The following is a 115,343-nucleotide window of genomic DNA, read 5'->3' on the forward strand; positions in this document are numbered from 1 at the left end:
CTTAATGGGTTCATGGAAGTTCACGGCAAGCTGGTATTCAGCGGCTTTATCCAGTACAAACCTGTAGTAATCCACCCCGAATTGCCCGTGATGCCATTCCTTCATATTCAACTTTGAGCCTACCTGACCGATTTTTATATCGTGCATGCCGTATTTCCGGTATAACCCCATCCCGGCATCGATCTGTTCCAGGTAGTTGATGATATTGGACCCGGTTTCGTGATACCCGATAATATGTACTCCTTTCGATGTCGCATAATCGGTCACTTCTTTAAGGCTGAACCTATCGGCATCTTCGGTAAAACTGAACATGTGCATGGCATTCTCGTACCACTGCGGGGTCCATCCTTTGTTCCATCCTTCGATAAGGAGATGATCTATCCCTAGTTTTTCACAGTAATCGATATACATTTCGGCATTTTCGGTAGTGGCCCCCTGAATGGGGCTTTCCCAGAACGAATATTTCCCGATGTGCATCCCCCACCAGATACCTAGATATTTGTGCGGTTCTATCCAACTAATATCTTCCAGTTGGTTAGGGTCGTTCAGGTTCAGTATCATGTAAGACGTAATAAGGTCGCCCGGGGTTTCTGCGATCTGAAGGGTACGCCACGGGGTGGTGAACGATCCGCCGGTCTTTACCCGGTCGCCATCGGCCCAGGGTACAAGATCACATTTGAGATCGGTGTCATTTTCACGTACCAGTGTCATACTCGCGTAATCGATGAGTTTTGCTTCGTGGAAGCTTAAAAACAATCCGTCCTTGCTTTTAATGGTGAGCGGGGTATGAACCGTATCTAAAGTGCTCGCAGCCGATTTGGTAAATAAGTATTCATAACGATTATCTTGGTAAGCCGGGATCCACCAAGCATCCCCGTCACTGTTGAGGTTAAAACGGGTGAGTTCGTCCATGACCACCAGGCTGTCCCCGCTGCCGTTGCCGGGATATTGATATCGGAAAGCAATGCCGTCGTCAAACGCCCTGAACTGTATTTTAAGTTGTCGTTTTTGTTCCGATTCTTCCTGAAGGACGACTTCCAATTGTTGGTAACGGTCCTGTACAAACTGTTTTTCTCCCCAGACCTGCTCCCAGGTTTCGTCATGGTCGGTAATGTTCGTATCCAGTATGGTAAGGTTGCTATACAGGGAGTCCCCGTTTTTAAAGACAAAGCCCATATCGGATGTGTTGATAACCCCGGTTTTTCCGTGTTTTACCGAGTATGATGGTTTTCCCTCTTTTAACTCAAAAGTGATAATGTTTTTTCCGTTCGGGGAATTAACGGCAACCTTTGTGTCTTTGTTTTCAGGTGCCCCACAACCAAATACAAGAGCTGTGAGTACTATCGATGTCAGCTTTCTGATCATTTTTTATTTTTTGATTTCTTATTTTTTACTCACTAAGTGAGATTTAAATGCTCCGACCTTTACGTCGAAAAGTAATATATGGTTTCCGCCTCATGTCTCGCGGGCTTGCCCTGAGGTAGTTGACTTAAAGGCCTTCTCAATGCTTTTTTAGGGTACTTACCGCCAGTGTTCCGGACTTTAAATCGTTGCTTTTAGCTGTCAGTTGTATTTCTCCTTCTGTTTCGGACGATTGTACAATAACCAGGCATTTGCCGTAAAAGGCCTTCCTGTTTTTGGCTTTAAAGGATTCGTGACTGGTGGGATCGCCGTTGTCCACCCCGATAATTTTTCCGGGCCCGGATATTTCAAATTCGACCCTGTCGGTTGCCGTGGGGACCAAATTCCCGTCCGCATCAACAATGGAAACGGTGACAAAAGAGAGGTCCCTGCCATCTGCCGATATGGTATTCCTGTCGGCTTCCAATTCTATTTGAGCAGGTTCTCCGGCGGTTTTAATTTCTTTGACTGACACTTCCTTACCATCTTTTCTGGAAACGGCTTTTAATGTTCCGGGTTCGAAAGGTACACGCCACATCACATGCAGGTCATCGCCTTTTTTGGAGCGTTTTCCGAGCGATTTGCCGTTGAGGTACAGTTCTACTTCATCTGCATTGGAGTAGTACGCCCAGATATCGACTTCCCTTCCGGGTTCCCAGTTCCAGTGCGGGAATACATGAAGTACGGTTTCGTCAGTCCATTCACTTTTGTACATGTAGTATACATCTTTCGGGAAGCCTGCCAGGTCGATCACGCCAAAATAAGAGCTCCTGGAGGGCCATATATAAGGGGTAGGTTCACCCAGGTAATCAAACCCTGTCCAGATAAACATGCCCGACATAAAATCGTGTTTTTTGATCACCTTCCAGGTTTCTTCATGGGTGGCCCCCCACGGGGCGCTTACCTGGTCGTAAGCCGAAACGGTATTGTCCGGATTTCCGTCCAGGAAAAGCTTGTCCCAGCGGTAAGGCCATCTTTTGACCGAATCGGACCTTTGATCGTAATATCCCCTTGTTGCAAGCGCCGAAGTAGTTTCGGTAGCGATAAACGGGGTATCCGGAAAATTGATCTGATGTTGCGTATAGGTCTGATGGGCATAATTATACCCGATGAGGTCCAACGCTCCCGATCCTGCGAGAGCATTTGGTTTTGCAGGCTCGGCAAACTGTAAAGTAACATCGTTTTTATTGGTGTGAATGGGCGGATTCATCCCGGCGGTTACCGGGCGGGTACTGTCCAGGCTTTTGACCATTTTTGATAGTTTTCTGCCGATTTCGGCACCCCGTTCTTCCCATTGTTCCGGGATCTCATTACCGATACTCCACATAAAAACACTGGGGTGGTTGCGGTCGCGTTTAACGAAATCAATAAGGTCCCGCTCATGCCACTCCTCCCAATACAGGCTGTAATCATATTCGGATTTACCTTTTTCCCACATATCGAAAATTTCATCCATCACAATAAAACCCATCTTATCGCAAAGCTCCAGCAGTTCCGGAGCGGGCGGATTATGGGATGTCCTTATGCCGTTTACTCCCATTCCTTTTAGTATTTCCAATTGTCTTTCCAATGCCCGCGTATTGATGGCGGCTCCCAGGGCGCCGAGATCATGGTGATTGCAGACCCCTTTTATTTTTACCTGTTTTCCGTTCAGGATAAACCCTTTGTCAAGGTCAAAAGTGAAGCTGCGGATACCAAAAGGCGTTTCGTGACTGTCTGCCAGTTTACCGCTTATATAAATATCGGTTTTCAGCGTATATATGTTTGGCGTTTCTACTGACCACAGTTCTGGGTTTTCCACCTGGTGGTCGTCGACAATCAGATTGGCTTCTCCCGTTTTCAGTGTTACCGTTTGTTCTCTTTCGGATATTTTCTCGCCCCGGAAAAGCACCGAGGTTTTAATAACTCCTTCCTCGTCTTCGGAGTGGTTGTTTTCTACTTCCACCTCCACATGAACATCCGCCCGGTTTTCATCGATCTTCGGTGTGGTGACATAGGTCCCCCGGTTTTTCACATGTACTTTGCCGGTTGTGATAAGCCATACATTGCGGTAGATCCCCGAACCGGAATACCAACGGGAATTGGGCTGTTGCGAATTATCTACCTTTACCGTCAGGGTATTTTCCGATCCCAAACTGAGATAAGGCGTCATGTCGTATTCAAAACCGATATAGCCGTTGGGACGTTTTCCGAGTAATTTTCCATTGAGATATACCTCGCTGTTCATGTAAACTCCATCAAACCGTATATACATCTGTTTGCCGGTATATTCCGAAGGAATGTCGAAGGTCTTTTTATAATAACCGACACCCCCCGGTAGTGCACCGCCACCAAAGGTAGCCGGGTGCTTTTCACTGAATTCTCCTTCTATACTCCAGTCGTGCGGGAGGTTCAATGACTTCCAGTTGTCGGTTAGTGTATCTTTTTTAATGGTATCCAAAAGCTGAAAGTCCCAGTCTCCGGTGAATAGTTGTTTACGTTTTATATCCTCCGGCGCCCGATCGGGACTACAGGATGTCGTAAACAGGACAAGAGTGAGTATGGATATATATAAAGAATGTGTTTTGTTCATCGGATTGACTAAGGGTTAAAAAAGATGGACCGCCTCCAAAAAATGAAAATCCACTAAAACCGGAAACGGTCTCATCATCAACAATCTATAGTTTATGGTATTACATAATGAAAGGCAAACCATTCGTCTTTGGATTCGTCATAACTTGTCCCGAACCAGATGCCTTTTTCTGTATATTCATCGCCATAGGCTTTTACTACTGTGATGACATTGGCTGTGGAATTCAGTTCGCTTTCATCGTTTTGCAGCAGGGTATTTCCTTCCAATGTAATTTTATTGGTGTCTTCTTCAATACTGAATGTTCCGGTAGTTTCTTCACCGTTTTGGTAACGGACGTAGTTTAAGGTTCCCCCAAACTGGTCAAACCTGATCCAGGCCCCGTCTACGGCAGCATCCCAGCTATCGTTCCAGCCCCAGTCGCGCGTATCTGCGTGTGATGTGGTCCACCCGTTGCCTCCTGCAATCCAATCTATGGGGTTACCTGTGGCATCCATCGTCCAGGTTCTTCCGGACCCGGCGCCACCTGTAAGCATACCCAGCAATTCTCCGGGAGCAAAGGAAGGGTCGAAACCTTCGTCGGGCTCAGGGATGGTTTCTTCGGGCACCCAGTTGTCACTATATTCTTTGGAGATGAAGTTGTATACCAGGTAAGCGGGATTAGGATCGCAACTGGTTTTTCTTACAACACCGAGCTGCATGTAGTCTTCGGTCAGCGAAAAAATCCTGATACTTCCCCAGTTATCTACGCAATTTTCGTTTCCTTCCTGGTGCAATATTCCAACATCAACCAGGTTGAGTGTCTTGGCATCCTGATCCAGGAAATAGGTCCCGGATTCGGTACCTCTTGAAGGGATCATCAAATGCTCGGCAGTGACAAACGGTCCTCCGTCCAGGCTAAAGGTTATGGAACCGTAATCTCCGGCAGGAGCGAGCCATTGATTTCCGGCCCAATCCGGGTTCCAATTCCAGCAAGTAGTATCATCACCACCGTAACAACCGGTATCACCTCCATCCCAGGAACCACCGCCTTCCAACCATCCCATATCCGGACCATAGAAATATTGAGGACCCTCAAAATATTTGGAAACCCCATCCGCATCCAGGTCCAGGTACCAGGTTTTGGAATTGCCGACACCCCCGGATAGCGCTTCCCAAAGCGGGTCGCTTACATAGTTGAGGTTGTCATCCGTAACGGTTATATCCACAGGATCCATTTCCACTACTCCACCAGCTGTTGATGCCGAGAATTTGATGGTATAATCACCTTTAAAGGCATATCGTACGGTATCTACGGCACGGTTGGAACGCCCGGTGCCGTAATCCCATATGGAAACGGTCTCCGGCGTGTTGTTTATCAGGATCACCGTATTTCCCCCGGCATCGGCATCGAAATCCTGGATAACTTCGAATTGAATATCCGATCTATCCAGTTTTTCTCCCAGTTCGTAATCGTTATTCTGACAGGATATTGCGAGTAGCCCTGTCAGCAATAACATGGATAAAGTATATCTGAAAATTTTCATGTCTTATCTTTTTAAATTAACTGTTACCACCCGGTATTTTGTTGTAACACACCATTGGAGAGCGTTATCTGGTTGTTCGGTATTTGTTGCAATCCGCCGGTACTCTCCACATTTTGAGCGGAAATCACCTTGTTGGTCGCTACACCTCCGCTCAGGAGGGTGGTGTTCTCGGCCAGTTCTGCCCCCGCGGTACTGATCCCCTGACGAAGCAGATCCCAATACCGAATACCTTCCAGGGCAAATTCCAATTGCCGTTCCCTCAAAATGTTTTGTGGATTTGCCGGGATGGCCGTAAAATTTTCTTTATAGGCCCTCTGCCGTACCTGGTTAAAATACGCCTGGGCATTGGAACTGCCCAACTCCGCAGCCATCAACAGCACATCGGCATATCTCATGACAAAATAGTCCTGGAACTGACCGATCTGGAAATTCTCTCCTCCTACCTCGTCGGTAACACTGTTTCCATCTTCATCAATCATCGGGCTGTATTTTTTGTTGTAATAGCCCGTATATTCCCTGTGGCCATCTTGTTTGTCATAGGGGATCTCCTCTTCATCAATAGCAATGACACTGGCTCCCCGGCGAGTATCATTCTCATTATAAGCATTCCACAATTTAGGGTTTATTGTTACCCCCCAACCTCGTCCGTAGGGATAGTGGTCATAGTCCCGCATACCAAACATCACCATCCAGTGATTGCCATCCGTGTTTCCATCAAAATCACTGGTATAGGTATGTTTTACGGAAAACACGATTTCCGGGTTGTCTTCACCGGCATAATCTTCGACAGAGGCTGCCGGCCACAGCTTGGCAAAATCATCTACCAGGCTGTGCCCGCTATTGGCAATCACATCTTCCAGGTAAGCAAGGACCTGGGGTTCACTCACTACTCCTGCCAGGTCGGAAGCATTGTAGTAGCCTGTATAATAAAGGAATACCCTGGAAATCATAGCCTCGGCGGCCCATTTGGTAACCCTTCCGCTTTCTGCCTCGGTGTAAGGTTCTTCCGGAAGGTTTTCCGCGGCAAAAACCAGGTCTTCGGCTATCAGCTTATACACCTCATCAGGATCTGCCTGGGGGACATTTTCGGTGGTCGGTTCGATAATAAGCGGTATATGGCCCCAGAGGCGTACCATTTCAAAATACAGGTGTGCCCTTATAAACCGGGCTTCCGACTCGTATTGTACTTTTATATCGGCATCATCGCCCCAATCGATATCGGCCATCTTCTGTATCAACACATTACAGCGATATAGTGCCTTGTAATATTGTATCCAGTTATTTTCGTACAGGTTGGCATCGGCAGGCGACCTGGAAATATCAAATTCATCTACAGCCTGGAAGCCATATCCGTCGGAATTACCCGTACCGCCAAAGCAGTTATCCGAAAGTACTTCGCTTGCTACAGGGAAACTCAATCCGCCAATCCCCCCGGAAGCGATCTGCATGCCGTCATAGCATCCTACAAGCGCATAAGAAGCACTGGTGGGATTATTGTAAAAATTCTCGTCCGTCCCCTCCTGCGGTTCTACGTCCAGGTAGTCTTTTGAACAAGCCCCCAATGCCAAGGCGCCGAGTATCAGTATATATTTTAAGGAATTTTTCATCTTTCAAAGTTTTTAGAATTTAACATTTAATCCCATCATAAATGTCCTCGGCCTGGGATAATACCCGAGGTCTACGCCCGAAGAAAAGTTATAATCGTCATTCGAAATTCCATATCCGATCTCGGGATCCATACCATTATAGTTGGTAAATGTGTAAAGGTTTAGCACAGAAGCGTAAACCCTGAACTGGCTGGCGAAGAACTTTTTGTTCAACTTTAGTTTAGCTATATCAAAACCAACAGTCACATTGCTGATCCTCAGGAAGTCCCCGTCCTGTACATAGAGGTCGGAAAAGTTTACCCAGTTCCTGTTGTCTTCGGTAACCCTGGGCACACTGTTGGACGAACCGGGGCCGTGCCAGCGGTCCAGGATTGCCGTGGTGTGGTTGCCATACTGGCTGGACTGGTTCCGGTACGATTGTACGATCTGATTGCCCGCTACCCCATTGGCCTGCAGGGATAAATCGAAGGCCTGGTAGTCAAGTGCAATGTTAAAACCGAAATTAAAATCGGGATTAGGGTCTCCGATGTTTATCTTGTCCAGGTCATTGATACTGCCATCCCCGTTCTGATCGACATAAATAACATCTCCCGGTTGTGCCGAAGGCTGTATTACAGTTCCGTTTGAGGTATGGTTCAATACATCCTGCTCGGTTTGAAAAATACCCGCGGTTTCGAGTCCCCAGAAATATCCCAGAGGATACCCGCTTTGTGCCCGGTAAAATTCTGAAGAATTATCAAACAACTGGTTGGCTTCTCCATGAATAATGCCGTCTTCCGTGGGAATGTTACCCACGGTATTTTTGTTGTAAGCACCGTTAACTCCTACCGTGAAATTCAGGTCTTTAATATTACCACGGTAACTTAAGGCCAATTCTACCCCTTTGTTTACTACATCTCCACCATTAATCCAGGGAGCATCGGCACCTGCTGTAGCGAGGATAGGAGGCTTGATCAGCCAATCCTTGGTGGTCTTCTTGTACCAATCGAAATTAACCGTCAGGCTGTTGCGGAACAAGCGGGCATCGAAACCGATATCTATCTGCTCGGAAGCCTCCCATTTCAGGTCAGGATTGGCATATCTGCTCGGATAGGCTCCGGGGGACAGAACACCTTCTTCATTTCCGAAAATGTAATTGGTATATGCAAATGTTACGGGCGACAGGTATTGAAAGTTACCCGCGTTCTGGTTACCCACCTGGCCCCAGCTTCCTCTCAACTTAAAGAAGTCCAGCCAGCTGGTGTTGCCGAGAAATTCTTCTTCCGTAACTATCCATCCCGCCGAAACCGAAGGAAAATAGCCCCATCGGTTGTCCTGGTGGAACTGCGAAGAACCGTCTGCCCTGAAGGTGGCGTTTAAAAGGTATTTGTCTTTGTAGCTATAATTCAGTCTTCCGAAATACGACATCCTTTTGTTGATATTCCTAGGTCCGCCATTTAATGTTATCTGCGCACCGTCGGTGTTCAGGGCATTGTCCAGCCAGGCACGTTCCAAATCGTCAAAAACCAGGTTAACATTGCTTCCAAACATATAATTGTCTTCGTACTTGAATGAGGAAGTCCCCGCCATAGCTTCGAAATTGTGGTTTTCCGCAATACTGAACTTATAGGTCAGCAGGTTATCCCATAGGAGAGAGTGTCCTTTGCTCGTGGACTGGCTGGCCGTAGTGTAGTTATTGAAATTATAGACGGATAATTGATAGATGGGACTGAATGAATGCCCTTCGTTAGCCGTATAATCGATCCCCAGGCTTGTTCTGAATTTAAGGTTTTTCAGCAATTCGAATTCCAGGTAAACATTACCGACAAGTTTTTGGCTGTTGTTCCTGTTCTGGTTTCCGTAAACCATGGAAGCATACGGATTTGATTGTCCGGCCAACCAGCCTTCGGTATCATCGGAAGTATTGTAATAGTTGCCGTTTTCGTCATAAAAAGGTACCAATGGATTTGTATTGAATGCGCCTCTTAACGAGTTATTGTATTGGTTGCCTACACCGACTCCATTGTTCTTAATGTAGGCGAAACTCAGGTTCTCCCCAAACGTCACTCTACCGTCGTAGAGCTTGTGTTCGGAATTTATCCTGAAGTTATAACGCTCGTAATTCGAGAGGTCTCTTCCACCGACAATACCCTCTTCGGCAGTATAGGAAAGTGATGATGAGAACACGGAGTTTTCCGAGCCCCCGGAAACACCCAGGGTATAATTCTGGGTTACCGCATTGTCTTTGAACATGGCACCCATCCAATCCGTACCGCTTCCTATGGCATCGATATCGCTATTGCTGAAATAAGGCAGTTTTCCGGAATTTACGGCAGCTTCATTGAGTATGCTGGCGTATTGCCCGGCGTTGAGCATATCTATTTTATTGGCCACCTTCTGTACACCGTAATATTGGTCGAAGGTCATTTGTAAATCTCCTTTTTTGCCACCTCTTGTAGTAACCAGGACCACTCCATTGGAAGCCTGTGAACCGTAAATAGCTGCCGAAGCGGCATCTTTTAAAATAGAGATCGATTCGATATCGGAGTTGTTCAGGTACGATATGTCCCCTGTCAGCACGCCGTCCACTACGTAAAGCGGTGCATTGCCTCCCGTTGACCCCAATCCGCGGATAACTACATTCAAACCCGACCCCGGCTGCCCGGAAGTAGAAGTTATCTGAACCCCAGGAGTTTGCCCCTGCAGGGCCTGCAAAGCATTGGTGGTACTCTGCTTTTGCAGTTGTTCGCCACCTACCTGTACATTTGCCCCGGTCACCAGGGCCTTTTTCTGTGTCCCGTAACCAATAACCACTACTTCATCCAGAATGTCAACGTCTTCGCTTAGTGCAACATCTATGACTTTCCTGTTATTTATGCTGATGGTCTGGGCGGTAAAACCGATATAGCTTACCCGGAGCGAAGCTTCGGGAGGAGCGGAAAGTTCAAAATTACCGTCAAAATCGGTAGTCACACCAGTGTTGGTTCCGATTATAAATACACTCGCACCCGGCAGAGGCATGTTATCCGAAGCGGAAGTAACCGTTCCTTTTACCGTAATTTCCTGTGCAAAACCGAACCATGTGCAAGCAAGGATAAAAAACAGGGATGTGACACTGTTTTTTCCCAACTTTAGTTTGAGATTAGTTTTTGTCATAAGTTTTTAACTTGATTGATTGTTGATTTAATAATTGGCATCTCATTAAATTATTTAAAAACTATTTTTAGTGCTTATTTAATGAGTAATTAACAATCGCAAAGTATATGAGTTAAGGGAATAGGGAGTACATCAAATCATCATAATCATAGACTATTTGTTCACAAAGAGGAGGTACAGGCTAGTCCCAAGGAAATCAGGGAGGCAATGACCACTAATCCCGGGAAAGCTCCGTAAATCAGTATTTAGGACAGGATCGGGAGATCGTTTTATGGAAAAAGAGGAAGTCCGCCGGGAGTTTCCGGTAAGTAATTTCGTTCAACGGGCCTTTCCGGGAGTACCGGGATATGAATACTCCCTGAGGGGCCCGACAATTATGTTATCTGAAATCAAACCACAGCCTTCCCTTTATAGGAGTGTAGTTTATCATTATGTTCTTTTGGCCCTGGGGACCCAAGGTCTCCGGGGCGTGGAACTTGGTACCTATGGGGCTTATGGCATGAAGAAAGCCCAGGTCGCCTTCGGGAAAAGGGGGACTGGTATAATCATTACCGGCTCCCCGGGGCTTTTCCGGCGAAAGCATCTGGAAAAACAGCCCGGAAGTACCAGAATGTATGGTAAAGGGAGATTCATCAGTGTCAATTTTCACCCAATGAAGATCGGCATGATACCCCTTGAACTCGGGATATTCCCACCCGCTTTCTCCTGTAACGGTATTGTTGTATGATTTTTTCCACACCCCGAACCCTACTCCTTTTAAGCGGTTTTTCCATACTCTGTACGGCCCCTTTCCCAACCATTTCATCCCTTTGATGTGTTTCTCCGGGTATTGAAAGGTTATTCCCATGAAATCACTCCCGCCCGGTACCTTATATTCATAGTTCAGTTCAGCCGGATGGCCTTTTCTAAAGGTCCAGACAGCCTGGAAATAGGGTTCTTTCTTATACACAGCCCTAACCATATAGGCATCTCCGTCCCTATAGTGCTTAAAATTCTCCAGGTCAAGATCGTAGCCTGCAAGCATGGGGCCTTTTGAAATGGATATTGTCTTTTCCCCGTTCTTTACCCGGTCCAGGTAGCCGGAAGACCTGTCAAAAACATATTCGATCCGATCCACCTTAATGAATAGTTTATCATTGTTTTGCGATACCCTTATTTTTTCTCCTTTCCCTGAAGCAGCAGGATAAGGATAAGAAGAAGGGCCTTCGGGGCCACGTAACGGCCAGCTCCAGGTAAATACTTCGTTGTCATGCGGATCAATCGCCATAAGGTAAAGGGCGTCAAAGGTGTTCCAGTTCGCGGGGAGTCCCAGTTCCATAAAGCCTTTTTCACCGGGTTGCAGCGAAATTGGGCTTACTTCTCCGGTCTTCATCACCGTAACCTCAGTAGACCCATCATCAGGCCCCGGGAAGTTTTTCAACGACCAAGTGAACCTGCAATCCTTCAAATCGGTATAGATGTACCTGTTTTCAACGGGCAGCTTGCCGTCAAAGCCAGGGCTTATACTTTTCTGTCCAACAACTATGGGCGACCATATTTCCCGTATGGTGTAGAAACTACCCTCTTTTTCCCTGTACGGCCCCAGTATCCCGTCGGGTGCCAGATTTCCCCGGGTATCTATCTTACCCTCCATATCGTCCCTTGCCAGCCCTTCATCGCTGAATACCCACAGGAAGCCGCCGGCGCTTAGGGGATTCCTTAGCATCAAATCCCAAAAGTCTTCCAGACCTGCGCCATGCCCGCCGTCATAAAGGCCATGCATGAACTCTGTCGGAAAAAAAATATCGGTACTGTAGAGGGAAACGTTGGTTACATAATTGAAATCCGGGTAATGTTTGGTATCGGTATGGTTGAATCTCTCCCAGGGATGTATTACCGGACGTTTTTGCGGGTCGTAAAGTGCGTAATCACCATCCAGTTCGGTATTCCAGCCCCCTTCGTTACCATTGGCCCATAATACTACCGAAGGATGGTTGACATCCCGGGTGACCAGTGACCTGACCAGCGGGCGGCCGACCTCAGTATCGTAACCGGCCTGCCACCCCGTGAGTTCGTCAATGACAAACAATCCCAAGGAATCGCACAAATGAAGGAAATCCACATCGGGAGGGTAATGCGACATCCGGACCGCGTTCATATTCATCTCTTTGATCAATCCGAGATCCTGCAGGTGAAGCTCCCTGTTTAAGGTGCGCCCGCTTTCCGGAAAGAAACTATGTCTGTTCACGCCCCTGAATATAACTTTACGGCCATTGACATAGATACCGTCTTTCGGACGGAGCTCTACCGTCCTGAATCCGATCCGTTCTTCGGTCGTATGCACCAGTTTCCCTTTGTCCAAAATACTTACCTGTAGTTTGTACAGGTACGGAAATTCGGGGTTCCAGGTTTTGACATTTTCGTATTTGTTTTCCAGCCGGACCTTTTCTTCGTTTTTGTTTATCTTTTTTCGAACGGGCTCCCCTATTTTTTCTCCTTCGAGGGTATATAATTGAGCCTTTATTTCCTGGTGCCCCCTGAGATCAGAACCATATACGTCGATTGCGAGTTGCCCGTCGGCTTCTGCGTTGACAGCGATCCTCCCGATATTTGTCTGAGGTTTGATCTCCAGGTATACCGGTCTGTATATTCCTGCCAATGTCCAGAAATCCGCAATTCTTTCTGCTTCGTTCACCGAAGCATCGGTGGATACTTTTCTTACCGTGACTTCCAACAGGTTGTTTTTATCGAAATCGAGGAACCCCGAAATATCGTAACTGAATCTGTAGAACCCACCCTTGTGAACGGGGCCTGCCGGTTTCCCGTTTATCTTTACTTCCGCTTCTGTCATAACACCTTCGAATACGATAGAGATTTCCTTGTCTTTCCAGCTATTTTCTGCTTGGAACTCCTTCTTGTAGTATCCTATTTCATCAGGATTGGTTTTGTCAAATCCATAGGTGTAGCTGCCAAAACCCTGAGTTTCCCAATGTCCGGGAACATTGATCTGGGTCCAGTCCCCCCGGTTCCTTCCCGATAAAACCTTAAATTCCCAACGTTTTGTGTTATCCTTATCTTTACCTGACAGATAAACCCTGTCTGTGTTTTGCCCGTGAAGTGCATATAGAGTTCCCACGAGCAGGATCACAGAAATGCATAAGGTATTAGGGCGGAAATTTTTCATAATGCATTAGTTAAGTTAATAGGAGCAAAAATGTCCAATGAAATCTAAAGGGTATGGACGATTTTATCACAAAAATAGCTCATTTGTTCACAGGCTTATATTCCGGGAAGGCCGTTTACTGAACTTCCTGCTTTTTACTGATAAATTCCGAGGGCAGCATCCGGTACTCCTGTTTAAAGTATTTGGAAAAGTATTTGGGGTGGTTAAAACCTACCGTAAAAGCAACCTCGGCAATGGTCATCTGGCTTTTTTTCAGTAATTCCGCTCCTCTTTCCAGCCTTATTTTCCGGATGAATTCCAAAGGCGACTTTTCCAGTAAGGTCACCGTTTTGTTATAGAGATATGTACGGCTTACCGCTAATTTCCCTGCCAGTTCCTCTACGGAAAAATCGGGATTGCTTATGTTGTCTTCAACGATCCTGACGGCATCCCGGATGAATTTGTCATCCATAGACAGCAGGTCGACCTCGCTGGTCCGGATGGTTATTTTCTTTTCATATTCCTTCTGAAAGGACTTTCTTTGCTTTATAAGGTTATTGACCCTGGATAATAACAGTTCAAAACTAAATGGCTTGGTGATATAATCACTTGCCCCTGTTTTCAGTCCCCTCAATTGATGTTTTTCCGAGTTCTGAGCGGTAAGCAAGACAAAAGGAATGTGTTTGGTCCGGGAATCGTTCCTTACTTTCTGGCAGAGTTCCACACCGTTCATTACAGGCATCATAATATCACTGACAATAAGGTCGGGCAGGGTTGAAAGTGTTTTTTGCCACCCCTCTTTACCGTTTTTTGCCACCTCTACCTGGAAATACGGTGTAAGGCCGTCTTTCAGGTAAAAGAGGAAATCTTCATTGTCCTCTATGATCAGAACCCTGGATTTCCGTGGATGGTCAACAACCGGAATGGGTTCCATACGTATGGTATCCTCATTGTCAATATAATGCAGAAATTCCGTTTCCGGGTCCTTGCAATCCACACCCGTCAGTTTACAGCTGGAATCGGCCTCCAATTCCTCCAACGGTAGTTTTAAAATAAATGTACTCCCCTTACCTACTTCGCTTTCCACACTAATGGTCCCACCATGTATTCCGACAAACTCCTTCACTATGGACAGTCCTATTCCGTTCCCCTGGTTGACCAGTGTTTCGGGTGTTTCGGACCTGTAGAAACGATCAAATATCAGTTCCTTGTCCCCCTGGGGGATTCCCACGCCATTATCCCTGACACGTAGCACCATGTATTTGAAAGACTTCTCTAACTCCGGGGCATCCGTTATTTCCACCTCAACAACCACCTGCCCTTTTTCAGGGGTAAACTTAAAGGCATTGGAAAGCAGGTTGAACACTATTTTTTCCATTTTGTCCATATCAAAAGAAGTATGAAATTCTTTTCTTCCGGTATGGAAGCCGAGCTCTATTTGTTTATTCTCAGAGATTACCTGAAAGGAATTGACGGATTGTTCTATGAATTTGATCAGGTCTCCCTGTGAAAGGCTAAGGTCGAGTGAATTGTGCTCGATCTTCCTGAAATCCAGTAACTGGTTGACCATATTCAGCAAACGCCGTGCATTCCGGTGTATAAGTTCAAGATGCTTGTTCTGATCGCTGTTCTCCTCCGAATTTTTAAGGAGTTTTTCCACCGGGGATAATATAAGGGCCAGCGGGGTTTTAAACTCATGACTGATATTGGTCAGAAACCGGATCTTCATCAAATCCAGATTATGCAAATAATTGGCTTCCCGTCTTTCCTGGTCCAGCTGAAAACGCATTTTTTGCTTTTTCAGGGTCCTGTACCTGGAAGCATATAACAAACAGGCAATACATACAAAATACAGAAAATAGGCTATGGGTGTTTTATAAAAAGGGGCCAGGACGGTGATCTCCATAGTCGCAAGCTGATCTTCCGGCGTCCACTTCAAATCGTTGTTGGAAGCGAGTACCTTAAATTGGTAGGTACCAGGATCGAGATTAGTATAGGTTACCCGTCTCATCTCCGAATTTCCTTCCTGCCATTCCTGGTCAAAGCCTTCCAGCTTGTACTTGTATTTGTTTTTGGAGGGATGGATATAATTCAGGGCTGAGAATTCCAATGAAAAAAGATTCTCATCGTGTTTAAGTGTAATGTTTTCGGTAACGGATAAGGGCCCTTTCAGTAAAACCCGGCCGTTGAGATATTGGTCCTGCTCCACAGGCTTGTTAAAAAGATAGAACGAGGTAAAAACAACTTTCGGCACATCGGTGTTCTGGCCGATGTTTGACGGGTTGAAGAGATTAAACCCGTTAGCACCACCAACTATGAGATCGCCATTACTTGTTTTGTAATAGGAATTAACATTGAACACGTTTCCCTGAAGTCCATCACTTTGATCGTAATTCCGTACAAAAAACCTGCCTTCTTCCCAGCATTTTCTCACCATCTGGGAAAGTCCGAAAGAACTTGTAAGCCAGAGATCCCCCTCATTATCTTCCATGATCCCCAGGATGTCATTTCCGGACAATCCGTCTTTGCGCGAAAACGACAAAAAACCGTCTTCCTCTTCCCGGAATAAATTTAGTCCGTTATTCGTTCCTACCCAGACGTTATCCCGGCTGTCTATATGAATGGACAGTATAGAATTACTATTTATAGTATTGGATTTATGAGGGTTATGTTCATAATACCTGTTTGCACCGGTCTCCGGGTTAAATACCTCAATACCATTTCCGGTCCCCACCCAAAGATTACCATACTTGTCTTCGGTAATTGCCGAAACAAAATTGGTGTGCAGCGGGTACAGGCCGTCGTGATCTACCGAATGATGAAATACTCCCTGCTCCCTGTCAAATAAATCCAACCCGCCGGTCAATGTCCCTATCCAGAAATTTCCCCTGGAATCTTCATACATCTTCCAGATATTATTATCATTTATTGAGTCCGGATCGTCCGGATCGTGTTTGTAGCGCTGAAAGGTTTTGCCATTAAACCGGTTCAGACCTCCCATATAAGTACCTACCCATAAGGTATTGGATGCGTCTAACAAAAGAGAGACCACCACATCGCTGCTAAGACTGCCGGGATCATTCGGGTCATTTTTATACTGGGTATATTCTCCCGTGGACCTGTTCATATAAATCAGCCCTCCTCCATTAGTCCCTATCCAGAGGTTTCCCGACCGGTCTTCGGCAAAAGTATTTACATCGTCAAAAGGAATGCTTTTCGGATCTGAAGCGAGCTTCCTGTAATGCGGAAAACGGATCAGGTTCGGGTGATAGAAATCCAACCCGGTTTTGAAGGTTCCCACCCAAATGATTCCTTCATTATCCTTGTAGAGAGAAGTGATGCTATTATGGGAAAGGGCGCTTTTAATCTCCTTATTCTGGGTTATATAAGTAACCGAAAAATCACTTTTATCTATAATATTAATCCCTCCGTGATCCGTACCAACCCATATACTGCCATTTTCTTCCTCCACGATGCCACTGATCCGGTCGGAATTAAGCCTGGTTTCAGGGTGCTGTTTATGGAACACTGACAAACTATCCTTATCCGCATCGTAATAAAACAAGCCGTTGTCCCCGGTATAATAGACCCAGATATCATCATCCCCGTCAACAAATAGTTTGAATGCAGGTTTTGAACCTTCCGGCAGATTGGTTATAGCCCGGTTTAAAGATCTAACCCTATTCGTCTTATAGTCAATTTTTTTAATAATGCCTGACTGATCTACAAACCAAATGTTACCTTCGGAATCTTGTGATAAATTGGAAATATCCTGAGAAACAATTCTTCCCTCTTCAGATGGAACGGTTACGGGTATAACTTTTTGGGTCCCGGTCTCATATTTTGTTAAAGTGCCCTGATCATGAATAAACCAGTAATTATTGTTTTTGTCGTTGTAGATCCCCAGCACTTCGGGGAATTTTTGCATGCCGAGTTGTCTGAGGACTTCGCTTTGGTCATTGGTGAATTTTTCTGTTTCAGGATTTAAAATATTGATCCCCCAGGCTGTTTGAATCCATATATTGCCCAAAGGATCCTCGAAAATCTGCTTTATATCATTGTTTTTATGCACATTAGATTCCATCTGATCAAAACGAAAAACCTTCATTTGATACCCGTCGTAACGATTAAGTCCTGAAGAGGTACCAATCCAGACAAAACCATTTTCATCTTTAAAAAAACAATTAACGGATCCCGGTGACAATCCTTCATTAATATCAATATGGGAAAAACGCGGTTGTGTAGGCAGCCGACTTCCGGAAGAGTTAAGGATGCAGGTAAGCGCTACTATAATGGAAAACAGGTACTTCAAAATATTATCGGGTTAAATTGTCAATCCGCTGCCAATATACAAATTCATCTCTGGTTGTGTCGAATTTCATGATTCATAAGAACTGCCCGGCTATTCCTTTTGGCCTGACAGTTCTGTATGTAAATCGACAGTGAACCTTATTCTCACTTCCCGGTGGCTTGCTTCCTGTTCCTAATTTTCAGGAAAACCCGGATCGGCCTTTACCTCTTCTATCTGCAGGGTATGCCTTGCGCTATGTGCGGCAACGAACAATAAGGACTGGTAACCGTCCACTTTCCCGAAAGGAAATTCAACAACGTGATCGCGTAAATTTTCCATAGAAGTATTTTCTATATATTCCAAAACGGCTTTACGGCTTGTTTCCAGGTCCCGGATAGCCATTCCAGAATCGGTATACTTACCTTCTCCCCGGAGTTCTGCCGGAGCTTCTGCCTTTTGGCTCCGGTCGGTAATAGATGCAATAAGTTCTTCATCGGAAAATTTCACTTCGTCCTTTTCCTCCGGATTGGCGGGACCTTCCAAACCTTTCAGGGCCATACCAGACAACATGTTTTCCGTAGTGACGATGTGCTCTAAGCACTGGCTTACGGACCATTTGTCTTTTGCAGGCTTGAATTGTAACTGGGCCTCACTTAAACCGGACACACTTTCCGTCAGATTATCTGCAGTTTGCTTAAAATAGTCGATCAAAAATTCCTTGCTGCCGGCAGTTATGGTTTGCCTGGATTCCAGAATTTCCTTTAAATTATTCAAACCGGTCTGCAGGTCGTCCCCGATCACCTTTTCAAAATCCACGAATACCATCATCAGGTTCATCGGGTAGTTCATGTGCCCTTCAAAGCCCCATGTTACTTTGGTCTGGTTTTCCGAATTGGCTTCGGTGGTCATGTATGCCGGGGAAACGGATTCGAACGGTTTAAAAAATCGGAGTTCAAAATCTATTCGTTCTCCTTCTGTTATTTTTTTAATCTCCTGCTCGCCTGACCCCACATCTTCTTTATTGCTGTTCCAGGCCGAGACAAACCCTTCGGTACCGTCTGTTCCGCTATACGTTTTTTCCATATCGGGGTCCTTCATTGCCCACGTGCTGTAATTATCCTGGTTTTTAAGGTATTTTACATAGTCAAAGACCTCCTGTTTCGGTTTATGGATCACAATATCACGCGCTACGGTATAGTCTTTTTTTACAAACAGTGCTACAATAAGTGGAATGGCAATTAAAATCACCAGCACCAAAAGGATTCTTTTAAGTATTCTCATATCTCTGTTTTTTTGGTTGATTATCAAAAATAATGATTTTCCAACTCAATATTTTAACTTTTATTTAGTATTTTTTTAAGATTTAAATAAAGTTCACGAACTATAATGCCGTAAGAGATGACCCTTTCTACATGTTTATCCGTCTTTTTTATAAAAAGCCGTGTATGTTTTTTGTGTAAGGGAAAGTAAAAATGAAAAGTAGCGGAGTTTAGTACATGACAAAATTAGATTTTGGCACTATTTGTCGGAAAATCAGTTTTACCCTACCCCTAAAGGGAACCCGATTTTCCTCTATTTCTCCCTTTAGGCGGTGCATTGATCCCGATAAATATCGGGACAGTCGAAATGGCCGGGGTCAAATCCCGAAAGCTTTCGGGAGAGGAAAATCCTGCATAATTGAATTTTGTCATGTACTAAAGTAACGGAGCTATTGTTAATATACAACACACAGAAATAAAGGATAATTTACGTATTCAAGGTAAAAACCAAGCCTGGAATTTCAAGCCAAAAAGTACCTTTGCGTGTGGAATGTTAACAGGCCCTAGTTTACTTTCTGTAACTCCAGTTCCTGTTTCTCCCCGGTTTTACAAGCCGTATAGATAGCATCGATGATCTTTAGGTCTTTCACACCTTCTGCTCCGTCAACCTGTACAACAGGCTGTTTGCCTTCCAGAATAATCGCGGCCATTTCTTCCATTTGTACGGTCTGGTGAGTTACATGTGGCTTTGTTAATTCGCCTTGGTGTGTACGCCCTTTTATGGGTCCATAACCGGTAGAGGGCTGCAATTCGGCAAATCCTTTTTCTCCATTCAGGAAAAAGCGGTCCAGGTTGTTCATATTATAGGTCGACAAACAGGAAGCGACCGCTCCCCCGGGAAACCCGAGTTGAAACTGTATGGTTTCGTCTACACCTTCTTTGAATTTAACCGGATCTGTCTTTGTTTCCTGTGCCGTTACCCAAACGGGTTCTTCGCCTACCATATAACGGGCGCCGTTAATGGAATAAATACCTATATCCATCAAAGCGCCACCACCTGCCAGTTCTTTATTCAGCCGCCACTGACCGGGATCACCGATACGGAAACCGCTCAGTCCCTGGAAAAACAGTACCTTCCCCAATTCACCCTCATTTCGCATCCGGATGATCTCCAGGGTATTCGGTTCAAAATGCATGCGGTAACCGACCAGTAGTTTCACATTCGCCTTCTCACAGGCATCTACCATTTCCTGTCCTTCCCTGGCATTTAAGGCCATAGGTTTTTCACATATGACATGCTTTCCGGCAGCGGCTACCCGCAACACGCCTTCATGGTGAAGTGCATTCGGTGTAATAACATATACGGCATCAATATCCGGGTTGTCTTTTATACTATCGTAATTTTCGTAATTGTAGCAGTTCTTTTCCGGGATATTGTACTCCGCCTGCCAATCTTTGATCTTGGCAGGGGTCCCGCTGATCACGCCGACAAGTCTTGCCCGCTTACAGGATTCCATAGCTTTGGCTACCCGGGTTCCATAACTTCCGAGTCCCATGATGGCTACACGTAATACGGGCCCGTCATAAGGATCACTGCCAAAGTCGAGATAGTTTGAATAACCGTATAAGGATAAAAACGGTAAAGATACAGCCGAAGCTGCTATTTTTTGTAGGAAGTCACGACGTGGGTTCATAAGCTTAAATTCTGAATATACGTGCTAATTTAGGGAAAATAATATCTTTTTCCCATTCCGAATTACCTGTTTAACAATAATATTCCTCGGTTTCGTTAAATGACAAACTATCTCACGACGGATACATGAATAATAGTCTAAAAATTATCCGTGCATCCATGGCTGAATTATATGGGCCGAAAATACTGTCCGAAGCAGGATTTTAAATCCGAAATCCCGACCAATAAAAAACCGGCCACAAATCCAATTGCGGCCGGCTCCGGTATGAAATCAAACTAAGATATGGGGCTATTCTGTAAAACGGATACGGGCTACTACCGGTTGATGATCCGAAGGATACCGCTGGTCTTTTGCATCGGTGAGCACCGCGTACTCAGACACATTGAAATGCTTACTCACAAATACATAATCTATACGATGTTTCATAGAAGCTTCAAAACGGAATCCGTTACTGGTTCCTACCGGGCCGTAGGGAGGAGTTTCTGTTATCGTATACGAATCCCGTACAACAGCTCCCATACCCATAATCTGTTCTGTTTCCGGCCTGGAGTTAAAATCGCCGGTACATATTACCGGGGCATCACCGGCAATCTCTTTGATCTTGCTCACCATCAATTTACCCGATTCCCGCCGTGCGATTACCCCCTGGTGATCAAAATGCACGTTGAATACATAAAAGGTCTTATCGGTTTGTTTATCGGTTAATTTTACCCAGGAGCAAATCCTGTTGCAGCAGGTGGCATCCCAGCCCTTACCCGGTTTTTCAGGTGTTTCGCTTAACCAGAAGTTCCCGGAGTCCGTCAGGGTAAACCGGTCTTTCCTGTAAAAAATGGCCGAATGCTCCCCGGCGTGCTTCCCATCGTCACGACCGGCTCCGAAATAGGTAAAACCCGGCAATTCGAGTAAGTCTTCCAATTGATGTGAAAACCCTTCTTGTGTACCAAAAATATCAAAATCGTGATACCGGATCAGGCCCTTGACATTTTCCTTGCGATGCGACCAGGAATTGAGGCTATCCCTGGGAGTATCCATTCGTAGATTATAACTTGCCACCCATATTTCTTCATCATGTTTACTTTGGGCAGATGTTGATATTGTCAAAAGACAAACAATAATTTTTAAAAATCTGGTTTTCATCTGTTACTGTTTATTTGTTTTTAAATGGTGCCGTTTGCTGCGGATACACGAGTCATTCTCAAAAAGCCAATTCCGATTGTGCGTAAATCCGCAACCGAAATTTACAGGAACTTTTACCAATCGGGATTCTGTCCCAATTTCGGGTTTTGCTCCAGATCTGCCTGGGGAATGGGATAAAGATATTTCCGATCCTGCCATTCCCGGTCGCCCGGGTTATATATAAGTTCCCCGGAGGTTCCGTTGGAAAGCCAGCGACGCCCCGTGGCAGTATTGGGAGAAACATCTATCATTACTACGGAAGGATCAGAAGGTTCGGGCTGGCTTCCCTGATAGAAACATACATCCATAATACCGTCGCCATTCAGGTCCTGTTCACCTAATTGCGGAACATAAATTCCGTTCATCGGGGCTTCCTGAAAAAGTTCTCCTATGTGCCAGCGTTTCAGATCGTCGGGCCGCAATCCTTCAAAAGCCAGTTCAATAGTCCGCTCCCGCATGACTTCCAGCAATACCGGATCGGTAAATTTCCCCAGGTAATAATCCACCAGGTACGGATCGGCCTCCGCAGGCATGGTGGTAAGCGTAGGGCCAGTAATACCTGCACGTTGTCGTAATTCACCAATGGTAGATGCCCATTCCGCATCGTTCATTTGCCCCAGCTCGGCCAGGGCTTCCGCCTTGTTGAGTAATACTTCTCCCCAACGCATGATGATGTGGGCATTATCGTTAAGGCTTTCATCGTCATAAGGAAAGCGTTCGTCATAACACCATTTGATAGGCTGGTACCCTGTCCAGGATTGGCTTAGGCTCGGGGGAGCAATAACAGGAACACCATTCTCAGTACGGTGGTAGTCCCCGAGACGAATGGTCTGTTTTAAACGGAGATCACGGTCCTTCACCTCTTCGACAAAGGGCATCGTTTCATAACCGGAAGCTGCCGTAAACGGTGTACCGTCCAGTTTGAGATACGTATTCACGAATTGCCTGGTCAGCGCCGGACGGCTGCCATAGGTAGGGCTTATAAAACGCCTGTTTGCCGAACTAAATACCTGTAGAGACGGATCTAATACCACGGCGAGCAGGGTTTCATCGGTATAAGGAGTACGTGTAATGAACAGTTCTCTGTAAGACAATTCGTTATCAGTCCCTTCATGCAGGGTGAATCCGCTGATATCATTGGCTTCATTCACCACTTCCTGGTACCAGGTATCGGCTGTGCCCTGCATACCGTAACCGGTATGATACTTACGGAACGAAGCTTCGAAAAGGCAGATCCGGGTCTTGTAGGCCCGGGCCACGTTCTGGGTGATACGTGTACAGGAAGGGTCGTTTGTAAGCGTAATATTTGCAATGGCATAATTTAAATCTTCCAGTACCCTTTCCATGACTTCAAACCTGCTATCCCTGGGGGCATTTAAAGTCAGGGTGTCGGAGACATCAATCGTTTGATCCACCCAGGGCACGTCTCCAAAACGTTTTACCTTATCAAAATAGAACAGCGCACGGAAGAAGCGGGCCAGACCGATATAATGTTCTTTTTCGTCTACCTCACTGTCCTCTGCGTTTTCAATAAAATAGTTGATATTTCGCAACTCCTTCCAATCCCATCCATTACTGGTAATAGGGCTCAACGCATTGGGAGTAAGATAGGTATCCACTCCGTTACGAGCTACAAAATCCGAAGTGTTGTCTATGGCAAACACGCCCTGATCGGGTCCGGGAAGGATATCGTAAAACGAGTTGACGTACAGTTCCATGCCGCTCTCGGACCCGAATACGGCATCTCGTGTAGCGGTCGCCACTGGTGTCTCATCCAGGTCGCAAGCAGAAAAAGATACCAGGATCAGGGCAGCTAAAAAATAATTAAATAGTTTCATATACTCTGTTTGTTTTTTCGATGATCAGGTGATTAAAAGTTTATAGATAATCCAAAAGAAATGGCCTTCAGCATCGGGTAGTTATAACCATCCCCGCTGCTTCCGCCACTCAGATCCCTGTCTGAACCATAAATATTGGTTACATCCGTATCTTTTGTCCATTTGTACAGCGGCGACCAGGTCCACAAGTTCTCACCGGACAAATAAATTTTAACATCTGTGGCTCCGAATCTGGACACGAAATCTGCCGGTAACGTATAACCTAACTGGATATTCCGTAAACGGATATATGCCACATTCTGTATGTGTCTGTCATTGGGCTGATCGTTTAATTGGCTGTATCCGACAAGACGTGGCAGATACGCATCGAAATTGCCCAGTTCTTCGCGGTACATATTGTTTTCCTGCCAGCTCGGGTACGGGTTGTAGGGACGGTTATACTGCCCCCAGAAACGCGATTCGCTTGACGGGAACCAATCCTGTTTAAGCACGCCCTGGAAAAATGCTGAAAGGAAGATCCCGTTCCAGTCTCCATCCAGGTTAATACCGTAAATGTAACGCGGTTCGGAATTACCGATAATAGTTTTATCACCGGGGTTATCTACTGTATTTTCACCGTGATAGATTACATCGTCACCGTCCAGGTTTTTGTACTTGATATCTCCTACATAATTTCTCCTGGTATTGGTGCTTTGCACATTGGACTGGCTGGGCGAATTGGCAATTTCTTCATCCGAACGAAAAAGCCCTTCTACGCGATAACCCCATATTTCTCCTATGCGCTGTCCTTCGTAATAATCGGTGAGTATTTTGCGTTCGTTGTTATATTTGGTTATGACGGCCCAGGAATCCGACATCATCAGTCGTATTCCATAGTTGAACGGTTTGCCGCTCATATAAAACTGGTCTTTCCAGTTCACGGAGATTTCCCACCCGGTAGTTTCCAGATCTGCATAATTCCCCTTAGGCACATCCGTACCGAATACCGCCGGCAAGGTGGGCCCGGTCGTAAACATGTCCTTGGTCCACCTGCGATACAGGTCGCCAGTAAACGTCAAGCGATTGTTGAGCATAGCAAAGTCCAGACCAATATTGCCTGTGGTGGAAGTTTCCCAGGTGAGTCCCGCAGGCACTACTCCCGGCTGGCCGGTCTGCTGCGGACGTACGCCGTTAATAATGCGGTCTGACTGGGAAATGGAAAAATTCTCCGTAAACGAATAGGCATCGATATTCCCGTTACCCAGGGAGCCGTAAGAAGCCCGTATCTTTACATTGGACAGTACCTTCGGGTCCAGTTTCCAGAACGGTTCTTCGGAGAGCCTCCAACCCACGGAAGCCGAAGGAAAGAAAGCCCATTGCTCATCGGTAGGGAATTTGGAGGAGCCGTCGTAACGCCCGTTAACTTCGAGCAAATAACGCTCCTTAAAGTTATAGTTTACCCGGAAAAAACCACCGGCGATCCGCCATTTCTGAAAGCCTCCTTCGGTAGTTATACTTTGTCCCAATGCGAGATTAATGTCATCGGCATCTTCATAAACGATCCCGTTACGACGGGCCGTGAGGTTCTTGTACTCCGATTGTTCGTAATTGAACCCGACCAACAGGTGGAGGTTGTGTGTATCGGAGAACGACCGGGTATAATCGGCATACATATTGGTAGCAATGTATTCTGTAGTCTGCCTCCGTTCCTGTACATCATTGGTATTGGTACCTGTGTATCCTATAACCCCTTCGTAACGGCTGTAAGGTACCTGTACCCGGTTCTGATTGGTCCCGACATCTGTGGTCTGGTAGGTGAAATTTCCTCTGAGAATAAGGCTCTTATCCAGGAACTCGGCCTTCGCGGCTATCTGGTTCTTTAAAAACCGGCGTTCGGTATCGATCCCGTTGCGACCTATGAAATAATCTCCTACCGTATAGGCAGCAGGAAACGTAAGTGTGCCGTCAGGATTCTGAAGAGGGGCCAGGGGATGGCCTTCATCGGCCATGTTCCGCCAGATACCGCTCCCCTCCCCTACGTTCAGGGGCTGGTGATAATCCATCTTGGAGAATTCCATGTTGTTCTCAATGGAAAGCCAGTCATTGAGCTGGATATTTCCTTTAGCCCTCAGGTTGTACATTTTATAATTATCGGAATTGTATTCGAACAATCCGTCCTGCCCGTTATACCGGCCACTGAGGTAAAAGGCAGCCTTGTCGTTCCCGCCGGAGAACGTCAGGTTGTGGTCCTGGGCCATAAACTGATCTTTCATCAATACATCGTACCAGTCCGTATTGTAGAAATAGATGTATTCTCCCGTTTCCGGATCGATGTCAACACGAGGCAGGGAGGGATCTTCCCACCGGCGCTTGATCTCTTCTAAATACTCGGGAGAAAAAGCCAGCGTTTTGTTTATTGCCGTAGGAGTGTTACCGTTATCATTCCAGTTGGACCAGGCATCGTTGAAATTCTTGGCCCAGGGATAGGATTCCGTAATGTTGTCTGGTACGGTTGTAGGCGATTTAATGGAGTAATTGGTGGAGTAACTGATGGAAGTTTTCCCTTCTTTAACAGATTTGGTGGTAATCAATACCACTCCAAATGCCGCCCGGGCACCGTAGATAGAGGCTGAGGCCGCATCTTTCAATACGGATACACTTTCTATATCGTTAGGGTTCAGCATTCGCGGGTCTCCTTCCACACCGTCAATCAAAACAAGTGCATTTCCACCCTGGCCTATGGAAGTTGTACCCCGGATATTGAAACTGGGGGATTGTGTAGGTTTTCCATCGAGCATCCGGATATTAAGGTTGGGAACTACCCCTACCAACCCTTGTGTTATATTCGGAATGGGACGATTCTGAAATACTTCGCTTCCTACCTGGTCTACGGCGCCGGTGAGATTTACTTTACGTTGTGTACCGTAGCCTACAACGACCACTTCGTCCAGGGCCGTGTTGTTTTCTTTTAAAACGATCTCCAGACCGGGCTGGTTATTCACCTTTATCTCCTGCGACTGATACCCCAGATAAGAAACCTGCAATACGGCATCCGGTCCTGAAACCCTGATGGAAAAATTACCGTCAAAATCGGCTGTTACCCCGTTGCTTGTTCCTTTTTCCAATACGGTAGCTCCGGGTAACGGTGTACCGGTATCATCGGTTACCGTACCGGTTACATCCATTTGCTGAAGCGCATTACCGGGTGGTGTACCGGAAGTCACGGCATTGTGAATAATAATATTGTTTCCTTTTACCGTAAACTCAAATCCGGCTTCTTTGCCAAGTTGTGTCAGGATGGTCTTTAACGGTTGGTTTTCATAAACAGTATTATACTTTTTATTGTTTTTTATCACAAATTCGCCATAGGAGAACTGCGCGTCCGTTTTTTTACTGATCTCGGAAAAAATCCGGACAAGGGTAACATCTTGCAGATTAATGCTTATTTTTGCTTCTTCGGTGTTCTTCTGCTTTATAGCATGTGATGTGGAGAACATCAATAAAAAAGTAATGGTATATGCTATTTTATACCTGAGTTTTTTTAAGCTCATAAAATTAAGTGTTGTGGTTTTTTTAACTATTTACTTCGACGCTTTCTGAAAAGAGCCTGTTGCCGCAGGCTCTTTATATTTTCGGATCATTTGCTTTTTTCTACCATTATCATATTGTTTTGTGTTTTAGTTAGTTTGACTTCGTTGATCAGGTTTACCCGGCTAATGATATCTTCCGGTTTTTCGTTTTTATTTAGTGTTATAGCTATCAGTACCTTTTTTGATTCCCGGTCCTCAAAGACCATTTCCATATCGTATAATGCGTGCAACACGATACATAAATCTTCTATGGTAACCCCGTTCAGTTCTATTTTATCCTTTTGCCACAGTGTATACAGCGAAGCGTTTACTTCTTTTTCTTCCAATTCTCCGGATTTCAGCTTATACACCCCCTGCCTGCCTGCCGTAAGGTTTACAGTGTCTTTTGCGTGATACACCTTAACCTTCCCTTCGGATACGGTAACGCTTACCGATCTATTGTTTTCCTTAATATTGAACCGGGTACCTACTACCCTTGTATTGAGTTCTCCTGTTTTTATGAGAAACGGTTTCAGAGGATCCTTAGCTACCTTAAAAAAGGCCTCTCCGGTTAATTCTACCTTCCTGTCAGCCTTCCCGAATTCATCGGTATACACTATCCGGCTGTTCCGGTTTAAGGTAATTACCGAGCCGTCTTGTAAGATCACCTCTTTCGGCTCTGATGTTTCGTTATATACTACAACGCGTTCGGGAATTCCGACCAGGTAAAATATGCCATATCCCATACCTATTAAAAACACTATGGAAGCCGCAATTCCTGTCCAGGAAAAACGAACCGGGGAGATGCGATTTTTAATACCTGTATAAATTTCATTTACTATTACATGTTTATCCCTGATATTGATCATCTTCTCCCTGTTTTTATTCAACATGAAATCTTCGAACTTTTCGATATCGTCGATTTCCTGCTTCGTAGCCTTTCCTTCGAGGAATCTGCTCAATAGTTTTTTAAACTGTTTTTCTGTCATCAGGTATTCTTTGTTGTGTATATATACCGGAGTTTTCAATTTACCCCTACACATCTAAAATTGTTAATCATTACATAACACAGGAGAGCCAAAAGCCCTTTTCTTGTTTACGTTATCTTAACGTAATGATCATTGCGTTTTATGTTTAGGTTGTGAAGTATTCGAGAATGGCTGCAAATAAAACGGGTAATGGAAAAGCAGCCCTTTTCTTGAGTAGTTTAAAAGCCCGGGTAATATGATTCTCGACCGTATTTTCGGAAATTCCCAGTTCTTCGGCAATTTCTTTGTTCTTCAAGCCGTCTAATCTGCTCAGTTTAAAAACTTCCCTGCACTTGTCGGGCAGAACAGCTAATTTTTTATCCAGAAGTTCTTTCGTTTCTTCCAAATTCAGGACAGGGTTGTCCTCGGTACTATCTTCATTATGAATGGTTTTTAAAGCCTCCAGATGAGACTCTTTAAGTTTGGAATCCCGCAGTTCCTTAAATACCCGGTATCTTACTGCCTTGTATAAATAGGCTTGTATATTGTTGTTTTTGATGTCCAGTCTTCTCTCCCAGAAGTCCATCCAGACATCCTGGACCATATCTTTGGCAAGAGTTTTATCTTCAAGTAAGGAAAAGGCGTAATGGTACAACGGCTCCCAAAGTTGCCCGAAAAGTTTATTAAAGGCCTTTTCATCAGAAGCTTTGACCTGCTCTACATAAGTACTGATTATAGCAGACTCCCTGTTCATTCCACAAAGGAATAAAAATTTGCACTAAGCCAACTTTAAGAAAATGTAAAATAGTGAATTCAAGTTCCGGGGTATTCGGTTACCTGGTTATTAAGAGGCCGGTATAAAAAAGGGATGTTACCACGCACTATTCGGTATAAGTTCGTTGAAGTTCTGCGTCATGACGACTATCATAAATAATGTCCGGAGAATTTTCATTGGTTCCTTTACTTCCTGCCCCTTAATGTTTCTACCATTCTTTTTCGTCTTTCCCCGGAATTTTCCGGCGTTTGTTACCAATTTGAAAGGCCCGGGATATATTAAATCCGAAATGGATATCTCCCTTAAAGAAATCATCTGTCGTTTCCGTAATAAACGACTTTTCGATCATGGTAATAGCATTGGAGACCATGAGCTGGAATACATGTCCGCCTGTTTCTATATCCACACTCAAAGCAAAAGCATTTTTGGTATCCACGGACTTCAAAGGATTGATCGTGTAGAAATATTCGGCGTTGACCGAAACCCTTTTGCTCAATTTATAACGACCTCCCGTTCCTATGGCAAATATATCATGAGGATCGGCATCAATTCTTACCGAATTCCGGTGTACATAGGTAGGGGAAAGTTGCAGTGACAGATTTTCGTTAAATTTCCGGGCGATGAGCACCTGGGTGGTATAGAACAAACGATCGCTGAAATCGGGCTTGTCCTCCGGCTCGTAATCCTTCAGCGTCTTCCAGGCAACACTGCCGAAGAGGGATACACTCAATGGAAATGGTTCTTTGCCTGTCGCCTGCTTCAGGAGTTTATATTTTACAAAACCGTCATAAGTCTTCTCAAAAGAACTCCTTCCTATACCGAACATCAGATCATCGGTTAAGGCGTATTCCAGGGCAAAGCGGATATTGGAATCGTCCAGGCCGAACAACTCATCTATACCGTCATTGATCCGGCCGAAACGGTGGGAAATGAGAAATTCCAGAATTCCTTTTTTCCGGTTTTCTATGGAATGCCCGTTGATGATCCGGGTACCTTTGAATGCTGCGCTTACGTACTCTTTATTTTCCGGAGTTTCTTCCTCCAGTATCTCCATAAGGTCCTGGGCAGATACCTGGGTATAAACGCACAGGAAGAGCAATATGAATATTATTTTTTTCATTGATTTCAATAGGTTAAAAGTTTTTATTTAATGTGCCCATGTGATCATGTGCAATTGGAAAATCCGATAATGTGATAATGAGCCGTCCAAATCCGTCAACCAGTTAATAATGCGAATTAAGAGTTGAAATTAAACCTTTATAGCCTTCGGGGGTATGCGATTTAGTTACTGGTTATTAGGTTATTTAGGCGATACTTATAGACTTAGTAACTCAATAAGCCAATAACTCAGTAACCGGACTAAAAAACCGCCCCTTATTTCGCATTAATATATCATTAACTGCGCCATTAGCTCATTGACTAATTGGTACATTAATTATACGGAAGGTGATCGAGCTTAAAGGAAACCTCTACCTCCCGGGCAATATTATTGCGGACAATTACCGGTATTTTTATATCGTAGTCCGCAACAGCTATCACAAACTTTCCCTTCAGGGTTACCTTATCTCCTTCCAAATCGGATTTAGCCTCGATGTCCACAGGTTTTGTAATGCCGTGAATCGTCAGCTTTCCTCTTACTTCCGCCACGTGATTATTTCCGGAAAGGACTTCCTTAAGGTTATGTATCTTTCCTGTAAAAGCCGCCTTGGGAAACTTATCGGACTCTACATAATTCTCGTTGAAGTGTTCCTGCATCAGGGCTTTTTCAAAAACAAAAGATTTCATCAGTATGTTTATGGCTATCTCTCCGGAGGAAAGGTCCACGATGCTCAACACCTGTTTGTTCTCCGCTTTGATATCCTCTACCGGGGTATGAGAGTAAAAAGAAACCTCTCCCTGCCTGGTAAGATACTTTTCCTGGGAAAACAATACGGAATTAAAACTTATAAAAAACAGTAGCACTATGAATCTGATATACATGTTGTTCAATTCTTATTTTTAATTGATGATTACTGCCCTGACCAGGATAACATCGAGCAGGAAGCCGGTACAAATTCCTTTAACCTTTATCTTTTGTCCCTTATGCAGGCCAAGCGCCTTTTTATTTTCGGTAGGATACATGTTGCATATGATGTTCTCTCCGGAATTTTCCACTCCAAGGGTAATAACACTATTACCATCAACTATACTAATATCTTTTATTACGCCTTCTACCTGTAAGATCTTGTCCAGATATAAACCGTTGGCTCCTGTTTCATCAGTTTTAAATGCTTCTATCAAGGTTGTTGCTGTAAGGGTATAGTCCGGATCAGCCCTATGTACATCGGTGTGGGGTTTGTTATACAGTTTCATAAAGACCAGGGAACCTATTAAAGCGCCCGCAGCTATAATTATGCCCGAGATATAGACAGAACGTTTTACTTTATTCATAAATTTCCAGTTTTAATTATCCGGAGCTCCGTTGTCTACCCAGCACCCTATAAGGGCAATTTCTTCTGAAGTCAATGATCCCTGCAATGGCATGGCCCTCGTCTGGGTAAGCTCTTTGATCCTTTCGGCATTATTCTGTATCACGGTAAAATCGCGGAGATCAAGCGGATGCCCGGAACCGTTATGACATTGTATACAGCTATTGTCTATTATAGGCTTGACTGCGGTAACGAATGACAGATCGGGATCGCATAAAGGCTCATCTATATCCTCCTCCTCTACATTATACTCGCATGAGGTCATACCTACAGCAAGTAGAAAAAGGGCGGGAACACAAGTTTTTCTAAAAATTTTTGGTATCATGGATCATTAAAATAAGATGAAGGGGAAAGGATATGGTTTCTATTCCCTTTTTTAAATTATGCACTCTATCCTTCGTCGGTAGCTTCCGGGGCTTCGGTGGATTCCGTGTTCAGTATAGGCCATAAGCCAGGACGCGGAAAGCTAATACCCTTGTTATCGCCCTTAGCTTCGTCCTGTCCGAAATAATACATGGGCCAACCTTTATAACTCAATTGATCGCGCTCTCCATGAACACTGATCGTATTAAAATCGTCGGCATTCAAGATACTGGGAAGCCTGTCCAGGTCAATATGAAAGATCGGCCATATGGCATCATTGGAGAAGTCCTCATTCGTATAGGTGTTATTATCCCTGGTATCCGGCACAAACGCGTAAAGTGTATTCCCTTCGGCATCGGTAATATAAAAAGAGTCTCCATCACCTTCCACATAGGCCCCGTTTTCGTCTATAATGTAGTTTTTGCCGTCATGCCCTACCAGCTGGGCGTGGACGTACATCAGCGAATAATCGGGTTTGGCAACATACCATATTTCATTGACTCCGTCACCGTTAACATCACCGGTGTCACTGTCATTCGCAAAATAATATAGCGGCCATCCCTTGTATGTGGTTTGTTTTTCCCCGTCTTCCCGTGTTATTATCGTAAAATCGTCAGCATCCAGCCCTTCATCCACGGTAATGTCTTCTGCATAAAATACGGGCCAGACACTCAGGCAACCCGCTGTACAGGTAGAAGCCTCCCGGGCATCATCGGAGAAGAAATATAAGGTCTTCCCCTCACTATCGGTAAGGATCGTTCCATGCTCAGAATTTTCTGTCAGCCCAATATTGTTTTCAATAGGGTCCGGGTCCGGATCAGAAGAGGAATCGTCATCGCTGCTACAGGAATAAAAGGTAAAAACAACAGCAGTAAGTAAAAAACAGGCTTTTTTCATAGTACAAATTTGTTTTAAGTTGGACACATCAAATTAACTGAAATCAAAATTATTACACCCCATAAAACTGGACGAGAGGGAAAAAACAGCTTTTAAAAAGGAAAAAATGCGATTAAAAAGTCCGGGGAAAATAAACTTCTGTTCTGTTTGTTAAGTTTTTCTTAAAACCCGTATTTTGTACGACGTAAAATACTACCCCAAAAATGAAAAAAGACCAAGTTTACTTCTTTACTTTCTTAGGCCTGGCTATCGTAACCTTTATCGTAGGCTATTTTAGCATGAACTACCTGCTGGAGATATCCACCAATCACTTTTTGCAAACCCAGATCGAATCGAGTAAACGGGAAGCAAGTGAGGTTTCCTCCCTGGTACAGTTCCAGCTGGAAAACGGCCTGTCTAAGGACGAAGTGATAAACAATTTGCAAAGAAGCCTGGAAAGCACAAGTATGGAAGCCGGTTTTGTATGTATGTTTAACTGGTCGGGAGTGGAGATCTGTCACCCCGATCCGGAAAAAATAGGACAGCAGATAATACCAGAAGAATCTTTTGTTCAACCTGCTGTGTATGCAGAACCGGATCCTTATGACCTGTACAACCTCCTCAAGGAAAAAAAAGAAACCGGGGGAATCCGGAATTTTTCGGATGAGGGAAGGGATTCGGAGATCATTTACCTTTACCCGGTGAAAAATACGGACTGGATCATCGCCGCCCATGCCAACATAAACCATATTAAGGAGCGAATGCAGAAGCTCAAGAGCAATTTTATCCTTGCTTATGCCGTGTCGGGCATGCTTATTGTATTGATGTCCCTGTTTATGGTGCGTCTTATCAGCGGACGCTATGAAAAGAGACTGGAAATAAAGAACGAAGGATTATCTAAAGAAATCGTCACCCTTTCCAAACTGAATCACGATCTCATCCTGTACAAACAAAAAGTGGAAGATAAGGAAAACGAAAACGGGAATGATCCTGAAGAGAATACAGAAAGCAATTTTGTCAAAAAGAGATTATTAACCTATGTGAAAGATGAAATCGTTTCTATTGAACCGGATAATATAGCCTTTATATACATGGAGAATACCATTACACATATATGTTGCAGGGACGGCAGAATCTTTCACAGTAACAACAGTCTTGAAGAAGTCTTTTCCGACCTGGACGACACTTTGTTCTTCCGGGCAAACCGGCGTTTTATCCTCTCTATCAACAGCATTGATAAAATCTATAAATACGGGAACAATCAGTTGAAAATAGAGGTCAGCCCCAGGTCCCCGATCGATATTGTTATAAGTAAAAATAAGGCCTCGGAATTCAAGCAATGGTTAAGGGGGTAAAAGGATGGTTGATATGCCCAGTCAACTTTTTTCTATTATCACGGAAGCCCTGGCATTGCGTCGGGGCATACGGCATCGGACTTTCTTCAAATACGATACAAAAGGCCTCCTTGTATGGGAAGCCTTTTATATCTGTAATATTCCGGTTGGGTTTATAACGGTGAACCCGTTTACACTTTCAATGTCTTCATATAAACCGCATCATTCGCTAAACTTTCGAGTGATGATACCGGGTATTCCTCCTGCTCCACCATAAAGTATTTGATACTGCTTTTAAGGGCACTTTTCAAGGTACTTTTCATATCCACGCTCCCTTTCCCGAGATCACACTGAACGGGTTTTCCATCCTCTATATTATAGTCCTTTATATGGCACAATTCGTACCGGTCACCGTATTTCTTAAGGTGCGCTGCCGTATCCACTCCGGCTACATCTATCCAGCAAAGATCGAGCTCAAACATGACATGGTCGGGATCTGTATTTTCCAGAAGATATTCCTGGGGGAGCTTTCCTTCCAGTGGCTTAAACGAATAATCGTGATTGTGATATCCGAATTTCAATCCGGCCTTGTTTATTTCTTCTCCTGCCTTGTTCATACCTTCGGCAATTCTTTTCCAGTCGTCCCAGCTCTTCTGTGCACCGATGTACGGACATAACAGGTATTTCAGGCCTGCGCCCTCGGCCATCTCAATATTTTTCTTTAATTCGTCCGGTTTATCTGCTACTCCCATATAGTTAAAGTGCGTACTCACCATATCCACACCTATATCGGCGAGGAAAGCTTTCATTTCCCGAGGCGACAATCCCCACAGAAAACCTTCGGAACCGGCATAACTTTCAAACTGTTTGTAGCCCATACCAGCCAGTTTGGTCATCACGCCCTTAGGATCGCCGGGCAATACATCCCGTACACTGTAAAGTTGCACCCCAAACGGGTCTATAGTTTTATTTTTTAAAACGTTAGCTACCATATTGGTATGCCCCATAGCAAAGGCCCCGACGGTGAGGAGCCCGGTATTTTTCACGAAATCTCGTCTTTTCATTTGATAAGTATATTGAAATTGAAAGATTCTTATTTAAGCCAGTCTTTATGGACTTAAGCCTACCAATATACAATTTTTTCTATTTTTATGGTAACAAAAGTATAGATATCCGTGAATTTAAGGCGTTGGAGCCAGTGAAAACAAACCTGACATACATATTTCCTGAACTTTCATTTCATACAAGTTCAATCATTCGAAATGATAATTTTCAGTGCTTTTTCCCTCGCTCCGTTTAAGAATACCTGGTAAGCATGTTCCAGTTCATTCAGTCGAAAATGATGTGTGATCAGTTTTTTCAGGTCAAAGCGATTGGTGGACACCGCCTTTAAAAGCATCGGGGTGGTATTCGTATTTACAAGGCCGGTGGTTATGGTAAGGTTTTTAATCCACAGTTTATGAATATCAAAATCAACTTTTTTACCATGTACACCAACATTGGCAAGATGAGCTCCGGGCTTTACAATACCCTGACATATATCCCACGTTACCGGAAGGCCAACGGCTTCAATAGCTACGTCCACCCCCTCTTCTCCCACAATTTTCTTTACGGCTTCTTCGGCATTTTCTTCAGCGGAATTTACAGTATGTGTTGCTCCCAGTTCTCCTGCCAATGCCAGCCGGTTTTCATCCACGTCTATCATAATTATAACAGATGGCGAATAGAACTGGGAAGTTAGAAGTACGGACATTCCTACCGGACCAGCTCCCACTATCGCTATTGTATCTCCTGGTTTTACATTACCGTATTGCACCCCTATTTCATGACCGGTTGGTAAAATATCACTTAACAATACCGCTATCTCGTCGTCTATAGTCTCCGGAATTCTATGCAAACTGTTATCAGCATGGGGAATACGTACGTATTCGGCCTGTACGCCGTCTATCATATATCCAAGTATCCACCCCCCGTCCTTGCAATGCGCATACATTTGTTTTTTACAGTATTCACAGGAACCGCAGGATGTTATGCAGGAAATAAGAACTTTATCGCCTTTTTTAAATTGCGATACACTGCTCCCCGTTTCCTCGATAATACCTATACCTTCGTGTCCTAGTATGCGTCCGCTCTCTATTTCTGGATTTTTACCTTTGTATATCCCCAAATCCGTACCACAAATGGTGGTTTTCAAAACCTTTACAATGACATCCGTAGGTTTTTGGATTACAGGTTTCGGCCTTTCTTCCAGGGCGATATTATGTTCGCCGTAATAAACTAATGCTTTCATTATCTTACAGATTAAAGTTATTTTCAAAATGTAAGTTTACATCATATCTTCTCCTCGTGAAATGATATTTATCATACGGAAAGTTCCCCCCCCCCCGGAAGCATCCCGATATTCTTATGGATGGACAACAAACTTCACTTAGTGAATGAGACCGGAACAGGCATGCGTATTACAAAAGCGGACTGAATATCCTGGCAATACCTTCGAGCATCTTGTTCAGGAAAGATCTTTGCCGGAATATGGCAAGTTCCAGCTTTTTTGCTTCGGAACAATCCTTGTCAAAATCTTCCCGGAGACACATCGCAATTCCTTTGTCAAAAAGAAGGGCGTTCACCTCGAAATTCTGATCGAAACTACGGTTGTCAAAATTCCCGGAACCTACGGAAGCTATTCCATCATCAACGATAATTATTTTACTATGCAAAAACTTAACGGGATGTTCATATATTTCCACTCCGGCATAAAGCAGTTCTTCAAAATAGGAGTGCATACCGTATTTCACCAGGGAGGTATCTGATTTCTTTGGGACCAGTAATTTAACTTTTATTCCGCCCAGAGCGGCTATTTTCAGGTTCTCCAGTATGGTGATACTCGGAATAAAATACGGATTTGCAATATAGACAGACTTTTCTGCCTGGCCTATCATCACAGCATATTGATACATTACGGAAGAAAAATCGGAATCCGGCCCCCCGGCCACCACTTGCATTGTCGTTTTCCCCGCTTCACTGTTTTCCGGAAAATATTCGGGTTGCCAAAGGTCTTCTCCACTACTTGCAAAATAATAATCCTTGACAAAAACCCGGTGAAGGCTCTCTACGGCAGGCCCCTCAATACGAAGGTGCATATCGTCCCATATGCCGAGATCGCGGGAAGGGCGTATATATTTATCCGAAATATTAACACCTCCGGTAAAACCGGTTTTACCATCAACAATAATGATCTTCCTGTGATTCCTGTAGTTAATGGTAAAAAGTATACTGCCAAACCGCAAAGGCATCGTGGAATATATTTTAACTCCAATCGACCGGAAACGCTTAATGTGTTTCCTGCTTAAGGAAAAACTGCCTATAGCATCGTAAATAACCCGCACTTCAACACCTTCTTCTATTTTCCTCCGGAATAACCGAAAAAGCCTTTCCAGCAATTCCCCGTCCTCAAAAATATAGAATTGTACATGAATAAAGCTTTCCGCTTTTTCCAGGGCACTAAAAATGGCCTCAAAGGTTTTTACCCCGTCATTCAGCACGGTTACCGCATTTCCCTTTCCCGGTAAAGCCCCTGAACTGCCCTTTACCAGTTCTGATATCTTTTTTTCCTTATCCGAAGAGAATTCCATAACCGAAGTTCTGCCGTTAGTATGGAATAAGGAATAGGCCCGCATTTCATCAATTCTCTTGAGCTTAAAAAACTTTATTTTCCTTCGGTTGATACCAAAGAGTACGTATAGCAATACCCCCATGTAGGGCAGCATAATAATAACCAGTAACCAACTAAAGGACTTGGATGGCCTCGTACCGTACAGGATAAGCGTTACCAGGGAAACCAGCGTAATAAGGATATAAAAGCTAAAAAGGACGGTAGTCATCTGTCAGGGGACTTAAGAATAACACTCCGGCATACGTATGCCCGGTGACGATCTTTAATTTCTGCTAACCAATTTAGTAATTCTTTTTCATTCGTAAAGGCAAAAGAGCTATATCTGCTCTATTATTAAAAAATACCCGATATACATACTATCATTTGCATATTGCATCTCCACACCCGAAAACAACGAGGGAATGAATGGAGAAGAAGCCTAAATTATTTGGCTAAAGAGTTTTTCACTGGGGAAGATCACTTTGTTTTTCCATTTACTCCCCTGTTTTTTTCGGAAAAGTATTACCGAAAACAGCGTTATAGTCTTTAAGACAACAATTTATTAACAATTAGCGCAATGGGTTGCTTTAAAACTTTCAAAAGACCGGTTTTTTATTTAATTTACTCCGTTAAATAAAATCAACCAATAACCTGCAACCCTCTGTCGGTTGCTTAAAAGAGCATCAAATGTCATTTTTAAAAAAAATTCTGTTTTCCGTCCTTTTCCTGTTCTTTTTTCCCATCCTGTCTTATGCCGATAACGGTTATAACCTTTGGCTGACCTATCGGAAAATTGAAAACCCGGGTATACTGTCGGAATATACCAGTTATATCCAGAGGATTGATATGGAAAGCGGGGAAGAAACCCTGGATATAGCCAAAGAAGAACTGGCCCTGGGATTGAAGGGACTCCTGGATACTCCCGTTCCTTTTGTTTCCGAACAGCCGGAAGCACATTCCCTGATTGTGCGTAAAGCAGAAAATCTATCCCCGGAGATGCGGCAGAAATTACAAAAAGACATTTCCGAAATTACCAAAGACGGTTTCCTGATCCGTTCTGTGGAAAATAATATTGTGATTACAGCGCAAAATGATATTGGCATCCTTTACGGTACCTTTCACTTCCTCCGGCATTTGCAGCAACAACTCCCGCTGAAAAACATCCGTATACTGGAAGTTCCCAAGACGGATATCCGCGTACTCAATCACTGGGATAACCTGGACAGGACTGTGGAACGCGGCTACGCAGGCGCCTCCATATGGAAATGGCACCGCTTACCTGGATATACAGACCCTCGTTATAAGGACTATGCCCGTGCCAATGCCTCTATAGGGGTTAATGGTACGGTGCTCACCAATGTCAATGCCAGCGCATTGGTACTTACTCCCGATTATATTGAAAAAGTGGCGGCACTTGCCGATATATTCCGTCCATACGGTATAAAAGTGTATCTCACAGCAAGGTTCTCAGCCCCTATGGAAATTGGAGGACTCGATACTGCCGATCCGCTGGCTCCGGAAGTCCGGCAATGGTGGAAAGATAAGGTTAATGATATCTATAAGGCCGTCCCGGATTTCGGCGGATTCCTGGTAAAAGCTAATTCCGAAGGACAACCGGGGCCCCAGAATTACGGACGGTCTCATGTAGACGGTGCCAACATGATGGCCGATGCCCTGGCCCCTCATCACGGTATTGTGATGTGGCGTGCTTTTGTCTATTCGGAGCACGATGCTACCGACAGGGCCAAACAGGCCTATAGCGAATTCGTTCCTTTCGACGGAAAATTCAAGGACAATGTACTGGTACAGGTCAAGAATGGTGCCATTGATTTTCAGCCCAGAGAACCCTTTCATCCCATGTTCGGAGCCATGCCAAAGACCCCTTTAATGATGGAATTCCAGATCACCCAGGAATATCTGGGCTTCAGTACACACCTGGTTTTCCTGCCCAAACTTTACGAGGAAGTATTGCAGTCGGATACCTGCAGGCACGGTAAAGGATCGTTGGTGGCCTGTGTCGTAGACGGTACGCTCGACAATAAAAAAATAAGCGGTATGGCCGGGGTGGCCAATATTGGCAGTGATATCAACTGGACAGGACATCCTTTCGGGCAGGCTAACTGGTATGGTTATGGACGTCTTGCCTGGGATCCTTACCTGTCCGCCGGAAAAATCGCAGACGAATGGCTGCGGCTCACTTTTTCAAATGATGAAAATTTCGTGAAACCTGTTAAGGAAATCCTTTTGCAATCGCATGAAGCCGTAGTAAATTATATGAGCCCGCTGGGATTACACCACATTATGGATACGGGGCACCACTATGGTCCAGGCCCGTGGGTTGACGACTTATCCCGTCCGGAATGGAACCCGGTATATTATCACAAAGCAGATACAAAAGGTATAGGGTTTGACCGTACCCCTTCCGGCAGTAATGCCACCGCACAGTATGCCACAGAAATTGCCGGGATATTCGACAATGTAAAGACATGTCCTGAAAAATATTTACTGTGGTTTCATCATCTCTCGTGGGATTATAAATTACATGACGGAAGAACACTTTGGGATGGCCTCGGTATAAAATACCAGGAAGGTGTGGACCGGGTTAGGAAGGCGCAAAAAACCTGGGATACTATACAATCTTATGTAGATAAACAACAGTTTAAAGAGGTACGTATGTTGCTCAATATCCAGTACGAAGAAGCCCAATGGTGGCGCGATGCCTGTATGCTGTATTTTCAGACTTTTTCGAAAAAACCGTTTCCGAAAGAAATGGAAACGCCGCTGCACCCGCTGGAATATTACAAGTCTCTTAAATTCCCTTATGCCCCAGGTATAAGTCCGAAATGGCATTGACCTGTTAAACTATTTCCGGATTTTCTTTAATTACGGTAGTAAAAAGTACCGTTTCATAAGAGATTCCTATATTTTAATCCGTATTTCCGTGTTTTTACAATTGACATGCCTTTCGTTATTGTTCCAGGTTGTTCCGAATATCAAAATAACCAAAATCCACATGTCCTCCCGGATTTTCGGTCGCGTAGTTGAAAAGGGCAAACCGGTATCCCATAAAATGGGCCAGAGTATATTTCATTTGCAATACATTCCCGATAGGCTGCCATTCTTTACCATCGAGACTGTAGTAAAAGCGGGCTTTGTCCTTTTTATTCCGGAAGTCGCAAGTTGCCCTGAGATGTACGACATCCTGTTCCAACGGAATTTGTTGTACAATTTCCGGTCCTCCTGATCCGGTATTGATCATAATAACATTCTTTTTACCATTGACATAGTGCACGCCTACCATACCATAAAATTCCTGTAGTAAAGCCAGCCCGGCAATATCGCCTTCTTTCATTCCGGAAACATCAATACCTATATCTCCGGTACATTCCGGACCTATAGTACGCTGTGTAAGGGTATTTCGTGCTTCTTCCAGAGAGTTATCCACTCTGCCCGTGATGATACGCAGATAACCTTTCTTTCCGTTCAGGGACCAGTGTCCCCGGTCGGGATTATGGTTCCATTGCCATACCGGAGGAAGGATCGGCTCATTTTTTTTACGCTTGAAATCATCGGGGGCAACAATGCCCGGTATCAGGCTTTTATTGAACCGAAGCGATAGGGTATCAGGTACTTTGCCATCCGTTCCGAGAACGGGCCATCCGTCTTCCCAGTTAACCGGGACCAGGTAAGGTATACGCCCTACGGCTCCGTAATCGCGAAACAGATAGGCATACCAGTCTTCCCCCTTGGTGTCAATAAGTCCTCCCTGTGCCACTCCCTTGTCCTGTAAAACCACTTTGCCTTCATAAGGCCCGGTAATTTTATCGGCACGGTGTACAAGTACGGTCCGCATACCATTCCGCGGCCAGGTTATATTAAAAAGATAATATTTGCCGTTTACCTTGAACAATTGTGAGCCTTCTGCCGGAAGTGCTATATCCGTCCCGGCAGGCGCGCTGGCATTTTCAATGAGTACACGTTCCGTACCTTCTTTGACCCCGGTAAGATCTTCTTTGAGTTCTACCATACGCAGGTTCCCTCCTCCCCATATCATATATACCTTTCCGTCATCGTCAAAAAACAGGGTATGATCGTGATAAGAAGGGCTGAAAGAAATAGTTTCCCAGGGGCCCCTTTCAATATCCTTGGTACTGTATATATAAGTTTTTCCGGTAGTCTGAGCAAAGGTACTCACGTAATAGGTCCCGTTGTGATAACGCAAACAACTGGCCCAGGATCCTTTGCCGTATGTACTTTTACCACCAGCCAGGTTAAGTGCTTCGTTGTCCGGGTCCAGGATATCATAGGCATAGTTTACGATCTCCCAGTTGGACAGGTCTTTGGATTTCATAATAGGTACCCCCGGATTCATGTGCATGGTGGTACTGCTCATGTAATAGGTATCTCCCACCCGTATCATGGACATGTCGGGAACGTCGGCATGAATTATAGGATTATGTGCGGAGCGGGATTGCGCCCGCAGGCTATGACCATACAACATAATGATTCCCAGGATAATATTTATACAACGATAATACATGCTGAACAGATTTAGGTTTTGTTTTCTTCTTATCCGGATACTTTTAATTTTTAACCGGGGCTCCTACTCTTCCGAAATTACGATGATTTACAAAGAACGCCATTCCGGGTAACTTGGTTCAAGCAGGTCATTTCATAACACATGACTACTTGTTGTTGTGAATCAGTCCCAGAATTGAGTCTATTGCTGATTTAGGCTGATTATGACGATCGAACAGCAGTGGATAATCCGTTCTTCCCGGTACGGGCCAGTTATTGCGCCATGAGTTCCCGTCATTTACTCCCCAAAATGTGACACGCGTAATCTTTTCTTCATGTTTTAAAAAAAGTTTGAAGAACTCTGCATACCTTACATCAAAAGTCCGGGTCATACTGTCTGGCAATCCTTCCTGATAAGGGTCCATCTCTTTACTGTATTCAAATTTTGCAGACACTTCGGCCCCGGTTTTTTCCCAGGGTGAGGGTAGAACGGTCATATCAAATTCCGTGATCATCACCTTTACCCCCAGTTCGGAAAATGCCAGGATACTTTTTTCAAATTCTTCTATGGTCGGGGTGTTAAGATCTACATGCCCCTGCATGCCTATACCATCTATCTTTATTCCTTCCTTCTGAAGTTTCTTCACCATGCTCACAATACCTTCTCTTTTTTCCGGTAGGGTCGTAGAATAATCATTGTAATACAATTCGGCCTCCGGATCGGCTTCGCGGGCAAATTTAAAAGCCAGTTTGAGGTAATCTTCTCCGATAATCAGGTAAAATTTGCTCTTTCTCAACTCACCGTTATCCAAAACGGCTTCGTTCACTACATCCCAGGTATTGACCCGACCTTTGTATCGCCCTACTACGGTATGAATATGTTCTTTCATTCGTTGAATGAGCACTTTCCTACTTACTGTATTTCCGTTTTCATCTTCAAAAAACCATTCGGGTGCCTGGGAATGCCAGATCAAGGTATGCCCGTTGATCCGCATCCCGTTTTGTTCACCAAATGCTACAAATTTATCAGGAAGGGAAAAATCGTAGGTATCTTCCGAAGGATGTATCCGTTCGCTTTTCATACAATTTTCCGCCACAATGGCGTTGAACTGTTTTTTTACCAGGGCCATTTCATCTGCACTCTTTCCTGCTATCTGGCTCTCATTAAGTGCGGTGCCTATGTAAAATCTACCGGTATAGGCTTCCTTTAACGTATTCCTTTCCGCTATAGTATCAACTCCTTTATATGCCGTTACACCAGCGATAAGGCCGCAAATGCAGAGGAAACTCACTATCCGTCTTTTTCTATTCATAACTTATGCAATGTTTCATTTTTATACCTTCTGTATTTTTTAAAGGAAAAATCCTTGTTCTTACCTGGTATTCTACCGATATTCCTGTAAGATGTACAACCTGTTTTTATGAATATATGCCAAGGAACAGGAACTTCTATATAAAAGCAGTCCCTGTTCCATAAACAAACTTCATAGTTAAGTTCAGTAGCGTTTTCCTTCTTTATTCTGCGAATCCGGGTAACTTCCCCGGGATTCTTCACTGCATCTTACGGGATACTTTTTAATATCCCGGGTTCTGATAATTACTCTTGTCCCCTTCCATAGCATCCAGCTGTCCTTGCGGGATGGGACGTAAATAGTGATATGGCCGAATATCACGCGTTATGGTCTGAGGGGTATGATCTCCATAATTGCTTCCGCCGATCCGGTAAGTACCGGCAAGCTCTTCCCACTTTTGGGTGCGTATCAGATCGTACCAGCGATAGCCTTCGCCGTAGTATTCCCGCGAACGTTCGGCAAGAATATAGTCGATATCTATATCCGTCGGGGTAGCGGCGATCATTGCAGCACTGTTATCCTCTATTTTTTCCGTGTTGCCGTTATTGTCCCAACGCCATTTTCCGGCACGTTCACGGATAACATTAATGAGGTCGTATGCGCTCTGTCCGCCCGATGCTCCTTTTACAGCCGCTTCGGCGGCAATGAAATACAGTTCCGAAAATTTGGCAATGTTAAAAGGCCGGGTACTTCCGGCATTGGGTTCCCCCAATCCGTTGCCATTATCCGTACGATACGGACCAAGTTTCCAGAGTCCCGGATACACGATTCTGCTAATCCCTTCGGGCGATATGACAAAATCGGACCTCCCGGGTAACACTCCTGCTCCAACATTGGCACCCTGGCTCGCCGGGGTAATATAATCTATACTTTCGGCTGGTTCTTCGTCCAGAAAAGTGAGGATCGCATCCCCGGGATGGACTTCCATAGCATTGGCATTATACAAAGAACCGCTAATGCCGGCCTTATCCCAGTTACCACGATACATAGTAGTAAAGGTACCGTCATAACGAGAGTCGTTTGCTTTATCGTTAAAAGTATTGGTAATAGCTCCTATGGTGGGACACATACGGGTCCACGGGCGGCCCAGGGCCTGTACCGCTTCTCTTTGAACAGAACTTACTGGTTCCCAGCCCGAATCAGATGAGCTGCTGTTGATCACCGTATAGTTCCAGGTCATCATCCAGCCTGCAAAGTTATCGGGGGCACCACCACTACCGTAAGTAAGGCTTCCCGCGTTGTAGAATTCGCTTGTTTCGGTATGGTCGGCATACAGCAGGATCTCATTGTTGCGATCGTTCGGCCCCAGGCTTACGTCATAAAAAGTTTCCTGCAAGCCAAATGGCCCCGGGTTGTTAATGGCTTCCATAGCTACATCGTATGCCTGCTGAAAATACCACTGGGCATCGTGCCCGTCCGGATCGGTCCGACCGGTTTCCGGGTAGGTAGGAATGTTGTTCGGGTTTTCCAGCCACCACCCGTAGGTTAGATAGGCTTTGGCCAGGTAAAGGCGTGCCAGTGTTTTGGTCCCCCCCCCGGTAACACGGCCTGCATCCGGCAGATCGTTGACGGCTGTCAGCAGATCGGGAAATACGCCCCTGGTATAGACCTCCGGCACGGTATTGCGTTCGGAAGTTCTCGAAGGATTGGTATTGAATGTCAGTTCACCTGCTCCCAAGTCCAAAGATACGCCTCCGAATGTCTGTACAAGCATAAAATAATCGAACGCACGAAAGAACCTGGCCTCTGCGATCAGGTCATCCGAAATTCCCACTTCTGCTGCATTTTCGATAATACCGCTGGCTGTATTGATATTGGAATACGCGGCTCCCCATAACACATCGGCCCGGCTGGTTGTGGAAGTTATGCTCCCTCCAACACCACTGAGGTCCATAACCTGAAAATTCTGGTCTGCACTCTGGGCATAAGTTACTTCATCAGTTCCGGTAAGGCAGGTATTGTAATAATACGCCTGGCCATATATGTAACGCAGATGGGCATACATGGATGTCAATCCGCCAAGAACCCCGGCTTCGGTGGCAAAAAAACCTGGTTCATAAATGCTTCGCGGCTCTTCATCCAGAATATCGGAGCAAGATGTCAGGAACAACGCCATCAAGACCGCTCCCATAAATGTTTTTATATATATCCTCTTCATCATTATTATTATTTTTAGAATGTTACATTAAGCCCTAACATATAATTGCGTGTTGCCGGTGCGTTGGTACCTATGGTAAGCAAACGGCTCGGGTATGTCCCTGTCACTGCCGCATTTTCGTCGGCATATGAGTTGGTTTCAGGGTCCATACCGGTTTCCTTGTGGAAAGGTGAAAACACAACAAAGGGGTTCTGCACCGTAGCATAAAGCCTCAGGTTTCCGATACCGGCTTTTTTCAGCCAGTTATTTTGGTCAAAATTATAGCCCAGGGTTATGGTACGTATTTTGAGGTATGAGGCATCGAAATACCCCAGGGTACTTCCGTATTTGGGATTGTCCCCACTCATAATGCCCCCGGGCGCGGGATAACTGGCATCGGTATTCTCCGGGGTCCAGTAGTCTACTTTTACATTATTCCGCCTTCCGCTCAACATATTGAGATACCCGGATGCCGTGTGAAGCGTACTGATGAGTGTGCCTCCGCTCCTGAAGGCCCCTACCGTACTGAGATCAAAATTTTTATAGGCTACACGGGTATTAAAACCTCCCTGAAAATCAGGCTGCATGTTAATGATCTGCCGGTCTTCGGGACCGATTTCTCTTGTGGGTGAACCGTCCTCGTTATAATCACCGGCATATTTTACCTTGATCATCCCTACATTCCCGCCCGGTTCCAGGACATCCAGGTAAGGATCACCTTCCTGCCAGAGCCCGGTTTTTTCATAGTCATAGACCACATTAATAGGATGCCCTACAAACCACCAGTTCCCTTCATCCCTGTCTGTTCCGGAAGCGAGCGATACCAGTTTGTTCCGGTTGCCATATATATTGATCCCGGCTTCCCATGTCCAGCCACCGGGGGTATCGAGGATCAGACCGTTGAGGGAGAGTTCCAGACCTTTGTTCTGGGTCTCGCCTATATTGGCCGTATAACTGCCCACTCCCGAGGTGGCGGGCAGGCCAACGCCGAGAAGAAGGTCTTTGGTATTCGTCACATAATACTCTATGGTACCGGACAGGCGATTGTTCAATAAGGAAAAGTCCAGTCCGTAATTCCAGGTCTCGGAGTATTCCCATCCCAGATTGGCATTGGGAAGTGTGGACACAAAATATCCTGTGGCGTAGTCGTCATCGCCAAAATTGTAAGGCCTTGTGGCCAAACGTCCAAGCGTGGCATAAGGGGAAATGGCCTGGTTGGAAGTTTGCCCGTAACCGACACGCAGTTTCAGCATATCCACAAAGGAAACATTATCCATAAAGGATTCCTTATTGATATTCCATCCTGCCGACACCGCAGGGTAAGTATGCCATTTATGCCCCGGCGCCAACCTGGAAGAACCATCCGAACGCACAGTGGCCGACAGCATATAGCGGTCATCGTAGGAATACATGACACGGCCCATCCACGACATCAATCCCCAGAGTTCATAAACCTGATCTTCCGGGTTTATGGTGATCTCACCATCGGCATGCCCCAGATTGTAGAACTGAAATTGTTCGGCGGGGATGTCCCTTGCTGCCATGCGTGACCTGGTATACTTATTCTGCTCGGTAGAATACAGAGCCGTTACATTTATATTGTGTTTGTCGGCAAAGGTGCGGTCGTAAGTCAACAGGTGTTCGATCAACCAGTGAAACGTATGTGAATTGCTTACGGAAGCCGTTGAAGGGGTATCTTCATTGACACTGTTTATTCCCCGTCCCTGAAAAGCACCTCCGTTGGACTGGCGATAGTCCAGTCCCAGGTTCATACGGTATTTCAGACCTTCAACCCAGGGGATGCTTATTTCGCCATAAAGGGAATTGTATGTGGCAAATCCCCTGGTCTCACTCACCCACCGGTCTCCCAATCCTTCGATCACTCCGCGGGTATATACCCAGGAATCATCCAGGGCCGAGCTTACGTTCCGTTTTAAAGTACCGTCTTCGTTATACGGGTCAATAATAGGCGACATGCCCAACGGCCCCCCGACGCCGATCTGGTTACCCTCGCTAACATTATAGTTACTGTTTGAACTTAACCCCACACGGAGGTGCTCCCCGATCTGCTGGTCAAGTGTCGTCCGCAATGAAATACGTTCATATTGCTGTGTTGGGATGACGCCTTCGTCTTTAAGGTATCCCACGCCAAAGTTAAAGCTTCCTTTTTCGCCTCCTCCGGTAACAGTTATATCGTGACTGGTCAGGATACCCGTTCGGTAAAACAGGTCCTGCCAATCCGTATCAACATCGTTAAATTCATCGGGGCCGTTCTCATACAGACCGGCAGCCTCACGAAGCGCTACGAATTCCGGGCCGTTCATCATGGGATATTTGGCAAAAACGGACCGTGTTCCGAAATAACCACTATAACTTATCTTGGCTTCCTGACCCCTATACCCCTGGTTGGTTGTCACCAGGACAACACCGTTGGCCCCGCGGGAACCATAAATAGCTGTGGACGAAGCGTCTTTAAGGATATCAATGCTCTTGATATCTGCAGGGTTTATATCTGCGATAGATCCGGTAAAGGGAACGCCGTTCAGTACCACCAACGGATCGTTACTGGCCGTGAGGGAGCGTGTGCCACGTATGCGTATCTGCATGGTGGCCCCCGGTTGGGACGATGTTTGCGATATCTCTACCCCCGGCATACGCCCTTGCAGGGACTGTGTGATATTGGGTGTAGCCACTTCGCGCATCATATCTCCGCTTACGGAAACAACCGATCCGGTTACAGCTTCTTTTCGCTGGGTTCCGTAGCCTACAACAACCACTTCATCGAGTTGTTGTAAGTCTTCTTCCATAGTAACATTCACGGTGGATTGTCCTCCAACGGTTATTTCTGTAGTTTTAAACCCGATATAGGAAAATACAAGCACGGCATTGCCTCCGGGTACTTCAATGGAATAATTACCGTCGAAGTCGCTGACGGTTCCGGTATTACTACCTTTTACCCTGACACTCACTCCCGGGAGTTCCGTACCGGATTCGTCCAGGGTCTGCCCGGTTACGGTTTGCTGCGCGCTGGCGCTGACCGTAAGAAATAGCAGGAATATCAGGAGGCAGGCGATCCGGAGAAACCATAAATACCTCCATTGCAAAAAAGGTTGTAGAATTACACTTTGCATAGAATTTGATTTTAAAGGTTAATTAAAACCCAAGGCGTATGCGGAAGGCAACTATAAAAGAACAGCGGCATTCCACAAAGAAGTTCTTCTTGTTTACAAGCCCGGTTTTTAATTTTTGACTGGTTAAACTTCGTGTACTATAATTAACATGAGTCGGTAGGTTCGAAAAAATACTGGGGTGCGGAAAGGTTCCATGACATCGTCTATGAAACCTTTATTACGTTTTAAAACTCTTTGGAACTGGCATACATCCCTACAGTGGTGCCTGTAAAGCCAAATGTATTGGCGGTGGATAAATGTCTTGCAGGTACCCGGCCTGCCACCCTGCTCCAATCATTTTCTCCCTGTTTACAGAAAAAATCAAAGTATTTACCTGATGAAATTATTTTCAGTTCAACAGGCACGGAAGCTTCGCTTGCCGGAATATCCCGGCTTCCGAGTATTTCCATCCCTTCGGGACTGATCTTTTGAACGGATACTTCCATTCCTCCACCTTTTTTTCGTACCAGTAATCCGTATTGATGTTTTTCATCCTTAAACAATAACAATCCGGCCCGGTCATTTTCTATTTCCGGAACAAAATGCAATGTGGTCTCACATTCGAACTTATGGTGTTGTACTCTTCTGGAAACAAAAGCCGGTTCCCTTAATTCGGTGGTATTTACATCTGTACATTTAAGGGCCAGGTAGTCCGGTTTGTCTTTTAAGGAGTACAGGCTATCTGCCGGTCCGCGTAAAGTCATCCATTCCGGGGGCAGTTGTCCGGCATTAAACTCTTCTTTTACCGAAAAATTCCCGAAGGTCATCTTATCTTTTCGTTTCGTCCCTTCCATTTTCAGTATTCGGGGCACAACTTCATCTTCCCGGGTCATATAAGGGAATCCATCTTCGCTCCAGCGTACGGGCATTAAAAACGTTTCCCTGCCCAGGTTTTCAAATTCGTTTTCTATGGGACGGCATGCCAGGAATACGGCCCACCATTCGCCGTCCTGTTTTTGAATGAGATCAGCATGGCCGGCACAGGTAACAGGCAAGGGCCTTTCCGGATCGAGGTGTTTTTGGGTAAGAATGGGATTTTTATCCCAGGGCTTATACGGCCCCATAGCAGTTTCCGAAGAAAATATCACTTCCCGGTGATTCACGGAGGTCCCTCCTTCGGCACACATCAAAAAGTATTTGCCGTCTATCTTATAAACATGCGGGCCTTCTATCCAGATCGGCTTTTCTTTTAAAGCCACACCACCATTGACAAGCATTTTACTGACACCTGTCGTTTTTTCGCTTTCCACATCAAATTCCAGGATACGGATAGCACGGTGGCCTTCGTAGGTAGACCCTCCGTCGGGTTCATCGTTATTAACTATATACGCCTTTCCGTCATCATCGAAAAAGAAAGAAGGGTCAATACCGTGAACATCCGGAAGCCATACGGGATCGGACCATTCGCCGAAAGGGTCTTTGGTCTTTACAAAAAAATTCCCTCCACCAATGTTGGTGGTTATCATGTAATAGGTCTTATTATGCGGATTGTAACTAATGGCGGGAGCAAAAATACCTTCACTGACCCGTTGCCCATCAAGTTTCAGCTGAGAAGGACGGTCCAGTATATTTCCGATCTGCTCCCAGTTTACCAGGTCTTTGCTGTGAAAGATGGGAACTCCGGGAAAATAGGAAAAGGTACTTGTTACTAAAAAATAATCCTCCCCATTACTGCAAATACTGGGATCCGAATACCATCCGGGAAGAATAGGATTATAAAAAGATGTTGCGTCCGGTAAGGGATTCTCCTTGTAAAAATCATCCTCACCATTGTAGTGAAAATAATCAAAGTATGCAGTCCGGGCATCCCATTGCTCCCCTTCTTTCTCCTTCTCTTTCCGTCCGCAGGCAGCTAATTGTACAAATAAAATTGTAAGGAACAGGCTTTTAAACCGTAACGAACAGGTCGCAAATTTTGGCATGGTTGGTTTTCTGATAGATTTTAATAATTAAATGAGTAATGAAAGCTTCTCGCTAACGATCACCGGGATACTTTTTTATTGGTTGTGCCGTAACAATAAAACAACACGGTACGGATACCGGTTTACTTTATCATTTCGCCGGTTATAAAATTATTTCTTCGGATTCAATAAGGGTATTCGCCAGGTTACAATTTCTTTCCGGTACGTTACAATATTTCCAGGCCACATTACATTTAACAATAATTAACCTACATAAAATATAAAAACAGTATTTTTCAATCATTTTTAGTGACAAATAACAATTTAAACATCTATTTAAAAATAAATATCATATTACCATCAAATCCAATCTTCCTTTCTTAACGAGCTTACCCCCTGATAATCATACCAACTATCAAATTCTACTGCATAACAGTATTAATAAACACTCCGTATTATTTAAATCATTTAAAAAGGCGTACTACACGGACACTGTTAATATTTTTTTAGCATAAAAATTGAGAATATCAAAAAATAGCAATACATTGTAGTCATTAAAACTATATGGTATATATGCAATACATCACATAGGTTTAAGAGCGACGTTTACAAAACCGGAAAACCGTTCCGTTTTTTAGTACATGACAACCGTGTCGGAGGATTAATAGAAATTATATACCAGTCTGTTTTTAGTTTAATTTCAGCGCGACCACCATGATAAAGAATATAGCATCCAGGTATTTTAAGTCCCTAATCACTTTCACCGGTCCGGCTTTGTTCAGGGCCGTAAGTTGCTTGCTTTTTATTCCGATAGCATGGGCGCAATCGGGGAAATTATACTCCACCGATGCCGAACTGTCGAGCAGTCTTATCAACCAGGTCTATTCGGATTCCAGAGGTTTTATCTGGATAGCTACAGAAGACGGGCTGAACCGTTATGACGGGGCCAAATTCAGAAAAATAAAGCATGATGAACACGATACTTCCTCCATTTTAAACAATTACGTCCGCGTTATTTTTGAAGACCGTAAAAACCACCTGTTATTCGGTTTTTTCAACGGACTGCAAATGTATGATTACGATACGCAGTCTTTTACCGAAATCCCTATCTATAACAGGGATAAAACCAGGCTGCAACCTCATATAACATCGATCACGGAACGGAAGAACGGAGATATTCTGATCGGCACTTCAGGGTTCGGGATTTTTTTATTGAAAAAGGAAAATGAACAGTATTCCGGAATACGCATGGACCCGTTAATCTCGTCGGACTTTATCACAAAACTTTTTGAAGATGATTCCGGAAATTTGTGGATACTTACCCACGACCAGGGACTTTTTCAAGTTTCTCCGGATAAGAAAACGAATAATTTTTTTACTGACAATACGGGAGAAGGAAACATTTCCAGCATTTGCCAGCTCAAAAACGGGGATATATATACCGGGAACCTCAATGAAGGACTTTTTAAATACGATAAAGTACATAAAAACTTCCATCCCGTAACGCTACAGGAGCGAAACCAGCTACCCGTAAAAACACTATATGTAAACGGCGAAAACGAAATTCTCATTGGTACGGACGGAGAAGGCATTAAATTGTTCAATACCCAAAACCGGCAAATAAGCGACCTGAACCCTGGGGTAGATAAATTTGACTTCTCCCGGGCAAAGGTGCATTCCATAACAAAAGACCTGTCCGGAAATCTTTGGTTGGGCATTTATCAGAAAGGGATTATGTTAATTCCTTCCACCTCCAATAATTTTAAATATATAGGTTACCAATCCGCTCAAAATAATGCCATTGGTTCCAATTGTGTCATGTCAGTATTTAAAGATCACCAGGGTATTTTGTGGGTGGGCACGGACGGAGACGGCCTGTACGGTGTAGCCCCGGATGGCAGGCAGATAGCGCATTTCGCTCCTCCGAACGCTCCTGCTACCATTATGTCGGTTTTCGAAGATTCGGAACACAATTTATGGATAGGTTCTTATTTGAAAGGCCTGGCAAAAGTAAACAGGGAAACAGGGAAATTTGATTACGTGGACCAGATTGTTGACGATCAGTCACACAAAGTGGAAAGCATTTATGCCATTACAGAAGACAAGGACAAAAACCTTTGGATCGGTTCTATGGGTGCAGGATTGTTTTCCCTTAACCTGCAAACCCGCAAAGTCACCAGGCACTGCCGCGGATCCGGTGACAAAGCGGATGACCGGCTACACAACAAATGGATAAACTGTTTGCTATACACGGACGACAACCGGTTGTATATCGGCACCTATGACGGCCTGAGTTTCCTCGACCTCAATACCATGTCCTTTACAACCGGGGAACATTCCAACCACACACTCCGTAAAAATATTATTTATACGCTTTATAAAGACACTCAAAAAGATCTTTGGATAGGTACTTCAGAAGGTTTGTTCCGAAAATCCCATGACCCGGGAGGCCTGAAAAAATTCACAAATGCCGATGGCTTGTCCAGCGACTTTATCTGTGCTGTCAAAGGAGATGGAAAAGGTAACCTGTGGGTAAGTACACATTACGGCATATCCAAAATGGATACTCAAAAACAACATTTTACCAATTATTACATCAATGATGGTTTGCAGGGAAATGAATTCAGTAAAGGAGCAGTCTACTCCGATCATTCCGGGGAAATTATTTTCGGCGGGACCAACGGGGTAACCCTTTTTGACCCCGGGTCTATAAAAGACGGCGGAAAAACACCTGATGTAAAAATTACGGCATTTTATGTCCAAAACAAGGAAATAAAAAAGGGAATGAAATCGGGAAATCATGATATTATCGATAAAAATATCACGGAATCCGACACCGTACAACTGGCCTATCACGACAATACGTTCAGCATTGAATTTGCTACTACCAATTTTACCTCTCCGGAAAAGATCACCTATTACTATTCCCTGAACCGGAACGATTGGGTGAGCCTGAGACAGATGAGTAATAACGTTACTTTTAACGACCTCGTCCCCGGGACTTATACATTCCGGGTAAAAGCCAGGGAAAACAAGACTTTTTCGGTTCCCGAGGAGATTACCGTAATCATTCATCCCCCGTGGTATATATCGATACTGGCAAAAATATGCTATGTGGTGCTTGCCATACTTATAGGTATCCTGATCTACCACCAGATCCATCAGCGGTACAGAACCCGGCAAAAGATCCGGAAGCAGCAATATCACAACCAGATAAATGAAGCCAAGCTACAATTTTTCATCAATATTTCGCATGAAATAAAAACTCCTATTTCATTAATCATCAACCCACTGAACAAACTTATCCGTTCCGACGGTGACCCGGACCGGCAGCGAAGTTACAAACTCATGCAGCGGAACTCCGAGCGCATCCTCCACCTTATCAACCAACTGATCGATGTGCGGAAAATAGACAAAGGACAAATAACCCTGAAATTCCAGAAAACAGAGATCATCGGTTTTATTCATAAAGTATGTACCATTTTTGAAGACCAGATACAAACTAAAAACATACATTTTGAATTCCGTCACAGTCTACCTTCGCTCTGCATGTTCGCTGACCCTGCATATTTTGACAAGGTGATCCAGAACGTACTCTCCAATGCCTTTAAATTCACCCCGGACAACGGTACTATTCTGCTGGCACTGGAAACGGTCAGGCACAGTAATGGTGAAGACTATGCCAGGATAACCGTAAAAGATAACGGCATCGGCATTAAGCCGGAGGAGACCAAACGCATATTTAATCGTTTTTATCAGAATCCGAATGCCGACAAACCCACGGAGGGCACCGGGATAGGCCTGCATTTTACACGATCTATCGTAAACCTGCATCACGGTACCATCCGTGCGGAAAGCAACGCGGCTTCCGAAGGCGCTACTTTTGTCATAGAAATCCCCCTGGAAGCACATCATTTCGGGATGGAACCTTCGTCGCAACCGAATATTTTATTGCCGGAATACGAGCCTAAACGAGAGCCGTATATCACCAATTTTTATCCGGACACCGAAGACGAGCACGTACAATCCAAAACCAAATACAACGTACTGATCGTAGATGATGATGAGGACATTCGCAGTTACCTTCACAAAGAGCTGGCCCCTTTATACCATATTGCGGAATGCTGTAACGGTAAACAGGCCATTATCCGTATCCTGCAAAAAAATCCGGACCTTATTATCAGTGATGTGAAAATGCCGGAGATAGATGGCATTACGCTTTGTAAAAGGATCAAACAAAATGTGAATATCAATCACATCCCCGTAATACTGCTCACGGCAAAAACAACAATAAACGATAATATCGAAGGACTGGCCACCGGCGCGGATGCCTACCTCTCCAAACCCTTCAATATGGAGATCCTGAAAAAAACGGTACGCAACCTTATAAAAAACAGGGAATTATTAAAAAACATATACAGCGGAAATCAGATCAAAGAAGATAACACCTATAAAATTGATATTAAATCGGCAGACGAAAAACTGTTACAAAAAGTAACCTGCCTGATCAACGATAATATCAGTAACCCGGACCTCCATGTGGAAATGATGGCTACGGAAATCGGTATTAGCCGTGTTCACCTGTTCCGGAAATTAAAAGAACTCACCAACCAGTCTCCCCGCGACTTTATCCGGAACATCCGTCTGAAACAGGCCGGCGAACTGTTAACTTCAAAAAACCTGAGTGTAACGGAGGTCGCTTATGCCACAGGCTTTTCCAATGTATCGAAGTTCTCCTCCGGTTTTAAGGAATTTTACGGGGTGCCCCCTACGGTATACCGGGAGAAAGAACCGGAAACTGTGGTGAAATAGATCATACGGTGGGGTTTGTGCAGGGATATTTCAGCTTTTATTGTTTACGGGCCGGGTTCTCCGTCCCGATTCCCATGTCTTTCAACACCCTAATGGCAGCATGATACCCACACATTCCATGTACCCCGCCTCCCGGTGGCGTGGAAGATGAACAGAGATACAAGCCTTTTGCAGAGGTGCGGTATGGGGATCTCCTAAGCGCAGGACGGGTAAAAAGCTGGCGGATATCCATAAGTCCGCCATTAATATCCCCTCCTATATAATTAGGGTTATACGCCTGCATCTCCCCGGTATTCATCGTGTTCCGGGCAAGGATAAAATCTTTGAACCCGGGGGCAAAACGTTCTACCTGGTTTTCAATAACGGCAGTACGGTCTTCCGCAGAACCATGAGGTACATGGCAATAGGCCCAAGCGGTATGTTTTCCTTTTGGCGCCCTGGTCGTGTCGAACAAACTTTGCTGGGCCAGCAATACAAAAGGCTTATCGGCTAACTTCCCTCTCCCCGCTTCCCTTTCGGAATGCACTATCTCTTCCATCGTGTTCCCCAGGTGCACCGTCCCCGCCTTTCTGCAGATTTCCGCCGTAAAGGGTATGGGACCATCGAGGGCCCAATCTATTTTAAATACGCCCATTCCGTAACGATAGCGTTTTAACTGCCACCTGTACACCGTAGAAAATTTATGTCCGGCAATCTCCAGCAACTGACGGGGCGTAACATCTAACAGAACGGCCCGGGCAGATGGTAATTGTTCCAACGACCTTACATATAACCCGGTTTGGATGGTACCGCCCAAAGAGGAGAAATAAGAAGCAAGGGCATTGGCGATGCTTTGCGAACCTCCTTTTGCTATGGGCCAGCCTCCCATGTGCCCGGATACGGAAAGCACAAGCGCTGTGGCCGAAGTAGTCCAGTTTGTCAAAGGCTGTAACGAATGGGCTGCCATACCGGCCCATAATCCCCTGCCCTTCTCCGTGGTGAAGCGATTTGCGAACCTTGTGGCCGGTTGAAGGGCTTTCAATCCGAATTTCAGCATTTTTACCGGGTGTGAAGGGATGGACAAAGGCCCCAGTACATCCGGGGCTATCTGTTCCCAGTATTTTTTAAACGGCCCATATACATCCAGGTATACCTCTTTATCGGAACCTAATGAATTTGCTGTTCGCTTTACCGAACGTTCCAGGTGAGCCGCCGAACCGTCGTCAAAAGGATGTGCGCAGTCCACTTCGGGCAGAATGTATTCCAGGCCGTGTTCGTGAAGCGGAAGTTGCGATAAATAAGGAGAAGCAATAGCAGTGGGATGAATGGCGGAGCAGACATCGTGGCGGAATCCGGGCAGGGTCAGCTCCATGGTCCGCATTCCCCCTCCAATCGTGTCTTTTCCTTCCACCAGCAAAACCTTCAGGCCTTCGGACTGGAGTTTTATTGCGGCAGCAAGGCCGTTCGGACCCGATCCTACTACTATGGCATCGTATTCCGTTTGCATTGTATCCGATGGTTATGGTGTCATTATATCCCTTCTACACACGAATATCCGAAAAATTATTTTGTTTTATGCTCTTTCCAGGGGCGAACTAAAGAGTAGGAGTTTGGGGATTCTTTTATTGTCTGGTTAAGACCCTGCCTTCGGTGGCAGACCAATTTCATTGAAATTACTTTAAGTTTTAGCCATGGATTCACGGATAAATAGGAATTATCGACTTATAAAAAGGATAATAGGTCCGGTGAGTATGAGAAAAAGGCAGATAGACCTTGTTCTCTCCCGACTTTTCTCTTTTAAAACCGGAGAAAGATACACCCCGGTTTATTTTATTCCAAAGGTATTATCTACTGTATTATAGACATTTATATCGTTACGATACCTGTAAAATGTATATTCTTTACACATAAACATCCCATACATCAAGAGTTACACACTTATTACACATATCTGAAAAACCATAAACAACTAAAAGACAGAGCATTAATAGACAATTGCTTTTATGGCACGAAAATCTCTATATACTAACTACAAACAATTAAGTTTAATCAAAAAATATAAGATCATGAAAAATTTATTTTTAGCAGCAGCATTAGTTTTAGGAGGATTTGCTACACAGGCAGCAACTACTATAGATGCTAACGAGAACCTGGTAATTACAGTTAACCAGGAAGAGTTTACGGAAATTTCCGCAGATGAAGTTCCTGCTGCCATTACAGAGGCTCTAGAGAAAGATTATGCCGGAGCTACTATAGACAAGGCATCTGTAAACGAAGCTAAAGAATACAAACTGGAAGTAACCATCGGTGAAGAAGCCAGCGTTCTTTATGCTAACGAAAACGGAGAATGGATTCAGAAATAACGGAATAACATTCTTTAGTTAAAAAGTATTTTTACAGTAAAGAGGCTACAATAATTATTGTGGTCTCTTTGCTTTTGTATGAGCTCATAAGAACAAGGAACATGCTTACCGTAAATTACTTCATCACCCCTCTTTTCCAAGGGGATAACATAAAAAATAATAAAGAAAATATGTTTTTCCCTTTGAAAACATCGGAAAATTGAAAGAAAAAACTTCAATAAATTCAAAAAACACCTTTTTAAAATAAGCTTTACGAAAATCTAACATTATTTAACGAATAACCTCTTGTCTGGCTAATTAACTTTCTTTAGTTTTGACCCCGATATGAAATTAGTAATTCGGTTTTTTATATCGTTGAGCGTTTTTCTTTTGAGTGGATACAATCTTCTCCACGCTCACGTAGATCGGGATGACGTTTCTTGCATTGCCCCGGTATCAAACATGGAGAGCTATGAGTTCGCCGGTTTTGATGCCATACAGGACAATCCGGACTTCGTTATCCGCTCCGTTTCCCTCAACCGGGAAAAACGGGGACACGAAACCGAAGAAAGAAATATCGAAGAAGAATATAACGAGTTAATCTCGTTGAAAAAATATTCCGGGAGCAGCAATATGCATATTACTGCTCTTTTTTATACCCTTATTTTTGGCAGTTTTCTTTACCACGCCAACAAACGCCTGTTTTTTTCCAGGCATTTTTCCCGCTTTTTATCATTAACACCCTTATATATCCGGTTTCGCGTATTCCGGTTATGATTTATCTTTTAGCAGGCATTTCCTAATAAGGATTTTTGGCTGCACTTCCCTTTCGTATTTTTTTGGTACGGAAATACGCTTTGCCCATTTTTATGGCTAAAAGACCTGTATTCCTATACCATTCTTATATCATACCACAAAAATCATCTACCAAAAACTGTATCACTAAAAAACTAAAGTTGTGATGAAGAAAATTCTCATGCTTACAGGCTTGTGTGCCCTATTGTGCCATACGAGTTGCAGCACTAAAAAAGAAAAGAAAGAAGAGGACACAAAGTACCTTGTCACCAATCCTATAAAAAAGGACACCCTGATCACCAAAGACTATGTGGCACAGGTACATTCCATACAGCACATAGAACTGCGGGCCCAGGAAAGAGGTTATCTGCAAAACATTTATGTAGACGAAGGGCAATTTGTTAAAAAAGGACAGTTGTTATTCCGTATTATGCCCAACCTCTATCAGGCCGAACTGCAAAAAGCCCAGGCCGAAACCGAACTGGCGGAAATCGAATACCAGAATACCAAGAAGCTGGCAGACAGTGATGTTGTGGCCCCGAACGAACTGGCTATGGACAAAGCAAGACTGGATAAAGCCAAGGCAGAAATGGAACTTTCCAGGGTGCATCTGCAGTTTACCGAGATCAGGGCCCCCTTTGATGGTATTATCGACCGCTTTCACGTAAGACAAGGTAGCTATCTCGAAGAAGGGGAACTACTGACTAACCTGTCAGACAACAGTAAAGTATGGGTGTACTACAATGTTACCGAATCCGAATACCTCGATTATATGTCGAAAGCCGAAGAAGATAATCCGGCGGCTGTTAACTTCCTGATGGCAAACAACCGGCTTTTTCAACAACCGGGAGTCGTAGAGACCATAGAAGCTGACTTTGACAACGAAACCGGGAATATCCCCTTCCGGGCCACTTTCCCTAATCCCAAGGCGCTTTTAAGACATGGCGAAACCGGAAGCATTCTTATGAAAGTCCCTTTTGTGGATGCCTTGATAATACCCCAGAAAGCCACCTTTGAGATCCTGAGCAAAAAATTTGTTTTTGTAATCGATAATGATGGCCGTGTTAAACAAAGGGAGATTGCCATAAAAGCAGAATTACCACATTTATTTATTGTAGATAAAGGATTGTCTGTCAACGACAAAATATTACTCGAAGGAATCCGGATGGTGAAGGACGGTGAAAAGATCGCTTATAAAGTTGAAGAACCGAAAAAAGTGATGGCGAACCTGGACATGTATGCAGAGTAATTCAAACCTATAAAAACAGCGTAAAATGTTTGCTAAATTTATAAAGAGACCGGTATTGGCCATTGTCCTATCGGTAGTCATTGTTTTTGTCGGTTTACTGGCCATAAAACAGCTACCCATATCACAATTTCCGCAAATAGCCCCGACAACAGTCAATATTTTTATAGCGTACCCCGGGGCCAGTGCGGATGTATTGGTAAAATCAACGCTCATTCCTCTGGAAACGTCCATAAACGGTGTTCAGGGCATGCGTTATATCGCTTCGGATGCTACCAGTGCGGGTGAAGGGACCCTGCGTATCATTTTCGAACCGGGGACCGATCCCAACCAGGCCGTAGTTCGTGTCAAGACCCGGGTAGACCAGGTGATGCCCTTGCTCCCGGAGCTCGTACAACGGGAAGGGGTTGTTATCACACCCGTGCAGCCCAGTATGCTTATGTATGTGAATTTATTCAGTAAAGAAAAAAAGAACGATGAAAAGTTTCTTTACAACTATGCATACACTAAAATAGTGCCGGAAATCCAGCGTATAAACGGTATAGCCAGCGCACAGATACTCGGTAGCCGAAAATATGCGATGAGGGTTTGGTTAAAGCCGGACCGTATGAGAGCCTATAAAGTCTCCGCAGAAGAGGTCCTGGAGGCTATGGATGAACAGAGTATTATTGCACGCCCGGGACGACTCGGAAGAAGTTCGGGTAAAAAGACCCAGTCGCTGGAATACGTGCTGGTGTATCAAGGGCGGTATAATGAGCCCGAAGATTATGAGAATATTATTATCCGTGCCAACGATGAAGGCGAAATTTTAAAACTCAAGGACGTAGCCAATGTAGAACTGGGTAGCGAGTTTTACGATATTTATTCCAATCTGGACGGCAAACCTTCCGCCTCCATCGTGCTGAAGCAAACTTTCGGAAGTAACGGTAGTGACGTTATTAAAGATGTCAAAACAAAATTACAGGAGCTGAAAGAAGACTTACCCCCCGGGGTGGAATATAAGATAGGTTATGATGTCTCTAACTTCCTTGATGCCTCCATCGAACAGGTATTGCATACGTTGAGAGATGCCTTTATCCTTGTGGCCATTGTGGTATTCCTCTTTTTAGGAGATTGGCGTTCCACGATTATCCCCATTATAGCCGTACCGGTATCCCTGATAGGTACCTTCTTTATTATGCAACTGTTCGGACTATCCATAAACCTGATTACGCTTTTTGCCCTGGTACTGGCCATTGGTATTGTGGTAGATAACGCCATTGTGGTGGTAGAAGGAGTCCACGTGAAGATGGAAGAAGAGAACCTCTCACCATACAAAGCATCCTATGCCGTATTGGGAGAAATAGGAGGCGCTATTGTTGCCATTACACTGGTTATGGTCTCGGTATTCATACCTATTTCATTCATGACGGGGCCTGTAGGGGTATTTTATCGTCAATTCTCGATCACTATGGCAGGGGCCATCATATTATCTGCAGTGGTAGCGCTTACGCTTACCCCGGTATTATGTGCCATGCTGTTAAAAAATAATCACGGAAAGGCCAGGAGAAAATCCCCTGTCGATAAGTTTATAGATTGGTTTAACGGCAAGTTTGATAAACTGACAGGTAAATATGTAAACGTGCTGAAATTAATCGTCAACCGAAGGGTCATTACCTTTGGTATGCTGATAGCCTTTTGTGTCGGTATCTTTTTAACGAACCAGGTATTACCGGCAGGATTTATTCCCAATGAAGACCAGGGGATGATCTATGCCATCATACAGACCCCTCCCGGGGCCACATTGGAACGTACCAATGAAGTAGCCAGGAAATTACAGAAGATCTGTGAAGAAACAGAAGGTGTTGAATCGGTTTCTTCATTGGCGGGATATGAGATCATGACCGAAGGACGGGGTTCCAATGCGGGGACCTGTCTCATTAACCTGAAACCCTGGTCCGAACGCGAACACAGCGTTCATGAAATTATGGAAGAACTGGAGGAAGAGACCAAAGATCTCGGGGCTATTATCGAGTACTTCGAGCCACCGGCAGTTCCCGGCTTCGGTTCTTCAGGAGGTTTCGCCATGCGTTTGCTCGATAAAACAAACGGTACGGATTTCCAGGAGTTCGAAAAAATCAATGACAACTTTATGGATGCCCTGAGAAAACGTAAGGAAATCACCGGGCTGTTTACCTTTTTTGCCGCAAATTACCCACAATACGAGTTAAAGATCAACAACAAAGTGGCCATGCAGAAAGGCGTTTCTATCGGAAAAGCCATGGAAAACCTGAATATCCTGATCGGTAGTACATACGAACAAGGGTTTATTAAATACGGTAGGTTCTTTAAAGTATACACACAAGCAGCCCCGGAGTACAGAGGAATGCCTTCCGATCTGGAAAAACTCTATGTAAAGAACGAGGAAGGCGAAATGGTGCCGTATTCCGCTTTTATGACCATGGAAAAGAAACTGGGGCCTAATGAGATCACCCGGTATAACCTGTATAATTCCGCATCTATCCGTGGGCTTCCGGCACCCGGGTATACTTCGGGAGATGCTATCAACGCCATAAAAGAAGTTGCTGAACAAACGCTGCCAAGAGGATATGATGTCGCATGGGAAGGCCTCTCTTATGATGAAGCATCCCGCGGGAATGAGTCTATATACATATTTGCCGTCGTACTCATTTTTGTATACCTGGTACTTGCCGCACAATACGAAAGTTTCATGTTGCCACTGGCCGTAATCCTCTCGTTGCCCGTAGGTATCTTCGGTTCCTTCCTGTTGTTGAAGCTTATGGGACTGGCCAACGATGTGTATGCCCAGATCGGTGTTATCATGCTTGCCGGTCTTTTAGGTAAGAATGCCGTGCTGATCGTTGAATTTGCCGTCCAGAAGCGAAGGGACGGCGCCTCTATCCTGGATGCCGCCATTGAAGGCGCCAGGGCAAGGTTCAGACCCATACTGATGACTTCATTTGCTTTTATTGCCGGACTAATTCCGTTGGTAGTCGCTACAGGAGCCGGGGCCATAGGAAACAGGACCATAGGTGGTTCTGCCATGGGAGGAATGCTTATAGGAACCATACTGGGGGTATTGGTCATCCCGGGACTGTACTATGTTTTTGCAAAAATGTCAGACGGGAAAGAACTTATCAGGGATGAGGACACCGAACCCGTTTCGGAAGAATTCATGCGGCTAAGTGAAGGAGAAAGCAAGTTGCAAACCAGGATCAGTAAAATGAATAAGCTTTTGAAAAAATTAATGAAAAGATCAGACGATGAATAAAAAAAACAGAGTACACTATAGCAAAGCATCTTTGGTTGGGATTTTTGCATTGGCTACACTGTATTCCTGCGCGCCAACTTTAGAAACCGTACAGGAAGACACAACGGTCCCGGTTCAGTATGCAAATCAATCGAAAGACAGCTTAAATTCTGCCCGGATAAAATGGCGGGAGTACTTTATCGATCCGTATCTCGACACCCTTATCAGTGAGGCGTTGCAAAACAACCAGGAACTGAACATCACCCTTCAGGAACTGGAGATCGCCAGGAACGAGGTCAGGGCCCGAAAGGGAGAATACCTGCCATTCATAGGCCTTAAAGGGGGCGCCGCAGTTGACAAAAAGGCCCGCTATACGAGCCTAGGGGCCAGCGAAGCTACTACGGACATCAAACCCGGCCGGGAAATGCCGGAACCTTTACAGGACTACCTGGTTGGCGCTTATGCTTCCTGGGAGATCGATATCTGGGGCAAACTGCACAATGCTAAAAAAGCAGCGGTAAGCCGGTACCTGTCTACTATGGAGGGGAAAAACTTTGTGATCACTAACTTGATCGCGGAAATTGCCAACTCCTATTACGAGTTACTGGCCCTGGACAACCAGTTGGATATCGTTAAACAGAACATCGACATCCAGACCAACGCGCTCAAGATCGTAAGGTTGCAGAAACAAGCTGCACGGGTCAACGAACTGGCCGTGCGTAAATTCGAAGCGGAGGTGCTGCACACCAGGAGCCTGCAATTCGATATACAGCAAAAGATCACGGAAACCGAAAACAGGATCAATTTTCTCGTAGGCCGGTATCCTCAGTCTATAGAAAGGGATTCCAAAGCGTTCAGTGACCTGGTCCCCGAACAGGTGCATTCCGGATTGCCATCGCAATTGCTGGAAAACCGGCCGGATATCAAACAGGCGGAACTGGAACTCGTTGCTTCCAAGCTGGATATAAAAGTGGCCAAAGCCCGTTTTTATCCCTCGTTGGGTATCTCCGCGGGGATAGGCTACCAGGCCTTTAATCCCAAGTACCTGCTCCGTACCCCGGAGTCCCTGCTCTACTCGGTTGCCGGGGACCTTACGGCTCCTTTGATTAACAGGAACGAGATAAAGGCCACCTATTACAGCGCCAATGCCAAGCAGATACAGGCGGTCTATAACTATGAGCGTACTATCCTGAACGCTTATATAGAAGTGGCCAACCAACTGGCCAAAATAAGCAACCTGGAGAAAAGCTACGACCTGAAATCCAAAGAAGTAGATGCCCTTATCCAGTCTATCGATATTTCCAACATCCTATTCAGGTCCGCAAGAGCCGATTATATGGAGGTATTGCTTACCCAAAGGGATGCCCTGGAATCGAGGTTTGAACTGGTTGAGACCAAGATGCAGCAGATGAGCGCGGTGGTTAATATGTACCGTGCGCTGGGTGGCGGCTGGAACCAGGAGTAAATAACATACCCACTATTTTTTATCTGTGGGGTTGGTCGGAATGCGGTCGGCCCCTATTTTCAGAAGCCTTCGGAACCTGCCATCCCGAAGGCTTTTTTATCCGGATGAAGTCATAGACTTCAGAAGCATATCCTTTCTTCTATCGGAAACGATTTCAGATTTACAATGCGGCATGCAAAAGATGGGACCCGGAACCCCGGGAAACATCAGTGCATTCATGGCACAACAACGGTCATTTCACTATTTGCCATATCTCCATTCCTAAATCATTCCTAATTTGTGCTGTACTTTTACATGTTTAAATTAAGTAATTTAGCGTTATGAAGATCCTCATTATAGAAGACGAGCACGACCTGGTAAAGGTTATGAAAGCGTCCCTGGAAAAGGAAACTTACCTGGTAGAGACTGCTACCGACTTCCGTAGTGCGCTGGATAAGATCATTTCTTTTGCCTATGACTGTATACTACTCGATATTATGCTTCCCGGGGGAAGCGGACTGGAATTGCTCTCGGAGCTCAAAAAACTGAAAAAACAGGAGGCTGTAATTATTATCTCGGCAAAAGATGCCGTAGATGACAAGGTCCTGGGGCTGGAACTGGGGGCAGACGACTACCTGGCCAAGCCTTTTCACCTCGCGGAACTGAACGCCCGTGTAAAATCGGCCATACGGAGGAGGAACCAGAACGGGGAACAGCACATCGGCTGGCGCAATATTACCGTAGACCCGGAAAACAGGACAGTACAGGTCAATAAACACGAACTGGCGCTCAACCGGAAGGAGTTTGACCTGTTGTACTATTTTGTTACCAATCCGCAGCGGCTCATTACCAAAACCTCCATTGCCGAGTACGTCTGGGGCGATCATACGGACCAGGCCGATAGCCTGGATTTTGTGTATTCTCAAATAAAAAACCTTCGGAAAAAACTGAATAATGCCGGGGCCGAAGCCGATATACAGGCCGTATACGGCGTAGGGTACAAAATCATATAAGCCATGCAAAAACGCTCCCTTAAGAATTATACACTGCGTTACCTGGTCATTGCCATCCTGGGCATTATCGCGCTCTGGGCCGCATTGTTCTATATGTATATCATTGAGGAAGTATACGACAATATAGATGACGGGCTGAAAGACAGCAGGCTGCGTATTATGCGTGAAGCCGAGGGTGACCCGGAAATACTCCAAACCCGCGAATACGATATTGCCCGCTTTAAAATTACCCCGCTCCCACCCGGCGATTATTCCCGGAAGTCCCACATATACAATTCCAAAATGTATATGCCTTATGACGATGACGATGAACCGGTACGGGTATTACAAACCATTTTTCAGGTCAAGGGGCAAGAATACCAGTTGGAAATCTATACCTCTACGGTAGAAGAGGACGAACTTCTGGAAGATCTCCTCACGGCCCTGGTGGTGTTGTATGTGGCCCTGGTAGTCAGTATTATACTCATCAATCACTTTATCCTGAAAAAGGCGTGGAACCCTTTTTATCGCCTTATGGAACAGTTGAAACATTATAAAATAGGCGGTCGCAGAAGCCTGGAACCCGTAACAGCCAATGTCCGGGAGTTCGACGAGTTATACAACGAGGTCTCCGCGATGATCGAAAGGAATGAAGCGGTTTACACCCAGCAAAAACAATTTATCGAAAACGCTTCCCACGAATTGCAAACGCCCCTGGCCATCGCCACGAACAAACTGGAATTGTTTATGGGTAAACAAGACCTTTCGGAACAGGACCTGGTACAGGTAGACGAAATAAACCGTACGCTCCAACGCCTGAAAAGGTTAAACCGTTCTTTACTCATGCTTTCGAGGATAGAGAACAGGCAGTTTCATCCTTCCGAAAGCATCCGCTTCAATGAACTCGTGCAGCAATCGCTGACCGACCTTGAGATCCTGACCGAGCACAAAAAGATCACGGTTTCCGTGGACGAAAAGGGGGAGTTTATAGCGGAGATGAACCGAGACCTGGCTACGGTGCTTATAAACAACCTGCTGAAAAACGGCATTGTTCACAATACAACAGGCGGAACATTGGACATATTTATTTCGGAAAAAGAAATTGTCATTTCCAATTCCGGGGAAACTTCCCTGGACCCGGAACGGATCTTCGAGCGTTTTTACAAAAACGAGCAAAATGAGAACTCCACGGGGCTTGGCCTGGCTATTGTCAAATCCATTATCCACCTCTACCCTGCCCTTTCCATCGCTTATCGTTATGAAGGAAAGCACTCTTTTATACTGCGGAAGAAATGATTTGAAGAAGGACGCTTATAAAACTTGTTTTAACCGGGTTTCCCGGAGGATCAGTTTTATTCCTAACCTCCGGTTTGGTTAAGGATATTTGTTCGTTTTTCAGCTTTTTTTAAAGGCTCCCCTCTTGTGATGAAGAGGGGTGGACCGCTTTGCGGGACGGGGAGTTTTGACCAGCCCGAACTTTGGCGTATTTGCCTTTACGTTTAAGGCTATACCTATGGTTCGGGATTTCAAACCCTCCCCCGTTGCTGCGCTCGGGTACCTCCCTTCATCACAAGGGAGGAGCTTTTAGCTAATTATAATATGGAACATCTGTCTCTTTAAAATGACGATAACACTAACTAAATAACATTACTCTAAAGAAGCGATGTCATTTAATGAAGCCAATTTGTTCTTTTTTAGCTTTTTTTTAAAGGCTCCCCTCTTCATCCCGATGATTATCGGGAGAAGAGGGGTGGACCGCTTTGCGGGGCGGGGAGTTTTGACCAGCCCGAACTTTGGCGTATTTGCCTTTACGTTTAAGGCTATTCCTATGGTTCGGGATTTCAAACCCTCCCCCCGTTGCTGCGCCCGGGTACCTCCCTTCATCACAAGGGAGGAGCTTTTAGTTAATTATAATATGGAACGAACATCTGTCTCTTTAAAATGACGATAACACTAACTAAATATCATTGCTCTAAAGAAGGGATGTCATTTAATGAAGCCAATTTGTTCGTTTTTTAGCTTTTTTTAAGGCTTCCCTCTTCATCCCAATGATTATCGGGATGAAGGGAGGAGCCTTTTGTTTTTTCTTTCTCCAGGAACCGGGATTTTACCAGGAGAAACCGTACCGCAGCTTCAGCCCGAAGCCCACGGCCCGGAGCTTATCGCCAGAGGATGTATTGGAAGAAGTGGTCAGCGAACTGATGTCAAAATCCGACGGGTTGTCCGGCTGATAGGTCAGTACCGATGCTGCTGTTTCTCCATCGGACAGATCATTGAGGCCGTAATTCAGGTATACGCCCAGGTAGAGGGCATTCTTGTCATTAAGAAGTTGTTTTATACCTGTTTCCAGTTTTAAGGTGTACGAATTTTTAAGCTCCAGGTCACGGGAAGCTACATGTCCGCTGCCGTAGTTACCAAACCCCATGAATTTGGGTGCGTGCAATTCCGCATCCCACTGCGGGTAATACGCACTGGTACTCAACCGATCGTAATCCGCACTGTACGTCGCATCAAGACTAAACCCGATACCGACACCTGCCGCGGCATAAAACTGTGTATGCATACCATTACTGGTATATTGCAACAGTAGCGGTATCTCGGCAACATACGCTTTTTGTTTTTCCCTGTACCCCGAAAACCTGTAGCGAAACTCCATGGCATCTCCTTCGATATCCGTAGTTTCATAGGCATCTGCAAAACCTTCGTAGCTCCAGGCGGAGCGGTACAACTGTATTTCGGCATTCAGCAACAGGCTCCAGTTTTTGTTAAGGGCATAACCATACCCTATACCAAAACTTCCGCCGTTACGGGAGTGGTATTCTCCTCCTTCGCCGGCATCGGACCGCAGGGACTGGAACGGACCGGAAATAAAGACGGACAATTCGTTACGGTTCTGGGCGGAACCTAGCGTGGTGGTAAGTCCCATAATTATCATCAGTATTACAGAAGCAGGGAGACCTGTGGTATTTTTTAGTGCCATAACTGTTTTGTCTTTTTAAAAAGAGACGCCTGAAACCGTTAACGGTTAATATTTGAAACAGAATTTCTACTCAGGCGTCTCCGTGAGGTTGTATTATTTTACAATGATCTTAAAGGTTTTTTGTCGCTGTCCGGTCTGGCATTGCACCAGGTACACGCCCGGAAGGCGTGGAAGCGAGAGTGCTGTTTCCTTGCTCTTGCCCGTGGTTTGCAATACTGTTTTACCGCTCTGGTTATATACCCGGATGGAGAGCTGCGAAAGTTCTTCCTGCGGCAGGTCGGCCATGATATGCAAAAGCTGGCCGGAAAGTACCGGGTTCGGATATGCTTTCATCTCCAGGGAGGCTTCCAGGATGATCTCCGCTTCACAGGTGGTCAGTACATCGCCGCTATCCGTGGTCATACGCACGCTGTAATGTGCCGTAGGGTCCAGCAGGTCATTGCTGTTATCCCCTGCCGAGTAATATTGCCCGGTACCTATCAACGCCCCGTTCTTAAACCACTCGTATTTCACAAAACGGTAGCCCCCGTTGGTTTCCGGGTTATTGTTGACCAAAAGGACATTGTTGAACTTCTGTTCTACGATATCATCAAAGTTAAACCTGCGTTCTACCGTAACCAGGTATGTCCGGGTCTGTTCCCCGTTTTGCGAAGTAACGGTTACTTCCCGGCTGTAAAGGCCCGCTTCGGGAGTATCTATGACAAAGGTACGACCGGGATTTACGGTTGCATTAGGATCATCGGTATATATATGCACTTCGGCCTGTGAGGCAAAGTTATCACAATCCATAATATAATGGGTCTCTTCCCCGGGGTTGTCATATGCCGTACCATTAATTTCCAGCAGGCTGACGGATGCATTAGAACTGTTGATGCGTAACGTCCTGGTCACGGCATTTGCCGGCAGGTAATTCGCACTGCCTTCCTGGTGTGCCGTAATCTCCACTTCTCCGGAACTCAACAGGCTTACCATTCCGTCCGGGCTTATCACGGCAGGCGGGTCTGCGGACAGGTAAGTATAGGTATACCTCACCGGCAGGCCGGAACTTGCCGTAGCTTCCAGCTGAAAATCCGGATCGTTCTCCAGGTCCTTGTCTGCAATCGGGGCAAAGTCGATAAGCTGGGGGGCTTTTTCTACGGTCAGTACGGCAGTCAGTACCAGGGTCTCATAGTTCTCGCCGGTGACGGTAGCCGTAACTTCCTGCATTCCCGCATCGGTACGGCCGTTATTTTCATAGCTGGCAGATGTGCCTTCGGGCAAAGTGCCTGTAATGGCTAGTTGGTGCAGGGTGCCATCGTATACAAAAACCTCATCATTAAAGGTAATGTTGTTTACAGGAGCCTTAACGATCTCCAGTGTTGCACTTTCAAAAGTCAGTATATAATTGGCATTCAGGGCCAACGTGCCCAGGTGTATGCTATACGTTCCTGCTTCTTCTCCCGCCTCACGTACCAGCGTTCCGCTGAAACTGTCACCGGTTACCAGTTCCGGGGTATAAGTATAGGTCAGTTCCGGGTCGGTTGCCCCGTAAACTTTTTCTTTATCGTCAGCCGTTACCGTAATGGCAAGAGGTGTTATTTCCAGATCGGCAGTCAGTTCCAGTGTCTCGTAATTAGCGCCGGTAATCGTTGCGGTTACTTCCTGGGTACCCACTTCCGTGCGGCTGTTGCCGGTATAACTTACCGAGGTGCCTTCCGGAAGCATCCCTTCGATGGATAGTGACCTGGCCGTGCCGTCGTATACGAAACTACCGTCGTTAAAGGTAATGCCCGTTATAACATTCGGGGTGATCGTCAGGTCTGCGATCAGCACCAGCGTTTCATAATTAGCGCCGGTGATCGTTGCGGTGACTTCCTGGGTACCCACTTCCGTGCGGCTGTTGCCGGTATAACTTACCGAGGTGCTTTCCGGAAGCATCCCTTCTATAGACAGTAACCTGGCAGTACCGTCGTAAACGAAACTGCCGTCATTAAATGTAATGCCTGTTATAGCAGCCGGGGTAATGGTAAGGTCTGCGGTCAGTACCAGCGTTTCGTAATTAGCGCCGGTGACGGTTGCGGTGACTTCCTGGGTACCCACCTCCGTGCGGCTGTTGCCGGTATAACTTACCGAGGTGCCTTCCGGAAGCATCCCTTCGATGGATAGTGACCTGGCCGTGCCATCGTATACGAAACTACCGTTGTTAAAGGTAATACCCGTTATAACATTCGGGGTGATCGTCAGGTCTGCGGTCAGTACCAGTGTTTCGTAATTAGCGCCGGTGATGGTTGCGGTGACTTCCTGGGTACCCACATCCGTACGGATGTTGTCGGTATAATTTACCATGGTGCCCGAAGGGAGGTCGCCTGTAACGGATAACGACTTGCCCACGCCGTCATAGACGAAACTGCCGTCATTAAATGTAATACCTGTTATAGCAGCCGGGGTAATGGTAAGGTCTGCGGTCAGTACCAGTGTTTCGTAATTAGCGCCGGTGATCGTTGCGGTGACTTCCTGGGTCCCCACATCCGTACGGATGTTGTTGGCATAATTTACCAAGGTGCCCGAAGGGAGGTCGCCTGTAACGGATAACGACTTGCCCACGCCGTCATAGACGAAACTGCCGTCCGCAAAGGTGATGCCGGTTATCGTAGCCGGGGTAATGGTCAGTTGAGCACTTTCAAAAGTCAGCTCATAGTTGGAATCCAGGGCCAGTGTACCCTGTGCTATGGGATAGGTGCCGATGTCCTCACCGGGAGCACGTTCCGGCTCCCCGCTAAAATTATCTCCTGCAACCAGTTCCGGACTAGAGGTATATGTCAATTCCGGATCATCTTCTCCGTAAACCTTGGTCTTATCTTCGGCGGTTACGGTAATCGCTTTCGGGTTAATGACAAGAGACTGTACTACGGGCATGGCGGCATTATATGTATCATCACCTGCCTGGCTTGCAGTGATCTCTACCGTTCCTGCCCCGTGGATAGTCAGTTCATTACCGGAAACAGATGCTACCGCAGGATCGCTGCTCGTGTAACTAACTGTGAGACCGGAAGAAGTTGTAGCGGTTAATCCGAAAGAGGCGTCGCCATACGTTCTATCGGTTAACGCGTCAAAACTAATTGTTTGATTGCCTTTGGGCCGTGCATTAACATCGGCAGTTTCACCGCTCTCATTCCCTGCCTCATCCACGGCCGAGATCCGGTAATAATAAAGTGTGCCATTGGTCAGGCCGCTATGTGTATAGGTCGTCAGCGGAGCATCTGCCGTTTCAAGTAAGGTGCCGGGGTTTGCAGTAGTTCCGCCATAAATCTTATAGCCAGCCAGGTCGCTTTCGGTATTGGCTGTCCAGTTCAGTATGACTTCGCCATCTCCCGGTACGGCTTCCAGTCCTTCCGGAACACCCGGAACGGTTGCATCATAATCATAGCTGAGGATATTTGATACCGTATTGCCGTTCCCTGCAATGTTTGTCGCTACATCGGCGGGTACCTGCAGGCTTACGGGGCCGTCGGCATTAGGTGTAACCAACACGGTATACACTATATTATCTGAAGTCTGCAGGTTGCTCAACATGGCATTGGTTGCGTTGATATCGCCGGTCGTAAAACCGGTAACCGCTTCACTGAATGCAACGGTCATGGTAAAAGCGGTGTTTGCACCGGGTGTTCCCGAGAGGGTGACGGACGGAGCTGCGCTGTACACTAATATGTTACCTGTCGGAGGGGTATTGTTCAATGCAAGTGAGGCATTGTTGCCCGCGGTATCGTCTATGACACTACCGTTCAAAATCAGTGCGCTCGCCAGGCTGATACCGTCCAGGTCTTCATCGTCCGGCTGCACTACATACCTGAACAGCAGTACATTTGTTCCATCTCCTGATATATAACCAGCTTCACGGGATGCTGTTCCTACGGTCAGTCCCAGGTAAGGAGTGCCCCCACCGGTACCTACATTGACATTTTCATGGAATTGCACGGTAAAATCCATGATATCCCCGTTTTGATAATAGCCATTGGCGGGTACATTTACGCTACTTACCACAGGTGCCGTACCATCATAGACTATGGAAAGCGTATTGGAAGCGCTGTTGCCATTCTCCCCGATATTCTGTGCGGCACCGGCCGGCACCTGTAAGGTAACTTCGCCATCTGCCCCTGGTGTAACTGTGACGGTATACGTAATATTATCGCTCGTTTGCAGATTGCTGATGGTCGCGTTTGTGACCGTTATATCTCCTGATACAAAACCGGTTACGGCTTCGCTAAAGGTAATAGTAGCGGTAAAAGCCATGTTTACCGGGGAAGGTGTCGCAGTACTTATGGTAACGGTGGGCATGGTCGTATTTACCCGCACATTTGTGAGGTCGGGTACGTTATTCAGCGCCAGCACGGCATCGTTACCTGAGGTATCGGTAATGGTCCCGCCATTGAGCGACAGGTTATTCAGCGCAATACCGTCCGTATCGTTGTCACCTTCCTGTACGGTATAGCGGAACAACAAGGTTGTACTGCCGGTGCCGCTTATGTATTGGGCCTGCCGTGTCGTATTACCTACGGTTAAATCCAGGGAGGGTACACCGCCAACGGTTACATTTTCGTTGAAGTCCAGCATAAACGTGAGCGCGTCACCGGTGTTATAATAGCCGTTGGCTGGTACGTGTACGGATTCTATAACCGGAGGTATATTATCATTGATCGTAAACTTTACGGCGGTGGTATCGCATAGCGAAGGTGTACCATTATCACACACCTGGTATTGTAAGCTATCCAGCCCGCTATAATTTGTAGTTGGTGTGTACGTAAGGCTTCCATCTGCATTCAGTACTACTGTTCCGTTAACCGGGGCAGTAACCAGGGATGCCGTGAGGGCATCGCCTTCCGGATCACTGTCATTGGTCAGCACATTGCTCGTTACCGGTGTATTTACATCTGTTATTATTTCGTCCTCTACTGCTACGGGGGCATCATTAACGGCTGTCACGGACAGTGTCACGGCAGCGGTATCCTGTTGACTGCCCCCGGAACCGGTATTACCATTGTCGTTGATAGCCACGGTCAATACAATATCATTGGTTTCGTTAGCCGCCGTGGTGAAACCAACCCCGCCCGCTGCTATAAAGGCATTGATATCTGTTATTGATCCTGTGAGCGCCAGGGTATTCCCCGATCCGCCAACCGTTACGCCTCCACCGGAAGTGGCAGAAAGCGTGCCGCCGGGTACCGAAAGTGTTACCATGACATTGGCAATATCCGCATCTGCATCACTAAAGCTAATGCCAGTGAGGGCTGTTGCTGCATCCTCATCTACATTAATACTGGCCGGGGCAGCAATCACCGGGGCATTATTGATAGCTTCAATTGTAAATTGTACGGAAGTCGTATCGCACAGCGAAGGTGTACCATGATCACAAACCTGGTACTGTAAGCTATCCGGCCCGTTATAATTTGTATTTGGTGTGTATATAAAGCTACCGTCCGCATTTAATACGACCGTTCCGTTAACGGGGGCGGTAACCAATGAAGCGGTCAGGGCGTCTCCTTCAATATCTGTGTCATTGGTCAGCACATTGCCCGTTACCGGTGTATTTTCATCTGTCGTTACTTCGTCTTCTACGGCTACAGGAGGGTCATTTACAGGTGTGATATCAATCTGGATTTGTCCTAATTCCACCATTGTTCCTCCTCCTTCTCCTGTATTTCCCCCATCGTTTGCGGATAGGGTAAGCGTAGCGGCCCCCGGGCCACTTAGATTTAAAGGGGGAAAATAAGCCGCATTTGTATTTGTACTGAGATAAGTTTCGATGTTTGCTACTGTTCCTGTTAAATATGCTGTAGGGGTTCCAAACCCGGTAATGGTAATTACCCCCCCAGGATTTGCAAAATTTAAAGTCCCTTCATTTACACTCAATACCAGGGTCACGTCATTATCGCCCGCGTCTACATCTGCAAAAGTAGCATCGGAAAGGGCATTGCTTAGGTAAGCTATCTCTGCATCTTCCATCACCGTTACGGATGCCGGCAGTCCGTCAAAAGTCGGATCATCATTAATCCCGGTGATGTCAAAACTTACGGATGCCGTATTCGAATTTTCAACACCATCATTAGACACGAAAGCGATGCTCGCCGCATTGCTGCCATATAGATTTGGTGAAGGCGTAAATGTGGCTGCATCCAGGGCGGTATTTATATTCGCTAAAGTCCCGGAAGCGGTAAAACCGGACGAGCCGTTTCCCGAACCTCCGAAGGTAATTCCCGCAGTTCCTATACTTAAGGTCCCCCCGGTAATGGTAAATGTTACGGTCTGGTCATCTCCGTCGGCATCTGCCACCTGGATATTATCGGCTAAGGCTATATTCGTGTTGTCCTCTGTTACCCCTGGTGCGGAAGGCGCTGTGACTACCGGTGCCGTATTAACCGTAGTGGGCGGTGTATCTGCTACATCGCCGCTTAATTCCCCGTGTGTTGCATCCAGCGGATCGCAACCGTATTCATCCGCATTGGTCCAGTTGCCAATGGCTATGTTGGGCGGATTGGGATGGGTGGCCACCGTACTGGTGTACAGCAACTCGTTATTGGGGCCGTCATCGCCGTCAAAGGAATTAAAGAGGATCTCCCACCGGTCTGCGGTGGCGTTCCATTTGATAATGATCAATTCCCCGAAGCTTCCCTGGGCGGGATTGCTTTTATACACCGTCCGGTCAATCCCCGCATCGGTGATATTACCGCTTGCGCTAAGGGTGTAACCGGAGATAAAGTCCTGGTTTTCGCACCCGGTAAAGGTTATGCTTTGGGCGGATAACTGCGGAAGCCCGCTTAAACCCAGTAGTAAAAAAGAACGCAGTAAAAATTTTTTCATAAGAAAACTGTTAATAATGAACTCGTTTAATGCTAATTAAGGGTCCGGTCTTGTTTTAGTTAAAGATCAGTCCGTTGTGGCTTTTCAATGTAAAAACAATTGGGTTACTGAGTTATTGGGTTATCCAGGTCATACCTCTAACGGAATAACTCTATACCTAAAGTGCCGTTTTCCTGTTGGACGGACAGGATCGTTTATCAAAATATGCTTCCTGAAGGTTATAAAGGTTGCATTTCAACCCTTAATTCGCATGCATGTCCAATGGTAACCGTATTAATCTCTTGACGGATAAATGCCATACAGGGCAATGATATAATTCAATCCCAGATAGGGTTGCATATTGTTTACGGGTTGCCCCCCTCCTGTCATACCTGTCATTTGCACATTCATGGTGATGTTGGCATTGCCGGAATATTCCTTGTCGGTAGCACCGCTATTGGCAGGAAAGCTATTGGAAGGGTCTCCGGTTGTTCCGGGTTGGTTACTTGCCATTACGGGGTGGTTATGACGTGGTATATTCATTATCGTCAGGGTATTGGTATTTGTCCCCGATGCTTCACCGAGCCGCACATCCTGCAATCCAGGGCCCTGGCTGTTGCCTGCATGGACGGGTACTCTTCCCCTGAGGTCCGGTAAGGCAAAGGTGGTCCGTCCGTCTCCCCCGTAGGTAGTTCCTAAAAGACTGAACAAGGCCTGGTTTTGTGCTATAGCAAGCAGTTGTCCGTTGCAAAAAGCCCATCCCCTGGGGGCAAAGTTTCCTGCAAATAATTTGATAACGCCTATTAGTTCTTCTTCCATGGTTGTTGTATTTAAAGGTTTATAATTGGTTTTTTTCTGTTTTTACTGTGGCTTTCTTTACTGCATGGTTTGTCATCCCGAATTTGGTTCAGTATCCCCTGATGCCGGAATGTACCGGGCGCAACAAAAACGTAACAACTAACGATAACGGAGGTAACTCGTTTAAATACAGCATGTATAAATGGCAGGCCCCATAGGTGTAACCCTAAGGGCTTATTCCCCGTTAAAGCGATTGCTATGTATTTTTCCGGTTATGGAGTTTCACAGGATGGTACCCTATGTCCTGGTGTGTATAAATTGTAGACGAAGAAGGGGTATCATAATACTTAAAAAGGTAAAGGTGTTTCATGTGTCGGTTGGATTTAGTGCAACAAAGAAAAACAAATCGGGTATGAATAGCAATATAACAACGTTAAAAAATACAAAAAAAATTCGACAATACGACACAAAATAGGTGTTTTTTTTCACGATCAGTTGCTATTTCGCAATATGATGCGCGACACTTGTGCATATTGCGATTTTTAAAACGGAGGGAATAGGTTTCAGGGTACAAACGGAACGCTATAAAACATTCCCAATTCTTTCCTAATTCGTTTTTCAACTTTGCCTTGTAAAACAGAAAAAACAGTATCATGAAAACAAAAAAGAATGTTATAGCAGTGGTTACGGTGCTTACCGTAATGCTGTTTGGTGTACGGGTAAATGCACAGGAAACTGTAATTACGAAAGCGGAACTCCCGAAACCGGCACAGGAGTTCCTGGACACGAATTTTAAGGAACAGAAGATCATCCAGGTGGTTAAGGATGTGGATTACCTGGTAAAAACGGACTACGAGGTTTTGCTGGACAATGCCATGAAGCTGGAATTTGATGGTAAGGGCAACTGGAAGGAAATTGATGGTAGCCATAATCCAGTTCCTGCCGCGCTGGTTCCGGAAAGAATAGGTGAGTATGTTAAACAGAATTTTCCTATGCAGACAATAATTAAAATGGAAAGGGGTTCTGTTAAATACGAGGTTGAACTGGCTAATGGCGTGGAACTGGTGTTTACTTTGGCGGGGGAGTTTTTGAGGATTGATGATTAGGTTGCAGGTTACAGGTTACAGGTTACAGGTTACAGGTTGCAGGTTGCAGGTTGCGGGTTGCGGGTTGCAGGTTGCGGGTTGCAGGTTGCAGGTTGCAGGTTGCAGGTTGCAGGTTGCAGGTTGCAGGTTGCAGGTTGCGGGTTACAAAGCCGGAAACGGAGGTGGCTGAGTGGCGGCCTTCAGGCCGTTGTATCGAAGCCACCGGGTTGTACGTTGCGGGTTATACACAAAATGTGTAGATGTGGCTTAAGTGTTTCAGGAAGCAGGCAGGCTGTAAAATGTAAGGAACACAACCTTATTAAAAAAACCGGAACAAAGGCGGCTGAGCGCCCAAGCGCAGCGAAGGGTATACGGAAGCCCCGGGAATGGTTTAACAATTTAATTATTTAACACATGAAAAAACGTTTTTTTAAAGGATTGGCGATACTGGGAGCGGTAGGTGCCTTTGTAGCTTGTAGTAGTGATGATGATACTAATGATAGCAATATTGATGCTTCGGACCTTCCGGCAGCGGGGATAGTGCTTATTGAAACGCATTTTGAGGGGACTACGGTAACGCGGGCGGAAATGAAAAATAAGGCGGATGGGGATGGTACGTTGTATGAGGTTAGGTTGAGCAATGGTTTTGACCTGGACCTGGATGCGGAAGGGAACTGGACGGATATTGACGGCAACGGACAGCAGGTACCTGACGGGCTGGTGCCGGAACGGATACTGGAATATACGCAGGAAAATTATCCTGCTCCTCTTTTTATTGAGGGTATAGACCTGGAACCTGCGGGGTATGATGTGGAGATCTCGGACGGGACAGACCTGGACTTTGATGCGGAGGGTAATTTTGTCCGTGTAGATTCGTAATATCTCATCTGCTATTCTAAAAAAACGAAAGGCCACCGGTACAACGGAAGGCCTTTTGTTTTTTACAAAGGGGCTTTTTACAGTGTAAAACTCCGTACGCTTTCGCTATATATCTTTTGCGGGGCGGCGCCTACGCCTGCCACACGAAATTCGTATTCACGCCCGCTGTCCAGGCTGTTGAGCAAAAGCGAGCTCTTGGTATGGGCTACTACGGTCCAGGGCTCCTCCCCGACCCTGCGGTATTCAAACAGATAGCTCTTGGCCCCGTATATGGAGTTGAGGGTTGCTTTTATCATCCCCCTGTTTACGGGTACGACTACAAAGTTTTTGGGTTTTGCCAGTATGCCTATGGGTTCCGGTGTTTTACGGAGCGTAAAACCGGAACTGGCCAAAACCACTTCGTCGTTGTTGCTTTCCATTTGTACATAGAGGGCCAGCTTTTGGAGCAGGGCCACCAGGTCTGTTCGCTTCTGGTCGCGCGCAAGCCTGTCCGTCTGCCCCCCTTCCCCGGCTTTTACTATAGCGGCACCAAAGGTGTCTATAGCTGTTCTTACTTCGGTAAGCGCCGGTATTGGTGTTGCAAAACTGGCATTGTCCGTCATGCTGTCTACAATAAGTTCTGCCTTTTGTATAAAGGCGGCATTATTGTAACTCGTAAAACTGGTGAGAATCTTAGTTGGTGTTCTCATAATGTAAAAAATTTAAAAGATTAGACAAATAGTTATCACGCAGGAAACGGGTACCTCTCCAGATCGCATCCCGTTTTACCTAAGTTTGCATATCATGTTATTCCGATTGTGAAAATCATGTAAGACAAAAGATATGTCCTGGTGCTACAGTAAAGCATAGGGGGGTCATGCGATACACTGTGCACTTTTCACACATATAAATTTATATATTTAAGGTAATTGCACCAACAATTAGAAAGAAAAAGTGTTTAAAAACGGCAAAAATTGTTTAAAAATGAAAAAATTAATATAAAGGCAAGAATATTTTTATTAAAAACACAATTATTTTGATAAAAAAAGGGCTAAAAATTGTTTAAAAACGTCATTTTTAAACAAAACGGATGAAATATAAACAAAATGGGGTGAAAGTAAACAAAAACCGGGGGGATTTAAACAAAAGTAGTGGGGTTTTTGTTTAAAAATGAGGGAAATGAATTCGTTTTTGCGCGGATTGATATCAAGTGTCGCATTTTTAAACAGAAACGGGCATATATAAACAAAAATGACCGGGGATAAACAGAAACCCGGGCCATTTTGTTTAAAAATGCCGGGGATAAACAAAAATGCCGGTGCATAGAACAAAAACGATGAGAAATAAACAAAAACCGGGGGGTTTTAAACAAGAAAGGGGTGTACTTTAACACAAGTGGTGGATTTTTAAACAGTAAAACGGGGGCTTCGATACAACGGCCTGAAGGCCGGAATGTATCGAAGCCCCGGTATTACATTCTTCTCTCCCCTCTCCCTGCATAACGCATATGATAGCGCAGATGTTGCTGTGCGGTTTCCCTGGCTATGGCAAATACCTCTTTTACAAAGGTACCGTGTACGATGTTCTGCCGTTTTAGCCATATTTTCTCAAATACGTTCTGCACAATATCCCTGGCATCATCGTCGCAACAGGTATAGGGCTTTACAACGGCCATGAGCCGGGGGTACAGCAGGGTAAAAACGTTGCGGAATGCCGTGGCATCGCCTGCCCTAAGGCCATTGATCTGCCGGTAACTTATGTGGTGTTCCGTATTCATTTCAGGGCGTCTTCCGGGTTTTCAAAAAACTGTTGGGTAACCTTATAGGTCACCGCGTGTATGGTATTTTCGAAGGTGCCGAATTCCAGGTGTTCGCGGTTCATCCACAGGCGTATAAAGATTTCCTGTATTATCCGGTTGGTTTCCTCCTCGTCGATGCTATGGGCATTTACATACCAGTCTATTTTTTGGGCCAGCAGTTTCAGGGCATCGTGAAACCCTTCCAGTTGTTCTGCCTTAAACAACCGGTATAACTTACGGTTGAGGATATGCCTCTGCATGGGGTTGTACGTCATTTTTTGGTGTTTTTAAAGTTTTAGATACGGTAATGCGCTCACGGGCGCTACAATACTAAGGGCAGCCATACGACCTGCCTTAGTGCTACCTGCACGCCAAAGCCGGCGGCAGTATGCCTTTTGTTCTCCTATTATAGTATAGCACTAAGCACTACAGGGATAAAAAGGGGCTCAGCTATGCAAGACTTCTGTAAAGAATGCTTTTGCTTAATGCAGAAGAGTTACCGGAAATAAAATAGGCGTGGAACTCGACTTATCGATTTGAGGTACTGGCATACCCTACCATGATAAGTGAGCCCACGCCCGGGTCGTGAGCCAATTTCACTTATGTCTCATGGTATAGAAAAGTGCCAGTTTTCAAATCGAGACTTTAAGCGAATAGCTTCTAATATTTTTTTGCTTTTAGAAGAATCGCAAATATATGTTATCTACACAAATATAATAAAAAAAACCAAAGTGCGTGCTGTAGCACGCACTTTTTTATAATTGATATAGTTAATTTGTTCTATGGATTATAATAAAGCCATATATTCTTATATAGAAAAAGCCTGGAAAGATTCAGGACTTTCCAAAAGGAAGTTTGCTACAGAAAATAATATTGAAGAAAGTACTTTAAGGGATATTCTGAAAAAGGATAGTAACTATCAAATTTCTTTGCCTACCATTTACCGTATTTGCGAAGCCCGGAATATTAAGGTTTCGGAGTTTTTTGCTGCAGTTGAGGGAGAGTTTCCGGAGAATAAGGATTAGGAAATAATAAGTCTTTTATCGACTTGCGCAACAATTAAACATTTAAAAGAAAAGTTTAATTGATACCGCTCCAGAAAATATGCGTGTGTAAACCAAAATAAATTGCAAACAGTATTTTTATTCTAATAACCGTTTTATTCTTGCTTTTATATTTTCGTAAGTACTATTTAGACTTTGCTTTGCTATAAAGGTTAATATTGAAGTATGAGCCATTGCATCCCTAATAGGTTTATAAGTTTTTGCATCTCTTATTAAAGCTGCCTCTTTTGTTTTATCTTTCGGTCTATCCGCCGTTATGGCTAAATCATCCATTGATAAGTAAAACAAATCATCATTGTTTTGACGTATGTCAATACTTATGTTACCTATATTTCGTGCGTTTTCTTCTCTTTTTCTATATTCCTCAATTTCACTTCTTATCTTCGTAGATAAATCTATATTTTTATGCTTTATATACTTTCTAAGTAAATTTTCAGAAACAAAACACTCAGCATAAGAAGATAAGTTAAATTGAGCATCCTCGTTTAATGATTTCACCCAATCATCAACCTTATTTCTATTTGGTGAACCTCTTGGAGGAACGAATTCATCAACAACAGTATTAAAAAGTTCCTTTGATTTTCGCTCTTTTTTAGTAAGTCTGGTTGTATTTTCCGAATCTCCGTCTTGATTTAGTTCCGTACGCCATTTATCCCAATCGTCAATTATCTGTTTTAAAATGTTGTCTTTTAGCTCTTCTAAAAATGTTTGAAATAAGGGGTCATCCGAAATTACACCTTCACGACTGCTTGTGAATCTGTCTTTTTCTCCATCCAAATTATCGTAATGAATTTGTCCATAAAGATAACTTTCAACAATTCGAGTTGACGGGATATGTTTTAATAAATCTTTTTCTCTCAATCGACCATTGACATATAAATCAATAGTCACCGTCTCATTTGTTTGCTTAATTTTTAAGTTGGACGGTTTTTCTACAGATGCAATGAACCCACTTATTGGAATTGAAGAATTTACCTTTTTATATTGTTTTATATGTTCACTTGTTGCGGATATTTTTTCTTTTAAATATGGGTCATCAAGTTGATTAATTTGCCAAACAAACTGTGTACTTTGAGAAAGATCGTTAAGTTCATTTAGCGTTATTGGATCATCATTCAAGATAATTTTAAAAGAGGTATCTATTAATGAGAACCTGAAGTATAAAGCAATAAGTTTGCGTATATACTCAATTCTGTTCCGTATTCCATCATTAATATCTTCAAAGTAAATTATTGTTCCCTTTTCCAAATCTGTTTTGAGTGAATTAAACAAAGATAAATCCACATTTCCAAGTGGATATTGTTCTGGAATTAAATCATCATTTATTGCATTATCTAATTCACTATTATCAATTATACCACCAATAAACTCCGTTTCCTTTCTTTTTGAAATTAAGTGAATTCTTTTAGCACAGGAAAGCAATGCTAATTTCCCAATCCCCTTTCTACCTATAAATGGTCGATCTTCTTTGGTTTTATCAATTCCATCTTTTCGTTTTGAGTAACCAATTTTCAAAAACTTTGTTTGAAAATCTTCCGAATTCATACCTATACCATCATCTTTTATGATTAAAGAATTCTTTTCTCTATCAATATATATCCATACGTTTTTAGCATCCGCATCCCAAGAATTAGAAATTGCCTCTCCTAAAACAGTAATAAAATTTCTATACAGGTTTCTACCTAAATGATTTAAAACACTTAATGAAATATTAAAAGTAAAATTATTCATAGGCACATGTTTTTAAATGCTCCTTTATACTTTTACCAATAACATATCCAAGTTTAACAGGTACAGCATTACCGATATGAGTTCCTATTTTTGTTAATGTTACTTCTGAATCTTCTTTTACAAATTTATAATCAGTTGGAAAAGTTTGTAGGATTGATGCTTCTCTAATAGTCAATGCTCTGTCTTGTTCCGGATGTCCAAATCTTCCGGTTCCGTAGTTATAAAATTGAGTCGTAATAGTAGGCGAGGGTTCATTCCAAGACATTCTTCCATAAACAGCCCTATAGGTCTTTCCTGTTGCCTTTTTATGGCATTCTAATTTTAAATCATCATGCCAATCTTCCCAAGTTCCATTAGGAATTGAGGCTTTAATTCGTTTAATATTAATGTCTGTTAGTTTGGTAGTGAAATGTAGTCTATCCCTCTTGCTTTTCTCCCCTGCTGATACTTTTTCTAATTTTCCAATTGCAGATTTGACAGTAATATAGTTTTCAAAGGAATGAGTAGGGGGTATTAAAGAAATTTCACCAAACATTGAGCCTAATAATACAAGTCTTCTTCTCTTTTGTGGAATTCCATAATCTGGACAATAGACATTTTTATAGAAAATATTATATCCAAATTCTTTTAAGCAATCAACAAAGTTTTTGAAGATACTTTTGTTGGATAGATTAGGAACATTTTCCATTGATATTATGCTTGGACTTGTTTCTTCAACAAGTCTTAAGAATTCGTTTAGTAAATTCCATTTATCTCCTTTTTCCTTACTTTCATCGTTTACTTTGTTAGAGTGAGTTGAGAACGGCTGACAAGGAGCGCAACCTACTAAAACTTTTATCTCTTCCTTCTTCCAATATTTTTCAATATCTTGTCTCTTTACTTTTGAAATATCCTTTCCAATAAATTTTGCCCTATTGTTAGCTTCATAAGCATATTTACAACTTTCGTCAAAATCTATCCCTGCACGTATTTTTATTCCTGATTTAATAAGACCGTGAGTCAAGCCTCCCACACCACAGAATAAATCAACTCCTGAGATTTTAAGTTGATTTATTCCTTTTTTTTTATCGTTTTTATTAATCTTTTGTTCTGTTTTCATATATCCATTATTGTAAAACAAAGATACTGCTTTAAAGATATTTGGCATTGTCATCTATAATATACAGTATGTGGGCAAGACTCTTTTTTTAAATTATCCTAATCTCAAAAAAATAAAATCTAATCTCCATTTTGGATTATACCCAATATATCAATTGTAGAGTCAATTATTGCAATTATATCATCTTGTGTTTTCGATACCCAAATATTTTCTTCCAATTGTAAAAGATCATCTTGATATTTAGTTTCGGGATAATCAATTATGATCTTTACTAAAACCTTAGATAATGCTTTTTTCCCATCTAAGTTAGGAACAGGAACAAAGTCTCCATATATCTCTTGAGCGGCTATTTTAAAAGGATCATTATATTTTTTACAATTATTGAAGGCAGCCCTTGCCAGGCCTTCATATCTAAATCCTGGATCGGTGTCATCTGTATGTATCATAATAATTTGCTTATTTATATATGTTTGGTATAATACAAACATATTGATTAGTTTATCAGATTGCTTTTAAGATTTAATTTATTATACTTATTTTGTCTTTGTACCTATCTTAAATTTTTCAAGTAGGAGATAAAATTCTATTTTTACTTCGGATGCTTACTTTAAACTTTAAGTTTAAAAATACAATGTGTAATTTGCTTTTTTTCCTTTTATAATAATCGTTCCTTAGTATTTGCATAATCTTATACTTTCAAAAAAGCCATAAAAATATGTGGCATCTAATATCAGAGAAATTTACTAAATAACTTTACGGTTTTCCACATATTGCAAAAAAACACATAGTTTTCCTTTATTTTGGTATGGAAAGTTAGGGGCTTTAATACATTCCGGGCTATGCCGGAAATACGCAATTGTCTTTATGGTTTTTAGTAGTAGGTAAGTGTAACCTCGCTGGGGAGTTAATGAAGTTCCGTCATGCCCTGTTGGTCAATGGCTCGCTTTTCGTACTTGCCCAGGGAAAAACTCAGGGCTTTCCATGCCGTTCCCTTCACGCCTTTAAGGGCAATGCCGTTTTTGGTTTTGGTGATGACAAAGATAAAACCGGCATGTTCTTCGTTGTTTGCAGGTGATGCTTCGTCTAAGTCGGCCATTCCACTCGCATTAACGGCCTGCGATTGGTTGGGGCGAAGGCTAAAGGACAGATTGCCCCAGGCGGTCCCTTCCACGCTTTGCATGGCAATGCCATTGGCTGTTTTTTCAACAATAATCTTAAAGCTTGCCGGAGGGGATGGTTCTTTGTGCCGGGCAAGGAGTACGGTGCCGGAGGTGGTGATAAAAGCGATAAGCAGCAATTTTGCGTATCGTCTTTTACAGTGCAGTGGTATTTTCATAACGGTGTTTTGGTGTATAGGTGGTCTAAATATACAAAATTATCTTATAGTGTTTATAGGGTGCCTATTAAAATGGAATAATCTGATGCACAACTGGTTTTCGTTTAAGCACAGCGGAAACAAGGGCCTATTGTAAAAAGCGTTTGTAACGCAACATCAAAGGGACATTACAAATGTCGGGTAAAATGGGTTCTCGTTGCAAACGAGCACCAGATGGGAACAAAAACGGTTCAAGTTTGCACCTGAACCGCTATTGCTTATACACGTTGTTGTGGCACGTTTTTTATTCATATACAGCATTTTCAGCCGTTTTTCTGTTCGCTTCCAAGTCCGATTTTATACTGTCCAATTTCATTCCGATTGTCATTAATGCAACCTTTCCAAGAGGTAAGCGAAGTGTCGGATTTTCTGAATTAACTAAGTCGATAATCGCTTGGGATGCTTTTACTGGATCGCCTTCTTGTTTTCCGTCAATTCCTTTTAATTTATTCCTAAAAGCTCCTGCGGTTTCCGAATAGTCTGAAATCACTTTTTTTGCTTCAAGTCCTTTTCCTTTATTTGCAAACTTTGTACGGAATGGCCCTGGCTCAACTATTGACACCTTTATTCCTAAAGGGGCAACTTCTTGTGCCATTGCTTCGCTAAAACCTTCTAAGGCAAATTTACTGGCATTATAAATGCCAAAACCTGCAGAAGCTTTTATCCCTGCGTGTGATGAAATCTGAATAATGTGTCCTTTCTTTTCTTTACGCATAAATGGTAGAACAGCTTGTGTCAGTTTTAAAGTACCAAAGAAATTTACTTCAAATACCTGTCTCACTTCTTGGGTTGAAGTTTCTTCAATAGCACCTGCAAAACCCATCCCCGCATTGTTAACTAAAACATCAATACGTCCAAATTTTGAAATAATGGATTCAACTTTTTTGTCAATTTCAGTTTCGTTTGAAATATCCAATTTAATAGCAAAGCCATTTTCTTTATGTTGTTTGTTAAAGTCTTCAACCTGTGATTGGGTTCTGAATGTTCCAATCACAAAGTCTCCTTTTTCAATAACGGATTGGGCAAGAGCTTTACCCAATCCGCTAGATATTCCTGTAATAAACCAAGTTTTTCTCATTGATTAAAAATTTATTATTATTACCGAGCAATATGGGCATTAATCCCCGTCTTTTCAGGATCAATATCATCTCTTAATACATGTCTATCAGGATAATCCCCACCATTTTGAGATCTGAAAGGAATGGGTGTATCAGTAAATAAATTATGAAGCCTTGAAGACCAAATTAGTTTGGCTTTTTCTACCTCTTCAGGAGTTATATAGGCAGCGCTATGGATTACATGAGTTGGTAATACTTCCATTCCCGGATAAAACAATGCACCATGAGTAAGAGGAAATAATAATTGTTCGATAGGGCCATTAATACCTCTTGGACTGTAATCACTTTCCGGGCCACCTGTATACACAGAAACAATTGCCCTCTTACCACTTAAAATACCTTCGCCAAATCTAAATTCATTGGTGCCATTTTTATATCCATACGCAAATCCAAAAGCATATACTCTCTCAATCCATCCTTTTAAAATTGCTGGCATACTATACCACCATAATGGGAATTGTAAAATAACAGCATCAGCACTTAGTAATTTCTCTTGTTCTGTTACAACATCAGGAGTTTGATTTTGAGTAGCATATGCATTTCCTGATTCATGTATAAACGAAAGTCTTTCACTAGTAGCTCTAACTGGAAAATCTTCTTCATCAAATACAGCTTTCCACTTCATCGCATAAAGATCAGAAGTTATTACTTCATGTCCCATTTTTTCAAGAACTTCAATACTCGTATTTACCATTGTTCTGGTAAGAGATGTTTGCTCAGGATGAGCAAACACTATTAATATTTTTTTTTTCATGTTATACTATAATTATTTTAGTTGCAAAACTAAGTTGAGTAATATACATTTGCAATAACTATCAAATCAGATAGGTTAAAAACATTGAGAAATGAAAACAGAATGCATTGGCGATTTTGTAAAACTGAAAGGGAAAACCTACCCTTGCACGGTAAGCCTAACAATGGATTTGGTTGGCGGAAAATGGAAAGCTGTTATTCTTTATCATTTAAAAGATGAGCCGAAAAGATATAGTGAACTTCGTAAAGAAATGCCGTCTGTTACGGAAATGACTTTAAGTTTACAGTTGAAAAAATTAGAAAAGGACGGTTTAATTTCCCGGAAAGTTAACGGTAGAAAACCGCCAATTAAAGTTGTTTATAGCTTAACTGATTTTGGGAAAAGTTTTGTCCCGATTTTAGAAGCAATAACAGAATGGGGAAATCAAGTTATTAGTGAAAAAGGTGAGTTTGTTACTGTTTAGTTATCTGAATATGTGTCGATAGTAGCCTGACCGCTAACGGTTTGCGCATATGGTTTGTGGCGGGCTGGTTGCAAACGAGCACCAGGTGGGTTTAGATAGAAAATCAAAAAAGTAGCGTTTTTTATATGGTGTTATCAAACATTTATCCTTTTAAAGTTCTAATATACCAGAAATCAATGCCCTATATTCTTGAACATTTTTATCAAATTTCTTCTCTAAATGAAGCCATATTAAAGTTCCTATCGCTGACAATATTCCCCCAAATATGAATATATACATAGTACTACTTGATTTGAAGATTAGCCCTGCTAACAAACCTAATATGAGAATAATATGAAAATAAACTACCAATTTCAATATAGGGTGTTTGGTAAAAGAAATTTCTACATTTGAGCCATTTCCAGGGTTTATTTGAAATATTTTTCCCTTCAAAATAACTTTATTTTCCGCATTGATGGTGTCCCATCCAAATAGAATCCGTTTCCGTATTCTAAATTTCAGGGAATTTTTATTATTTTCATTAAGTGCAAATATGTGAGCACGCCCAAGTGAGGATTTTAATTTCTCGGAAATCTCTTTAGGGTTACTTTTTGCTTGGAAACTCCATGTTTTCATAATTATTATTTTTTTAAATGTTTGACAACGCATAAATATACACAATCAACCATTTCTTTTAATAGAATGCGCAATCCCAGGAATTTTCATAACGGTGTTTTGGTGTATAGGTGATTCTAAATATACAAAATTATCTTATAGTGCTTAAAATGGAATAAGCTGATGCGCTATTTGCATGCTTATGCAAAGTGTTTTTTTATTTTCCTTTTATTTAAAAACCAAATCAGTAATCCAAGGGGAACCGACCAAAACATTGCGCTGAAAATAGCCCCGTAACGGAATATTTCCATTCCGTCTTGTTGCCCTATCGATACCGATATGGCAATCATTAGTCCCCAAATTATCAAAATAAGCAGAACGGATAAAATACTAACCATGTGGTTAGCCCATAATTTATACTTCCGGATAAAAATCCCCCCAATCAGGAAGGCAACTCCTATTAAGAGCATTATTAAGCACAGTTCCATGTAGTGTGAAAATAATAATGATATTGAGCCAGCGTTTTCAGTATTTTGATTATTCAGGTCTTCACCTATTCCCATTACCGCCCAGGTTAAAGCCCCCGTTGCATTGCTGAATATTGTAAACCCTGAAAAAATTGCCACTAAAAGCCCGATAGTTTTAATTGATTTTGGTTTTTGTTCTTCCATTTGGTTTTATTTGATTTTGTAGGGAAGCCTGTAAATTGGGTTATATGATAAGCCGGGGCTTCGATACATTCCGGCTGAGCCGGAACACTCAGCCGCCTTTGCTCAGGCTGTTATAGTTTGCTTTTGTTATGCTGTAAAAACCAAAACGGAGGTGGCTGAATGGCGGCCTTCAGGCCGTTGTATCGAAGCCACCGGGTGAGTGTTCATTTCTCTTTTATAAGCTTAATTATAATACCAATCTGACCCAAGTGATAAATATTATGTTGAAGCATTCCATTAACAGCAAATGAATAGTCATATTCGGCTTTGAAGTCCTGATCGTAATACTTTTCGTTTAAAAAAGAATCGTCTTTTTCCTTTAGCAGAACGATCACTTGGGCGAGACTATCTTGGTATTTTTGCATTATTTCCTTCCAGCCCTGTTTTTTGAGTTTGTCATTGTCAGGCCAATTTTGCTCATCGTCATCCAGGAGTTGCCCCGTTCCATTCCTGATTTTCAGGATTAGATCATCACTCCATGCAGTAAGATGAGCAACTAATTCGGCAACACTATGCAAGGTTAATGATGGTTTTGTGAATGCTTGTTGCTCCGTTATGGAGTTGATTTTCTTTTCAAAATTGTCACCCATCCAGAGTCTTCCATTTTGCAATTCCAGAAGCTGCTGAATTATGTATTCAATGAGTCGCCTGTTCGTATTAACCATTTGCTAGTTTCAGAGAAATTTACTAAATAATTTTACAGTTTTCACATCTTGCAGAAAAAAATGTGGATTTGTTTGGGTTTCTGTGAGGAAGGATGACTACGAGGTTATCCTCGCTTTTTTATGTTTTTAATTATTTTAATGAAGCTTGGAATAACAGATATGACTGCACTTGTCGCTAAAATCAATCCGTATTTAATTTCGTTATATCCTAATCGTCTAATTCCATCATTACAAGCTGTACACTCAATAATTTTCAGATTTGCATCTAATGCGCTAAACCCAATTAAAGCTATACCAAACATTAAAATTAACAAGATGCCATTTCGAAATATTTTTAAAGTTTCCTCTTTTCTATTTGCTATGCTAAAAATCAGAAAAGCAAAGCCAAAACTTGTGAAATAGATAGGGTTTCCAAAAAGGTAGAAATCCTTTCCTACAAATTGAATTCCATTATTTGTTGTCCATTGAAATAAGTCTTGAATGATATAACGGAAAAAGGAATCTGCAAAAATTGCGGTTCCAAATCCGATAACAAAAAATACAATTCCAAATAATATTCTTTTTATCACTTTGTTTTTTTTTAGCTTACACATAATACACAAATATACATAATCCCCTATCTCCGTATTTTTTAAGATCAAACTTTAAAAAACTATGGTAAAGACCTCGGAGAGGACCGAGAGCAGTGAAGTTAAAAGGCCAAAGCGGAGGCGGCTGAGTGACGGCCTTCAGGCCGGTGTATCGAAGCCACCTCCGCTTTGGCCTTTTATTAAATCTGTTCAATCTCCCGGTATATTTCCTGTTTGGAGTTTTCAAATATTTCCCCGCCAAATTCTTCATTGTCCAATGAGATTGTAGTAATATTTTTTATGCCCATGATGCCAAATACAAATTTTAAGTATGTGGTCTGAAAATTCATATGTTCGTTTTTTTCGTTTTCTCCATAGCCCGTATCGCCCCTGCTTGATAATATAAACAGTTTTTTGTCTGTAAGCAGCCCCTCGTAATCCCCGTCGGGTTTGCCTGAACGAAATTTCCAGGTTTCATTGATGCGCATGAGTTGGTCTATATAAGATTTCAGACCGCTTGGTATGGACCAGTTGTACATAGGTGTACCGATGATATATATATTATGCTCCTTGAATTCTTTGATTAATTCGTCACTGAATTTAACTCCCGCCTGATTTTCTGCGGTTCTGTCCTCCGGTTTGACGAAGGCGCTTGCAATCCACTTTTCGTCGATGGGTGGAATATGCTCCCGCCCCACTTCTCGATAAGAAAAATGGTCGTCCGGATTTTTCTTTTTCCAGTTTTCAACAAAAAGTTGCGTTAGTTTTCGGCTGTGTGATCGTTCATCTCTAACACTTGCATTGATGATAAGTACTTTGTTCATCTCCTTTGATTTTGAATTATGGGACAAAGTTCGTTATCGTAAAAACAGGAAAAATTGATCTAGTTCAATACGGTTTGTGTTTTTTGCGAATCCGGCTTAAAAATTCAGCGGAGATCCCGAGGTAAGAGGCAATTAAATATTGCGGAACTTTGTCTGCTATTTTCGGATAGTTTTCCATAAAATCGAAATAACGTTGTTCTGCATCCCATGCGTTGTTAAGAATGATCCTTTTTTGAAGGCTGCCGAGATAATTTTCCAGTATAATTCTGAAGAAACGTTCAAGTTTCGGGATTTGCTCCAACATTTTCTGAAAGGAATCATAACCGATTTGCAGGAGTTCGGTTTTTTCAATGGCCTGAATATTGTAAATTGAAGGGACTTGTTGTTGAAAACTCTTAATATCGGTTGCCCACCATTCGTCTATGCCAAAATAGAGGATTTCTTCTTTGCCGTTTTCGGAATTTATATAAAACGCTTTTAATGCGCCCTGAACAATAAAGTTGTCCGCTCTGCAAATCTCCCCGTTCCTTAAAAGATAATCTCCTTTTTCCAAGGTTTTTTCTGTCCAGAAATTTATAAATAGCTCTTCTTCTTCAGTGTCTAACTTAACGTATTTTGAAACGGATCTGATTAATAGTTCTTTCATTCAAATTGTTACCAATGGTTTTGGTTATTGTAGCTGCATGGGTTGGCACCAACCTATGCAAGTACGGTTTTTACTTCTTCGCTTTTTTGTAAATCAATGAACCTGTCTGAAGGGTGTCATTTGTTATTTCGAAATCCCTTGTCAGGACTCCCAAATTACTAAAGTAACCCTTTTCTTTGTTCTTATAGATCCTGCCATTTAATATGCCCCAGTTAAAAATGTAGTAATTCTCTTTTTTGACAATGGAAATGGCCGGCCAATTTTCGGTATTTTGATATGTGCCCGGTATTTTATTGTTTGTATTGCTTGCGGTTAGGATTTGCTGGTCTCCAGGGTATGGGATTTTATCCTCACTTTCAAAACTTTTGTCAAATTTTGGCTTTTCCTGCTCAAAAATACGGTCTGTAGGTAATGCGTTTACCAGGTTGTAAGCGTAATCTGCCATTAAATGCGGTAATAGATATGCCCTGTTGTCATTCGAAAAAGCAATGATTCCAACTTTTTTCTCCGGCATAAATGACATGTGGAAGCTTATGCCCGCCAAACCTCCGAAACGCGTCAAAATCTTTTCATTCTGATATTCTGCAACGTCCCAGCCTAAACTATAACCCGAACGCTGATACGAGAAATATTCTTTGTCTTGGGATGTGGTGGAGGTATGAAGTGCCGACCAGGAATTTTTATGCAGTAAAATGGTGTCCTCTCTAATGTTTGCGCTTAACCATTTGGAAAGGTCGTTTACGGTTGAAATTATTCCTCCTGCCGCGTGCATGGTGATGTCATTTTTATAAAAGCCTTTTTCAATAATTCCTTTTTCACGGGAAACGGTAAATGACGGACGAATGTCTCTTAGTTTATAGTCGCTGACATTGGCACTTGTATTTTCCATTTTCAGAGGGGTGAAAATATACTCTTTCATTGCTGTTTTCCACGTTTTTCCGGTTACGTTTTCCACAACCATACCGGCAATGATGGGACCGACATTGGAGTACCTGAATTTGCCCGATGGATCAAGAAGAAAATCGGTATTTAAATCGTTGATCAATTCTTCGTTTTTACCACTATATCCCAAAAAAGCTGTTTTCCATGTCATTCTTGTGCTAAATGTTCCGTGCGTGTGGTTTAAAAGGCTTTTAATGGTGATGTCCTTTGTATCTATACTGTCGTTGTAATGCAGTTGCGGGAGGTAATCATGAAGGGATTTGTTTAAATCGAGTACCTTTTTCTGTTCTAATAGTTTGAGTAAGGTTCCCGTAAATGATTTGGTGCCTGATGCGATATAAATGGGGGAATTATTGTCAAGGGATGATTTTTTGCCATGTAAAACCGCCCTGTTAAAGGCAAAGGAATACGCCAATCCGTTCTCATCAACTACAGCAAAAATAAAATCGCCAAATAATTCTTTTTCTTTGAAAATACTTTTTAGCCGGTTTTCAAATGTTGAGGAAAATTGAGGATGGTCTTGCCGGAATTTGTGTATGTTTTGAGATGCAGAATTTTTGTTTGTCTTACAAGAAAATAAAATGAGCAAAAAAAGTATTAAAAATTGTGGCCTGGTCACTTGATTCATAGTGTCTATTGTTTTATAGTTTTATATAGCTAAGACCGTCAAATTTTTAATTGGTTACAGTTTTTGCCTTTAATTGCGTATAATGCGCAATCCCCTATAACAATATCCGAAAGAAGTGCGGTGTGGAGTCGGAAATTTACCTGTCAAATGTTAAACTTTATATTTATCAGGTATCAAGGTGTAACAATAGCCACTATTCTTTGTCTCTATAAAGATAAAGAATAGAATTGCTATGAAATGCCCGTAACCGATTTTTCGGATACCTCCTGAAAGCTTTCGGGACGATATGATAATAAGGGCGTTCCATCTGACCATAAAAAAAACACATATTAACAGATGAAATTTTACCTGTTTTTCTTCTTTGCATTACCCGCCTTTTACGCCCATGCCCAAACCACCATACACGGTAAAATTGTAGATAAGCAAACGGACTCTCCCGTTATCTATGCCAATGTATCGGTTTTTTCCGCAGCGGATAAAGACAGTGTGTTACTGGGCGCCATAAGTGACGAGAAGGGCGCCTTTACCATTAAACAGGTTCCTGTAGGCAGTTATACGCTAAAAGTAAATTTTATGGGGTATATAGAAGTAAATCAACCCCTGGAAGTTAGCAGGAACACCCTGGATGCAGGCACTATTTTCCTGGAAGAACAGGTAGAAAACCTGGAGGAAGTGGTGGTGAAATCGTCCAAACCGGCGGTGCAGTACAAGGTAGACCGGCAAATTATCAATGCTGCGGCCTTCCCTGCTGCCAACGTAGCCATAGACCTGCTGGAAAACGTCCCCTCGGTAAGTGTAGACGTGGAAGGTAATATCAAATACCGGGGCGATGGTACTTTCCGGGTTTTTATTAACGGCCACCCGGTGGCCAACGGTGTGGAAAAGCTAAGGCAGATCCCCTCTTCGCAGATAGAGCGTATTGAGATCATTACCAATCCGCCCGCACAATACGCTTCGGAAGGAACGGCGGGGATCATACAGGTAATCCTGAAAAAAAACCGTATGCAGGGCTATGCCATCAATACCAATGTATATGCCAATAGCCGGGGCAGTATACAAGGCTACTTTTCCATAGATAAAAAAGGCGAAAAAAGCGGGTGGTATGTAAACACCAACGGGGGGCATAATGTGTGGTCTAATTACGACCTTACGCAGGTGCAAACCGTGATCAGCGATGGGGTGTCTTACCAGACTCGTGTAGCGCAGAATTTTAAGAACGGTAACGACCGTATGTACTTGGAGGCCGGGTTTAACTACGACATCTCGGAAAAGGACTATATAGATGTAGCCGTACATGTAAACCCGTTCAAAATGCGGAATTTCCGGAATACCCGCGGTGATGTCCGCTCAGGTACCCTGACGGAATCCGGCACGCTGGAAAATGAAACACTGTACCACCTCCGGTCTGCACGCTTCGAAAAATTCCACTATGTTGGCGGTACGGTAAACTATGAGCATTACTTTAACAAGGACAAGTCGCATAAATTAAGTACCTATGCCAATGTTTCCTATTACCTGTCGCCTTATGCAGAGCGCCAGACCGACCGGAAAATATATGCAGACAGTATTTCCAGTATAGGGTATGACGGTTTTGAGAACAAAGAACTTGTGCTGGACAGCAAGCTGAACTATACCCTGCCCCTCTCCGAAAAAAGTTCGCTGGAAACGGGTGCGGAAATAGAGGTACACCAGATACCGCTGCTGGGTGGTGAAAACGGCTATTTCGAAGCCGGTGGAAAGATCATCCCCTATTCCGGTCAGCGTTCGGAACAGGTCATTGATTTCCGGAGGAACGTTTATTCCGGTTACGCCACCTTTAAAAGCGGGATCGGCTCCTGGGAATACCAGCTGGGCCTGCGGGTAGAAAACACTTACACCAAAGCCGATTATAACTACCGGAACGAAGACGGGGCTGCCGTATACATACCCGGTGATGATAATTTTACCCAATTGTTCCCCAGCGCCCACCTGTTATACAACTTCTCGGAGCAGACCCAGTTTGTGGCCAACTATTCGCGCCGGATAGACCGCCCGGGTTACTGGCAGATCACCCCCTACCAACGCTATGAGAGCGTTACTTCTTACTTTGAAGGCAACGCCGGGATAAAGCCTTCTTATATTAATGCCTACGAACTGGGGTTCAAACAAAATTGGAGTAACAAGAACTACCTGAGCATACAGCTTTTTCACCGCGCTATCTCTAATGTGCTGAATAACATCAGTACGTCTGGCGATGAGGGCATACTCATTTCCTCCCCGGAAAACATAGGGACATCCTATAGTACGGGTATGGAGATTATGGGGAACTATAAGCCCGGGGACTGGTGGGAAACCAATATGAGTATTTCCCTGTTCGATTATAAACTGCACGTAACTTATGCCAACCGGGATGAGGAGCGGAAACAATTCAACTACGAGTTTAAATGGAACAACACCTTTACCCTCCCCTCTGACTTTATCCTGAAATATAATATGAATTATAACAGCCCTTCGCAGGAAGCCCAGGGTAACCGCGAAGGGTACCTGAATACCTCGGCCTCCTTACAAAAATCATTTGCAGACGACCGCTGGACCTTTACCCTCGGGGCCTATAATCTTTTGGGTACGGCCAAATACGAATACAACCGCCAGGGCGAAGATTTCTCGAACAACCTGTCTTATGACTACGATACTTTTGCCTTCCTTAAAGTAGCATTTAAACTGGACAGGCAAAAATAGATACCGGAAAAAGCATATTCCGGTCCTCCCCTTTTTATCCATACCAGTCAGAGCAAAGCAGAAACGAACACCGGTTGACAACATGCATCCCAGGTATGTGTGTCTACCAGCCCGGAATAAAACTTTTGTATATTTGGAGAACGGTATCTTTTAAGAAGGCAATCTAACAATACCATGATCAAAGAAATCCGGGCATACCACGATGTACAAACAGCAGGCGACAGGGAAATCTGTGATCTTTTATATGAAGAGATCAGCCGCCACCTTCCGGAAGCGGAAAATAAAATATGGCACGGGCATCCCGTGTGGTTTTTGGAGGGTAACCCTGTTGCAGGATACAGCAAATTAAAAGGGTGTATACGCCTGTTCTTCTGGAGCGGGGCCAGCTTCGATGAAGAACAACTGAAACCGGGTACAGGAAAATTTAAAGATGCCTCCATCCGCTATACCGATGTTAGCCAGGTAAACCGCGATGACCTGAAACGATGGCTTGAAAAAGCCCGGGACATACAATGGGACTATAAAAACATCATAAAACGAAAAGGCGAATTGAAAAGGCTGAAATGAACCTGAAGAATGATTCCCAAAGTTTGTAATTCGTGGTAAAGGAACATTACAAATCTCGGCGGTAAACAGGCACTCGTTGCAAACAAGCGGTAGGTTATGTCATTGAATAAAATTGTCAGACACTAAAAACATGAAACAACTTTTTCACATAGTTCTCATTTGTATAACACTAACTGCCTGTAAACAGGTTAAAAAACAACAAGCGGATCAATTGAATTGTCAAAACTCTTTTACCGCAGAACAAATGAATGTATCGTTATGCTTGCCTACCGATAATTTTAATATTGAGAAGAGTAAAAATAACCTGGTCCTGAGTCCAAAAGAAAATGACTCAACTACCTTATCTGGAGTAATTTTTATGATAAAAACGGACGATTTCGGAAAAAAATTAAGTCCTGCCTGGTATCGAGATGAGCAACTAAAAGAATATCAGGCACACTCTGAAATTGATATAGAAGTGTTGAACAAAGGAGACCAGATTATTGACGGAAAAGAATTTGCAGACCTGGAAATAATAATAGGATTACCGGACAAAAAAGTGTATTCCCGAACATTGTTCTATTTTGAAGGAACTGTTGGATATCTTTTAGATGCAAGCAGGTCAACGCATAAAATAAACGATGATATCAAATCTGATATTTTATCTTTCTTCAGTACTTTCAAGATTGACGGACCTCCTAACTTCTAAAAGCTATTTATTACAATATCTTTCTCTAATATACTAATACGAGTACACCCCTATACGTTAATCCAGGTTCCGTATTCCGGGGTCTTTTATTGTTTTGGGCCTTGAAAATTATTGGATACCTTTGGCAAGGAAGATCAATACACAAGTTGTCCCATACATAAAAAGAGCAGGGTAAAACAACAGAATGTCAAGTTATAAAAATCAGATTATCGGAATGGAAACAGAAAAATGGATTGAAAAAGGCTTAGATCTCATTATAGAATATACGCCCAGGATACTTCTTGCTATTTTAATATGGTTTATAGGCCTTTGGGTATTCCGACGCATTGTCAAATATGCCCGGAAGATCATGAAAAAACGGAAATATGACCTTGGCCTGCAAGGTTTCCTCGCCACCATACTGGATTGGGGACTGAAAATACTCCTGATTATTATAATTATGGGGACACTTGGCATTCAGACCATGTCCTTTGCCGCTGTTATCGCTTCTGCCGGTCTGGCCATAGGGCTCGCCCTCCAGGGATCGCTGGCCAATTTTGCCGGAGGCGTACTGATTATGATCTTCAAACCTTTTAAAGTAGGTGATTTTATAGAAGCACAGGGTATATCGGGTACTGTAAAAGAAATAGGCATTGTCAACACTTCCCTTAACACTTTCGGAAATCAGCTGGCCATTATTCCCAATGGAAAACTTTCTAACGAAAACATTATAAATTATAGTGCGGAAAGCATCAGAAGGGAAAATATCATTGCCGGTATAGGTTATGACTCCAATATTAAAAAGGCCAAAGACATCCTTCTCGATATTGTAAACTCCAAAGACACTGTTCTCCGCGACCCCGCGCCGATGGTCATTGTCAATGAGCTGGCCGATAGTTCCATCAATCTATCGTTAAGGTACTGGGCCAGAAACGAAGATTTCTGGGATTGCCGCTGGTATGTGCTGGAAGAAATAAAATACCGCTTCGACGCCGAAGGTATCGAAATTCCATATCCGCACCAGGTGGAAATACAAAAAGAGGTGTAATTTACCCATTTGTTTACCGGATTGCAGTTAATGCTGACCGATACCTGTAACCAAACCCTTTTAAAATCCCGGAAATCCGGGATTTTTCATATGGATATATTGTGCGTAATTTTGTACAGTACAAATTCAAAAAAACAGATAATGATAAACCTATTACGTCTTGGCACTACAAGTGCATTATTAGTCATGATGTCGCTTACTGCCGGAGCGCAGATCAAGCTGAACAAAAAAGCGCTCGAATCGGGCTCTAAAGTGGTTAAAGCCGCTACCATAAGTGATGATGAAATTATTGCCTACACCAAAGAATACATCCAGTGGATGGACGAGAACAATCCCGTAGCCCCGGAAACGGATGCATTGGCACAACGCCTGCAAAAGTTAACTGCCGGGCTAAACAATTACGACGGACTGGACCTGAACTTTAAGGTATACCTGGTGCAGGACGTCAACGCTTTTGCCTGTGCCGACGGTAGCGTACGGGTTTGCGCGGGTTTGATGGATATTATGTCGGACGAGGAAGTGTTAGGCGTTATAGGTCATGAAATAGGCCATGTAAAAAATACCGATTCCAAAGATGCCTTTAAAACGGCCCTGCTGACTTCCGCACTGAAAGACGGTGTGGCATCCCAGGGCGGGGCGGCAGCTACTTTAAGCGATTCTCAACTGGGAAGCCTCGGCGAAGCAGTGGCCAATTCCGCTTTTTCCAGGAAACAGGAGAGCAAAGCAGACGACTACGGCTATACGTTTTTAAAAGATAATGAAGTAAACCCCTGGCACATGGCTATGGCATTTGAAAAGCTACTCGCAGATTCCGGGGAAGCCGACGGAAGCGAAAAGAAAAAAGGATCGCAGTTGTTCTCTTCTCATCCCGATACTGAGAAGCGGATAAAGGCAACAGCACAAAAAGCGGAAAAGGATGGATTTAAACGTCCGGAATAATATTTTTAACAACATTGGATATAAATATCAGACAAAAGCCCTTTAAACACAGGGCTTTTGTTGTATAATAAAAAAATTTCTTTTTTTTAAACTATCTTTAGCAATAAGAAAAGCCTCTGAAAGTTATGAAACAATTTTTTGCCCTCTCTGTGCTTTGCATCTCCTTGTTTAGTTGTCAATATTCGGAAAAGAAGACAACCTATGAAAAAAACATTCAGGGCGACTGGGTTACGGATTTTGTTAAAAATGACGCGAACAAACCGTTTTATATCTTTTCTTTTCAGGATACGCTTTGCTCCTACCTCTACCCTTCGGGTGCATATTCCGCGTTTACTACCCACTCCGACACCCTGATTATTACCGAAAGAATGCAACGAAGAGGGGATAACATACTGGGCGGTGAAGAAGAATATCATTTCAGGATACTGGAGCTGAACGACAGCAACCTTACCCTCACCCCCATTACGGAAAAGGCGTTGGAGCTGATAGGGGCCACCGGGAAGAGCACGGATACCATACGCCTGAAAAAAATACCCGCCAAAAACGATACGGATGTTAAACGAATAGGCTTTTACAGCGGTCCGTGTTTTGGAGTTTGTCCTTCTATGTACCTGGAAATAGACAATGCGGGAAATATACTGTTCAACGGACTGCGGTATACCGAAAAAGAAGGATTGTTTGCCGGAAAGATCCCAAGGTCGGAATTAAAACAGATTCTACGGGAAGTCCGCAATGTAGACCTCGACAATCTCAAAAAAGAATATACCGCCAGGTGGACCGATGACCAGGCCTGCAGAATAAAGATCGAGACCGCTAAAAAAACATACGAAACCAGCGTTTATGGCTTTGACAAAGAACCCGTAGCGCTCCGGATATTGTTCCATAAACTTATGGAAACATATAAAACAGCCCGGTTAAAACAAGATTCCACGATCCTGAAAAAATTTGCTTTCCCGGAATTTCAGCAAAGTGGTTTTCCAACACCTCCTGCGAGGAATAGTGAATAACTATTGAAAACAATCCTGAATTAGTGTTAACTTAAGATAACCTGCTTGAAAAAAACACTCATCACCATACTTGTCTTACTTGTCCTTGCCATCGGGGCTTATTTTGTTTTAAACACCATTGCCCACCGTAAAATAGAACAGTTTTTGAATGAGCAGGTAGACCAGGGAAATCTGCAATACAAAAACTTCAGCCTGTCACTGCTACGGGGAAACGTAACCCTCAATCAAATAAGTTATCAAAAAGGTCACCAGGCGGTAGATGCCGGCCAGGTCCGGTTAAAAGGTTTCAGTTACTGGCGCTACCTTGTTCATAATGAGATTTACGTCCGGCAACTTTTGGTGGACCGTCCTAACGTTAGCATAAGCAAAAGGCCCGATACTGAAAAGGAACAGGAAAAAACATCTTTAGATAAGGAAATAAAAGTAAAACGACTCACCGTAGAAAAAGGAAGTATCACCTATGCGAAAGATACTTCGCAGATTCTTAAAGTGTCCGAATACGACCTGGAAATACACAATATAACAGTGAACCGGGAAACATTGCAAAAAAAGATCCCGGCTACCTATACGGAATTTTCCCTGGAGCTTTCGGATTTGTGGTATGATTTAAACGAATTGCAGGAATTAAAAGCCGGGCGCATGCAGATTACGGACAACACAATGGAAATAAACACAATCGAATTACTGCCTAAATACACCCGGAAAAACTATGTACAGGTTATTCCGTATGAAAAAGACCTGATGAGCCTGAAACTGGACTCCCTGTCCGTTCCGCAATACCAATTGCAATTAAACCGGGACCTGCCTTTATTTGAAGCCCCCGAAATAGTGCTGCGGGGTATTGATTTTGACATCTACAGGGATAAAACCGTTACCGATGATCTTAGAGAAAAACCGCTTTACAGTAAAATGCTCCGCGATTTGAACATAGATCTGGATATAGACAGCATATTACTTAAAAATGCAAATATCAATTACCAGGAGCTCATAAAAAAAGATCGCGATCCGGGAGAAGTTTATTTCAGCCAATTAAATGCTTCCATAAAAAACGTTACCAACATAAACCCGGACCGTAAAGATTTTCCGGTTACGCAAATTGATATTGAATCCCGGTTCATGGGAAAATCTCCCCTGTCTGTACATTGGGAATTCCGGGTTAATGATCCTGAAGATGTTTTCCGTATCAGTGGTAAAGGCTTCGACATTTCGCAACAGTCTATCAATTCCTTTTTCATTCCCGCTTTTAATGTAAAGACCGAAGGAACTGTTGACGAAGTCTATTTCAATTATGAAGGAAACAATAATGTGGCTAACGGAGATTTTCAAATAGACCATGAAAATTTTACGGTGGAAGTGCTCAAAAAAGACGGGAAGGAAAAAAGCGGCTTTCTAAGCTGGGTGGCCAATATATTTGTCAAAAAAGGAGATAAAGGAGAACAGGTTGCCGAACATGTTAAAGAAGTGGAAAGAGATAAAACCAAATCGTTCTGGAATTATTTCTGGTCGTGCATAGAAGCCGGACTTGCTAAAACTATACTTTAGCCTTTTGGAAAAAAACAGTCTCTTATTACAGGCAAGCACAGGTATTCATAAGAAAGCCTGTGCTTGTCGCAATACCGTAGAAACGGATATGTCTGAAAAAAAATTATTTTAAAATTGCTTCGATCTCTTCCAGTTCGGCAGTTGTAAAATTCAGGTTGTCCAATGCGGCAACATTGTCTCTCAATTGCTCCGCCTTACTCACACCGATCAACACGCTGGTTACACGTTTATCTTTCAATAACCAGGCAATGGCCATCTGTGCCAGGGACTGGTTGCGTTTTCCGGCAATAGCATTCAGCCTGGTAACTTTGGCTACAACCTCGTCCGTAATCTGGCTGGCCTGTAAATACCTGCCATCCTTTCCGGCACGGGAATCTGCCGGAACACCTTTTAAATATTTGTCGGTCAATACCCCTTGTGCCAAAGGAGAAAAGACAATAGAGCCTACACCTGTTTCCTCTAAAGTATCCAGCAACCCGTCTTTTTCCACCCATCGGTCCAGCATACTGTATCTCGGCTGATGAATCAGGAAGGGGGTTCCCATCTCTTTCAGTATCCTGGCAGCCCTGGCCGTATCTTCCGCGTTGTATTGGGAAACTCCCACATACAGCGCTTTCCCCTGCCGTACCAATTGGTCCAAAGCCCCCATCGTTTCTTCAAGAGGCGTTTCGGGATCGGGGCGATGGTGATAGAAAATATCCACGTAATCCAGTCCCATTCTTTTTAAACTCTGGTCGCAGCTGGCTATCAGGTATTTCCTGGAACCGAAATTGCCATAAGGCCCGGGCCACATGTCCCAACCTGCTTTACTGGAAATTAAAAGTTCATCTCTGTAAGTCGCAAAATCCTTTTTAAAAATACGCCCGAAGTTTTCCTCGGCAGAACCATAGGGCGGGCCATAGTTGTTGGCCAGGTCAAAATGGCAAATCCCCAGGTCGAAGGCTGTTCTTAACATGGTCCTTGCTTTGGTAAAATCGTTGGCATCCCCGAAGTTATGCCATAATCCCAGGGAAAGTAACGGCAATTGAATACCACTCCGTCCGCACCTGCGGTATGGCATGGTATCGTAACGTTTTTCACTGGCCATATATGCTGGCAAAGGATTACTGTCGTTTATATGCATAGTATATAATTAAGATTTAATAGTCGATTATTACAGCGGAAATCAGTCAATTGTATTACAGATAGCTGTTCCGCATTTGCTTAAAAAAAATGTTTGTCACCGATACGCTGAAACGGCCCGTAAGAAAGGTAATTACCCTAATACCGAATCGTGCACCACTACCTTTTCCCAAAAGTGGCTGTATTTTTCGATGGCATCCATATGTATGGGATGCACGCCGTAAACTTCCAGTTCCTCCAGGGTGTCAAACTGTATCATCAGGTTATACGTAAAACTGTTATCAACTACATCACGAGGTTTGCTGTCGGCAGGTTTGCCGTAATAAAACTTGCGAACACCCGGTATGGTACGCAGCATTTCAAAAAAACCTGTAAACTCCTCTACCTGTTTTTCCGTAAGGTCTTTTTTTAACCAGAACAGCACATAATGATTCACTACTTTATCGGAAGCCTTTTCCCTTGTTACTGAAGTTGCAAGAGCCGGGACTACGGCACCCACAGCTATGGTGGTAGTCGCTGTTTTAACAAAGTTTCTTCTTTTCATATGGTTGGGTTTATGTAATTTTATGGAAACTTCTTTCCGATTATAATCGGTATGAAGATCGTAAAATTGTTTTAAAAACCCCAGTTTTCCAAATAAAAGATGAATATACAGGCCTATTTGAACCGGATCGGTTGTTCTACTGTTTCAAAACCGGATCTCCCCGCGTTACGGCATCTGCAGAAACAGCACCTGCTTCACATACCTTTTGAAAACCTCGACATCCATTACGGCGTTCCGATCCGGCTGGATACGGAAAATATTTTTCAAAAAGTTGTCTATCATAAGCGAGGTGGTTTCTGCTACGAACTCAACGAACTGTTCCTTCAATTACTTCGTACTTCCGGTTTTACTGTCCGGAGAATATCCGCACGGGTTTATGACAACAAAAAAGAGCAGTTCGGGCCGGAATACGATCATCTCGCCGTGATCGTACTCGTAGATGGGACGGAATACCTGGCAGATGTAGGCTTCGGGGAATTTGCTTTTGCACCGTTAGAAATGGAACCAGGTGTTGCGCAACAGGATGTAAGAGGCACTTTTGTTATTAAGCCGGTTCATAAAGATGAGCTCGTTGTCAATATAAAAGACAGTTCCGGAGACGAAGTGCCAAAATACATCTTTCAAAATATTGCCCGTGAATACAGCGAGTTCTCCGGAATGTGCCGGTATCATCAGACCAATAGCGAATCGCCCTTTACCCGTAACAAACTGATATCCATTCCTACCGAAAACGGCAGGATAACCCTTACTGATAACAAACTGACGACCAAAGAACACGGTAATACCAACGAGGTCCGTATTACCGACGAATCCGGATTCAATCAAAAGTTAAAGGAACTTTTCGGAATTGTGATAACATAAAAAACTTCCCCTGGTACTCTGAGAACCTACAGTTCTTTCAAAAACCTGTCGAGGGCCTCCTGGTGCTCTTTCCTCAGTTCGCTGTCCGTTATCTCCTTATCTTCCGCGGAAAAGTTCCTGCCGAAAGAAGGCAGCGAGAATGTAGCCACAATTTCCGCTCCGAACCTCGGTATCGTATCCTGTATCTTTGTCAGGGAATGCTGTCCTCCCGCCTTTCCCGGTGATGTACTCATCAAAAGTACTTTTTTACCGTCCATAAAGTTACGGTCCAGCCTGGAAAGCCAGTCGATAAGGTTCTTAAAATAGGCCGACGGGTTGCCATTATGCTCATTGACGGAAATAATAAGCCCTGCCGATTTTTTTATATCCTTGCTCAGTTCTACCAACGAATTGGAAAAACCCTTTTCGCGTTCCAGGTCTTCACTGTACATCGGAAAAGGGCAATTAGCCATATTCAGTTGCTGTACCGGGGTGGTCTTTATTTTAGAAACCGTGTATTTCACCAGTTCGAAATTTATGGATGTGGAAGAATTGCTTCCGGCAAAAGCCAGGATCGATGCCATAGATGTATTGTTTTAATATGGGTTCTGTCCGTTAAATGTGCTAAAGATTTCTCAGAAAAGAAAATCTTGATGTAATAAAACCCAAAAAAGTTATTTTTATTATGAGGATGTCGTTCAGGCCGTGGTAAGTGAAAGCAACAGGAACAAGTATAACAGGTCTTCCTTGTTCACCCGCGACCTCAAAAAAGCATAAGCCCTTTTTATCTGGGTTTTTACCGTATTTACAGAGATGTTGTATGATTCTGCAATTTCCGTATAGGTAAGACCATACATCACGGAAGATATGAAAATTTCCCTCCGGCTTCGGGGAAGCTGGTTCAGTACTTCCAACACCTTATTATAACTGCCCGGTTTATCTCTGGGGTCCTTTACCTCCTCTTCCTCCGTATTCAGATTCTGAAGGAACAAATACTCTTTCTTCTGTTTTTTCAACGATATCAAACTCAGGTTCTTTACTGCCCGGGCTGCATAGGCCTGGAAAGAAACGTTTATGGATATAGTATCTTTCTTTTGCCAGTAAAAAACAAAAAAGTCCTGCACAATATCTCTCGCCGCGTCTTTATCTTTTAGAATTCCGAAAGAGACCAGACACAACAAATCATAGTTTTCTTTAAAAAGTTGTTCTACTTCAACGGCATTGATGTCAGACTTTGCTTTCATAGAGCTTCGTAGACAATTTTAAGTGAGGAATTTTAGCGAAAATTAACAAATTCAAACCTAACTCAAAAAAATTATCACTTAAAAAACACTATATGAGAAAAAATTACAAAAAAAGTATTTTTTTGTCACCCTGTTTAACAAATTCTATAACATATTACCAGAAACAATGTTTGTAATGTCGAAAAAAGAACGGATTAGCGTAATTCTGAAAAAACTAAAAGTTTCCGGTAAGATTGATACAGAAGCCCTGAAAGACTTAACCGATGAAGAAAAAGATTTGATCCGGACTCTCTACAGAGAAAAGCTTACGGACGAGTCACTGGACTTCCTGGAAGAATTAAATGCGGACCGGGATTGGGAAAAGGTAAAAGCCAGGCTGGACATTAAAAAACCCCGAGTAATTCCGCTGTGGAAAAACATACTGAAATATGCCGCTGTATTTACAGGTGCGATTTCCCTCATCTATCTCTTCCAGGTAGTGTCGACTTCTCCCGGCGGACCCGGTATCGCCGAAGACACAATTCGATTAAAGACAGGAGACAACGGGATAAAGATCATTGATCAGGCAGGGAACCAGCAGATCGTCTCTGCTTCGGGCGAAGTGATTGCGGAACAGCAGGGTAATAAAATCCGGTATAAAACGGATTTGCAGACGGATAAACTCGTTTTCCATGAACTGCAGATTCCATATGGAAAGATCTTTGAAATAGAATTGTCGGACGGCACATCAATCCACCTCAATTCGGGGACCCGAATAAAATACCCGGTTAAATTCATAAATAGCCGTAAAAGAGAAGTTTATATCGACGGAGAAGCCTACCTAAAGGTGGCTAAAGATAAAAAACATCCCTTCCTCGTCCATGCCGATGCGGTTACTGTAGAGGTATTGGGCACGGAATTCAACATATCTTCCTACCGGGAAGATACCGAAATAAAAACGGTATTGATAGAAGGGTCGGTTGCCATGAGCAATTCATATGATGCAAACGATAATATTGTTCTGAAACCGGGTACCAAAGGAGCATGGAACAGGGCTTCACGTACGACAAGAACGGAAGATGTGAATATAGAACTCTATACCAGCTGGACCAAAGGCGAACTCGTATTCCGGGATACACCATTTGACGAGGCCCTGATAAAACTGGAACGCAAATACAATGTTACTATTAAAAACCATAATACGCGGCTACGGAATAAAAAACTGAATGCCAGGTTTAGTGTTGAAGTGGAAAGTATAGAAGACGTATTAAAATCAATAGCAGAGCTATTCCCTTATAAATACGAGATAAAAGACCGTCAAATAATCATCAACTAACTAACTCCTAAAAATAATTGCCTATGACATAGACCTTTTTCATGGTAAGAATTCACAAAAAATCGGGGAATGTTGGCGCCTTCCCCGATAGACTTAATAGTGAATTTAAATATCGTATTCATTAACTATTTAAATCGATGCAAAATTATGAAAAAAAAATTAACCAGAAACTTCTCATTCTGGAGATTTCCCATATTTGGGTGGAAGATAAAACCTAAGGCTATCCTGCTTTTAGTCTCGTTCTTTGTATTTCAGGCAAATGCCCTGGAGACAGACGATAAACTATCTCTTAACCTGGAAGATGTAACCGTTAAAGAAGTATTCGGTCGGATAGAGGCCCTTACGGAATACCGGTTTTTATACGAAAGTAATGTAACATCTCTTAACCGAAAAATAACTTTAAAAATTCGACAAAAAGAAATTTCGGACGTCCTGAACATCATTTTCAGGAATACGGATGTGGATTACAAGATCAAAGGACGACAGATCATCCTCAGCAAACAACACAAACCAAAGTTTTCCGCAGACCAACCTTTTACTGTTAAAGAAAAGCCCGGTATGCAAACGATGATAACCGGGGTAGTTACCGATGCCCAGGGGCAACCTTTACCCGGGGCAAATGTGCTGGAAAAGGGAAGTTCCAATGGTACTCAAACGGATTTCGACGGTAATTTTTCCCTGGAAGTAAATGGCGATGCTGTTTTAGTAGTGTCCTATATAGGATTTAAGACACAGGAAATTCCGGTTAATAATCAAACCTCCGTTACGGTTACCCTTACCGAAGATTCTGCCAAACTCGATGAAGTTGTGGTTACCGCCATGGGGATCTCCAGAGAAAAGAAATCCCTTGGTTATGCCACGCAGGAAGTAGACGGAGACGATGTGAATAAGGTGCCGTCGGACAACGTGGTGAATTCCCTATCCGGTAAAGTAGCCGGGGTACAGGTCCGTAATAATACAAATATGGGCGGATCGAGTAATGTGGTTATCCGCGGAAGCACTTCACTCACGGGAGACAACCAGGCACTGTTTGTCGTGGATGGCGTGCCTATCAATAACTCTAACTTCAACTCTTCCGATCAGCAAACGGGTGCGGGAGGATTCGACTACGGTAACCTGGCGTCTGATATCAACCCTAATGACATCGAATCCATAAACATCCTCAAAGGTGCTGCAGCCACTGCCCTGTATGGTTCCAGGGCCACTAACGGAGCGGTGATAATCACTACAAAATCCGGTAGCGGAGCTAACAAAAAACCGACGGTTACTATTAATTCCAGTGTAACCGCAGGATGGATCGATAAATCCACATGGCCCGAATTCCAGTATAAATACGGTACGGGATACGGCCCGCTATACGGCCCTGACGGAGATAGCTTTTTTCAGGAAAGTGATGTAAACGGAGATGGGATCCCTGACCTGGTTACGCCAGCTACGGCTTACGGTTCGTACGGAGCTCCTTTTGATCCAAACCTGTTGGTCTATCAATGGGATTCTTTCTACCCGGAATCTCCCAATTATATGCAACCCACACCCTGGGAAGCTCCGAAAGATAAACTCGTTACTTTCTTCGAAACCCCAATAACCACCACCAATAGTATTTCTTTTGCCGGGAACAGTGACAAAGCAACCTACAGGTTATCCTATACCAATTTTTACCAGGAAGGCATTATGCCCAACAGCGACCTCACCAGGAATAACATATCCGTAAACACTTCTTTCGATATTTCGGAAAAACTCAGTGTGTCGGGAAGTGCCAATTACATCAAAACGGATGCTCTCGGTCGGAACCGTACCGGTAATGAAACCGGAGCCAATGCAGGTAATGTGGTGGCCTCCATGCGAAAGTACTGGGCCATGAATGTAGGGATCAAGGAATTAAAAGACGCTTACTTTAAAACCGGAAGGAACATTGACCCTTTTATGGGAGGAACGATAGATAACCCTTACTGGGTAGTCTATGAAAACTTCGAGAACGATACCAGGAGCCGTATTTTCGGCAATACCTCTATCAAATACAAATTTACGGACTGGCTGAACATTGAAGGAAAAGTATCTCTGGACACCTATTCTTTTTTACAGGAAGAAAGAGTTAATGAAGGTACCGCCGGAGCCGTAGGAATGTATTCAAGGAAGAACATCAATTACAGCGAGATGAACTACGACCTCATGCTGAACTATAACAAGTACGTTTCCGAAAAACTCAATGTCAGTGGGGTCCTGGGGATAAATATCCGTCGGAACGATTTCAGTTCCATAAGTGCCGTTACCAACGGAGGGTTGGTCATACCCGGTGTATTTTCCCTTACCAATTCCGTCAACGTACCGGAAGCCCCGGAAGAAGTAAAGGAAAAAATAGGAGTGGACGGGTTTTACGGCCTATTATCTCTCGGTTACAATAACCTGTTATACCTGGATCTCACAGGAAGGTTTGATCATTCCTCTACCCTTCCGCCCGAAAACAGCACCTACTTCTATCCTTCCGTTTCTACCAGTTTTATCTTCTCTAATCTCATAGAAAGTGAAGTTCTTTCTTTCGGAAAACTACGGCTTAATTATGCCGAAGTGGGAAGTTCGGCTCCGGCAAACAGCCTTAGAGATGTACTGAATAAGCCCACCCCGTTCGGTTCAGTGCCGCTGTATGGTACAAATCCTACCAAAAATAATGAGAACCTTTTGCCGGAAAAGACCGTAAGTGTGGAGGGTGGTGTGGAAGTACGCTTTCTGGACAGCAGGATACGCCTTGACCTGTCTGCATACAAAACCAATTCCAAAGACCAGATCATGCCGGTTGCCATATCTACGACAACAGGGTATTCTTCCAAATTCGTGAATGCGGGGGAGATTGAAAACAAAGGAGTTGAGATCGCTTTATCCGGAACAGTAATTTCCACAGAAGATTTTTCCTGGGATATCAATTTGAACTGGGCCAAGAACAAAAGCAAAGTACTTGCCCTGTTCGAAGGTGGGAGCAACCTGCAACTGGGAAGCGTTTCCGGTGTAACCATCAATGCTACCGTGGGAGAACCATACGGCACCATTCAGGGTACGGATTTTATTTATCTCGACGGAAAAAGAGTGATCAACCAGGAAACCGGGGAATTTGAACGGACAACAACTTCCAACAATGTTATCGGAAATATTACCCCGGACTGGAACGGGGGGATTTCCAATAGCCTGCGTTACAAAAACTTCAACCTCAGCTTTCTGATCGATATGCAAAAAGGCGGTGACGTATTTTCCCAGGATATAGCTACAGGTAACCGTTCCGGATTATACAGCTATTCGGCCGGGTTGAACGATCTGGGCAATCCGGTGCGTAATTCACTGGTCGACGGCGGGGGGATCATTCTCAAAGGAGTTGCTCCCGACGGCAGTGTCAATACCGTGCGTACGGCTATGAGTACTTACCAGAATGCTACCGGAAGTATCAAGGCACCCAATGCCTATTACATTTACGATGCATCTTATATTAAATTAAGAGAAGTAGCACTTACCTATACTCTGCCGAAATCCGGCTTCCTGGAGAAAATACATATAGAGTCCATGAGAGTAGGGATCGTAGGATCTAATTTATGGATCATTCACAAAAATCTGCCTTTCTCCGATCCGGAAGCCAACCTGAGTTCCGGTAACCTGCAAGGGTTCCAGAACGGGGTCCTGCCATCCACACGGAATATGGGGGTAAATGTGCAACTTCAATTCTAACTTTAAACTAAACTATTATGAAAAACTTTTTTATCCTGTTTTCCATATTCATAATACTGTTTTCATGTTCCGGAGATTTGGAAAAATTGAATGTGGATAAAAAAAATGTTTCCGATGCTCCCGCCGATACGTTCTTCAACCTGGCCATAAAAAACATGTCCGATCTGCTCAGCGGTATTACATATGGTGCCAACGGTAACCCATTCAACACAACCAGGATACTGGTACAGCAAATATCTTCGGTAACTTATAACGAAGGAGCAACCTATTATTCCAATTTCACCTGGAATAATGTATATATGGGGGTCCTTATCAACCTGGAAAAAAGCTCCGGTATTATAGAAAGCAATCCGGAGGTAAGCGGTGTTGAAAACGGGCCGGTAGAACAGAACATGCTGGCCACCCTGGAAATAATGAAAGTATTTACCTATGCCAAACTCGTAGAGTCCTTCGGTAATATTCCATATACGGAAGCCCTGGACGTAGACAATATTTCTCCGCAATACGATGATGCCAAAATCATTTATGAAGACCTGATCGGCAGATTGAGGACAGCTATCGGCAATATTGATGAATCCCAGGCGTGCTGGGACAATGATATTCTCTATGATGGTGATATTTCCGCCTGGAAAAAACTCGGCAGTTCACTCCTGCTTCAGATGGGCATGCGTATCGCCGATTCAGACCCTGCACTCGCAAACGAAGTGATCGCCGAAGCACTTCCCGGTATTTTTACCTCCAATGCAGACATCGCACAAGTAGAGCACCAATCCGCTCCTCCAAACACTAATGAGCTTTGGACTGACCTTGCCGTGGGAAACCGTCGCGATTTTGTCGGGGCAAAACCTTTTGTTGACCTGATGAATGACCTGGACGATCCCAGAAGGAGTGTCTTTTTCCAGGATGTAGATGGCGAATTTGTAGGTTCTCCCCCTGGACTGGTGGTGTCTTATGAATCCTATTCCCGTTTCGGAGTATTGTTTTACCAGCCGACTACCCCGGTAATATTTATGGATTACGCCACTGTGGAATTTCTACTTGCCGAAGCTGCAGAACGAAACATCGCCGGAGTTTCCGATGCCGAAATGCATTACAATAAAGCCATAAAGGCCTCTTTTGAATATTATGAAGCTGCAGGAGCAGATGATTATCTCCTGCTACCGGAAGTAGCCTACACTACTGCCACCGGAAACTGGAAACAAAAGATAGGAGAGCAGAAATGGATAGCACTTTTCAACCAGGGACTGGAAGCCTGGACCGAATACCGGCGCCTGGATTACCCGGAACTTTCTGCACCGCCGGAATCTTATGTTGATATAGTTCCGGTAAGACTTATTTACCCTATTTCAGAGCAAACACTAAACCGTCCTAATTACGAAAGTGCCGCATCAGATATAGGAGGTGATCTCTTGACTACCAAACTTTTCTGGGACGTCAATTAGTTTTACATTTTCTGTAATACGCACATAATTTATTGAACATGCCAGGCACCATTAGTTGTTTACTGGCAGCCCGGAGGGTGGGCGGTAAATGCATAATAGTGCTATTTATTCCCTCCCTCACAAACGGGGCAGTAAGAATATTAATCTTTAATTAAATACATAACCATGAATAGGATTTACACATTTATCATCGTTGCGATCTTTGCTGTTGTGCCTCTTTGTGCACAGCAACTCAATACCAGTATGGATACTACGGTTACCACCACCGGACAGGTAACCATAAAAGGCACGCCGGTAAAGTATAAGGCCATAACCGGTAAATATCCCATATGGGATGATAAGGGAGATATTATTGCAGGGCTCCATTTCACCTACTACGAGCGCTCCGACGTGAAAGACCGGTCCCAAAGGCCACTTTTTATTTCCTTCAACGGAGGTCCTGGCACGGGTTCGGTATGGATGCATATGGCTTATACCGGCCCCAAGACACTCAATATAGATAGTGAGGGCTTTCCATTACAACCCTACACCATAAAAGACAACCCCAATTCCATTATCGATGTGGCTGACATTGTTTATATCAATCCGGTAAACACAGGGTATTCCAGGGCAGTCTCCACCATGAGTAAAGAAGAAATGCAAAAGGCATTTTTCGGAGTAAAACAGGATATCGAGTACCTCGCTACATGGATCAATACCTTTGTCACCCGCCAGAACCGTTGGGAATCTCCTAAATACCTTATCGGGGAGAGTTACGGCACACCACGGGTATCCGGACTATCCCTCGAATTGCAAAACAAGCATTGGATGTACCTCAACGGAGTAGTTCTCGTATCGCCCACTACCCTCGGGATGGAAAGGGGAATGGCAGTGGATGCTGCCAACATACTGCCTTACTATAGCGCGGCAGCCTGGTTTCATAAAAAACTACCCGCAGATTTGCAATCCAAAGACCTGACCGATGTACTCCCCGAGGTAGAAAAATTTACCATTGACGAACTGGTCCCGGCTATAGCCAAAGGCGGATTTTTACCGGATGCCGAAAAGAAAAAGATAGCAGCCCGTATCTCGCGGTACTCGGGCTTGTCTGAAAAAGTCATCCTTCAACATAACCTCCGGGTTCCGAAAACCTTCTTCTGGAAGGAACTGCTTCGCGATGAAGGTTATACTATAGGCCGACTGGACTCCAGGTATCTCGGTATCGATGCCATGGATGCCGGGGAGCGGCCGGATTATGCCGCGGAACTCACTACCTGGCTGCACGAATTCACCCCGGCCATTAACTACTATATGAAAAACCACCTGAAATACGAGACTGACCTCAAATACTACATGTTCGGACCTGTACGCCCATGGGATAGAAGCAATAACACCACCGGACTTGACCTTCGCCAGGCTATGGCACAAAATCCTTATTTACACGTCATGGTACAATCCGGATACTACGACGGTGCCTGCGATTATTTTAACGCCCAGTACAACATGTGGCAAATGGACCCAAGCGGAAAGCTGAAGGACAGGATGAGCTGGAAAGGATATCGCAGCGGACACATGATGTATCTCCGAAGTGAAGACGTAGTTACGGCCAATGATGACCTGCGCGAGTTTGTAAAAAACACCTTGCCGGCCGAAGACGAGCCCGCACAATACACCAGAAAATAAATTTATATACAATGGAATTATTTTTTAGTTAATGAGTTACTGGGTATTTAGGCAACACCCTTAAACTTAACTTAACAATCTGGGCTATGACTTTTTAAAAGTTAAAGCAACATCCATAATTATCAGGAACACTAAAATGTATAGTTCTAACACTTTTTGAGACCGATAAGTACAAACCCGTTACTAAAAGCAAAGTCTGCGGAAAGTTTCCGCAGACTAGCTTTACACCTGTTTAACCTGTAAAGTCATAATTCTTATGAAAACATTGAAAATCATATACCTGTCGCTCACATGCACGGCCATGTTTACATTCCAGGCCCATGCACAGATAGAAAAGGCACCTGCCAGGGCGGAAGGTGAAGGCCCGTGGTCGCAACTCATCATCCGGGGAGCCACGCTTATAAACGGCACCCTTGCACCTCCCATAGGTCCTGTAGATATCGTTGTGGAAAACAACCGGATTACCGATGTAAAAACCGTAGGCTATCCGGGAGTGGAGATCGACCCGGAAAAACGGCCTAAGTTAAAACCGGGAGGTAAAGAACTTGATGCCTCCGGAATGTACATTCTACCGGGCTTCGTAGATACCCATGCCCATATAGGAGGAACTTCCCAGGGGACCCCTGCCGAGTACGTATTTAAGCTATGGATGGGCCACGGAGTTACAACGATTGCGGACCCCGGTTGCGGTAACGGACTGGATTGGGTACTGGACCAAAAGAAAAAAAGCGAACGCAACGAGATCACGGCCCCGAGAATAAAAGCATATACCGGTTTTGCCAGGAACAGTCCTACCCCGATAACCACCCCCGAACAGGCCAGGGAATGGGTTCGCGAAAACGCTAAAAAGGGAGCCGACGGCATTAAGTTCTTCGGTGCCCCGCCCAGGATCATGGCAGCTGCACTGGATGAAAACAAAAAACTGGGACTCCGTTCCAAGATGCACCATGCCCAGATCTATGTGGGTGAATGGAATGTGCTGAACAGTGCCCGGGCAGGTCTGACAGCTATGGAACACTGGTACGGACTTCCTGAAGCCCTTTTTGACGACAGGACCGTACAGCACTATTCCCTCGACTACAATTACCAGAACGAGCAGGACAGATTCGGAGAAGCGGGACAGCTATGGAAACAGGCTGCAAAACCTTATTCGGATAAGTGGAACGAGGTTATGAACGAACTCATCGCCCTCGATTTTACCCTGTCCCCCACCATGGTAATCTACGAGGCTAACCGGGACCTCACCAGGGCAAGGCGGGCGGAATGGCATGACGAATATACCCTGCCTTCACTCTGGGATTTCTATTCGCCCAGCAGGCAGTCCCACGGATCGTACTGGCATTACTGGGGCACGGAACAGGAGATTGAATGGAAGGAAAACTACAAATTGTGGATGGCTTTTCTCAACGAATACAAAAACCGGGGAGGCCGGGTAACCGTAGGTACGGATGCCGGGTTTATCTATGAACTATACGGATTTGCATACCCCCGAGAAATGGAACTTCTCCGCGAAGCCGGTTTCCATCCTCTGGAAGTTATCAAAGCAGCCACGTTAAGCGGCGCGGAATCCCTTGGTATGGATAATGAAATCGGTACCGTGGAGCCCGGAAAACTGGCAGATTTTGTTATCGTGGAAGAAAACCCGTTGGAAAATTTCCAGAGCCTGTACGGTACGGGCAGTATAAAACTTACCGATGACAATGAAGTGGTTCGTGTGGGAGGTGTAAAATACACCATCAAAGACGGTATTATTTACAACGCTAAGCAACTCCTCGAAGACGTAAAAGAAATAGTGGCAAATTCCAAAGTAAAGAAAAGTTATAAAATAATGCAGCCGGGAGTAAAAGGAAAATAACAGCCCTTCCTCTGGCGGAAAAGGCTTCTCATGTTTTGTTTGTTTCCATCGC

At 43.9% G+C, this 115,343-nt stretch carries 79 protein-coding genes (1 of these 79 only partly in view); 27 read left to right on the top strand and 52 right to left on the bottom strand.

Annotation, left to right across the window (positions count from 1 at the left end):
• The 19 genes from ACVBDY_RS17350 to ACVBDY_RS17440 form a co-directional block, all read right to left on the bottom strand.
• Window positions 1-1,365: the 5' portion of a glycoside hydrolase family 97 protein gene (locus ACVBDY_RS17350; RefSeq protein WP_447176720.1), read on the bottom strand. Its footprint begins 642 nt before the window's first position; 1,365 of the gene's 2,007 nt are visible here — the first part of the coding sequence; its start codon is at window positions 1,363-1,365; the stop codon falls past the left edge of the window.
• Window positions 1,366-1,501: 136 nt separating this feature from the next.
• The gene (galB, locus tag ACVBDY_RS17355; RefSeq protein WP_447176721.1) at window positions 1,502-3,973 is read right to left on the bottom strand and encodes a beta-galactosidase GalB; all 2,472 of its coding nucleotides are present in this window, start codon (window positions 3,971-3,973) and stop codon (window positions 1,502-1,504) included.
• 92 nt (window positions 3,974-4,065) lie between these two features.
• Entirely contained in the window at window positions 4,066-5,496 is a 1,431-nt protein-coding gene (locus ACVBDY_RS17360) for a hypothetical protein (protein WP_447176722.1), read from the bottom strand.
• A 23-nt stretch (window positions 5,497-5,519) separates the two neighbouring features.
• Entirely contained in the window at window positions 5,520-7,103 is a 1,584-nt protein-coding gene (locus tag ACVBDY_RS17365; protein ID WP_447176723.1) for a RagB/SusD family nutrient uptake outer membrane protein, read from the bottom strand.
• Window positions 7,104-7,115: 12 nt separating this feature from the next.
• Window positions 7,116-10,238 (bottom strand): SusC/RagA family TonB-linked outer membrane protein, encoded by a 3,123-nt coding sequence (locus ACVBDY_RS17370; RefSeq protein WP_447176724.1) that lies wholly within the window; start codon window positions 10,236-10,238, stop codon window positions 7,116-7,118.
• A 379-nt stretch (window positions 10,239-10,617) separates the two neighbouring features.
• A complete protein-coding gene (locus tag ACVBDY_RS17375) occupies window positions 10,618-13,401 on the bottom strand; it encodes a glycoside hydrolase family 2 protein (RefSeq protein WP_447176725.1) in 2,784 nt (927 codons plus the stop codon).
• A 115-nt stretch (window positions 13,402-13,516) separates the two neighbouring features.
• The gene (locus ACVBDY_RS17380; protein WP_447176726.1) at window positions 13,517-17,692 is read right to left on the bottom strand and encodes a hybrid sensor histidine kinase/response regulator transcription factor; all 4,176 of its coding nucleotides are present in this window, start codon (window positions 17,690-17,692) and stop codon (window positions 13,517-13,519) included.
• Between the two features lie 171 nt (window positions 17,693-17,863).
• Window positions 17,864-18,952, bottom strand: a complete 1,089-nt coding sequence (locus ACVBDY_RS17385; RefSeq protein WP_447176727.1) for a DinB family protein — start codon at window positions 18,950-18,952, stop codon at window positions 17,864-17,866.
• Window positions 18,953-19,493: 541 nt separating this feature from the next.
• Window positions 19,494-20,624, bottom strand: coding sequence for a Gfo/Idh/MocA family protein (locus tag ACVBDY_RS17390; RefSeq protein WP_447176728.1), 1,131 nt, complete (start codon window positions 20,622-20,624; stop codon window positions 19,494-19,496).
• A 288-nt stretch (window positions 20,625-20,912) separates the two neighbouring features.
• Window positions 20,913-21,761 carry an endonuclease/exonuclease/phosphatase family protein gene (locus tag ACVBDY_RS17395; RefSeq protein ID WP_447176729.1) on the bottom strand — a complete coding sequence of 283 codons (849 nt, stop codon included), beginning with the start codon at window positions 21,759-21,761 and terminating at the stop codon, window positions 20,913-20,915.
• A 113-nt stretch (window positions 21,762-21,874) separates the two neighbouring features.
• Window positions 21,875-23,638, bottom strand: a complete 1,764-nt coding sequence (locus ACVBDY_RS17400) for a RagB/SusD family nutrient uptake outer membrane protein (protein WP_447176730.1) — start codon at window positions 23,636-23,638, stop codon at window positions 21,875-21,877.
• A 32-nt stretch (window positions 23,639-23,670) separates the two neighbouring features.
• A complete protein-coding gene (locus tag ACVBDY_RS17405) occupies window positions 23,671-27,168 on the bottom strand; it encodes a SusC/RagA family TonB-linked outer membrane protein (protein ID WP_447176731.1) in 3,498 nt (1,165 codons plus the stop codon).
• Between the two features lie 86 nt (window positions 27,169-27,254).
• On the bottom strand, window positions 27,255-28,175 hold the full coding sequence (locus ACVBDY_RS17410; RefSeq protein WP_447176732.1) for a FecR family protein: 921 nt from the start codon (window positions 28,173-28,175) through the stop codon (window positions 27,255-27,257).
• A gap of 145 nt (window positions 28,176-28,320) precedes the next feature.
• Window positions 28,321-28,908: an RNA polymerase sigma-70 factor gene (locus tag ACVBDY_RS17415; RefSeq protein ID WP_447176733.1), complete on the bottom strand. Its 588-nt coding sequence runs from the start codon at window positions 28,906-28,908 to the stop codon at window positions 28,321-28,323.
• A gap of 229 nt (window positions 28,909-29,137) precedes the next feature.
• On the bottom strand, window positions 29,138-30,049 hold the full coding sequence (locus ACVBDY_RS17420) for a DUF5777 family beta-barrel protein (protein ID WP_447176734.1): 912 nt from the start codon (window positions 30,047-30,049) through the stop codon (window positions 29,138-29,140).
• A 311-nt stretch (window positions 30,050-30,360) separates the two neighbouring features.
• A complete protein-coding gene (locus ACVBDY_RS17425; protein ID WP_447176735.1) occupies window positions 30,361-30,909 on the bottom strand; it encodes a YceI family protein in 549 nt (182 codons plus the stop codon).
• Between the two features lie 18 nt (window positions 30,910-30,927).
• Window positions 30,928-31,359: an OB-fold protein gene (locus tag ACVBDY_RS17430; protein ID WP_447176736.1), complete on the bottom strand. Its 432-nt coding sequence runs from the start codon at window positions 31,357-31,359 to the stop codon at window positions 30,928-30,930.
• Window positions 31,360-31,371: 12 nt separating this feature from the next.
• Complete coding sequence (locus ACVBDY_RS17435; RefSeq protein ID WP_447176737.1) at window positions 31,372-31,662, bottom strand: hypothetical protein; 291 nt, start codon at window positions 31,660-31,662, stop codon at window positions 31,372-31,374.
• 125 nt (window positions 31,663-31,787) lie between these two features.
• Complete coding sequence (locus tag ACVBDY_RS17440) at window positions 31,788-32,657, bottom strand: COG4315 family predicted lipoprotein (RefSeq protein WP_447176738.1); 870 nt, start codon at window positions 32,655-32,657, stop codon at window positions 31,788-31,790.
• A 203-nt stretch (window positions 32,658-32,860) separates the two neighbouring features.
• Here ACVBDY_RS17440 and ACVBDY_RS17445 point away from each other — a divergent pair, with 203 nt between their 5' ends.
• Complete coding sequence (locus ACVBDY_RS17445; protein WP_447176739.1) at window positions 32,861-33,991, top strand: LytTR family transcriptional regulator DNA-binding domain-containing protein; 1,131 nt, start codon at window positions 32,861-32,863, stop codon at window positions 33,989-33,991.
• 170 nt (window positions 33,992-34,161) lie between these two features.
• On the opposite strand, the gene ACVBDY_RS17450 is transcribed toward ACVBDY_RS17445, so the two are convergent.
• The 3 genes from ACVBDY_RS17450 to cls form a co-directional block, all read right to left on the bottom strand.
• Window positions 34,162-35,034 carry a sugar phosphate isomerase/epimerase family protein gene (locus ACVBDY_RS17450; RefSeq protein WP_447176740.1) on the bottom strand — a complete coding sequence of 291 codons (873 nt, stop codon included), beginning with the start codon at window positions 35,032-35,034 and terminating at the stop codon, window positions 34,162-34,164.
• Window positions 35,035-35,219: 185 nt separating this feature from the next.
• Window positions 35,220-36,260, bottom strand: a complete 1,041-nt coding sequence (locus ACVBDY_RS17455) for a zinc-dependent alcohol dehydrogenase family protein (RefSeq protein ID WP_447176741.1) — start codon at window positions 36,258-36,260, stop codon at window positions 35,220-35,222.
• A gap of 169 nt (window positions 36,261-36,429) precedes the next feature.
• Window positions 36,430-37,848: a cardiolipin synthase gene (gene cls, locus ACVBDY_RS17460; RefSeq protein WP_447176742.1), complete on the bottom strand. Its 1,419-nt coding sequence runs from the start codon at window positions 37,846-37,848 to the stop codon at window positions 36,430-36,432.
• Window positions 37,849-38,306: 458 nt separating this feature from the next.
• Here cls and ACVBDY_RS17465 point away from each other — a divergent pair, with 458 nt between their 5' ends.
• Window positions 38,307-40,472 (top strand): alpha-glucuronidase family glycosyl hydrolase, encoded by a 2,166-nt coding sequence (locus ACVBDY_RS17465; RefSeq protein WP_447176743.1) that lies wholly within the window; start codon window positions 38,307-38,309, stop codon window positions 40,470-40,472.
• A gap of 115 nt (window positions 40,473-40,587) precedes the next feature.
• Here the strand turns inward: ACVBDY_RS17465 and ACVBDY_RS17470 are convergent, their stop codons facing one another.
• The 5 genes from ACVBDY_RS17470 to ACVBDY_RS17490 form a co-directional block, all read right to left on the bottom strand.
• Window positions 40,588-42,159 (bottom strand): glycoside hydrolase family 43 protein, encoded by a 1,572-nt coding sequence (locus tag ACVBDY_RS17470; RefSeq protein ID WP_447176744.1) that lies wholly within the window; start codon window positions 42,157-42,159, stop codon window positions 40,588-40,590.
• Between the two features lie 145 nt (window positions 42,160-42,304).
• The gene (locus ACVBDY_RS17475; protein WP_447176745.1) at window positions 42,305-43,450 is read right to left on the bottom strand and encodes an endo-1,4-beta-xylanase; all 1,146 of its coding nucleotides are present in this window, start codon (window positions 43,448-43,450) and stop codon (window positions 42,305-42,307) included.
• 262 nt (window positions 43,451-43,712) lie between these two features.
• Window positions 43,713-45,647 carry a RagB/SusD family nutrient uptake outer membrane protein gene (locus tag ACVBDY_RS17480; RefSeq protein WP_447176923.1) on the bottom strand — a complete coding sequence of 645 codons (1,935 nt, stop codon included), beginning with the start codon at window positions 45,645-45,647 and terminating at the stop codon, window positions 43,713-43,715.
• Between the two features lie 14 nt (window positions 45,648-45,661).
• Window positions 45,662-48,757 carry a SusC/RagA family TonB-linked outer membrane protein gene (locus tag ACVBDY_RS17485; RefSeq protein ID WP_447176746.1) on the bottom strand — a complete coding sequence of 1,032 codons (3,096 nt, stop codon included), beginning with the start codon at window positions 48,755-48,757 and terminating at the stop codon, window positions 45,662-45,664.
• A 224-nt stretch (window positions 48,758-48,981) separates the two neighbouring features.
• Window positions 48,982-50,718, bottom strand: a complete 1,737-nt coding sequence (locus tag ACVBDY_RS17490; protein ID WP_447176747.1) for a glycoside hydrolase family 43 protein — start codon at window positions 50,716-50,718, stop codon at window positions 48,982-48,984.
• Between the two features lie 693 nt (window positions 50,719-51,411).
• On the opposite strand from ACVBDY_RS17490, the gene ACVBDY_RS17495 reads away from it, so the two are divergent.
• Entirely contained in the window at window positions 51,412-55,509 is a 4,098-nt protein-coding gene (locus ACVBDY_RS17495) for a hybrid sensor histidine kinase/response regulator transcription factor (protein WP_447176748.1), read from the top strand.
• Between the two features lie 37 nt (window positions 55,510-55,546).
• Here ACVBDY_RS17495 and ACVBDY_RS17500 read toward each other — a convergent pair whose 3' ends face one another.
• Window positions 55,547-56,995 carry a phytoene desaturase family protein gene (locus ACVBDY_RS17500; RefSeq protein WP_447176749.1) on the bottom strand — a complete coding sequence of 483 codons (1,449 nt, stop codon included), beginning with the start codon at window positions 56,993-56,995 and terminating at the stop codon, window positions 55,547-55,549.
• Window positions 56,996-57,554: 559 nt separating this feature from the next.
• Here ACVBDY_RS17500 and ACVBDY_RS17505 point away from each other — a divergent pair.
• The 7 genes from ACVBDY_RS17505 to ACVBDY_RS17535 all read left to right on the top strand — a co-directional run bounded on the left by ACVBDY_RS17505 (window position 57,555) and on the right by ACVBDY_RS17535 (window position 66,853).
• Entirely contained in the window at window positions 57,555-57,851 is a 297-nt protein-coding gene (locus tag ACVBDY_RS17505; protein WP_447176750.1) for a hypothetical protein, read from the top strand.
• Window positions 57,852-58,175: 324 nt separating this feature from the next.
• A complete protein-coding gene (locus ACVBDY_RS17510; protein ID WP_447176751.1) occupies window positions 58,176-58,607 on the top strand; it encodes a hypothetical protein in 432 nt (143 codons plus the stop codon).
• Between the two features lie 184 nt (window positions 58,608-58,791).
• On the top strand, window positions 58,792-59,874 hold the full coding sequence (locus tag ACVBDY_RS17515) for an efflux RND transporter periplasmic adaptor subunit (protein WP_447176752.1): 1,083 nt from the start codon (window positions 58,792-58,794) through the stop codon (window positions 59,872-59,874).
• A gap of 25 nt (window positions 59,875-59,899) precedes the next feature.
• On the top strand, window positions 59,900-63,142 hold the full coding sequence (locus ACVBDY_RS17520; RefSeq protein ID WP_447176753.1) for an efflux RND transporter permease subunit: 3,243 nt from the start codon (window positions 59,900-59,902) through the stop codon (window positions 63,140-63,142).
• Window positions 63,135-64,586 carry a TolC family protein gene (locus tag ACVBDY_RS17525; protein WP_447176754.1) on the top strand — a complete coding sequence of 484 codons (1,452 nt, stop codon included), beginning with the start codon at window positions 63,135-63,137 and terminating at the stop codon, window positions 64,584-64,586. The genes ACVBDY_RS17520 and ACVBDY_RS17525 overlap by 8 nt, the downstream gene beginning before the upstream one ends.
• Before the next feature lie 320 nt (window positions 64,587-64,906).
• A complete protein-coding gene (locus ACVBDY_RS17530) occupies window positions 64,907-65,578 on the top strand; it encodes a response regulator transcription factor (protein WP_447176755.1) in 672 nt (223 codons plus the stop codon).
• 3 nt (window positions 65,579-65,581) lie between these two features.
• Complete coding sequence (locus ACVBDY_RS17535; protein ID WP_447176756.1) at window positions 65,582-66,853, top strand: sensor histidine kinase; 1,272 nt, start codon at window positions 65,582-65,584, stop codon at window positions 66,851-66,853.
• 351 nt (window positions 66,854-67,204) lie between these two features.
• Here the strand turns inward: ACVBDY_RS17535 and ACVBDY_RS17540 are convergent, their stop codons facing one another.
• The 4 genes from ACVBDY_RS17540 to ACVBDY_RS17555 all read right to left on the bottom strand — a co-directional run bounded on the left by ACVBDY_RS17540 (window position 67,205) and on the right by ACVBDY_RS17555 (window position 76,169).
• Window positions 67,205-67,441: a hypothetical protein gene (locus ACVBDY_RS17540; RefSeq protein ID WP_447176757.1), complete on the bottom strand. Its 237-nt coding sequence runs from the start codon at window positions 67,439-67,441 to the stop codon at window positions 67,205-67,207.
• Window positions 67,442-67,664: 223 nt separating this feature from the next.
• Window positions 67,665-68,537 (bottom strand): hypothetical protein, encoded by an 873-nt coding sequence (locus ACVBDY_RS17545; protein ID WP_447176758.1) that lies wholly within the window; start codon window positions 68,535-68,537, stop codon window positions 67,665-67,667.
• 93 nt (window positions 68,538-68,630) lie between these two features.
• Entirely contained in the window at window positions 68,631-75,371 is a 6,741-nt protein-coding gene (locus ACVBDY_RS17550) for an Ig-like domain-containing protein (RefSeq protein WP_447176759.1), read from the bottom strand.
• A 273-nt stretch (window positions 75,372-75,644) separates the two neighbouring features.
• Window positions 75,645-76,169, bottom strand: a complete 525-nt coding sequence (locus ACVBDY_RS17555; protein ID WP_447176760.1) for a phage tail protein — start codon at window positions 76,167-76,169, stop codon at window positions 75,645-75,647.
• Between the two features lie 632 nt (window positions 76,170-76,801).
• On the opposite strand from ACVBDY_RS17555, the gene ACVBDY_RS17560 reads away from it, so the two are divergent.
• Together ACVBDY_RS17560 and ACVBDY_RS17565 are read left to right on the top strand one after the other, a co-directional pair.
• The gene (locus ACVBDY_RS17560) at window positions 76,802-77,254 is read left to right on the top strand and encodes a PepSY-like domain-containing protein (protein ID WP_447176761.1); all 453 of its coding nucleotides are present in this window, start codon (window positions 76,802-76,804) and stop codon (window positions 77,252-77,254) included.
• A 393-nt stretch (window positions 77,255-77,647) separates the two neighbouring features.
• Window positions 77,648-78,112 (top strand): PepSY-like domain-containing protein, encoded by a 465-nt coding sequence (locus ACVBDY_RS17565; protein WP_447176762.1) that lies wholly within the window; start codon window positions 77,648-77,650, stop codon window positions 78,110-78,112.
• A 77-nt stretch (window positions 78,113-78,189) separates the two neighbouring features.
• Here ACVBDY_RS17565 and ACVBDY_RS17570 read toward each other — a convergent pair whose 3' ends face one another.
• From ACVBDY_RS17570 to ACVBDY_RS17580, 3 genes are all read right to left on the bottom strand, one after another.
• On the bottom strand, window positions 78,190-78,801 hold the full coding sequence (locus tag ACVBDY_RS17570) for a hypothetical protein (RefSeq protein ID WP_447176763.1): 612 nt from the start codon (window positions 78,799-78,801) through the stop codon (window positions 78,190-78,192).
• A gap of 761 nt (window positions 78,802-79,562) precedes the next feature.
• Window positions 79,563-79,868 carry an RNA polymerase sigma factor gene (locus ACVBDY_RS17575; protein WP_447176764.1) on the bottom strand — a complete coding sequence of 102 codons (306 nt, stop codon included), beginning with the start codon at window positions 79,866-79,868 and terminating at the stop codon, window positions 79,563-79,565.
• The gene (locus ACVBDY_RS17580; RefSeq protein ID WP_447176765.1) at window positions 79,865-80,164 is read right to left on the bottom strand and encodes a hypothetical protein; all 300 of its coding nucleotides are present in this window, start codon (window positions 80,162-80,164) and stop codon (window positions 79,865-79,867) included. The genes ACVBDY_RS17575 and ACVBDY_RS17580 overlap by 4 nt, the downstream gene beginning before the upstream one ends.
• A gap of 507 nt (window positions 80,165-80,671) precedes the next feature.
• On the opposite strand from ACVBDY_RS17580, the gene ACVBDY_RS17585 reads away from it, so the two are divergent.
• Window positions 80,672-80,914 (top strand): helix-turn-helix domain-containing protein, encoded by a 243-nt coding sequence (locus ACVBDY_RS17585; RefSeq protein ID WP_447176766.1) that lies wholly within the window; start codon window positions 80,672-80,674, stop codon window positions 80,912-80,914.
• Between the two features lie 117 nt (window positions 80,915-81,031).
• Here ACVBDY_RS17585 and ACVBDY_RS17590 read toward each other — a convergent pair whose 3' ends face one another.
• The 6 genes from ACVBDY_RS17590 to ACVBDY_RS17615 all read right to left on the bottom strand — a co-directional run bounded on the left by ACVBDY_RS17590 (window position 81,032) and on the right by ACVBDY_RS17615 (window position 87,030).
• Window positions 81,032-82,684: an ATP-binding protein gene (locus ACVBDY_RS17590; RefSeq protein ID WP_447176767.1), complete on the bottom strand. Its 1,653-nt coding sequence runs from the start codon at window positions 82,682-82,684 to the stop codon at window positions 81,032-81,034.
• Window positions 82,677-83,783, bottom strand: a complete 1,107-nt coding sequence (locus ACVBDY_RS17595; protein WP_447176768.1) for a DNA cytosine methyltransferase — start codon at window positions 83,781-83,783, stop codon at window positions 82,677-82,679. Before ACVBDY_RS17595 ends, ACVBDY_RS17590 begins: the two co-directional genes overlap by 8 nt.
• Window positions 83,784-83,902: 119 nt before the next feature.
• Window positions 83,903-84,229: a hypothetical protein gene (locus tag ACVBDY_RS17600; protein ID WP_447176769.1), complete on the bottom strand. Its 327-nt coding sequence runs from the start codon at window positions 84,227-84,229 to the stop codon at window positions 83,903-83,905.
• 458 nt (window positions 84,230-84,687) lie between these two features.
• Window positions 84,688-85,119 carry a hypothetical protein gene (locus ACVBDY_RS17605; RefSeq protein WP_447176770.1) on the bottom strand — a complete coding sequence of 144 codons (432 nt, stop codon included), beginning with the start codon at window positions 85,117-85,119 and terminating at the stop codon, window positions 84,688-84,690.
• Window positions 85,120-85,402: 283 nt separating this feature from the next.
• Window positions 85,403-86,236 (bottom strand): oxidoreductase, encoded by an 834-nt coding sequence (locus ACVBDY_RS17610; RefSeq protein ID WP_447176771.1) that lies wholly within the window; start codon window positions 86,234-86,236, stop codon window positions 85,403-85,405.
• 20 nt (window positions 86,237-86,256) lie between these two features.
• Window positions 86,257-87,030 (bottom strand): NAD(P)H-dependent oxidoreductase, encoded by a 774-nt coding sequence (locus tag ACVBDY_RS17615; RefSeq protein ID WP_447176772.1) that lies wholly within the window; start codon window positions 87,028-87,030, stop codon window positions 86,257-86,259.
• 91 nt (window positions 87,031-87,121) lie between these two features.
• Here ACVBDY_RS17615 and ACVBDY_RS17620 point away from each other — a divergent pair, with 91 nt between their 5' ends.
• Window positions 87,122-87,493, top strand: a complete 372-nt coding sequence (locus tag ACVBDY_RS17620; protein ID WP_447176773.1) for a winged helix-turn-helix transcriptional regulator — start codon at window positions 87,122-87,124, stop codon at window positions 87,491-87,493.
• A 150-nt stretch (window positions 87,494-87,643) separates the two neighbouring features.
• Here ACVBDY_RS17620 and ACVBDY_RS17625 read toward each other — a convergent pair whose 3' ends face one another.
• From ACVBDY_RS17625 to ACVBDY_RS17655, 7 genes are all read right to left on the bottom strand, one after another.
• On the bottom strand, window positions 87,644-88,108 hold the full coding sequence (locus tag ACVBDY_RS17625) for a DUF423 domain-containing protein (RefSeq protein WP_447176774.1): 465 nt from the start codon (window positions 88,106-88,108) through the stop codon (window positions 87,644-87,646).
• A gap of 179 nt (window positions 88,109-88,287) precedes the next feature.
• Window positions 88,288-88,758 (bottom strand): hypothetical protein, encoded by a 471-nt coding sequence (locus tag ACVBDY_RS17630; protein ID WP_447176775.1) that lies wholly within the window; start codon window positions 88,756-88,758, stop codon window positions 88,288-88,290.
• A 203-nt stretch (window positions 88,759-88,961) separates the two neighbouring features.
• Window positions 88,962-89,387 carry a DinB family protein gene (locus ACVBDY_RS17635; protein WP_447176776.1) on the bottom strand — a complete coding sequence of 142 codons (426 nt, stop codon included), beginning with the start codon at window positions 89,385-89,387 and terminating at the stop codon, window positions 88,962-88,964.
• 179 nt (window positions 89,388-89,566) lie between these two features.
• On the bottom strand, window positions 89,567-90,031 hold the full coding sequence (locus ACVBDY_RS17640) for a hypothetical protein (RefSeq protein WP_447176777.1): 465 nt from the start codon (window positions 90,029-90,031) through the stop codon (window positions 89,567-89,569).
• A gap of 200 nt (window positions 90,032-90,231) precedes the next feature.
• Window positions 90,232-90,855, bottom strand: coding sequence for an FMN-dependent NADH-azoreductase (locus ACVBDY_RS17645; RefSeq protein ID WP_447176778.1), 624 nt, complete (start codon window positions 90,853-90,855; stop codon window positions 90,232-90,234).
• 64 nt (window positions 90,856-90,919) lie between these two features.
• Entirely contained in the window at window positions 90,920-91,501 is a 582-nt protein-coding gene (locus ACVBDY_RS17650) for a Crp/Fnr family transcriptional regulator (protein ID WP_447176779.1), read from the bottom strand.
• Between the two features lie 70 nt (window positions 91,502-91,571).
• On the bottom strand, window positions 91,572-93,071 hold the full coding sequence (locus ACVBDY_RS17655; RefSeq protein WP_447176780.1) for a serine hydrolase domain-containing protein: 1,500 nt from the start codon (window positions 93,069-93,071) through the stop codon (window positions 91,572-91,574).
• 336 nt (window positions 93,072-93,407) lie between these two features.
• Here ACVBDY_RS17655 and ACVBDY_RS17660 point away from each other — a divergent pair, with 336 nt between their 5' ends.
• From ACVBDY_RS17660 to ACVBDY_RS17690, 7 genes are all read left to right on the top strand, one after another.
• Window positions 93,408-95,789: a TonB-dependent receptor gene (locus ACVBDY_RS17660; RefSeq protein ID WP_447176781.1), complete on the top strand. Its 2,382-nt coding sequence runs from the start codon at window positions 93,408-93,410 to the stop codon at window positions 95,787-95,789.
• A 174-nt stretch (window positions 95,790-95,963) separates the two neighbouring features.
• Window positions 95,964-96,356, top strand: a complete 393-nt coding sequence (locus ACVBDY_RS17665) for a DUF1801 domain-containing protein (protein ID WP_447176782.1) — start codon at window positions 95,964-95,966, stop codon at window positions 96,354-96,356.
• 130 nt (window positions 96,357-96,486) lie between these two features.
• The gene (locus ACVBDY_RS17670; protein WP_447176783.1) at window positions 96,487-97,044 is read left to right on the top strand and encodes a hypothetical protein; all 558 of its coding nucleotides are present in this window, start codon (window positions 96,487-96,489) and stop codon (window positions 97,042-97,044) included.
• Between the two features lie 214 nt (window positions 97,045-97,258).
• Window positions 97,259-98,071: a mechanosensitive ion channel family protein gene (locus ACVBDY_RS17675; RefSeq protein WP_447176784.1), complete on the top strand. Its 813-nt coding sequence runs from the start codon at window positions 97,259-97,261 to the stop codon at window positions 98,069-98,071.
• 141 nt (window positions 98,072-98,212) lie between these two features.
• Complete coding sequence (locus ACVBDY_RS17680; RefSeq protein ID WP_447176785.1) at window positions 98,213-99,010, top strand: M48 family metallopeptidase; 798 nt, start codon at window positions 98,213-98,215, stop codon at window positions 99,008-99,010.
• Window positions 99,011-99,135: 125 nt separating this feature from the next.
• Window positions 99,136-100,017 (top strand): DUF6438 domain-containing protein, encoded by an 882-nt coding sequence (locus ACVBDY_RS17685; RefSeq protein WP_447176786.1) that lies wholly within the window; start codon window positions 99,136-99,138, stop codon window positions 100,015-100,017.
• A 45-nt stretch (window positions 100,018-100,062) separates the two neighbouring features.
• Window positions 100,063-101,559 carry a hypothetical protein gene (locus ACVBDY_RS17690; RefSeq protein WP_447176787.1) on the top strand — a complete coding sequence of 499 codons (1,497 nt, stop codon included), beginning with the start codon at window positions 100,063-100,065 and terminating at the stop codon, window positions 101,557-101,559.
• Window positions 101,560-101,662: 103 nt separating this feature from the next.
• On the opposite strand, the gene mgrA is transcribed toward ACVBDY_RS17690, so the two are convergent.
• The gene (gene mgrA, locus ACVBDY_RS17695; RefSeq protein WP_447176788.1) at window positions 101,663-102,682 is read right to left on the bottom strand and encodes an L-glyceraldehyde 3-phosphate reductase; all 1,020 of its coding nucleotides are present in this window, start codon (window positions 102,680-102,682) and stop codon (window positions 101,663-101,665) included.
• A gap of 132 nt (window positions 102,683-102,814) precedes the next feature.
• A complete protein-coding gene (locus ACVBDY_RS17700; protein ID WP_447176789.1) occupies window positions 102,815-103,225 on the bottom strand; it encodes a Dabb family protein in 411 nt (136 codons plus the stop codon).
• Between the two features lie 99 nt (window positions 103,226-103,324).
• Here ACVBDY_RS17700 and ACVBDY_RS17705 point away from each other — a divergent pair, with 99 nt between their 5' ends.
• Window positions 103,325-104,086: an arylamine N-acetyltransferase family protein gene (locus ACVBDY_RS17705; RefSeq protein ID WP_447176790.1), complete on the top strand. Its 762-nt coding sequence runs from the start codon at window positions 103,325-103,327 to the stop codon at window positions 104,084-104,086.
• Window positions 104,087-104,112: 26 nt separating this feature from the next.
• Here ACVBDY_RS17705 and ACVBDY_RS17710 read toward each other — a convergent pair whose 3' ends face one another.
• Window positions 104,113-104,649: an NADPH-dependent FMN reductase gene (locus ACVBDY_RS17710; RefSeq protein ID WP_447176791.1), complete on the bottom strand. Its 537-nt coding sequence runs from the start codon at window positions 104,647-104,649 to the stop codon at window positions 104,113-104,115.
• A 114-nt stretch (window positions 104,650-104,763) separates the two neighbouring features.
• Window positions 104,764-105,309, bottom strand: a complete 546-nt coding sequence (locus ACVBDY_RS17715) for a sigma-70 family RNA polymerase sigma factor (protein WP_447176792.1) — start codon at window positions 105,307-105,309, stop codon at window positions 104,764-104,766.
• A 175-nt stretch (window positions 105,310-105,484) separates the two neighbouring features.
• On the opposite strand from ACVBDY_RS17715, the gene ACVBDY_RS17720 reads away from it, so the two are divergent.
• From ACVBDY_RS17720 to ACVBDY_RS17740, 5 genes are all read left to right on the top strand, one after another.
• A complete protein-coding gene (locus tag ACVBDY_RS17720; protein ID WP_447176793.1) occupies window positions 105,485-106,624 on the top strand; it encodes a FecR family protein in 1,140 nt (379 codons plus the stop codon).
• 147 nt (window positions 106,625-106,771) lie between these two features.
• The gene (locus ACVBDY_RS17725; protein ID WP_447176794.1) at window positions 106,772-110,332 is read left to right on the top strand and encodes a SusC/RagA family TonB-linked outer membrane protein; all 3,561 of its coding nucleotides are present in this window, start codon (window positions 106,772-106,774) and stop codon (window positions 110,330-110,332) included.
• Window positions 110,333-110,349: 17 nt separating this feature from the next.
• On the top strand, window positions 110,350-111,774 hold the full coding sequence (locus ACVBDY_RS17730; RefSeq protein ID WP_447176795.1) for a SusD/RagB family nutrient-binding outer membrane lipoprotein: 1,425 nt from the start codon (window positions 110,350-110,352) through the stop codon (window positions 111,772-111,774).
• A 165-nt stretch (window positions 111,775-111,939) separates the two neighbouring features.
• Window positions 111,940-113,436: a S10 family peptidase gene (locus tag ACVBDY_RS17735; RefSeq protein ID WP_447176796.1), complete on the top strand. Its 1,497-nt coding sequence runs from the start codon at window positions 111,940-111,942 to the stop codon at window positions 113,434-113,436.
• Between the two features lie 301 nt (window positions 113,437-113,737).
• Window positions 113,738-115,291, top strand: coding sequence for an amidohydrolase family protein (locus tag ACVBDY_RS17740; protein ID WP_447176924.1), 1,554 nt, complete (start codon window positions 113,738-113,740; stop codon window positions 115,289-115,291).
• Window positions 115,292-115,343 lie beyond the last annotated feature (52 nt).

It is taken from the genome of Sinomicrobium halophytocola (genome assembly GCF_052983395.1).

Coding starts and splice junctions, on each gene's coding strand:
- ACVBDY_RS17605 (WP_447176770.1), bottom strand. CDS start 85,119: ATGAAAATACCACTGCACTGTAAAAGACGATACGCAAAATTGCTGCTT.
- ACVBDY_RS17555 (WP_447176760.1), bottom strand. CDS start 76,169: ATGGAAGAAGAACTAATAGGCGTTATCAAATTATTTGCAGGAAACTTT.
- ACVBDY_RS17420 (WP_447176734.1), bottom strand. CDS start 30,049: ATGAAAAAAATAATATTCATATTGCTCTTCCTGTGCGTTTATACCCAG.
- ACVBDY_RS17395 (WP_447176729.1), bottom strand. CDS start 21,761: ATGAAAACCAGATTTTTAAAAATTATTGTTTGTCTTTTGACAATATCA.
- ACVBDY_RS17575 (WP_447176764.1), bottom strand. CDS start 79,868: ATGAATACGGAACACCACATAAGTTACCGGCAGATCAATGGCCTTAGG.
- ACVBDY_RS17715 (WP_447176792.1), bottom strand. CDS start 105,309: ATGAAAGCAAAGTCTGACATCAATGCCGTTGAAGTAGAACAACTTTTT.
- ACVBDY_RS17645 (WP_447176778.1), bottom strand. CDS start 90,855: ATGAACAAAGTACTTATCATCAATGCAAGTGTTAGAGATGAACGATCA.
- ACVBDY_RS17675 (WP_447176784.1), top strand. CDS start 97,259: ATGGAAACAGAAAAATGGATTGAAAAAGGCTTAGATCTCATTATAGAA.
- ACVBDY_RS17495 (WP_447176748.1), top strand. CDS start 51,412: ATGATAAAGAATATAGCATCCAGGTATTTTAAGTCCCTAATCACTTTC.
- ACVBDY_RS17650 (WP_447176779.1), bottom strand. CDS start 91,501: ATGAAAGAACTATTAATCAGATCCGTTTCAAAATACGTTAAGTTAGAC.
- ACVBDY_RS17665 (WP_447176782.1), top strand. CDS start 95,964: ATGATCAAAGAAATCCGGGCATACCACGATGTACAAACAGCAGGCGAC.
- ACVBDY_RS17610 (WP_447176771.1), bottom strand. CDS start 86,236: ATGAGAAAAACTTGGTTTATTACAGGAATATCTAGCGGATTGGGTAAA.
- ACVBDY_RS17410 (WP_447176732.1), bottom strand. CDS start 28,175: ATGACAGAAAAACAGTTTAAAAAACTATTGAGCAGATTCCTCGAAGGA.
- ACVBDY_RS17440 (WP_447176738.1), bottom strand. CDS start 32,657: ATGAAAAAAGCCTGTTTTTTACTTACTGCTGTTGTTTTTACCTTTTAT.
- ACVBDY_RS17520 (WP_447176753.1), top strand. CDS start 59,900: ATGTTTGCTAAATTTATAAAGAGACCGGTATTGGCCATTGTCCTATCG.
- cls (WP_447176742.1), bottom strand. CDS start 37,848: ATGACTACCGTCCTTTTTAGCTTTTATATCCTTATTACGCTGGTTTCC.
- ACVBDY_RS17360 (WP_447176722.1), bottom strand. CDS start 5,496: ATGAAAATTTTCAGATATACTTTATCCATGTTATTGCTGACAGGGCTA.
- ACVBDY_RS17595 (WP_447176768.1), bottom strand. CDS start 83,783: ATGAAAACAGAACAAAAGATTAATAAAAACGATAAAAAAAAAGGAATA.
- ACVBDY_RS17450 (WP_447176740.1), bottom strand. CDS start 35,034: ATGAAAAGACGAGATTTCGTGAAAAATACCGGGCTCCTCACCGTCGGG.
- ACVBDY_RS17455 (WP_447176741.1), bottom strand. CDS start 36,260: ATGAAAGCATTAGTTTATTACGGCGAACATAATATCGCCCTGGAAGAA.
- ACVBDY_RS17600 (WP_447176769.1), bottom strand. CDS start 84,229: ATGATACATACAGATGACACCGATCCAGGATTTAGATATGAAGGCCTG.
- ACVBDY_RS17515 (WP_447176752.1), top strand. CDS start 58,792: ATGAAGAAAATTCTCATGCTTACAGGCTTGTGTGCCCTATTGTGCCAT.
- ACVBDY_RS17500 (WP_447176749.1), bottom strand. CDS start 56,995: ATGCAAACGGAATACGATGCCATAGTAGTAGGATCGGGTCCGAACGGC.
- ACVBDY_RS17540 (WP_447176757.1), bottom strand. CDS start 67,441: ATGAAGGGAGGTACCCGGGCGCAGCAACGGGGGGAGGGTTTGAAATCC.
- ACVBDY_RS17530 (WP_447176755.1), top strand. CDS start 64,907: ATGAAGATCCTCATTATAGAAGACGAGCACGACCTGGTAAAGGTTATG.
- ACVBDY_RS17390 (WP_447176728.1), bottom strand. CDS start 20,624: ATGAACCCACGTCGTGACTTCCTACAAAAAATAGCAGCTTCGGCTGTA.
- ACVBDY_RS17400 (WP_447176730.1), bottom strand. CDS start 23,638: ATGAAACTATTTAATTATTTTTTAGCTGCCCTGATCCTGGTATCTTTT.
- ACVBDY_RS17710 (WP_447176791.1), bottom strand. CDS start 104,649: ATGGCATCGATCCTGGCTTTTGCCGGAAGCAATTCTTCCACATCCATA.
- ACVBDY_RS17550 (WP_447176759.1), bottom strand. CDS start 75,371: ATGAAAAAATTTTTACTGCGTTCTTTTTTACTACTGGGTTTAAGCGGG.
- mgrA (WP_447176788.1), bottom strand. CDS start 102,682: ATGCATATAAACGACAGTAATCCTTTGCCAGCATATATGGCCAGTGAA.
- ACVBDY_RS17505 (WP_447176750.1), top strand. CDS start 57,555: ATGAAAAATTTATTTTTAGCAGCAGCATTAGTTTTAGGAGGATTTGCT.
- ACVBDY_RS17700 (WP_447176789.1), bottom strand. CDS start 103,225: ATGAAAAGAAGAAACTTTGTTAAAACAGCGACTACCACCATAGCTGTG.
- ACVBDY_RS17435 (WP_447176737.1), bottom strand. CDS start 31,662: ATGACCTCATGCGAGTATAATGTAGAGGAGGAGGATATAGATGAGCCT.
- ACVBDY_RS17680 (WP_447176785.1), top strand. CDS start 98,213: ATGATAAACCTATTACGTCTTGGCACTACAAGTGCATTATTAGTCATG.
- ACVBDY_RS17445 (WP_447176739.1), top strand. CDS start 32,861: ATGAAAAAAGACCAAGTTTACTTCTTTACTTTCTTAGGCCTGGCTATC.
- ACVBDY_RS17405 (WP_447176731.1), bottom strand. CDS start 27,168: ATGAGCTTAAAAAAACTCAGGTATAAAATAGCATATACCATTACTTTT.
- ACVBDY_RS17590 (WP_447176767.1), bottom strand. CDS start 82,684: ATGAATAATTTTACTTTTAATATTTCATTAAGTGTTTTAAATCATTTA.
- ACVBDY_RS17570 (WP_447176763.1), bottom strand. CDS start 78,801: ATGAGAACACCAACTAAGATTCTCACCAGTTTTACGAGTTACAATAAT.
- ACVBDY_RS17655 (WP_447176780.1), bottom strand. CDS start 93,071: ATGAATCAAGTGACCAGGCCACAATTTTTAATACTTTTTTTGCTCATT.
- ACVBDY_RS17475 (WP_447176745.1), bottom strand. CDS start 43,450: ATGAATAGAAAAAGACGGATAGTGAGTTTCCTCTGCATTTGCGGCCTT.
- ACVBDY_RS17725 (WP_447176794.1), top strand. CDS start 106,772: ATGAAAAAAAAATTAACCAGAAACTTCTCATTCTGGAGATTTCCCATA.
- ACVBDY_RS17625 (WP_447176774.1), bottom strand. CDS start 88,108: ATGAAAACATGGAGTTTCCAAGCAAAAAGTAACCCTAAAGAGATTTCC.
- ACVBDY_RS17525 (WP_447176754.1), top strand. CDS start 63,135: ATGAATAAAAAAAACAGAGTACACTATAGCAAAGCATCTTTGGTTGGG.
- ACVBDY_RS17735 (WP_447176796.1), top strand. CDS start 111,940: ATGAATAGGATTTACACATTTATCATCGTTGCGATCTTTGCTGTTGTG.
- ACVBDY_RS17385 (WP_447176727.1), bottom strand. CDS start 18,952: ATGAGAATACTTAAAAGAATCCTTTTGGTGCTGGTGATTTTAATTGCC.
- ACVBDY_RS17370 (WP_447176724.1), bottom strand. CDS start 10,238: ATGACAAAAACTAATCTCAAACTAAAGTTGGGAAAAAACAGTGTCACA.
- ACVBDY_RS17485 (WP_447176746.1), bottom strand. CDS start 48,757: ATGCAAAGTGTAATTCTACAACCTTTTTTGCAATGGAGGTATTTATGG.
- ACVBDY_RS17560 (WP_447176761.1), top strand. CDS start 76,802: ATGAAAACAAAAAAGAATGTTATAGCAGTGGTTACGGTGCTTACCGTA.
- ACVBDY_RS17705 (WP_447176790.1), top strand. CDS start 103,325: ATGAATATACAGGCCTATTTGAACCGGATCGGTTGTTCTACTGTTTCA.
- ACVBDY_RS17630 (WP_447176775.1), bottom strand. CDS start 88,758: ATGGAAGAACAAAAACCAAAATCAATTAAAACTATCGGGCTTTTAGTG.
- galB (WP_447176721.1), bottom strand. CDS start 3,973: ATGAACAAAACACATTCTTTATATATATCCATACTCACTCTTGTCCTG.
- ACVBDY_RS17535 (WP_447176756.1), top strand. CDS start 65,582: ATGCAAAAACGCTCCCTTAAGAATTATACACTGCGTTACCTGGTCATT.
- ACVBDY_RS17635 (WP_447176776.1), bottom strand. CDS start 89,387: ATGGGTGACAATTTTGAAAAGAAAATCAACTCCATAACGGAGCAACAA.
- ACVBDY_RS17615 (WP_447176772.1), bottom strand. CDS start 87,030: ATGAAAAAAAAAATATTAATAGTGTTTGCTCATCCTGAGCAAACATCT.
- ACVBDY_RS17375 (WP_447176725.1), bottom strand. CDS start 13,401: ATGAAAAATTTCCGCCCTAATACCTTATGCATTTCTGTGATCCTGCTC.
- ACVBDY_RS17660 (WP_447176781.1), top strand. CDS start 93,408: ATGAAATTTTACCTGTTTTTCTTCTTTGCATTACCCGCCTTTTACGCC.
- ACVBDY_RS17415 (WP_447176733.1), bottom strand. CDS start 28,908: ATGAACAGGGAGTCTGCTATAATCAGTACTTATGTAGAGCAGGTCAAA.
- ACVBDY_RS17565 (WP_447176762.1), top strand. CDS start 77,648: ATGAAAAAACGTTTTTTTAAAGGATTGGCGATACTGGGAGCGGTAGGT.
- ACVBDY_RS17620 (WP_447176773.1), top strand. CDS start 87,122: ATGAAAACAGAATGCATTGGCGATTTTGTAAAACTGAAAGGGAAAACC.
- ACVBDY_RS17685 (WP_447176786.1), top strand. CDS start 99,136: ATGAAACAATTTTTTGCCCTCTCTGTGCTTTGCATCTCCTTGTTTAGT.
- ACVBDY_RS17720 (WP_447176793.1), top strand. CDS start 105,485: ATGTCGAAAAAAGAACGGATTAGCGTAATTCTGAAAAAACTAAAAGTT.
- ACVBDY_RS17490 (WP_447176747.1), bottom strand. CDS start 50,718: ATGCCAAAATTTGCGACCTGTTCGTTACGGTTTAAAAGCCTGTTCCTT.
- ACVBDY_RS17480 (WP_447176923.1), bottom strand. CDS start 45,647: ATGAAGAGGATATATATAAAAACATTTATGGGAGCGGTCTTGATGGCG.
- ACVBDY_RS17730 (WP_447176795.1), top strand. CDS start 110,350: ATGAAAAACTTTTTTATCCTGTTTTCCATATTCATAATACTGTTTTCA.
- ACVBDY_RS17470 (WP_447176744.1), bottom strand. CDS start 42,159: ATGTATTATCGTTGTATAAATATTATCCTGGGAATCATTATGTTGTAT.
- ACVBDY_RS17580 (WP_447176765.1), bottom strand. CDS start 80,164: ATGACGTACAACCCCATGCAGAGGCATATCCTCAACCGTAAGTTATAC.
- ACVBDY_RS17430 (WP_447176736.1), bottom strand. CDS start 31,359: ATGAATAAAGTAAAACGTTCTGTCTATATCTCGGGCATAATTATAGCT.
- ACVBDY_RS17585 (WP_447176766.1), top strand. CDS start 80,672: ATGGATTATAATAAAGCCATATATTCTTATATAGAAAAAGCCTGGAAA.
- ACVBDY_RS17545 (WP_447176758.1), bottom strand. CDS start 68,537: ATGGCACTAAAAAATACCACAGGTCTCCCTGCTTCTGTAATACTGATG.
- ACVBDY_RS17740 (WP_447176924.1), top strand. CDS start 113,738: ATGTTTACATTCCAGGCCCATGCACAGATAGAAAAGGCACCTGCCAGG.
- ACVBDY_RS17465 (WP_447176743.1), top strand. CDS start 38,307: ATGTCATTTTTAAAAAAAATTCTGTTTTCCGTCCTTTTCCTGTTCTTT.
- ACVBDY_RS17365 (WP_447176723.1), bottom strand. CDS start 7,103: ATGAAAAATTCCTTAAAATATATACTGATACTCGGCGCCTTGGCATTG.
- ACVBDY_RS17510 (WP_447176751.1), top strand. CDS start 58,176: ATGAAATTAGTAATTCGGTTTTTTATATCGTTGAGCGTTTTTCTTTTG.
- ACVBDY_RS17425 (WP_447176735.1), bottom strand. CDS start 30,909: ATGTATATCAGATTCATAGTGCTACTGTTTTTTATAAGTTTTAATTCC.
- ACVBDY_RS17670 (WP_447176783.1), top strand. CDS start 96,487: ATGAAACAACTTTTTCACATAGTTCTCATTTGTATAACACTAACTGCC.